Origin of the sequence: Gilliamella sp. B14384G12 (genome assembly GCF_016101825.1) — a bacterium.
GTDB classification, from domain to species: domain Bacteria; phylum Pseudomonadota; class Gammaproteobacteria; order Enterobacterales; family Orbaceae; genus Gilliamella; species Gilliamella apicola_N.
This window is the reverse complement of record NZ_JACFPU010000007.1, coordinates 1-115,343: the sequence shown is the minus strand read 5'-3', so window position 1 is coordinate 115,343 and position 115,343 is coordinate 1. Positions and strand designations below refer to the sequence as shown.

The following is a 115,343-nucleotide window of genomic DNA, read 5'->3' as shown; positions in this document are numbered from 1 at the left end:
TTTGTTGGATATTAACCTCAGTTTCTGTAACAACTGGCACACAGTAATCACATTCCATAGTCTTAATATCTTTAACAGAGGCAACCGTATCATCATGAAGATTATGATGGATTTCGATTAAACAGCTGGAACTACGCAACCGAACTTTTAGAGCTGGCATTGCGGCTAAATGTACTTGAGAAATGAAATCTCTAAAGTTATCTGGTGAACCAATATATTTAAAGCAAAGATATAATCCACCTTCACTGACAACTTCTTCAATATGTTCAAGATTATTATTATGATCTAATGCAATCGTATAAAGTAATTCTTGTTCATTGGTATTATCTTTGCTTTTTAATATGCGACTAAAAGCATAGATTTTATCAGGCAAATCTTCGTTTTTATTTGTACAACGGGATAAATAATTATGAAAAAACTGTGTTCTAAGTCTATTTTCTTCGTCTAATAATTGCCCTAAATTACAATTATTTTTGAAAGAAATTCCCCAAAAAGTCTGTTTCGGCATATCAACAAATTTGGGTTCAGGTAGTGAAAGCTGATTTTTATTAAGCTCAATTGCTGGTGTTAATCCTGCTGGATCCCAAAATTCACCTCTACGATAACTTGCTGGAGTTTCATTGAACTGTTTTTTAAAAGATCGGGTAAATGTTTGTTGCGAATCAAAACGATATTGCATAGCAATGTCTAAAATGGGTTTACTGGTCATACGCAAAGAGAGCGCTGCATAAGTTAAGCGACGATGACGAATATAAGTTCCAAGAACTTGACCCGTCACTTCTTTAAACATACGTTGTAGATGCCACTTTGAATAACCAGACTTTTGCGATACATTATCAATAGACAATGGCTGTTCTAAATTTTTCTCAATCCAAACGATAAGATCTGAAATAATACTAACTTGATTCATAAAACCCCATCATAAAGTGAACAGACACATAACCCTTGATTATGACTTAATCCCAGCAATAAGCAAGTTCTAAATAAAAATTATTTTCCATGCATTTTAACAAAATGAATGTGTACCTGCTTGATGTTCAGTAATATCTTTCACTCCTGCAAGCTCAGGAAATTCGACCATTAATTGCTTTTCGATACCTTCTTTTAAAGTATAATCAACCATTGAACAACCATTACATCCGCCGCCAAATTGTAAGATGACATAGTTATCGTCGGTCAACTCAACTAAATTTACGCGCCCACCATGACTTGCTAACTGAGGGTTAATCTGCGCTTGAATCACATAGTTGACTCGCTCAATTAACGGAGCATCATCAGCAACTTTTTTCATTTTAGAGTTTGGTGCTTTTAATGTTAACTGTGCACCAAATTCATCTGTCACATAATCAATTACGGTTTCTTCCAAAAATGGGGCACTAAATTCATCGATATACACTGAAAAATCCGCATACTTTTCTTCTATATCATTATCTTCAACTGTATCGGCAGGACAATACGAAACTCCGCATTCTGCACTAGGCGTACCCGGATCCATAACAAATACTCTAATTTGTGTGCCTTCTGGTTGATTAGCAAGCAATTTTTTAAAGTGCTGTTGAGCTGATTCAGAAATAGTAATAATAGACATAACTCCTCACTTTAACACCATTTATAATAGTTGACTAACTTTCTTGGTTATTATAAGGACTGTTTAGGATTTTACAATACCGTTCGACATAAACAAATTATCTGAACACGGGTTGCTCCGCATTGTTTTAATTGTTGACTAATAGCATTTATAGTATTACCAGTAGTAACAATATCATCAATAAGCATCACTGATTTATTAGCAACATTTTGGTTACAAACAAAAAGTGTCTCAACATTGCTCATTCTTTGTTTAAGTGATAATTTCTTTTGATCTGTTGCATTTTTCTTTCTTGATAACAGATGAGGATAAAAATCACAATTTAACCATTTAGCAATAGGCTTTGCCAACAATTCGGCTTGATTATAGCCTCGTGACCAATATCGAAGATGATGCAAAGGCACACATGTAACCAAATCTGGTTTAGCTAAACCTTCTGTTTCTCGTCGTTGATACCATGCTAAAAACATTAATCTCGCTAATGCTAGGTTTAATTCAACTTTTTTATAAAATTTTAATTGATGAATTAAGTTTTTCAATGGATGAATATATTCACTAACAGCAATAAGTTCGTCCCAATAAGGTTTATGTTCTCGGCATCGATAGCATACATTCGTTGATAATGAATGGGGTAGACAACATTGGCAACAAATTTTATTGAATTTAGGTAGATTTTTAACACATTGACTGCAAATACCATGATGAGATAAAAATAAAGGCATATTACATAAAATACAACGCATATAGTTTACTTTTTTGTAAAAAAGTTTCAGGTTAACATAACGTTTCAATATAAAAATGGCTTATTCATTTCGCTCAATATCAAAATTAATATGGATACGAATTAAAACGTTATACCAATATCACAATCAAATAAGTTTATTTATATAAATGTTTTATAAAACTTATAATTAACAAAAAATAAAATTGCGATCTATGACACATAATTTCATCGGATTTTACATAAAAATTATTTAAAATAATCAAATATTAGGTATAATCAACCAACTATATCGGATTAAGGAAATAATAAATGAAAAAAATCAAATTATTATTTATATCATTGCTATTAACTCTTTTTACTAGTGTTGCTTTCGCTGACACTAAAGTTTTATTACAAACAAGTCAGGGTGATATTGAAATTGAATTAGATAGCGAACATGCGCCAATAACCACTAAAAACTTTCTTGATTATGTTAACAGTGGATTTTATGAAAATTTAACGTTCCATCGCGTTATACCTGGTTTTATGATTCAAGGTGGTGGTGCCGATGATCAATTAAAATTTAAAGATGGTAATGCTCCGATAAAAAATGAAGCAAATAATGGTTTAAAAAACAATCGAGGCACAATAGCCATGGCAAGAACGAGCGATGTGGATAGTGCAACTAGCCAATTCTTTATCAACACTGTAAACAACGAATTTCTTAATTACCAATCACCTGAAAATTACGGTTATGCCGTTTTTGGTAAAGTGATTAAAGGAATGGATATTGTTGATAAGATTGTAAATGTAGCAACTCACCGTGTAGGACCTCATCAAAATGTACCTGTTGAGCCGGTTTATATTAAAAAGGCAACTGTTATTGAAGAAAAATAATAAATTATTTAAAATGAGATGAAAACCTAAAAAAAACCATCTTAATCATTTAAGATGGTTTTCCTCAAAAATTTAATTATTTTTTAATTTATCACAAGCTTTGTCAAAACCCCGCTCACAGGACTGTTTAAAATACCTATTAGCTAATAATTTGTTTTGCTCAACCCCATCACCTTTATCATACATAATTCCTAACTTGTATTGTACTGATGATACATCTAGTACGGCTGCTTTAGTAAACCAAAATGCTGCTTTTTGTTTATTTTGTTCAACTCCATCACCTTCATCATACATAAGAGCTAAATTATATTGTGCGTTGAAGTTATTTTGTTCTGCAGCTTTTTCATACCAAAATACCGCTTTTTGTTTATCTTGTTCTATTCCATCACCTTTATCATACATAAGTCCTAACTTGTATTGTGCATTTGGTACATCTTGTTCGGCTGCTTTAGTATACCAAAATGCTGCTTTTTGTTTATTTTGTTCAACGCCATCACCTTCATCATACATAAGAGCTAAATTAAATTGTGAGTTGAAGTCATTTTGTTCTGCAGCTTTTTCATACCAAAATATCGCTTTTTGTTTATCTTGTTCTATTCTATCACCTTGATTATACATAACTCCTAACGCGTATTGTGCATCTATATAACCTTGTTCAGCTGATTTTATATACAAAGTTAAAGCTTTTTGTATATTTTGTTCAACGCCATGACCATATTCATACATAATAGCTAAATTATGTTGCGATGGGGGGTCATTTTGTTCTACAGCTTTCTCATACCAAAATAACGCTTTTTGGTAATCTTGTAATTCACTATCACTTTTATGATACAATTCGCCTAGAGCATATTGTGCATCTACATAACCTTGTTCGGCTGATTTTGTAAACCAATAAATAGCCTTTTGATATAGTGCCTCATCTTGCTCAACTCCTGTTGTAGCCTGAAAATATAAGTGACCTAAAAGATACTGCGCTTCTGAACTACCTTTTTCTGCTTCTTGTGTACATTCAATAAGTGCCTTTTCATAATTTTTATTTTCAAATTCTGTTGTACAATCCCCCGCATAAGCAGCAAAAGAAAATAAGATAGGCATAACTAATAGTAATTTTTTTATTTTCATGATATTCCTTATATATTTATATAATTCTTTAAAATTTTATTCAATTAATCATAAAGTTATTAAAAATCATTTTAATACATTTAACAAATTAGCAAGCGTTCTTATCCCAATGCCTGTTGCTCCAGTTGCCCATAAAGTGGTTGCGCTTTTGCGGAATGTAGCTGAACAGTCAATGTGTAGCCAATTTTGTTTATAATTTTTTATAAAATGGGACAGAAATGCGGCGGCAGTGCTTGCACCCGCGGTATTCGGTAATCCAGAATTTGCCATATCAGCAAACGAGGATGGAAATTGAGAACGGTGAAAATCAGCTAATGGTAATCGCCAAAATGCCTCATGTTCAGCTTGGCTACTTGCTAATAACTGATTAGCAAATTTGTCATCAAATGAGAGTAATGATTGATAATCGTTACCTACAGCAATTTTTGCGGCACCAGTAAGCGTTGCGCAATCAATGATATAATGAGGATTATCATTATCTGCACTAATTAATCCATCAGCTAAAACCAAGCGACCCTCGGCGTCGGTATTATCAACTTCAACTGTTTTACCATTACGATAACGAATAATATCACCTAGTTTGAATGCATTACCACTTACCAAATTATCAGCACAGCATAAATAAAGTTTGATGCGATGATTGACTCCGCGAGCAATAGCAAGAGCCAAAGCACCAGTCACCAATGCCGCGCCTCCCATATCCGATCGCATTGATTCCATAAAACTACTTGGTTTTAAACTATAACCTCCAGAATCGAAAGTAATCCCTTTCCCGACTAGGCAAGCAATAATTGGTGTTTTTGGATTTTTAGTCGGATTATAATCAAGCTCGAGTAAGGCTGCTGGTCTGTCAGAACCTTTACCAACTGTGTAGATGCCCATATAATCTTGTTCTTTAAGTGCTTCTCCTGAAATAATGTTATAGGAAATATCAGAGGAATAATTGCTAATTAATTTTGCACTTTGTGTTGCTAATTCTAAAGGACTTAATGTTTCTGCTTGTTGATTAACAATATCTCGACACCAATCAATGATGGCTAAGCGATTTTTTAGTTCTTGCTTATCTTTCTTATTTAATTTTGCCCAACTGACTTTATTATTGTTTTTAGCATTACGATAACCAATCCAAAAATGCCAACATGACTCTAAATCCCAATTGTCACCACTAAGTTTAACTGATTTAATACCTTGATTATCTAATTTTCGTGCAGCTCGCTGAATGGCACCATGTCGATGCTCGGGTTGATAATGAATGGTAACAGCATCTTCTGAAAAACTGAGTAATGCATCTTTACCCCACTTTGATGGAGCAGGTTTTTCCGAAAGTAATATAGATAAAGTCGACATAATAAATTCCTCAAACAATAATAATGCAAAAACGATGAATCAATTCTAATCAGAAACATGTTAATATAGCAAGCAAAGTTAAGCATAAATAAGGACCTATAATGACATCAGTTGTACAAATCAAAAATGGAATCAATTTTCGTGACTTAGGTGGCATTAAAACCAGTGATGGTCGTCAAATCCGCTCAGGAATGTTGTATCGTTCAGGTGAATTTTCACGCCTTAATGATAGTGAAAAAAACTTTTTATCTGATGAGCTTAATTTGCATTATGTATTAGATTATCGAGATCAACATGAAATTGATCGTAATCCCGATAATCTTTGGAATAACAGTCAATATATTAATGTGCCTGCAACCCCATTAAGTGATGAAATTACAGCAAGCCTAACCAGTGATGATATTTTCATTATGAAAAAATACTCACCTTTTGATTTTATGGTTAAACTTTATCAATTATTACCATTTAATAATGTAGCATATAAAAAGCTAATATCGCTGCTACTCAATGCCAACGGTAAACCGTTAGTGCAACACTGTGCAGTAGGTAAAGATAGAACAGGTGTAGGTGTTGCCTTAACCCTATTTGCATTGGGTGTGAGTGAAGAAGTGGTTATGCAAGATTATTTACTCACGGAACGCTATTTAAATGATTATCGTGAAGCCATACTTAGTCAAAATAAAAATAAATTATCACCAGAAGAATTTGAAAAACAAAAAACTATTTTCGCAGCTAAAGAAGAGTTTTTAAGTGCGGCTATTGATGAAATCAAAAAACGATATGACACAATCGACAATTGGTTAATTAAAGAATATCAATTAGATGATAAAAACAGGAAAATTCTTCAAGATATTTACCTAATTTAAATAAAATAAGGGGGTTTACTATCCCCTTATTAACAATCATTTTACCTTTATTATAAGTAAGTTGGGATTACTTATTACAAGTATAGAATAAACTCATTTCATTAATCCTATTACAGGATCAATATCGAACAGCGTATTTATTTACTAAGATTGTAAGATAAATTCGGTGATAGGTTTATTATGATTAACAGCAAGATGAACTGATGCAACTTGCTGATATTGATAATAAAAATGTTGACCAAATGGTGCGCTGATCAACTGCTTTTCAATATCTACTTTTACTGATTTTATTTGCCAGACGCCTTTAGCATATAATTTAAGTGCTGATTCTTTTAAAGTCCAAAGCTGCCAAAAGGCCGTTAAGGTATCCGCTTGTTGCATCATCCACTGATACTCAGCATCTGCAAAAAAGCTTTTGGCTACATCTAAGTAATTTTTACGTGGGCGAGCGACTTCTATATCAACTCCAACTCTACCATCTAACGATATTGCAACCGCTACCCAATCTTGACTATGACTGATATTAAAATCAGGAAGATTGCGATCTAAAAAACAAGGTCGATTATTATCACCTATGACCATAGTTGGCAAAATAGCAATTTGACAATACTGATTAAGCAAGCTAGCTAAGATTGAACGACAGACTAAAAACTGTTTTTTACGTCTGCCATTGAATAATTCAGCATCGTGAATGATCTGTTTTGATAATAGTGAATAGTTGACTTCCACCGTGTCTAAATGGGCAAGTTGGACAATTAACATTTTATATAAGCCATTTTAAACAAAAATTATTTTTTACTATTTTAACAGCATGCTATGCTAACTGTTATCGAAATTTATTAGATCACTAAGGATGCATCATGTCATTACAAACAGAATTAGTTCATGCCGGTCGAAAAAAACGTTATACCCAAGGAGCAGTCAACTCAGTTATTCAGCGAGCATCATCTCTGGTCTTTGACTCATTAGAAGCCAAAAAAGAGGCAATGGAAAATCGAGCTAAAGGAGCGCTATTTTATGGTCGTCGTGGCACACTAACTCATTTTGCCCTGCAAGATGCGATGGCCGAAATTGAAGGAGGTGCAGGCTGTTACCTTTATCCATGTGGTGCGGCAGCCATTGCTAATACCATCTTGGCTTTTGTAAAAAAAGGCGATCATATCCTTGTATCAGAAGCCAGTTACGAACCAACACAAGAATTTTGTGAACATATATTAAAAGATTTTGGGGTCGAAACAGATTATTTTTCACCTTTGATTGGACGGTATATTACCAATCATATTCAACCAAATACGAAAGTCGTGTTTCTTGAATCACCAAGTTCCATTACTATGGAAGTACACGATGTGCCAGCTATAGTTAAAGCGATTCGCAGTGTTAATCCAGAAATTGTTATTATGATGGATAATACATGGGGAGCAGGTGTTTTATTTAAAGCTTTAGAGCATGATGTTGATATTTCTATTCAATCTGGTACAAAATATTTAATTGGGCATTCCGATGCAATGCTAGGCACAGCCGTTGCCAATCAACGTTGTTGGGATACCTTACGTGAACGTTCTTATTTAATGGGACAAATGTGTGATGCAGATACAGCCTATATGGCAGCTCGTGGATTACGAACTCTAGCGGTTAGACTCAAGCAACATCACGAAAGCAGTTTAAAAGTGGCAAACTGGTTAGCCAATCATCCTAAAGTTGCAACCGTTAATCACCCTGCATTAGCAAGTTGTAAAGGGCATGAGTTTTTTAAACGCGATTTTAGCGGTGCTAGTGGCTTATTTTCATTTGTACTTAAAGATCATTTAAGTGATATTCAATTATCTGATTTTTTAGATAATATGACTCACTTTTCAATGGCTTATTCATGGGGTGGATTTGAATCATTAATTTTAGCCAATCAACCTGAAGATCTAGTCAAAATACGACCAGTATCCGGTGTTGATTTCACAGGTACACTAATCCGGTTACATATTGGTCTTGAAGATCCTGATGATTTAATTGCCGATCTTGCTGCTGGCTTAGATAGAATCAAATTACATAAAAACAAAGTTAATGCGTTACAAAGTTTAGTGTAAATGGATAGCGGATGAACCATCAAAACAAAGCTAAGACTAAAAGTATTATAGAACAAACCATTTTACAACACCTAAACGGTCGGCAATCGCTACTCGTTGCTTTTAGTGGTGGCGTTGATTCGACCGTATTAATGCATGCATTAGTCACCCTAAAGCAACAATTGCAAAATTTACAACTTAGAGCCATTTATATTCATCATGGTTTAAGCGAAAACGCTGATAGTTGGGCTGAACATTGCCAGCAACAATGTCATTCTTGGCAAGTTCCTTTGATTATTGAAAAAGTCAAACTTGATAGATCGGCGGGCAATATTGAGGAACAAGCTAGAGAAGCTCGATACCAAGCTATCTATCGACATTTAAAAAATAATGAGTTTTTATGTACAGCCCAGCACCTTGACGATCAATGTGAAACGTTCTTTTTAGCGTTAAAGCGTGGAAGTGGTCCAGCGGGCTTATCCGCTATGCCACTTGAAAATGGTCGGCATCTTAGACCATTACTAACGATATCTCGTCAAGAGATTGAACAGTACGCCAATCAGCACCAATTAAGTTGGATAGAAGATGAAAGTAATCAAGATGACCATTACGATCGCAACTTTTTACGTTTAAATGTTCTACCAACACTTAACCAACGTTGGCCTCATTTTTCACAAATGGTTGCTCGCAGTGCCGAATTATGTCAACAGCAAGAAATACTACTTAACGAGCTACTGTTAGCTGATTTTAAACTCATTACAACACCTGAAGGGCAGTTATGTTTAACACCGTTATATAACTATTCGGACTACAAACGTAATGCTATATTGCGCATGTGGTTTCGATCTAAACAGATTAATATGCCAAGCCAAAAACAGTTATCACTAATTTGGCAAACAGTGGCTTTAGCAAAAGAAGACGCTAATCCACAATTTATTTTGCATAATTGGCAAATTCGCCGATATCAAAACCGGCTCTATTTGTTGCCTTTATATCAAGATATCGAACAGCAAATCTTGCCTTGGGATCTAAGTACATCGCTAACCTTGCCGGATAATTTAGGCGTATTACAGCCCAATTATCAAACCGATTTAACTTGCCGTTTACCGCAAAAAGAGGAAACTGTTTCAGTTCGTTTTCATGCACAAGGTCAATTTCAAATTGTTCAGCGCAAAGGATCTCGATCGATAAAAAAATTGTGGCAAGAGCATCATATTCCACCTTGGATGCGTACCCGTATTCCTTTAATTTATTATAATGAACAATTAATTACTGCCGTTGGGGTATTTGTGACCGAACAAGGTAAGGGTTCACAAGTTGGGTTTAATCTGAGTAATACTCTATAATTTAAAAAATAAGGAGACAATACATCTCCTTAATTTAAATTATAAAATATCAAATTATTTTGACTCAGAACGAGCTTTCCATCGTTTTAACAATAAAGCATTAGTCACCACACTTACACTGCTAAGTGCCATAGCAGCGCCGGCTATCATTGGATTTAAGAAACCTAAGGCAGCCAGTGGAATGCCAATTAAGTTATAGAAAAATGCCCAAAATAAATTCTGTTTAATTTTATTATAGGTTCTTCGAGAGATATCAATAGCATCAGCAATTAAAAACAGATTGCCACGCATTAAAGTAATACTAGCCGCATGCATTGCCACATCGGTTCCCGTACCCATTGCAATACCAATATCAGCCGCAGCTAAAGCTGGCGCATCATTAATACCGTCACCCACCATCGCAACCTTATGATTGCTATCACTATTGTTAGTGTTTTGACTTTCTTTTTGTAATTGATAAATATAATTCGCTTTATCTTGCGGTAAAACCTCAGCAATAACCTTATCTAAATTTAATTGTTGTCCTACATAATTAGCAGCTTGTTGATTATCTCCGGTTAACATTACCGTTTTAACATTTAGCTGATGCAGTGCTGTAATCGCAGTTTTTGCTTCTTCTTTTATGACATCTGAAAAGCCAAATAGAGCTAATATCACAACGTTTGCTTCTAACTGTTGTTTTGCTAAAAATGAAATCGTATAACCTTTATTAGTTAGCTCATTGATTTTATCGTCCATATCCACAAAATGGGCGTTTAATGATTTCATCCAACGCAAACTACCTAAATAATATTCAGTGTTATCAATCGTTGCCATGACACCCGAACCTGTTACAGAAGTAATATTTTGAGCATAACTATGCTGTTTTGCTTTGTTTAGAATTGCTTTTGCTAGTGGGTGCTCACTACCTGCTTGTAACGATGCGGCAATCGCTAATATTTGCTCAGGGGTTTGTGTCCCTATCACATCCATTTCAACCAATTCAGGTTTACCAATGGTTAAAGTTCCTGTTTTATCGAACGCTACGGTATTAACGTTGTGTAATGTTTCAAGGGCTTCGGCATCTTTAATCAAAATACCATGACGAGCCGCAACGCCAGTACCCACCATAATTGCCGTTGGTGTTGCTAGTCCTAAAGCACATGGGCAAGCAATCACTAACACCGCGACAGCATGAAGTAAAGCTTGTTGCCAATCCTGAGAAATCACGCCCCATGCAAGTAATGTAATAAGCGCAATCAATAAAATCACAGGTACAAAAATCGCGCTAATTCGATCTACAATTCGCTGAATGGGTGCTTTTTTAGCTTGAGCAGACTCTACCATGTTAATAATCTTTGATAAGGTAGAATCAGCTTGAATTGCCGTTGTTTTTACCATTAACAATCCTTCACCATTGATAGTACCACCTGTGACAATATCATTGACTGCTTTGTTGACTGGAAAACTTTCACCAGTTAACATCGACTCATCACTACTTGATGCACCTTCAATCACGATACCGTCAACAGGAATACGTTCACCAGGCTTCACTATCACTACATCACCAACAACAACTTGGTTAATGGGCAAACTTATCTCTTGATCGCCCCGCCTAACTAAAGCAACATCAGGTCGTAAGGCAGACAGGGCTTCGATAGCTTGGGTTGTTTGATGTTTCGCTCTTGACTCTAACCATTTACCAATCAAGATTAAGGTAATAATAACAACTGATGACTCAAAATAAAGGTGATCATTATTACCGATCATCCACTGATACAGTGATAAGCCATAAGCAGCACTAGTACCAATAGCGACCAGTAAATCCATATTACCGGACAACGCTTTAGCGGCATTGAAACCGCTGCGATAAAATTTAGCACCTAACCCAAATTGCACAATCGACGCAATTATTAATTGTAACCAAGCGGGCATCATCAAATGTATCCCGAAGGGTTCAAGTAACATAGGCAGAACAAAAGGTATCGCTAATAAAACAGAGATAATAATCGGCCAAAGCGATGCTTGTTTCTCAGCATCCTTAATATGAGTTTGTTGATCGTTAATTTTAACTGCATGATAACCTGCTTTGTCTACTACCGACATTAATGTTTCTAATTTAACATTGGCATTAGCGTTAACGGTTGCTTTTTCTGTAGCAAGATTAACACTGACGTCAATCACACCATCAATCTTCTTTAGTGCTTTCTCAACTCGACTAACGCATGATGCGCAGCTCATATCCTCAACAAAAAAATTGTATTCAACTGTTTTCATTTGATGCATCCCTTAACTGCCGATGTTATTTGGATTTAGTATTGGCTGAATATTAAGAAACTATTTTCCTACAAAGTATACTGTTGTTTTAACAAATAGAGACAGGTTACTTTTTGTCTTTATTAAAAAGGCTTGTTATATTAATTGATATCAAATAGCTTATAGGCATTTACAAAAAACTCTTTTTATACCTCATTAATAATAACCATAACTTCAAAGGTTATGCTTCTGTAAGAATAGCAACACAAACGCGACTACTAACCTATTTAATGACTATTCTAATGTTTATCATTCTTTTAGCAAGAATGCACTTTTTTGATATATACTTCCCAAAAAGGTACTATTGAGACATTAAAATGAAGAATAAATCAGATTCTAATGAAGATTATAAACCTACTATCCGCTGCCCTGTTGAGACAACAATAAATATCATTGGAGGAAAATATAAATCTTTAATTTTATGGAAATTGATGACAACAAAAACACTGAGATATTCTCAATTACGTAAAGAGATTCCAAGTGCCACACCTAAAATGCTCACCCAGCAACTACGCGAACTTGAAACAAGTGGCTTAATTCATCGCAGAGTATTTCCAGTTGTCCCACCAAAAGTCGAGTACTCATTAACCGATTTTGGTAAAAGTATTAAACCCGTATTAAAAGCAATGTATAAATGGGGTAACCACTGCTTGGATAGCCAAGGATTAGAGGTTAATTGTTCAATGGTTGAGCTAACAGATTAATTATGAAAATTTAACTCAATAAGTTAGATACATACTCAAAAACTATATGAAAAATAACAGGGTGTGAGTAACCCTGCTATTTTAATCTAAAAATTAGTTACGTAATTTTTCTGGCCAATCGTTTTGAGTTGAAACTAATAGATCTTTAACAATTCTAGGATTTCCAGCTACCACATTACCAGAAACCATATAATTATTATTACCAGCAAAATCGGTCATCACACCGCCAGCTTCACGCAAAATCAATTCACCACCAGCGATATCCCATGGTTTTAAACCAATCTCAAAAAAGCCATCTAATCGACCAGCTGCAACATAAGCCAAATCTAAAGCTGCCGAGCCGCTACGACGAAAATCGCCACATCGAGTAAATAACTTTTGTAAAACCGCAAAATAGCTATCACTATGTTGTTTAGCCTTGAATGGAAATGCCGTAGCGAGTACGCTACCATCTAAATCTTTAGCGTTACTAACACGAATACGATAACCATTAAGCTGAGCACCTTTACCACGCGCAGCAGTAAATAATTCATTACTCATTGGATTATAAACCACAGCAACTTCAGTTTTGCCCTTAACACGAGCAGCAATAGAAACAGCAAAATGCGGAATATTTTTAATAAAATTGGTCGTACCATCAATTGGATCGATTATCCATTGTGTTTCAGCATCATTACCTTTAGCCAAACCACTTTCTTCGGCAATAATTGTATGATCAGGATACGCTTTTTTGATTGTCTCAATAATCAAAGCTTCAGCAGCGCGATCAGCATTAGTAGCAAAATCGTTGGCGCCTTTAGTGTCAATTTCGATTGAACTAGGGTTTTCATAAGCCTTTATGGCCACATTACCTGCTTTACGAGCAGCGCGAATAGCAATATTAAGCATCGGATGCATAAATTTCTTCCAATTGATGATGTTAAAGAACGGATAGTTTTAGTAAAACTTACACAGTTATACTAAAATTTACGGCATAGTATAAAGGTTTTACCACTTCATTGCCAGACTATGTTAGGATTAATGGCTAAAATAGCCATATTCTCGTAACGCTAGCCTTATTGCTTACCTTATTACTAAATTTATTCCATCTATATGTTGCATCTAAGTGAAAATTTTATTGGTAACGGTTCAGTTAATTACTGATCAATTAGGGTAAAAAAATGACTAAATCAATCTATCGTAACTTTTTTCATCGCATGATTGGCTTTCCATTCGCAATAAATTAAGAATTATTGCATAATACCTAGCGTATAAAATAGCGAACTTAAGTTAGGAATAATTATGGAACTTCTTTGTCCAGCCGGATCTTTACCATCACTTAAAGTAGCCATCGATAATGGCGCTGATGCTGTTTATATTGGTTTGAAAGATGATACTAATGCCCGTCATTTTGCTGGTTTGAATTTTAACGAGAAGCGCTTAATTGAAGCATCTGACTATGTGCATAAACGCGGTAAAAAACTACATATAGCAATTAATACTTTTGCGCATCCTGAAAACTTCCAGCGTTGGCAATATGCAGTTGATACAGCCGCCAATATTGGTGCTGATGCACTTATTATTGCGGACTTAGCAATGCTAGATTATGCTGCTGAAAAATATCCAAACCTGGAGCGTCATGTCTCAGTGCAAGCATCATCAACCAATGAAGAATCAATTAAGTTCTACTATAACAATTTTCATGTACATCGTATCGTGTTACCACGTGTACTCTCTATGCATCAAGTAAAGCAACTTTCGCAAGTTTCACCAGTTCCACTTGAAGTATTTGCTTTTGGTAGTTTATGTATTATGGCGGAAGGACGTTGTTATTTATCTTCCTATCTTACCGGCGAATCTCCTAATACCGTTGGTGCTTGTTCACCAGCAAAATTTGTTCGCTGGGAAGAAACTGAAAAAGGTCTTGAGTCTCGCTTAAATAACGTGTTAATTGATTGCCATAAAAAAGGTGAAAATGCTGGTTATCCAACCTTGTGTAAAGGTCGTTATTATGTAGGCGATGAGCTTTATCACCCTATTGAAGAACCAACCAGTTTAAACACAATTGAACTACTGCCTGAACTGTTTGCAGCCAATATTGCATCAGTCAAAATTGAAGGCCGTCAGCGTAGCCCTGCCTATGTTGAACAAGTAACTAAAGTATGGCGTCAAGCAATCGATCGCTATAAAGCAAATCCACAATCATTCCAGGCGGAAAAAAGCTGGATGGATACGCTGGGTTCTGTTTCAGAAGGAACACAAACCACGTTAGGTGCTTACCACCGCAAATGGCAATAACATAATACTAAGTCTACTGTTATATTAATTATCAAGAAATATTGATTATAAAAGATATCACATCTTGATTTTGTATGTACTGTACAACTTAGGTTATGCCATTTTTATTAAATGAAATCAAATTTAAGATAAATAAATTATAGTGAGCAAAACTATGAAATATTCATTAGGACCAGTGCTTTATTATTGGCCTAAAACTGAAACCGAAGCCTTTTATCACGCAGCAAAAGAGAGTGAAGCTGACATTATTTATATGGGTGAAACGGTTTGTACCAAACGCCGAGAAATGAAAGTTCCCAATTGGCTAGAATTAGCTAAGGAAATCGCTAAATCTGGCAAACAAGTGGTGCTTTCAACATTGGCTTTGCTTGAAGCTCCGTCAGAATTAAACGATTTACGACAACTAGTCAATAATGGTGACTTTTTGGTGGAAGCCAATGATTTAGCGGCCATCAATATTGCTCAAGAAAATAAATTACCATTCGTTGCTGGCCCGGCTATTAACTGCTATAACGCCTTGACTTTAAAATTATTACAAAAGCAAGGTATGGTACGTTGGTGTATGCCGGTTGAACTTTCACGTGATTGGCTAAATAATGTTCTTAAACAATTTGAGAGTTTAAATATTGAAAAAAACTTTGAAGTGGAAGTCTTTAGTTATGGTTATTTACCTTTAGCTTATTCCGCACGTTGTTTTACCGCTCGTTCAGAAGATAGACCAAAAGATAAATGTGAAACTTGTTGCATCAAATATCCTGTTGGCCGTGAAGTATTTTCTCAAGAACAGCAAAAAGTTTTTGTACTAAACGGTATCCAAACACAAAGCGGCTATTGTTATAATTTAGGTAATAATTTAAAAGAGATGAAAGGATTAGTTGATATTGTACGAATATCGCCGTTAGGACTCGAAACACTCGATATTGTAAAACAATTTAAAGCCAATGAAGATGGCTCTAATCCACTGCATATTGAACATAAACGCGACTGTAATGGTTACTGGAATGGTATTGCTGGACTCGAACTTAGCCAATAAAGATTTTACACCAAAGCAGTTTAGGGCTGATTTTCCAGCACTAAACAGTAATAGTGTATATCTTGATTCCGCGGCAACTGCTCTTAAACCTCAGGTAATGGTGGATGCCACAGTGGCTTATTATGCACACAACACTGCGACCGCCAAACGCAGTTTGCACCATGGTGCGTTGCAAGTAACAGTGGCTATCGATAAAGCACGACAACATGTTGCTAATTTGCTTCATGCAAGCAATGACACTGAAATTATCTGGACTCGTGGTGCTACCGAATCAATTAATTTAATTGCCCAAAGTTATGCTCGCTGTGTATTACAACCTAATGATGAGATTATTGTCAGCGAATTAGAGCATCACAGTAATTTAATACCTTGGTTAATTGTGGCTAAACAAACTGGGGCAAAAGTCATTAAATGGTCTGCCAATATAGATGAGTTATCATCGCTAATATCATCAAGAACTAAAATCGTAGCAATAACCCATATGTCAAATGTCACTGGATTTTGCCCAAATTTAGCTACAATTAGCCACATAGTTCATCAATATAATGCTATTTTAGTAGTAGATGGTGCCCAAGGAATTGTCCATCATGATATTGATGTAACAACGCTTGATATCGACTTTTATGCTTTTTCAGCTCATAAATTGTATGGCCCTACGGGACTGGGTGTTTTATATGGTAAACAAACATTACTTGAGCAAATGTCAGTTTGGCATGGCGGTGGAAAAATGCTAAAAAGCACCTCATTTGATGATTTTATTCAAGAAGATACACCTTATAAATTTGAAGCAGGCACACCCAATATAGCTGGCATTGTTGGCTTTAATGCAACACTTGATTGGTTAAACAATTGGGATCTTAAGAAAGCAGAAAATTACACTGAACAATTGGCCCATTATACTAAATCACAGCTAAGCAAACTGGCTAATCTACAATTCTACAGTGTTGAAAACAGCCCAATCATCACATTTAATATTAATCATATTCATCATAATGATGTAGCGATTTTACTTAGCGAGCAAAATATTGCGATTCGTACTGGCGAGCTGTGTGCTCAACCTTTAATGAATAAATTGGGTTGTCATGGGGTTATTCGTCTATCATTAATGCCATATAATAATGAGCAAGATGTAAATGCTTTTATTTTGGCATTACAAAATGCAATTGAAATTTTAGCCTAATTTTATACTGAAACGTATAGTTAACCTGAAACTTTTTTACAAATAGTTAATTATTTATAGGTCAATATTATGCTATCACAGCAAGACTTAACCAAATTATTTTTACAGCAACATAATTGGCAAGATCGCTATCGACAGTTAATTGTATTAGCAAAACAATTGCCACCAATGCCTGAAGATTTAAAAACGGATGAAAACCAAGTCAATGGTTGTGAAAATCGCGTTTGGCTAACTTATCAAAAGCAAAATGATAATACCTTTATATTTCAAGGTGACAGTGAAGGACGCATCGTTAAAGGCTTACTGGCAATTTTAATTATTATTGCTAACCACAAAACAGCAAAAGAAATTGCCGCTATCGATTTTCAATCTTTATTAAACCAGTTAAAAATTACGGATGAGCTAAGTCAATCGCGTTTACAAGGCTTGACTAAACTAATTGAGCGTATTGAATCCGTTGTATAAAAAAAGAGGGGGTTATCTTCCCCCTATTTTACTAAGATTGTTGCTAACTGATAACGTTGTTGATTAATTTTCAATATAGGTAAAAAGTGTGATCACTTTTTTAACGCCATCGACTTTACTAGCAAGCTGTGCAGCAGCTTTACCATCTTCTGGTGTCACAATACCAATCAAAAATACTTCCCTATTTTCAGTTACGACTTTAATGTTGCGTGCTTTGGTTTTCGCATTCAATATTAGCTGAGATTTAACTTTCGTTGTGATCCATGTATCATTGGTGATTGTGCCTGCACTAACGGGTTGACCAACTCGAATTTGATTGTAGACTTTTTTTACACCTTCAACTTCATAAGCTAGGCTTTCGGCCTTTTCAATTTGCTCACGACTGGCTTGCCCCGTTAAGATAATATCACCGCTATACGTACTGGAAACGATACGTGCTCCAATAAATTGAGGACCATTATTTTTAATTTTCATCCCCATACGTGAATTTAAGGTAGTATCGTCAACTTGTGTGCCCGCAGTACGAGGGTCGGTAGCAACTTTTGCAGTAGCTGTAGCACCTGCGCCAATTACTGCGGCGGTAATACAGCCTTGTAACATTAATGCGCCTGTTATTAACATAGCTATTAAGGCAGCTCTCTTCATTATTACTCCTTACAATTTATAACATTGTAATCAAATACTAAAAATCGCTGTTATTATGCCTTTTTGATAATGATTTGCAAAACAATTTTGTGTTTTACACTATGATAAAAACCAATAACAATAATCGAACATAAATTATTTAAAAATTGTGTTATTTTATCACTAATAACGGTTACTTTTTTTGATACAATCTAATGTCATCAATATGGTGGAATATATGGAATTATCGGAATTAAAATATGAATCAAGATAGTATTGATTGGCTATATGGATTGTCCGCGCCAATGGTTGCTTTAAACAAAGATAATGGTGCAAGTTATACTTCAGCATACTTTATTCCCGAACGGGATTTTGTAGATTTGAACGAAAGTTGGGGGATTAATTCTCGCGAAACTCTACTTAATTGTGTCTTTGATATGGTTGATGATGGACATGCAACATTATTATCTCGCTATTATTCAAGATACTGTCGATCTTCCGAAGCTGATTGGCGTAATTACTGCCAAGATCAAAACGATTATCAAAAAGTCCTAATGAAATTTGTTGAACAAACTTTTTGTGTATGCGGTATTGGTGGCATTCGTAGTTGGGATTATGCACGGATGGGATATATACTACGAAATGGCACAACCAACAAATTTATTACCGAAGAGGAAGCACTATGGATTTTTACAAGAATTGCTTCACGTTCTCAATATTTTTATAAATCTTGGCATAACTACTTTGCTGCTTGGTCAGTTGGATTTCAATTTTGGGAATCAATTAACAATAAGGAAGATCTTGAAGCTTTACGTTGTGAATTAACTAGGGCATCGCAAACGCGCACCATGAAAATATTAATTAATGACGAAGATTCACCTTGTAATCGCCTACCTTGGTACATTGATATTGAAGAACTCGAAAAACCTGAATCATTAAGGGAGTATGATTGGTCATGAGTACAAATTTTTGGGAATTATTAGGCATTGAACAAACTACAGATACCGCGCTTATTCGCCAAGCATATCGTGAAAAACTACCCTCATATCATCCAGAAACGGATCCTGATGGGTTTAAAGCATTGCGCGAAGCTTACGAATCAGCAATAAGTTATGCAAAGTCGCCTGAAACAGCTGTTGATACAACAACTCAACAATCGGAAAAAGAATCAGTATCACAACTAACAGAAGAACAAATTCAAGCAAATGAAATTTACAACGCTTACCAAGCTCTATTAGAAGATCCCCAACGCTGTTATAAAGTAGATGAATGGCAGAAATTTATTGGTTCATTTTATGATTACCCAATGTCGGTTATTGATTCAGTCAAGTGGCGATTACTAACTTTAAGCTATGAAACAACAAATATCTCAGAATCATGTGTCAAAATTCTAGCTGATAATTTACGTTGGCGTCAGCAATTAATGACACAGTTCACCGATGACTTTCAAATATATGATAGTTATTTAAATCACATCGATCATGGTGATTTATTTGATTACACGTGTTTGCCTACAACCAACAAAGCATTACAAAATGCTACCATTGATTATATTTATTCTATTAAATGGGTATATTGGGAACGTAGACCTGACGATGTTTATATATTCCTATCACAAGATACTGTCTTTTATCTTCCTGATGATAAAAAACTTATGCTTGAATTTGCTTTTTGGCATAGTGAAGCAAATATGAAAAATAAATTTATCTTGGATTATGCTTTAAAATGCATTGCTGAAAATGATCAAGATGAACAAACTATTATCGATTGGAAATATATTGCCGCCATTCAATATACCTTGCTTGAAGACAAACATAATGCATTACAATTTTGGTTAGATCTATATTATTCTGGGCATTATCAAGAAAAAGCAGAAAGTTGGATAGCAGGTTGGTGCGTCTATTTTGAAAAAGATTACTTCCCTTTATTAATTATGGCGTTAAATAACAGCCACTGTATTGACACCGATAAAACAGAAATTTATCTGCACACTATTCCGCAATTAACCACAACCACAACAGCACGATTAGCAGGAATAGATGATATCGAAAGCTATCCAAAAGAAATTGTTGATTTTGTCAATTGGGCTCTAAGCGTAAATTGGAGTTACCGACAAGTTCTATCGATATTATTACGCGATGACGGTTCACATCGATTATATCGATTATATCGGCATGCTGTGATGTTGCGCCATGGTAACGAAATTCTGTTACAAGAAATTTTAGATGAGCAAAGTAATGATCCATTTGAACAATTTATTTTGCATCATTTAAAACGCCAAGCACGACAACATCTTACATGGCTTAAACAACTCTCACCAATACAAGAGTTTAAAGCCTGGCTATTTGATGATGATAAAAATGCCCTGTTACCAAAAAAATTCGATCCAGATGAAGAGGGTGAGCTAGTTTTATATGGTCGTTTATGGTTAGATAGATTTCAAGAGCTCCCTGAGGTTGCTAAATTACATTTATATCATAGTTTTCATTATTCAAATATGGAAATGTTTGATTGGGCTATGTATTTACAATTCATGAAATATTACTTGTTACCCGAACCACCAAATGCATCAACAAAAATGAATAATAAAAATGCGTATTGGCAATGGTTTCATCATTGTTTATTAGTTTTAGCTACCGTTAACCAACCGATTAATGTCGCTATATATCTACAGCAAGAAAATAATAATTTTACTATTAAGGATGATGACAAACTTAAACCATTAATAGAAATATTTAAACATGGCAATTGGCAAAATGAAACTGAACTTTACAACCTAATTGATAATGACAGCAAGCTCATTAATTGTATTTTAAACAATTATCCAGATTCCATGGAATGGTTTATTGATGATCCTGACTACATTGATTTTAATAATTTCGAACAAAAAATAGAACAATTATGGACACCAAAATTAGCTAAAAAAAATCCAGTTTATGTGATATTGCTATACCTGATTGTATTAAACAAACCCGAACAAAAAGCCAAATTAGATCAAACGTTACAAAAACTGGTTGGTGATAATAAAGATCTGAAAAAAATAGCAAATAGTTTAAAAGATAATTGGAGTTTTCCTTTATCGGTTAACAAAAATAGATACCACTATACCAAACAAGTAGATAAAATCACCTCACTTGCTGAACGCTTATCTAATCAATACAGCGTATGCGATGATGATGAACTAAAAATGTTAGATGAATTTAAAAATGATAGCGATAACGATTTAGTATTACGACTCTGTGCAGCATTACTTTTGGCAAAAAATACTGAAAATCAAAAATGGCTTGAGTCACAATCTCTACCTCAAAATAAATGGTGGCAATTTTGGCGTTGGAATGGACGTACCAATATACAGGGCTTTATAGTACAGTTAATTTTATCAATTACGATGCTTATGTTTTTAGATAAAAATAATTTTGATAATATAACAAATTATGTCATTTTGACATTAGTAGCAATTAATACTCTTTTTGCTATCAAACGACGTATCAACGACACAGATAAAGGACAACCTTTATATTTTATTGCAACAATATTTTTGCTACCACTATTGTTATCACCATGTTGGCTTCCAGAATTAAAAAAAATCAATCGCTATGGACCACCAATAGAAAAAAAGACTAAGGAAAAGTAAACTACACAAAAATCCCCCTTTTGATTCGTATAAAAAGGGGGAAATGTGATCGAATAAAAATCTATAATGGTTAACGATTGAGTTCTTGTAGATTTGCTTCAATTTCACAGCGCATTTCATCAATTTCTTCTGAATTTTGCTGATCTAATACCTCAATAAAAGCTTCAATGTACGACCCAATTAATGCTCTTTCATCACCTAATGATTGTGCCCATGCTCGCTCTAATCTCGCTAATAAAGTCCGATTTGGCATCTCATCACGAGGATGAACTTTGAGTGATTTTAATCGTTCATGGCTCTCTTGTTTTTGTTTATCAGTTAAACCTATTGGACTATGATCAATGACTTTTCCATGTTTAATACCGGTTTCAAGAACAACTACATCAACTTCTAACAAACCATTCAAATCATAACTAAAACGAACATCAATACCTTGTGTTTTCTCCATCGGAGTTACAGGCACTTCAAACTGATCTATCAGCACATTATTTTCTACGCGTGGACTTTCGCCTTGATAAACCGAAATGCCAATAATCTTCTGTTGCGGATGCACCGTATAAAAAGTTTTTACTTTCGAGGTCGGGACAATGGTATTTCGCTCAATAATCGGTGCAAATAATCCACCAACATTACCTGAACTACTTTCAATACCTAACGTATAAGGACATACATCAGTTAAAATAACCTCTTCTATATCAGCATTACGTAACCGACAAGCAGCTTGAACAGCAGCGCCTTGTGCCACAATCGTGGTAGGATTAATATGACGATAAGGCAATTTGCCAAATAATTTCGTTACCAGCTCACGCACCACACCGAGTTGTGATGAGCCACCGACTAACACAATATGTTCAAGCTGGTTAGGCTTTAAGCGCGCATCATTTAAGGCTTGTTCAATAGGCGAACGTAAACGATTAAGAAGTGGTAACCATAGCGTTTTGGCTCGATTTTCATTTAAGGAAAACTCCCACTGCTTATCTTGCCAAAACCAAGTTAATTTGTGTAATTCATCACCGCTTAACTTACACTTTAATTGCTCCGCTAAATCTAATAAACGTGCATAGTCGTCAACGGGTATATCCTGTTGTTTAAGATTCCAATCACTTAAGCAGGCTTTAACCAGTTCATCGGTAAAATCTTCGCCACCTAAATAGTTATCTCCGGCAGATGCATGTACTTCAATAATTGGCAAAGCATATTCCAGTACAGTCACATCAAAGGTACCGCCACCTAAGTCAAAAACTAAAGTATTACCTGATTGCTCCTCATGTAATCCATATGCCATAGCGGCTGCAGTTGGTTCATTAATTAAACGTACAGCATTTAAACCAGCTAATTCCGCAGCAAAACGTGTCTGTTTGCGTTGTTCATCATTAAAATAAGCAGGAACAGAAATCACTACATCGTGTATTTCTTGTTTTAAAAACGCTTCGGCATCGGCCTTAAGAGATTTTAACACCATGGCAGAAAGTTCGGTTGGCGTAAATTTCTTGTCACCTAATTCAAATACTTTATTAGAGCCAAGAAAGCGTTTGAATGCAGCTGCACTTCGACTTGGATGCGTTGTTAAGCGAGACAATGCAGCACGCCCAACTAAAATAGAATCATCATCATCAACACTTACTACTGATGGAGTGACAACTTCGCCGATTGAGTTGGGGATAAGTATTGGCTTACCATCTTGCCAAACACAAATTAAACTATTAGTAGTACCTAAATCAATTCCTATGGGGTGATGCATAATTGGTTTGTTCTCTTCTTATTATTAAAGTTAATATCAACAATATTATATAGTTAATACTGCTCAAGGTACAATTTTATCAAACACTAAAATATTCAATTTACCTTAACTCATTATTTTATATATGTCTAAAAATTAGACCGCCAAAAATTATAATTACTATCTGTATCGATTATTCTCAATAAATAACCATTAAATCAATCGTCATTTAAAAATTGACACTAATAATTATCTTTATTTTGCATATCAATAATTTGACTAGTTAACTGACCATTAGCTAATCTGGTTGTGATAAGCTCACCTACGTTTACTTGTTCAACACGACGCACTACCGTATTTTGTTGATTGGTCGTTACAGAATATCCTCTTTCTAATGTCGCAAGTGGACTAACACTATTAAGTTGCGAGGTTTGTAAAACAAATTGATATCGTGACTGAGTTATTTTTTGTTGAATTAAATTAATAAGTTGCTGACGTTTCTGGCGAATCATCTGACTTAAGTAGGTAATATTATTTTGTGGAGATAGCCGTAACAGTTGTTTATCTAAAAAGTTATGGCGATTTGACTGTTTGAGTAAATATTGCTGCATATTTTCATATAAAGCATGCTGGTAAGATAGTAATCGATTTAATTTTTTTGCTAGTTTGGCTTGTGGATGTTGGGTTTGCAATTGGTGACGCCACTTATTGAGCATTTCACGACGTCGAGTCAAATAATAATCCATTGCCATAGATAAATGCTGTTCTTGAACTTGAATCCGTCTAATCTGATCTAAGCAATCGCGACTAACTAATTCCGCTGCCGCGGATGGAGTAGCTGCTCTGACATCAGCGACAAAATCGGCTATGGTAAAATCAATTTCATGCCCCACTGCACTGACAATTGGCAATTGGCTAGCAAAAATCGCTCTTGCGACTACTTCTTCATTAAATGACCATAAATCTTCGAGTGAACCACCTCCTCGACCAACAATTAACACATCACATTCTTGACGAGTATTAGCAATTTGAATCATTTTAGCGATCTGCGCAGCAGCTTCTGTGCCTTGTACTTGCGTTGGATAGATAATTAAATGCAAACTTGGATCACGACGTTTTAAGATCTGACAAATATCATGTAATGCCGCCCCAGTTGAAGAAGTAATAATGCCAACAGTACGAATATTTTCAGGCAATGATTGTTTATAAGTAGATTCAAATAACCCCTCTTCAAATAATTTTTGCTTTAATTGTTCAAACTTTTGTTGCAACAACCCTGCACCAGCAGGTTGGATTTTATCAATAACAAGTTGATATTCACCCCGTGCTTCATAAAGCGTAACCGTTGCTCTAACCAATACTTGCTGGCCATTTTGTGGTGTAAAACCAGCGCGAAAATTACTATTGCGAAACATGGCACAACGAACTTGAGCTGTATCATCTTTTAAGGTGAAATACCAATGCCCAGAAGCGGGGCGAGAAAAATTAGAAATTTCGCCCATCAGCCAAATTTGACCAATAGCATCAGCAAGAATATCTTTCACCATTTGGTTAAGATCTTTAACCGATAGAATCGAACTATTGTGCTGCATACTATTCCTCTATTATTATACTGTTACCTATTTAAGCTAAATCAAATTGAGCCCAAATTGGCGCATGATCAGACGGTTTTTCCATAGCGCGGATATCATAATCAATGCCAGTTTGTTGGCAATGCGCCATCAACTTTTCACTTGCTAAAATCAAATCAATTCTTAATCCAGTATGGGTATCAAAGCCTTTAGAACGATAATCAAACCAGGAATATTCCTGTTTTGTTGGATGCTCATTACGATAAGTATCAACAAACCCAAGTGACATTAAATTGTTCATCCACTCTCGCTCTTCAGGTAAAAATGAACATTTACCAGTACGCAACCAACGTTTACGGCTGTCGTCCGAAATGCCGATATCTAAATCGGTTGGACTAATATTCATATCGCCCATAATCAAACAAAGCTGATCACTTAATTGATGTTGCTTTAAATAATCAATCAAATCTTGATAAAATTTACGTTTTGCAGGGTATTTGATTTCATGATGCAAACTTTCACCCTGCGGAAAATAACCATTAATTATGGTTAACTCACCTTGGTTGGTTGGCAACTGAGCGATAATTAATCGGCATTGGGCATCATCGCTATCAGTTGGAAAACCACATTGTACTGAAAGTGGCTTTTGCTTAGTTAACAGAGCCACACCATAATGCCCTTTTTGCCCATGATAATTTAAGTAATAACCAAACTGCTCAAGCTCCTCGACTGGAAACTGATCATTATGAACTTTGGTTTCTTGCAGACCTATCACATCTGGTTGGTGCTTATCGATAATGGCGGCTAATTGATGGATTCGAGCCCGAAGACTATTAATATTAAAAGAAATAACTTTCATGATGAATTTATTGTATTGGAATTAAGGTTGCAATAGTCCCATCCTACCAAAAATACGTTATACTGTTAAGCTATTACAGAAACAGTTATCATTTGTGAGAAAAGGAATAACCGAATATGTCTACGGAATTACTTGCCTTGCGCGATAAAATTGATGAAGTCGATAAATCAATTTTATCTTTAATTAATAAACGATTAGCTTTAGTCGCCGAAGTTGGCGATGTTAAAAGCAAACACGGTATTCCTATTTACGATCCTAAACGTGAAGCAGAAATGTTAGCCCAAAGACGAAAAGAGGCTGAAAATATTGGTGTATCATCTGCTTTAATTGAAGATATATTACGCCGTTTAATGCGTGAATCATACATAAGTGAAAATGACAAAGGTTTTAAAAAGGTCTATACCGGTTCAGGTTCTATCGTTATCGTTGGAGGTAATGGACAAATGGGTAAATTGTTTGCTCGTCTGTTCACCCTATCTGGTTACCATGTTAAAACTTTAGGTTCTAAAACTATGCATCAAGCAGCCGAAATAGTTGCTGATGCAGCGGCCGTGATTGTGACAGTACCAATTAACAAAACTTGCGAAATCATCGATCAATTACCGCCATTGCCTAAGGATTGTATCTTAACCGATTTTACCTCAATAAAAGTCAAACCTCTTGAAGCTATGCTCAAAAAGCATCCTGGCCCTGTCGTTGGATTGCACCCAATGTTTGGTCCTGATGTACCAAATTTAGCAAAACAGATTATTGTCTATTGTGAAGGGCGTGAGCCAGATAAATATCAATGGTTAATTGAACAAATGCGCATTTGGGGAGCCAATTTATGTGCAATTGATGCCAAAGAGCATGATAAATGCATGTCATTTATTCAAGCTTTACGCCATTTTACCTCTTTTTCATATGGCGTAAATTTACAGCGAGAACAAGCCGATTTAGAACAACTGATTGCGTTATCCTCCCCTATTTATCGATTAGAATTAATGATGGTAGGTCGATTGTTTGCACAAGATCCGGTGCTTTATGCCGATATTATTATGGCATCTGATGATAACATTGAACTAATCAAACGTTATTATCAATGCTTCGGAGAAATGGTGAAATTAATTGAGCAACGCGACAAAGTAAAATTTATTGAGAATTTTAATAATGTCACCGAGTGGTTTGGTAATTATGCTCAGCGCTTTATTAAAGAAAGTCAGGTTTTACTAAAATTTGCTAATGATAATCGGGAATGATTTTATACTCAAACGTATAGTTAACCTCAAACTTTTTTACAAAAAAGCTTATAAACAATACGTCTAGTTAAAATAATTTTTAAATTACGATTTTATACTTAAGAAGTAGACCACAATAAAATTTAGTGTGAGGGAATAAAATGTCTAATCGGAAATATTTTGGCACTGATGGGATTCGAGGCAAAGTTGGAGAGTACCCTATCACACCAGATTTTGCGCTTAAGCTAGGGTGGGCAGCAGGTCGTATACTTGCTAAAGATGGGGTAAAAAAAGTATTAATTGGTAAAGATACCCGTATTTCTGGTTATATGCTTGAATCAGCACTTGAAGCCGGATTTGCTTCGGCGGGTGTTGCTACTGCATTTACTGGTCCCATGCCAACGCCAGCTATTGCGTATTTAACACGAACATTTAGAGCTGATGCCGGCGTTGTTATTTCAGCATCACATAATCCATTTTATGATAATGGTATTAAATTTTTTTCGACCGAAGGCAAGAAACTCGATGATGCAATCGAATTAGAAATTGAAGCTCAGCTTGAAAAAGAGATCGACTGCGTTGAATCCATACAACTCGGACGTGCAAGCCGAATTACCGATGCGGCAGGTCGTTACATTGAATTCTGTAAAAGCACCTTTGATCATGATTTGAGTTTAGCCAGTTTAAAAATAGTCGTCGATTGTGCTAACGGCGCCACTTATCACATCGCTCCTAAAGTTTTACGTGAACTTGGTGCAGATGTGATAAAGATAGGCTGTGACCCCGATGGCGTTAACATCAATGATAATTGTGGTGCAACAGATATTAGAGCATTGGCCAAATGCGTTATTGATGAAAAAGCCGATTTAGGATTTGCCTTAGATGGCGATGGTGATCGCATTATCATGGTTGATCATAAAGGGCGTAAAATTGATGGTGATTTAATTATTTATATTATTGCTCGTGAAGCATTAAGACAAGGTCAATTAAAAGGTGGCGTTGTTGGCACATTAATGAGTAATATGGGACTTGAAATCGCACTTAAAAATTTGGGTATTCAATTTGTACGCGCTAAAGTTGGTGATCGTTATGTACTTGAAAAAATGCTTGAAAAAAATTGGCGCTTAGGCGCTGAAAACTCTGGTCACGTTTTATTATTAGATAAAACCACCACTGGCGATGGTATTATTGCGGGTTTACAAGTATTAGCCGCAATGGTTCGCAATAACATGTCATTAGCTGATTTATGTAGTGGTATGACCATGATGCCACAAGTATTAATCAATGTTCGATTTGCTGAAAAACACGATCCATTAACAAACCCCGATGTCAAATTAGCCATTGAACAAGCCGAAAAACAACTTGGTATTCATGGACGTGTTTTGATTCGTAAATCAGGAACAGAACCACTTATTCGCGTCATGGTTGAAGGTATTGATGCTGCTGAAGTACAAAAACTGGCAGAACAAATCGCTGAAGCAGTTAAAGCATCAAATTAGCTTATTTTATCCCTATTAATTTGGCGATTAATAGGGGATTATTTCTACTAAAGTGACATTATAAAGTTGCTATTCTTTACACAAATTTAGTAAAAAGTGTCTAAATTCTTAATTTAGTTAATCAAAGGTTGACTTATTATAGGCAATTAGGTTTAAAATAGTAGCTTCGAATTATTACAGCGATTGCTTATATCTTTATTGAAAGGAATGTAAGCAGTATTTTTAAATTTTAGGAATAAGGTAAGAGGGTTTTATGTCAGTTTCCTCTCCAGCTTCACCACAAGCTTATATCAAGCATCATCTTGAGAACTTGCAAGTAGGTTCTGGTTTTTGGACCTTTAATCTGGACTCGTTGTTCTTTTCAATTGTACTTGGTGTTATCTTTTTATGGATATTTCATCGCGTAGCTAAAAAAGCTACCAGTGGTGTACCAAGTAAATTGCAATGTGCAGTAGAAATGCTCTTTGAATTTGTTAATAACACCGTTAAAGACATGTTCACTGGTCAAAATAAACTCATTGCGCCGTTAGCCTTAACTGTGTTTACTTGGGTATTTTTGATGAACTTAATGGATCTCATTCCAGTAGACTTTTTACCTTACGCTGCACAATATTTAGGTCTTTCGCATTTAAGAGTCGTCCCTTCTGCAGATGTCAGTATCACAATGTCAATGTCATTAGGCGTATTTATTCTTATCATAATTTATTCAATTAAATACAAAGGTATTTCTGGATTTATTAAAGAATATACACTTCATCCTTTTAATCATTGGGCATTTGCGCCAATCAATTTAATCCTTGAACTTGTTAGCTTATTAGCTAAACCAGTTTCTTTAGGACTTCGACTTTTCGGTAATATGTATGCTGGTGAACTTATCTTTATCTTAATTGCTGCACTATTACCTTGGTGGTCACAATGGATACTCTCATTACCTTGGGCCATATTCCATATTTTAATTATTACGTTACAAGCTTTTATTTTTATGGTGTTGACGATCGTCTATTTAGCAATGGCATCGGCAACGGAAGATCACTAATTTCAATATTTTTTTGATAATAAACTGGAGTATATAATGGATAGTATGTTATTTGTAGCCGCGGGCATAATGATGGGATTAGCTGCAATTGGTGGTGCAGTTGGTATTGGATTACTAGGTGGTAAATTCCTAGAAGGTGCCGCTCGTCAACCTGAATTAATGCCTATGTTACGTACCCAATTCTTTATCGTTATGGGCTTAGTTGATGCAATTCCAATGATCTGTGTGGGTATTGCACTTTATGTTATTTTTGCTGTTGCCGGTTAATAAACTTTTAAGAGGAATCGTCTCATGAATATGAACGCAACTCTCCTCGGCCAAGCAATTACATTTGTATTGTTTGTTTGGTTCTGCATGAAGTTTATTTGGCCACCTGTTATTAATGCGATTGAAAAACGCCAAAAAGAGATAGCAGACGGTCTTGCTTCAGCAGAAACAGCAAAAAAAGATTTGGAATTAGCCAAAGCAAATACATCTGACATAATGCAACAGGCTAAGGTAGAGGCTAATGCAATTATTGAGCAAGCAAACAAACGCAAAGCTATCATTCTTGAAGAAGCACAACAAGAAGCGATCCGCGAAAAAGAACGTATTGTTGCTCAAGGACTTGCCGAAGTAGAAGCTGAACGCAAACGCGCTAGAGAAGAGCTTAAACAACAAGTCGCTACACTCGCTATTGCCGGTGCAGAAAAAATTATTGAACGTTCTGTTAATGAAGCCGCAAATAGCGACATCATTGATAAACTCGTAGCTGAATTATAAGGAGAATAGAGCAATGGCTGACTTAATTACAATTGCTCGTCCTTATGCTAAAGCCGCTTTTGATTTTGCGGTAGAAAGAAACAGTATCGAATCATGGCATAAAATGTTGGTATTAACTTCTCAAGTAAGCAAAGATGCACAAGTAAGAAGTATCCTAACATCTGATATGAAAACTGATTCGGTGGCTAATTTACTCATCAACATCTGTAAAGATGTATTAGATGAGTTTAGCACTAATTTTATTAAAGTTATGGCTGAAAACAAACGATTATCACTTCTTCCTGAAGTTTTAACTTTGTTTGAACAATATTGTTTAGATAAAGATGCTCAAGCAGATGTTGATGTCATTTCGGCTAATGAGCTAACTAGCGAACAACTTAATAAAATTTCTATCGCTGTCGAAAAACGTTTATCACGAAAAGTAAAACTAAAATGTCATATAGATAAATCGCTCATTTCTGGTTTTATTATTCGTACGGGCGATATGGTTATTGATAGTAGTATCAGAGGGCGTTTAAATCGTTTAAATGACGCTCTACAGTCTTAAGGGGACTGATAATGCAGCTAAATTCAACTGAAATAAGTGAACTAATTAAAGAGCGGATAGCTCAGTTCAATATTGTGAGTGATGCTCACAATGAAGGAACAATCATCTCAGTAAGTGATGGTATTCTTCGAATTCACGGATTAACCGATGTAATGCAAGGCGAAATGATTGCATTACCTGGTAATCGATATGCAATGGCATTAAACCTAGAACGAGACTCAGTCGGTGCGGTGGTTATGGGACCATACGAAGACTTATCGGAAGGGATGAAAGTACAATGTACTGGCCGTATTTTACAGGTACCCGTTGGTGAAGGCTTATTAGGTCGTGTTATCAATACACTTGGTGAACCTATCGATGGCAAAGGCTCAATTCAACATAATGGATTTTCGCCGGTTGAAGTTGTCGCACCAGGTGTTATCGAGCGTCAATCAGTCGATCAAGCATTACAAACAGGTTATAAAGCCGTCGACTCAATGATTCCAATTGGTCGTGGTCAGCGTGAACTTATTATCGGTGACCGTCAAACAGGTAAAACAGCATTAGCAATCGATGCAATCATTAACCAACGTGATTCGGGTGTAAAATGTATCTATGTAGCAATTGGGCAAAAACAGTCAACTATTGCAAACGTAGTACGTAAACTTGAAGAACATGGTGCATTAAAAAATACTATCGTTGTTGTAGCTTCAGCATCTGAATCAGCTGCATTACAATATTTAGCACCTTATGCGGGTTGTGCCATGGGTGAATACTTCCGCGATCGTGGTCAAGATGCATTAATTGTTTATGATGATCTATCTAAACAAGCGGTTGCTTACCGTCAAATTTCGTTATTACTTCGTCGCCCACCTGGACGTGAAGCATATCCTGGTGATGTATTCTATCTTCATTCTCGTTTACTTGAACGTGCAGCTCGTGTTAACGAAGCTTATGTTGAAGAATTTACTAAAGGTGAAGTAAAAGGTAAAACAGGTTCATTAACAGCATTACCAATTATCGAAACACAAGCTGGTGACGTATCGGCATTCGTACCAACTAACGTAATTTCAATTACTGATGGTCAGATCTTCCTTGAAACAAGCCTATTTAACTCAGGTATTCGCCCTGCGGTTAACCCGGGTATTTCGGTTTCTCGTGTTGGTGGTGCTGCGCAAACCAAAATAATGAAAAAATTATCAGGTGGTATTCGTACGGCACTTGCACAATATCGTGAATTAGCTGCGTTCTCACAATTTGCTTCTGACTTAGATGAAGCAACAAGAAACCAATTAAGTCATGGTGAAAAAGTAACTGAATTATTGAAACAAAAGCAATACTCTCCTATGACTGTTGCTGAGCAATCAATTGTACTTTACGCTGCTGAACGTGGTTATCTTGAAGATGTAGAACTCGCTAAAGTATTACCATTTGAAACGGCACTCCTTGCTTATGCCCATAGTCAATATGCTGATTTTGTCAAACAAATCGACGAAACGGGTAATTACAATGATGAGATTGAAAGTAAGTTAAAAGAATTACTTGAAAGCTTTAAATCAACTCAAACTTGGTAAGGGTGAGGTAAAAAATGGCTAATGCAAAAGAGATTAGAACAAAAATTGCCAGTATCCAAAGTACGCAAAAGATCACTAAAGCGATGGAAATGGTTGCCAATTCTAAAATGCGTAAAACGCAAGATAGAATGGCAGCAAGTCGTCCATATGCTGAAATGATTCGTGAAGTAATTGGACATTTAGCGTTAGCTCAGATAGGCGCCAAGCATCCTTATTTAGAAGAAAGAGATGTAAAGCGAGTTGGCTATCTTATCATTTCAACCGATCGTGGTTTATGCGGTGGTTTAAATATCAATCTTTTCAAAACTGTCATTGCTGATATGTCAGCATGGCAGGAAAAAAATGTTGAAGCTGATGTTGCTTTAATTGGTTCTCGGGGTGTTTCATTTTTCTCATCAGTAAAAACAAACATCTTAACACAAGTCACGAATTTAGGTGATGAACCAACTTTATCCGATTTAATTGGACCGGTAAAAACAATGCTTGAGGCATATGACAAAGGTAATATTGATAAATTATATATTGTTACTAATAAATTTATTAATACTATGTCGCAAAAACCAACAATACAGCAATTATTACCATTACCACCATCAGAAGATAAAGCACTTAAAGCTTCATCGTGGGATTATATTTATGAGCCAGATGCTAAATCACTATTAGATGTGATTTTACGTCGTTATATTGAATCACAAGTCTATCAAGCTGTGGTTGACAATCTAGCGAGTGAACAAGCGGCAAGAATGGTGGCCATGAAAGCAGCAACAGATAACGGTGCAAACCTAATTAATGAATTACAAATTGTGTATAACAAAGCACGTCAAGGTGCTATCACAAATGAATTGATTGATATTGTATCCGGTGCAGCCGCTGTTTCAGGTTAGTGCTAAATATTGGCTTATAGTTAAGAAAAAGACGTAGAGGATTAAAAATGGCTACTGGAAAGATTGTCCAGATCATCGGTGCGGTGGTTGATGTCGAATTCCCAGAAGATGCAGTACCGAAGGTATATGATGCATTAGAAGTGGAAACTGGCACTGAAAAATTAGTTCTGGAAGTTCAACAACAATTAGGTGGTGGCGTTGTCTGTTGTATCGCAATGGGATCATCTGATGGTTTAAGACGTGGACTTAAAGTAGTAAACACAGGTCACGGTATTGAAGTACCCGTAGGTACTAAAACACTTGGTCGTATTATGAACGTACTAGGTGATCCTGTTGATAAAGCAGGTCCAATTGGTGAGGAAGAGCGTTGGGCAATTCACCGCGCAGCACCAACTTATGAAGAACTCGCTAACTCAACTGAGTTACTTGAAACAGGTATCAAAGTTATCGACTTAATTTGTCCATTTGCTAAAGGTGGTAAAGTTGGTCTATTCGGCGGTGCGGGTGTGGGTAAAACCGTTAATATGATGGAATTAATCCGTAATATCGCTATTGAACACTCTGGTTACTCAGTGTTTACTGGGGTGGGTGAACGTACCCGTGAAGGTAATGACTTCTATCATGAGATGAAAGAATCAAACGTACTTGATAAAGTATCGTTAGTATATGGTCAGATGAATGAGCCACCAGGAAACCGTCTACGCGTAGCGTTAACTGGTTTAACCATGGCTGAAAAATTCCGAGACGAAGGTAAAGACGTATTATTATTCATCGATAATATTTACCGTTATACCTTAGCAGGTACTGAAGTATCTGCATTATTAGGTCGTATGCCATCTGCGGTAGGTTACCAACCAACATTAGCAGAAGAGATGGGCTTATTACAAGAACGTATCACTTCAACTAAAACAGGTTCAATCACCTCAATTCAGGCGGTATATGTACCTGCCGATGACTTGACTGACCCATCGCCAGCAACCACCTTTGCTCACTTAGATGCAACAATCGTATTGAGTCGTCAAATCGCCTCATTAGGTATCTATCCTGCGGTGGATCCATTAGATTCAACCAGCCGTCAATTAGATCCACTTGTTGTTGGTCAAGAACACTATGATTGTGCTCGTGGCGTTCAGTCAATTTTACAACGCTATCAAGAATTAAAAGATATTATCGCAATTCTTGGTATGGATGAATTATCAGAAGATGATAAATTAACCGTTGCACGTGCACGTAAAATTCAACGATTCTTATCTCAACCATTCTTCGTTGCAGAAGTATTTACAGGATCTCCTGGTAAATATGTACCATTGAAAGATACCATCAGTGCTTTTAAAGGAATTATGAACGGTGACTATGACCACATTCCTGAACAAGCATTCTATATGGTTGGTTCAATCGACGAAGCAATTGAGAAAGCTAAATCTCTCTAAGAGATTCATTGAACGGAGATAGTATTATGGCACTAACTTCCTATCAATTAGAAGTTGTTAGTGCTGAATCTCACCTGTTTTCGGGTGATGTTCAGCGAATCAGAGTCACAGGTCAAGAAGGTGAACTTGGGATCTACCCAGGTCACACTCCTCTACTTACAATGATTAAACCGGGTATGGTAGGTATTGTAAAAGCGGATGGTGAAGAAGAGTTTATCTACCTTTCTGGTGGCGTCTTAGAAGTTCAACCCAATATCGTCACAATCTTAGCCGATACGGCAATTCGTGGTGAAGACTTAGACGAAGCCAGAGCACAAGAAGCAGTCAGACAAGCAAAAGAACATATTAATCACCCAAGTGATGACATGACATTTGCTCAAGCATCGGCTGAACTATCAAAAGCTTTGGCAAAAATTCGTGTTATTGAATTAACTCGTCGCATGGGTCAATAAAAAATACGTTAATTACTAGATAAACTCATAAAAGGTTACAACTTAATAAATTGTAACCTTTTTAATTTTTACTTAACTGCTTTTTTAACTACTTATTTAAAAAAAATTCTATCTAAAAATCACGATTTTTTATCTTAAAAATATTCCTTAACATTTTTTTAAAATCTATTTGGATTTTATAAAATTATTTAGCTGTAAAAATGCACAACCTAATCGTAGCTAGATTTATTTATAACAATCAGCGATAATCTGACTAATTTATATTAATATTAATGTAACTATGTTTACTATTTATCATTCAAATCAAGTCGATTTACTCAAGTCCCTAGTCAGTGAATTAATGCGTAGAGACCCCATAGAACAGGTTTTTACGCCCGATATGATAATTGTACAAAGCCAAGGTATGGCACAGTGGTTACAAATTGAATTGGCCAACGATCTTGGTATTCTTGCCAATGTCGATTTTCCTTTTCCCAGTCAATTTATTTGGCAAATATATCAAACCCTTTTACCGGATTCACCAACTGAAAATAACTATGACGTTGAATCAATGAGTTGGCGTTTATACTATTTATTGCCTAAGATCATTGAACGACCTGAATTTGAGACAATCAAACATTATCTAAATATTGATAAAGAAGAACGCAAAAACTATCAATTAGCAACGCGGATAGCACGATTATTTGACCAATATTTGGTATATCGTCCAGATTGGTTAGCAAAATGGGAAGCCAATCAAACCGTAAGTGAATTAAATCATCATCCTGATGAAATTTGGCAAGCAGAATTATGGCGGCAACTGATTTCAATCAGCCTACCCTATCACCGAGCCAATATTTATCAGCAAATATTAGATATTTTGTTAGATAAAGACTTTGATCGTTTACGGTTAAATTCTTTACCTAAACGAGTTTATATTTTTGGGATTACTTCTCTTCCACCTATTTATCTGTCATTACTCTCAGCACTTGGTCAACACATCGATGTGCATTTGATGTTTAACAATCCTTGTAAATGGTACTGGGGCGATATTGTTGAAAAACAACTATCCGATATTTTAAATACTCCCGATAAAATTCCTAATCCACTATTAACTTCGTGGGGAAAACTAGGCCGCGACAATTTATTTTTATTGCAAGAATTTAATAGTAAACAGGATATTGAGGCATTTGTTGATCAAGAACGGACATGTCTATTGCACGCAATTCAGCAAGACATTTTAGAGCTTTATCAAAATGATTTAAACGATAAACAAATTGATGATTCTGATAAATCTATCTCATTCCATGCTTGCCATAGTGAACAACGGGAAGTCGAAGTATTATACGATTATCTATTATCTGTTTTTGATGAAAACCCCGATCTTGAACTACGCGACTGTATTGTTATGGTTTCAGATATTGATCGCTATGTACCTTATATTCGTGCTGTCTTTGGCAATGCCAGTAATGAACGCTATTTACCTTTTACCATTTCTGATCAAAAAGCTCGAAATATTGATCCCATCGTACAAGGTTTTTTTGCTATTTTAAACTTCCCAAATAGTCGATTCACCGCAGAAGAGTTATTTAATTTACTGGAAATTCCAGCCGTAGCTGAAAAATTTTCCATAAATGAATCACAATTAATATTACTGCGAACTTGGATTATTGAGTCTGGTATCCGCTTTGGTCTTGAAAGTGCACACAGCTGGTTATTTGGCCTTGAACGGTTATTGCTGGGTTATACCATGAATAGTGAACAAGGTGGATGGTTACAAATTTTACCTTATGATGGTGCAACAGGATTAGATGCGGAACTTATTGGTCAATTAGCTGAGTTTATTAAAGTTGTCCGTAAATGGTTTACGATTTTAAATGAAGAAAAATCATTGTCTGATTGGCAAGGTTGTTGCCTTGAATTAATTAATGATTTTTTTATGCACAATCAGCAACGCGATGCTATTTTATTAATGATAGAAGATGAATGGCAACAATTAATTAATAGTGGTTTAACAGCTCAGTTTACCGACCTTATTTCAATCACTGTTTTACATGATGCAATGCAGGCACGTTTAGAACAAAATCATTTAGCACACCGTTTTTTAGTGGGTAAAATCAATTTTTGTACTATGATGCCTATGCGATCCATTCCATTTAAAGTAGTTTGTTTGCTAGGTATGAATGATGGTGACTACCCAAGAACGTCACTACCGCTGGATTTTGATTTAATCGCCAAATACCCAAGGCGAGGCGATCGTAGCCGTCGAACCGATGATCGCTATCTATTTTTAGAAGCTATTTTATCCACACAATATCAGCTATACATCAGTTATGTCGGGCGGGATATAAAAGATAATAGCGAACGTTACCCATCAGTACTGGTTGATGAACTTTGGGAATATATTGTTCAATATTATGGTAAATCAACCAAAAGTTTAGAAAAAAATCTCAATTTTTTAAGAGTGTTGCATACCAGAACGCCATTTAATCCTCTAAATTTTTTACAAGAGCCGAAAAGTTATGCTGATGAGTGGTTACCGGCTGCATTGAAAAAAGGGGAAAGCCAAACATTTATTAGTCAAATACCCGCTATAAGTGTTGATTATATTAATCTTGATGAATTAAAACGATTCTTTCAGCACTCTATCCGGTTATTTTTACAAAAACGATTTAATTTTTATGTCAGTTACCTTGATGATACTTTACCTGATGCCGAAAACTTTAATCTTGATAGCTTAAAACGTTATCAACTTAATGTGCAAATTTTAAATCATTTAATTACTCAAACCGCCCAAGATTCAGAGGCTCTGTATCAACAATTAAGATTAACGGGTGAATTACCTGATGGCGCTTTTGGTGAGATCATTTATGATGAACAAACTGAAGCAATGCAATCTTTAGCAGATAAAATCCGTCAAGAACGGTTAGAGATGACCAGCGAGGAAGTCAATTTAACAATTGATGTAAATAAGCAATATTACCCACTTCAGGGGTGGTTAACACATGTACAGGCCGATGGTATTTTAACTTGGCGACCCTCAAAGCTCTCAATTCGTGATGGTATCTCATTATGGATAGATCATTTGGTTTATTGTATTTTATACCCTGAGAATGTTGATAACCAAAGCCGCATTTACGGTCGTGATGAGCAAGAATGGCGATTTTCGCATTTAGAAGCCAACGAGGCATTAACTTACTTAACCTCATTAGTTGAAGGATTTTTGCAAGGTATCAATCAACCTTTATTAATGCCAATCCAAAGTGCATGGAGTTGGTTAACTTCGGCTTATAATAAAAAAACTGGTGAAATTGTTGCTAGTGATAGAGCTAAAAGTCAGCTTATAAATACTTGGCAAGGTGGCGCATTTCAATCACCCGAGTGCGACAGTTACTATGAACGTTTGTATCCTGAATTAACCGATGAACTGATAGAACAGATCATCCATTTTGCTAAACAATTTTTACTACCAATTTTATTACATCAAGTAACAGTAGAATAGGAGGCATTATGTTTATAGATACGCATTGCCATTTCAATTTCCCTGCTTTTGTTACAGATTTAGACAACTCAATAAGTCGTATCCAACAAGCTAACATTGCCAGTTTAATTATACCTGCTGTATCAGCAGATCATTTCAGTCAAATTCTGAAACTAACTGAACAGTATGATGAACTTTATGCTGCGCTGGGCTTACACCCTATCTATCAACATTCCCATGCTGATCTTGAAAAATTATCGGATATCGTTAGTACTTCTCCTAACAAATTAGTTGCCATTGGCGAAATCGGCTTAGACCGATATGACATTTCTGTTGATTGGCAACAGCAACTTATTTTTTTTCGAGCTCAACTGGCTTTAGCTAAACGTTATGAATTACCTGTTTTAATTCATTCTCGCAAAACTCATGATGTTATCTATCATGAATTACATCAAGCTAATTTACCTTGTCGTGGGGTGATCCATGGTTTTTCTGGTAGCTATCAACAAGCAATGCAATTTATTAAATTAGGCTATTATATTGGTGTAGGTGGCGTAATAAGTTACGCTAGAGCAAATAAAACTCGCCATACCATTGCAAAGTTACCTCTCGAAAGCCTAGTATTAGAAACCGATGCCCCCGATATGCCTTTAAGTGGTCGACAAGGGCAAATAAATCGACCAGAAAACATTGTCGATATTTTTAATATTCTTTGTCAATTACGTACTGAAAATTCTAAACAAATCGCTAGAACGATCCTAACAAATACCTTGACGCTATTTAATAGAATTAATAAAATGAAAATCCAAAACCAAATACACTATTGACCATTTAATTATTAATAGTTTAATAAGCCACAAGGTGGTGCTTTATGTCTCAACGTCATAGTCAGCTTTTTGTGCAATCCATCATTTCACTTACTCGATTATTTCCGTTATGGGCAATTCTTTGTGCAATAATCGCCTATTTTTCACCAAATACATTCGTTCCAGTACAACCACATACATCACACTTATTGATGTTTGTAATGTTTACTATGGGGGTAACGTTAAGTATTAATGACTTTAAAAGAGTTGTGACTAAGCCTAAAGCAGTTATAATTTGTACCTTACTGCATTACATTGTTATGCCACTTACCGCTTTAATCTTATCTAAGTTATTTACTATGCGACCAGAGTTATTAGTAGGGATGGTTCTAGTTGGTAGCGTAGCGAGTGGAACTGCCTCCAACGTGATGATTTATCTAGCTAAAGGTGATGTAGCACTGTCAGTGACCATTTCGTCGGTTTCAACCCTTGTTGGTGTAGTGGTTACCCCGATTCTTACGCTTTTACTCGTTGGTACAACTGTTGAAGTTCCTGTTTGGAATATGTTAGTGCATATTATCCAAATTGTTCTAATTCCTATTATTCTAGGCTTGATTGTCCACCACTTCTTACATTCGATTGTAAAAAAATGCGAACGATTTTTACCATTGATGTCAATGATCTGTATTTTATTAATTATATGTATTGTTGTCGCTGGTAGTCATGATCTAATTGGCCAAGTTGGTATAACAGTTATTTTTGCTGTGATTATTCATAATGGCATTGGTTTACTAGGTGGTTATTGGGGAGGAAAATTATTTGGCTTCGATGAATCAACTTGTCGAACTATGTCATTAGAGGTAGGCATGCAAAACTCCGCATTAGCCGCTACTCTAGGCACTACTTATTTTTCAGCCCTATCAGCACTACCTGCTGCCGTATTTTCTGTTTGGCACAATATTTCAGGTTCGATTTTGGCTGGTTATTGGCAAGGGAAACCCGTTAAAAATAAGAAAAAATCTAACAATTAATCGTGAATATTGTAAAATAGAATTCATTCTCTCTCTTACTCATTAATCATGTGTAGGAGAGTATGACCTTAGGATTTACTATGATCCTTCTCTCCCCAGCATATTAATCAATTTTAGGCTGAAAAAATGAATAGCGAATTACAGTTACCGCCCTTTGTTTATCGAATATTACCTTGGATTGCCGCATTTGCATTTTTTATGCAATCACTTGATACCTCAATTTTAAATACTGCTCTGCCAACGATGGCTAAAGACCTTAATGAATCACCATTGAACATGCAATCAGCAGTAATATGTTATGCGCTAACATTGGCATTATTTATTCCTGTAAGTGGTTTTTTATCGGATAAATTCGGCACACGAAATATTTTTGTGATGGCCGTATCACTTTTTACCTTAGGATCATTGCTTTGTGCTTTATCCAATTCATTAGTTTTTTTAGATATATCAAGGGTGATTCAAGGTATTGGTGGATCAATGATGGTACCTGTTTCACGCTTGGTTTTGATTAAAGCATTCAAACGTAATGAGTTCCTAGCAGCGTTAAACACAGCAACAATTCCGGGGTTAATCGGCCCAGTACTAGGACCAGTTTTAGGTGGCTACCTTGTTGATATGGTAAGTTGGCACTGGATCTTTTTTATTAATTTACCAATTGGTATTATTGGGGTAATGATTAGCTTAAGATATATGCCGAACATAAAAGGCGAACATATGCCTTTTGATTCATTTGGATTTATATTTATCGTTATTACTTTTATTAGTGCAACCCTTAGTGTTGAATGTTTAAATCAAGGTCAACAATATTATTTACCTCTGGCTCTCGCTGTCATTAGCCTTGCTTTTTTATTTATTTATCGCAGCTATGCGAAAAAGAAACAAGCCCCCTTATTTCCACTCTCTTTATTTGATATAAGAACATTTAAAATAGGAATTATTGGTAATTTAGTTTGTCGATTAGGTATTTCTGGTGTGCCCTTTCTTATTCCTTTATTTCTACAAGTTGGATTCGGTTATTCGGCAATTTTCGCTGGAATGATGCTAATGCCAATGGCAATTGCATCAATTTGTACAAGGTTCTTTATTACTCGGATTCTTGGTCGTTTAGGCTATCGTTTCGTGCTAATAGCAAATACCATTTTGGCAGGAATTTTAATCCTTTTAATGTCGTTATTAAACTTAACTACCCCACTTTTGATATTAGGGATTTTGCTATTTTGTATTGGTGGCGTCAATTCAATGCAATTTACTTCAATGAACAGTATAACGTTAGCAAATTTACAAGGAGAAAGCACAAGTAGTGGCAATAGTTTAATGGCCGTCAATCAACAGTTGGCGATCAGTTTTGGTACTGGTTTTGGTGCTTTATTGGTAAGATTATTTGGTTACACAACAACGACTATTCACGCTTTTCAACTAACCTTTGTTATACTGGGTATTGTAACCATGCTATCAAGCATGATTTTTGCTCAATTGAAAAAACAAGATGGTGAGAATTTAACGGCTCGGCATTAAGCGACAAGGAGATAACAATTATGTTTCAATATCAAATCATTCCAGTAACGGATTTTCAAGAAAACTGCAGTATTATTTGGTGTGATGAAACAAATGAGGCTGCCTTTATTGATCCCGGTGGAGAGCCAGAATTACTCAAAAAAGCAGTTGAAAAACTGGGGGTTAATATTAAAAAAATTTTATTAACACATGGACATTTAGATCATGTTGGTGTAGCTGCTGAATTAGCTAAACACTATGATGTCAAAATCATTGGTCCTAGCCAAGAAGATGAGTTCTTATTTACTGCCTTACCACAACAATCGATGCAATTTGGTTTTCCTTATACCGAAAGTTTTTTACCTGATCGTTGGTTAAAAGAGAACGATAAAATTCAGATTGGCAATATCTCGCTTGATGTCCTATTTTGCCCTGGTCACACTCCTGGACATATTGTATTTATCAATGTAAAAGATAAAATTGCTTTTGTTGGGGATGTACTTTTCAAAAACAGTATTGGACGAACAGACTTTCCTCGTGGGAATCATGCCGATCTCATCTCATCAATTACCCATAAACTATTTCCTCTTGGCGATGACTTTATATTTGTTCCTGGTCATGGTCCAATGTCAAGTTTTGGAAATGAACGAATGACCAATCCTTTCTTAGTTTAATTAAAATGTTGAAAACAATAATGTAAACTCTTTTATTTCAAAATAGTTTACATTATAAATTTTTGTATTATTATGGCACTACTGTTTATTTTTTAATGGTAGAAAATAATGAAACAACAATTAACAACATATTACCCTACATTCATTAACACGCTGTTCAATTTATCATCTTGGCAACGCAAATTATGTACAACCACCAGTGCAGCACTATTGCTAGGCCTTGCGGCGAATATCAGCATTCCCACATACCCAGTACCTTTTAGCTTACAATCTTTAGGTGTTTTACTGATTGGTGCTTGTCTAGGTCGTAAACTAGGTGCATTAGCGATTCTTCAATATCTGTTTTTAGGTGCGCTCGGTTTACCAATGTTTGCTAATGGTAGTGGTGGATTTATGGCGCTAGTATCACCTTCTGCTGGTTACCTATATGGGTATGCATTCAGTGCTTATATCGCCGGATTTGCTGCCGAAAAAGGTTATGATCGTCGTTTTCTTTTAGGATTAATCGCCTTTGCTTGCGCTCATCAATTAATCTTTGTATTTGGTGTAACTTATTTAATGGGTTATTTTCATATTTCACTTACCGAAGCATTACAAGTGGGTTATTTACCTTTCGTTGGTGTTGATGCGCTCAAGTTTATCATTGCGACTTGTGTTATGTTTTCATTATGGCGTTATCACGCGAAAAAACATCAATAAAAATGCAAGTTGGCGATATCATTTTTCAATCTCAGAATGAGGAAAGCGAATTTAGTAAGGCAATTACTCATTCTGGTTCTTTGCCTAGTTCAAACGATATAATTAATCAAATAAGCCATGTCGGCTTATATATCGGCAATGATCTGGTTATTGAGGCGACCCAAAAGCATGGAGTAATCAAGCAACCACTTAAATCTTTTTTAGGCTCCGCCCAATATAATGTGGTTGCAACGATTAGCGATAACGTTGTTATTAAAAATGCATTAATTCGTGTTCAAGACTGTTTAGGATTGCCCTATAACCACAGTTTTCGTTCAGATGCTAAAGGGTTTTACTGTAGTCAACTTATTACTTATGCTTTTAAGTATGAATCAGGTAAAAACTATTTTAAACTCTATCCTATGAATTTTAAGAATTTAACCACTGGCCAGATTCTCCCCTATTGGATCAATTATTATCGAGAATTAAAACAACCGATCCCTCAAGGAGAGCTCGGCTCACATCCACAACAGTTATTAAGACAAAAAGAACTATTTAAGACAATCCTGACACTCAAATAATATTAAATAACAATAATAAGTTAAAAATTGAACAAAAAAGAAATTTCAGATAATTAACTATTGACATAACGCCATTAAATCTATAATATGCGCGCTACATTTCGGTTCCTCCATAGTTCAGTCGGTAGAACGGCGGACTGTTAATCCGTATGTCACAGGTTCAAGTCCTGTTGGAGGAGCCAACTTCTCACATCATTTTATCTACCATAAAAATGCCAAATTTCAATTATCACTTACTATTATTCTAACTTTTCATTATTAATAAATTTCTTAAAAATCATAAATAAATAAAAATTACTTACTCCATACCATAATTAAATTTATTCAATATGTTAAAAAATAAAATTATCAATCACGCTTTTTTGTTATCTTAAATGAATACAGTGATTGGGAAAGAACGTGTCTTTCAACCTTCTTGAACAAAAATGCTCGTTAGCTTATAAAAATAACTTCTAAGTTGACGTTAAAAAATAGATGGATCTCGATAATTTATGTTTTTATCAGTTTTGTGCTCAATATGGCAATCTTTTTATTTAATCTAATCCAAATACTTTTATTCAGATCACAGAGCAAATCTTAGATATAACCATTACATTTTACGAAGGAAAGCGCAATAGTTATCATTGGCATACAGTAAACGATCATCGGCTCCTGAAATATTTTTTGAACCTTTATCTAAATCCCCTATCCAGCCTAATATTTGTGGGCGATATTGTGATGGCATTATTATTCCTAATTATTCCTTTTTCTTTTTCTTTATTTTTATTTCTTGAGTAATCTAGTTATTGCACATGATATTTTTGCTTAATCTCAGTAAGGTGTTCGGGCGACAGGGCGTTAAACGCTTCAACCATCCATTCTGGCCAGCCTTGATCTTGGATGATATCCTTTTTAAAAAGTGTTTCTTGCTCCCATGTATATTTTCCGTCATTTAAACTGATTAGATCGTTAAAGCACATAAAATTATTGACCCATCCCCAGACTTGATAACTACCAATACCATAACGCAGTGGATCTAATAGCACATGGTCAATAGTTTTATGTGTGCCCGGCTCACACACCATTAAAATAGTGGTATTGAGTGAATAGGTGGAAAAGTTATGCACCACAATCCCATGTAAATCGGCCCAATCATACTCTTTTATTCGTTTTTTATTAGGCTGTAAAAAATGAATGGGATTTTTAAACGAAGTAAAATTAAAGAAATAACTTTCATTAATATACACTTTATTAGTTTTACGATTAAAGATTATTGGACATCCTCGACGTGTAAAAAGATTTTGATATAGTTCAGGAATCATTAGATATAAAACTAAAATAAAACAAAATAAAAATGTTAATAATAAAAAGTAAACTGTTTTACTATTACAACTTGAAAGCGCATAACTTAACGAGGGTATTAAAAAAATACTTGCAATTGTACAAATAAAACTTATACAAAAATAAAAAACCTGATCAGAAGATGTTTTGCGAAGAAAAGCACAATAATTATCGTTAGCATACAGTAAACGATCATCGGCACCTGAAATATTTTTTGACCCTTTATCTAAATCCCCTATCCAACCTAATATTTGTGGACGATATTGTGATGGCATTGTTGCTCCTAATTATTCCTTTTGCTTTGTTTTTATTTCTTCAGCAATCTAGTTATTGTACATGATATTTTTGCTTAATCTCAGTAAGGTGTTCGGGCGACAGGGCGTTAAACGCTTCCACCATCCATTCCGGCCAACCTTGATCTTGGATGATATCCTTTTTAAAAGGTGTTTCTTGCTCCCATGTATATTTTCCGTCATTTAAACTGATTAGATCGTTAAAGCACATAAAATTATTGACCCATCCCCAGACCTGATAACTACCAATACCATAACGCAGTGGATCTAATAGCACATGGTCAATAGTTTTATGCGTGCCCGGCTCACACACCATTAAAATAGTAGTATTGAGTGAATAGGTGGAAAAGTTATGCACCACAACCCCATGTAAATCGGTCCAATCATACTCTTTTATTCGTTTTTTATTAGGCTGTAAAAAATGAATCGGATTTTTAAACGAAGTAAAATTAAAGAAATAACTTTCATTAATATACACTTTATTGGTTTTACGATTAAAGATTATTGGACTACCTTTTCGTGTAAAAAGATTTTGGTAAATTTCAGGAATAGATAAATATAATCCAACAAAAGAAGCAATTAACATAACAATAAAAGTGATAAATATTAAAGTGTTTTCATCAGAATCTAAATCTAAATCTAAAATTATAGTTATAGATAAATAAATTAAAGGTATTGAAAGAATAAAAGCAATAGTAAAAATACATAAATAAAATACCTGATCAGATGATGTTTTACGAAGAAAAGCGCAATAGTTATCGTTAGCATACAGTAAACGATCATCGGCTCCTGAAATATTTTTTGAGCCTTTATCTAAATCCCCTATCCAACCTAATAATTGTGGGCGATATTGTGATGGCATTGTTATTCCTAATTTTTCCTTTTGCTTTGTTTTTATTTCTTGAGCAATCTAGTTATTGCACATGATATTTTTGCTTAATCTCAGTAAGGTGTTCGGGCGACAGGGCGTTAAACGCTTCAACCATCCATTCTGGCCAGCCTTGATCTTGGATGATATCCTTTTTAAAAAGTGTTTCTTGCTCCCATGTATATTTTCCGTCGTTTAAACTAATTAGATCGTTAAAGCACATAAAATTATTGACCCATCCCCACACCTGATAACTACCAATACCATTACGCAGTGGATCTAATAGCACATGGTCAATAGTTTTATGCGTACCCGGCTCACACACCATTAAAATAGTAGTATTGAGTGAATAGGTGGAAAAGTTATGCACCACAACCCCATGTAAATCGGTCCAATCATACTCTTTTATTCGTTTTTTATTAGGCTTTAAAAAATGAATCGGATTTTTAAACGAAGTAAAATTAAAGAAATAACTTTCATTAATATACACTTTATTGGTTTTACGATTAAAGATTATTGGGCATCCTCGACGTGTAAAAAGATTTTGATAAATTTCGGGTATGGATATATATATAGCAAGAAAGCAAGCAATTTGTGCGATAATAATAATAAGTGACATTAAACTTTCATTTTTATATAGTAAATCAGATAGTAATGAAAAAATTAAATAAATTGTCGGTATTAATCCAATAAAAACTATAGTAAAAATGCATAAATAAAATACCTGATCAGAAGATGTTTTGCGAAGGAAAGCGCAATAGTTATCGTTAGCATACAGTAAACGATCATCGGCACCTGAAATATTTTTTGAGCCTTTATCTAAATCCCCTATCCAGCCTAATATTTGTGGACGATATTGTGATGGCATTGTTGCTCCTTTTCGTTAATTAATTTTGTTAGACTTTTTGGTAATAATTAATGGGACTGCTTCACGGTTATTATATTCAATGATTATATGGTATTTTTTAATACTATTAGCACCAATTGTGCCTGCAATCCATTTGTTAATAATTAACCCATCACTGTCAATACTATCACCCTGTTTAACCATAACATTTTTAATATCACTAAATTTTGGTTTGCTTTCGATCACTTTTGTTCCATTCTCTAGAGTTTGCGTTAATTGAAATTCAGCTGGCTCATCGATATAACGCTCCCCAGTTGAGGAAGGAAACTTGCTTATCAATGACGGCAGTTCATATTTATTGAAAAACATTTTTTTATCGGTGCAAATATATTTGTCGGTTTCAGAACCATTTTTAATCTCTAAAACTTCAATACCGCTGGTTGTTACGCGGTATTTTAAATCGATATATTTATCGGTTATCACACTGGATTGGTTATCAAGATGTTCCCAGTTATAAAGATATAAACGAATGGAAGCCGTTAGCACTTCGTTAGAATTAGCTTTAGCAAAATCGGGAATATCCACATAAAAATAGATATGTTGCTGCAACATATTGGCAGAATCACCAATTGACACAACAGGGGCACCATTATAAAGTGGTTTCTTACGAATAAAGGTTTGAATGCCATAGATCATAACAGTATAGTCATTGAGTGCTAAACCAAAACCACTGTGTGAATAGCGATCTTCTTCATGATAAGCGTCATAGTCTAAATATTTTAGCTCTGCTTGTTTGCCAAAATAGCAACGATTTAGCCAATGCTGAATAGGCGTGTATTTATCATATTTTTTACTAAACATAATAGCAACAGCACCTGCAATCATAAAAATAGCACCAACAATAATGGTTAATAATGTCCCTGCTAATGCTATGATACAACCAAACACAGTAAGAACCACCCCAACAACCCTTGATTTAATATATTGTTTATCCTCCATATCCACCATATCAAACGAACTTTTTAACTCACCAATGGCTTCAAGAACGGTGATTACTGCTGTTACTCTGGAAACTGTTTTATTAATTAGAGTATTTAATTTTAATTGACTACGAATGGCTTGCTTATTGGTATTAATAGCATTTTCTAATTGCTTATTGAGTTTAATATTTTGATATTGACTGGTTAAATCAATACTCATTAAAGCTAGTGATACCACATCTTTTATTAGTTGTACTTTTACTTTTTGTTCGCCACTGCCCTCTTTAGCAACTCCCCACTCTTTGAGAGTGTCTTTTATATTCATCAAAGTGACAACACATGATATTGCATCCACTGCCAGATTAATGGCAAATGTTATTTTTCCAATTTTGATTTCGCTATTAACGCCTTCTAACTCAATTTTATTAATGACAGTTTCTAAATCAATTTTATTTTTGTTTGAAAGATCTCCTATCTTTTCTATTTTTTGGTTGATTTTTGTGGTTTTATTGCTAGTATTTTTGCTACTACCTTGATTTATTTTTTCATTGATTGACGTTTTATTTTTGGTTGCATTCTCAAGCTGTGCTTGAAGATTTTTTTGTTTATAAATTAGCTTAAAATAGTCTTTATACGCACTTTCAATAAATTTTTTTAATTCGTATGGTTTTAATATCCCATTGGTTTTCTTAATAAACTCGACAAATAAACTTCTTGTTACTTTGTCTGGAAAACAGAGCGTAAATTTGGCTTTTCTGGTTTTAGTTGTACCTGTTTTGGTTACCTTTTCATCAATGTCAAAATTTTGCAAAAATTCCTGTTCGTGTGGATGATAAAGACCTCGATTAAAAAAACCTCGCTGCATTTGAGTAATTAAATTTTGGATTTTAGCGATATTCTCAGGTTTTATCTGTATATTAATTTCAACGGGCATCGCCCCGATTCTGGCTAGTTGATCAAAAGCGTTAAGTCGCATCCACTGTGATTTTATAGGTATATGTAATTGGTCTTTAATTAGTACAGCCTGCTTTTTAAGAGCGGTATGATTTAATAAATCATTTCTATTAGCGCTCTGGCCTAAGTTTGACACATTTGATTGAGCCATTTCTGACATTTGTTGATTAACCTTTTCAAGCTCTTTATTTAATGTTTGAATTTCAGCATTGTACTTTCTTTTTGCCTTTATCAATTCTTGAATTTCAGTTTGATTATGGACTGGAATACTCTTTTTTTTGCTTTCCAGTTGTTCTATTTTTTGCTGATTGATTTTAATTTCAGCTTCTAACTGTGCTTTATTCTGTTCTAATATATATTGTTTTCTTTTTAGTGCTTCTTTGTTTACTTCTTCAATTACTTTATTTACAACAGGTGTAAAATTCAATACATTTGATATTATATCGTTAGGTTTGAGCAGTCGATTATCCGTCAGTTCAACATACACTTCTTCATCACGATCAATACCTTTAGGATTATTATAGTCAATAATGTAATAGATACTTTCTGGATTGCTAAGCAGCTCATCCCACAAGGCGCTATCATTGGCAAATTTTATTTCTGAATGGGTTGAATCTAATAGTATTTGCGTAACTTCTGTTACATGCGCCATCAAGGCTGTTTCAACCGAAAAATCAAATTCACGTTGCCAAAAATGGACTAGGTTAAAACTGCTTGGTTTTGCTTCACCATAGTCCGATATAAACTCTTGCTTACCAAACAACCAGCGGACATAAGTATAATAATCTTGTGACCATTCTCGACAATAATTAACGACTTCGTTATAAGCTGACTCTAATTCGCTAGTAAAATTCTGAATTGTATCTTGATTAACACAATCATCAAAATCGTCTAATGCTTGCTTTTTGTCTGACGATAGTCTGCCTATTCTAGCTCGCATTCCTTCTGATACGGAAATACCGTTATAGACATGATGATCATTACCAGAATTTACAAATTTTTCAATCTCTTCCTCTGCTTTAGCAATTTCACGATCATAAGACGTTACAATTGACTGACGGTACTGAGTCATCAATTCAAATATCATCCGTTTTTTTAACATTCCAGCTTCATAATATTTAAAGCGTTGTTGCAAATATGGATTGATTGTTTTGAGCATATTTTTGGCGCGTTGTTCATAAATTTTGGTTTCTTTATCGATGTCATCCAAATTATCAATACTTTCTTCAGCAAGTTTTAATTCGTCATCGGTCAGCGGTTTTTCATTGAATATATGCAAATGCAAAAGCCGCTGAGAGTTTAGCTCTTCAGCAATACCAAAGGTATCTTCCACAACGACACCACATGAGGAATCTGATAATTGATTGACATGGTAGGCAAATAAACGTTTTTGATTATAAAGACTGACAAATGGATGTGCCGATTTGAAGTTTGTCAAAGGGTCTTTTTTTATTCTAAATTCAAGTACGTTACTGACACTTTCGGTATCATCCGCTTTACCAAAAATATCCGCAAAAGGTACTGCTCGATTGTTAGTTGCTTGATCGGGATCATCTTTCAATTTGGTTATATCAATATGGGTAAAACGAGACAGTGCCAGTTTGTCTTGTTCTTTAATATATTGATTAATTGTTTCGCTAGACCAAGGTTGTGATACATACGCTACCCATGCATTGGTATAGACTCGATCATCTAAATTAATAAATGAAGCTGGAATGGAGTGACAGGCATTGTAACACGCTTTTGATAATGGTCTTGGTTCTGTACCACTTAAACTATAAGCATCTTTTAAACGTAATGCACCATCAATACACTCATAAGCTTCAAGCATTCGTGTATTAATATCATCCCCTTTTTGTTGCATCACATAAACATAACCATTGCGCAGGGTACGCAAAATATAGCCATAATCTTTTAACTGTTCGTCAGGCATGCGATTTTTAAAGTTTATTTTTTGTGCATAATTAGCTAACGATTGATAATCAAGATCACTTTTTGCGCCTTCAAATGGAGCTAATTTAATTACCGCCTGACGCAGTAAAAACACCGGAATCCCTTTCCGCTCACATACAGGACATTTACCAGCCGCTTGTTTTTTATTTTGATTGGCGGTATTTATTTCTTTTTGCATGTTGGCTATTCCTTATTATTTTATTATTTTATTGTTTTATTTATCTAATTTACTTAATGTTTGTACTTTCAATAATAATATTGGCATTATTAACTTGTGTTGATAGTGTTCCAGGTGTTTTTTTAGCAAGCTCAGTTAGCATTAAAACTTTTGGATTTTGGGTAAAGGCTTGATGGTACCTTAAGCCACAAATTCCCCAAAATAAGATATCACCAGCATCAACTAAACCTAATTGCTTGGCTTGCTCAACCAATTGTGTCGCCTCAGTGATAACATCTTTTGATAATGGTAAAGATTGTTGCTCTTCAAATTGTAATCGGTTATTTGCCCAAGCATTAACCAAAGTACGGATTATTCGAATATTTTTAATAGGCAGATTGTCATCAACATCCCAACTCGTTTCTGGTATAGTTTCTTTATTAGCAGTAAATTGAATAAATTTACCATTATGAATTGAAGGATAATAATAGTTGTAAATTTGAGAAAATTGCGCTTTTAACCACGCTTTACTTTGATTTGAACCCACTTCATCTAAAAATTGCATTCGAAAAGGCTCAAAAAATGGGTAATACGATCCTTTTAAAGTTCGACCAATTGAATTACCGATATTGATTAATTGTTTTGCCAACGCTGACGGTTTTTGGTCACTAACCAGATAAGCACAGATATAACGTTGTGACCAAAAACGCTCTAATGTGGCTTGTCGGCTAATGTCATCAATAATGACATCATCGGTCAATATACTTGGCTCTGCCAATTGAATCAATGTCGGGCAAACACTCGGATCGTAATCTAGATCAGTACGTAATACTGTTGTTAGTTTTTTCTCACCAAAAGCTTTATTTTCGCCAAATTGTTGAGTTAGTTTTTCAAGTGATAACGGATTTGCCCAATGAAGTACAACCCTATTATCAATTAAAAGATAACGATATCGTCTAAAATTATCGTACCGATTTAGTTCATTGAACATTTTTAACCTTTTTTCGTACAGCGTTTATCATTAATTTCACTCATTTTTAGTAAAATAGTTCTTTTTGGTTAACACTCGTTTTTCATCGTATTACATTTTAAGTAGACATTATCGATGATTCTCAACTCAATGACGTTTTCGTTGATTTTAATAAATCAATCATTTATATCTAACCTTGGGTTGACCGATAATTTTTTGTAGCTGAAAGTGGAAATAATTGAATAATCGCAAGATTGATTTAATTGTTCGTCTATTGCAACTAGAAAAATAGAAATTAATCTATTGGTTATAATATCAATTTCAAGCGAATCACGGTTTTTTAAAACCGTTTTAGAAAGTGCGTTAACACTGGCTGATGTTGTTTTTAAAAAAGATGTTTCCATTACTTCCTTACATATCCTAACAAGCTAAATTTTATTTATTATTTTTTAAAATGAAATATTTCCAATATTAACTTTAATATAAGTACATTTTGTATAAAGGATATAATTTATTTGTATGATTTTCAATCTGTTATTATATTTTTTTTAACTTAATTATGTGTGTTTTTTTATCAAGTTATAGTTAAATAACCATTATTAGCATGATTAAAATTACTCTGTTAGCAAGCTAAATAATGGATACAAAATGTCAATTAACTGTAACACTTATTCATTTAATTTTAATGCTAAAAATTAGCATTTATTTAAAATAATGTGATTAAAGATGACGATAATGGTATTAATTGAATTTATCATTGCAAATGATAATTATTGAAATACAAATATTTTGTTTTTACAACTGTTATTGCTTAATATATTGTTGAGTATTTTTGAGATAATTAATACTGAGTTTATTGTCAATTAATATAATAATTTTAATACATTAGGAATTAGGAACCGATGCATATACATTTTATAGTCCACGAAGAATTTGAAGCACCAGGTGCTTATGAGCAATGGGCGAAAATACATCAACATACTATTAGTTATTCGCGGGTTTATCTTGGTGAAGCACTACCTGATAATATCAATCACATTGACTTTTTAATTATCATGGGTGGGCCGCAATCACCAGCAACGACGAAGCAAGAATGTGCACATTTTGATTCATTAGCTGAACAAGCAGTCATTTTGTCAGCCATTGAAGCAGGGAAAGTCGTTATCGGTGTTTGCTTAGGTTCACAATTGATTGGTGAGGCATTAGGTGCGACTCATGAACACAGCCCAGAAAAAGAAATTGGCAAATTCCCAATTACATTAACCGAAGTTGGAAAACATCACTCTTTATTTACGCATTTTGGTGATGAATTAGCGGTAGGTCATTGGCACAATGATATGCCGGGATTAACAAAAGATGCACAAATACTTGCGTATAGTGAAGGCTGTCCGCGGCAAATTATTGCTTATGGTAAATTGGTTTATGGTTTTCAGTGTCATTTAGAATTAACACATAAAGTCATTGAAAAACTCATTTCTCATTCGTTAAACGATCTGAATCAAGCTGCAAATTATCGTTTTGTTGATACGCCCGATATGTTACGAAAACATGATTATAGCCAAATGAATTTAAAGCTTTTTGTTTTTCTTGATAAGTTAAGCATTAATTATTTATCACTTATAAAAAAATAATCAATTCAGTGGTTAGGATGGAGTTGTATGCAAAACACTGTTGTAGAAAAACCTAAAAAACGCAGTCAGTTAAGATTAAGATTAGGTAAAGAGTATTTTATTGTTAAGCGTAAATTAGATTGGTGGCGCAACCGTCGCGCCTATTGCGTAATAGATAAGAATAATAATACTTGCTGCTATTCTCATAAAAAACATCAATCTGTATTGTTAAGACAACTAAAAGATGTTGATATGTATTTGCAATATAACAAAATCACTAATCTTCGCTTAGCGATTGAACAGATTAACGGTTCGATAATTAAGCCCAATCAACGATTTTCAATTTGGCAAAAAGTGGGGCGGCCGTCTAAAGAACGTGGCTTTTTAGAAGGTCTCTCACTACATAATGGTCAAATTGGTAAAGATATTGGTGGTGGTTTATGTCAACTTGGCAATTTAATTTACTGGATTGCACTACACTCTGATTTAACAATTATTGAACGGTGGCGACATAGTTTTGATGTTTTTCCTGATGTTAATCGCACTATTCCATTTGCTTGTGGTGCAACATTATCTTATAACTATATAGATTTACAATTGCTCAATAAAACAAATACAACATACCGACTTAACCTTTGGTTAGATGATGAATACTTACATGGTGAACTGCTAGCCAATACACCACTATCTTATCACTATGAAATATTCGAAACTGATCACGTCATTGAGCAACAATGGTGGGGTGGATACACGAGGCACAATAAGATATGGCAACGTAAAACGCATTTGCTTGATAATCAGATAGAGGAAAACCTTATTAGTGAAAATCATGCAATTATGATGTATACACCTTATTTAACTCAGCAAAACTAAACGTAAAAATCGTACAGCAATTACATTAATTAGATAGTCATCAACTATCTAAATAATAGTTTGTGGACACTAGTAATAGCTCGTATACTTTTAACATAAAAAGTAAAAAACCAATAAATGAAAGGAGCAATTTCATGGCTTATACATTACCCCCTCTACCTTATGCTTATGATGCTTTAGAGCCTTATATTGATACTGAAACCATGCATCTTCATCATGATAAACATCATCAAACTTATGTAAATAACGCTAACGCATTATTAGAATCATTACCTGCTGAAGTTAAAGACTTTTGTCCTGAAACATTACTAAAAAACCTAGATAAAGTCCCATCAGACAAAGTTACTGGCATCAAAAACAATGTTGGAGGTCATGTTAATCACACTCTTTTCTGGGAATTGTTAAAAATTGGAACTGAACTTAAAGGTGAGTTGAAAGCTGCCATAGAAAAAGATTTTGGTTCAATTGATGCATTTAAAGAGAAATTTTCTGCTGCTGCTGCAACCCGCTTTGGTTCAGGTTGGGCATGGTTAGTACTTAAAAATGGTAAGCTTGAAGTTGTTTCCACCGCTAACCAAGATTCTCCAATTATGGGTGAAAAATTTGCTGGTGTATCTGGCACACCAATTTTGGCTCTTGACGTTTGGGAACATGCTTACTATTTGAAATATCAAAACCGTCGTGCTGACTACATTGGGGCATTTTGGAATGTCATTAATTGGGATAAAGTCGCCGAGTTATACGCAGAAGCTAAAAAATAATTTAAATAACTTTATCCAAACTATCTGATAATGACGCCTTGTGCGTCATTATCGTTTTAGAGTAATTATTCTTTACCATTGTGGCTATATTACGTTTAAATTATTTTGTAAAATTTGAACCATTTTTTTATCAATGTTCACCTCTTTTTGATAATGTTACTTTATCCCTCACTTTATTGGATAAAATTATTGAATCACAATGCACCAAGCCTAAATTGGTAATTGCTAAATTATACTTAAATCCGCTACAATGAATGCTTATTTAAAAATCATAAACTGAGCATCCAATTTAAAACATGTTTGAAATTAATCCGGTTAAATCAAAGATCGCAGAACTTACCGAACGCACTGCTGTGATTCGGGGGTATCTTTGACTATGATCTAAAAAAAGAACGACTAGAAGAAGTCAACGCCGAATTAGAGCAATCTGAAGTCTGGGCTGATCCTGAAAAAGCACAAGCTTTAGGTAAAGAACGAGTAGCACTTGAAGATATCATCAATACCATTAATTCATTAGAGCAAGGACTTGACGATGTCGAAGGTTTACTTGAGCTTGCTATTGAAGCCGAAGATCAAGATACCTTTAATGAAACCAATCTAGAACTTGAACAATTAGAAAAAAAATTAGCAGGCCTTGAGTTCCGCCGTATGTTTTCTGGCGATTACGATAGTGCTGACTGTTATTTAGATATTCAATCAGGTTCAGGCGGTACTGAAGCGCAAGATTGGGCAGAAATGCTACTCAGAATGTATTTGCGTTGGGCCGAATCAAAAGGTTTTACCACCGAAGTTATGGAAGTATCAGATGGTGATGTTGCTGGTATAAAATCAGCAACAATTAAAGTATCTGGCGACTATGCTTATGGTTGGTTGCGCACCGAAACAGGAGTTCATAGGTTAGTACGTAAAAGTCCATTTGATTCAGGTAACCGTCGTCATACATCATTTGCATCTGTCTTTGTCTACCCTGAAATTGATGATAATATTGATATCGATATTAACCCTGCCGATCTTCGTATTGATGTTTATCGTGCATCCGGTGCGGGTGGTCAGCATGTTAATAGAACTGAATCAGCGGTACGTATTACCCATATTCCAACAGGCATTGTAACGCAATGTCAAAATAACCGTTCTCAGCACAGTAATAAAGATCAAGCCATGAAGCAGTTGAAAGCTAAATTGTATGAGCTTGAAATGCAGAAAAAGAATGCCGAAAAACAGCAGATGGAAGACAATAAATCCGATATTGGTTGGGGCAGTCAAATTCGTTCTTATGTCCTTGATGACTCAAGGATTAAAGATTTACGTACTGGTGTAGAAACACGCAATACTCAAGCCGTTTTAGACGGTGATTTAGATCAATTTATTGAAGAAAGCTTAAAAGCAGGTTTATAACCCTGCTTGGTGATAAATAAAAGGTAAAATTATGTCAACACAGCAAGAGCAACAAAATCATATTGAAGAGTTAAATAACGAGCTTGCAATACGTCGTGAAAAGCTTGCACATATTCGCGAGCAAGGTATTGCGTTCCCTAATGACTTTCGCCGTGACGCAATTTCAAGCGATCTTCATCAATTATATGACGATAAAACTAACGAAGAGTTAATTGAAAATAAAATTACCGTTACTGTTGCTGGTCGAATGATGATGCGCCGTATTATGGGGAAAGCATCGTTTGTTTCATTACAAGATGTTGCTGGGCAAATCCAACTTTATGTTACTCGTGATGATCTACCTGAAAACTTTTATAATGAACAATTTAAAAAGTGGGATCTTGGGGATATCATTGGAGCTAAGGGGTATTTGTTTAAAACAAAAACTGGCGAACTGTCAATTCACTGTGAAGAAATTCGTCTGTTAACTAAAGCGCTACGCCCATTACCTGACAAATTCCATGGTCTTGCTGATCAAGAAATGCGTTATCGTCAACGTTACCTAGATCTTATCACTAACCAAGAGTCGCGTAATACCTTTATTGCTCGTTCAAAAGTGGTAACAGAAATTCGTAACTTTATGCTTGAGCATCACTTTATGGAGGTTGAAACGCCAATGATGCAAGTGATCCCTGGTGGCGCTTCGGCTAAACCATTTATCACGCACCATAATGCGCTCGATCTTGATATGTATTTGCGTATTGCCCCTGAACTTTATTTAAAACGTTTGGTAGTGGGTGGTTTTGAACGTGTGTTTGAGATTAACCGAAACTTTCGTAATGAAGGAGTATCGCCAAGACATAATCCAGAATTCACCATGATGGAAATGTATATGGCTTATGCGGATTATAAAGATCTGATTGTTTTAACTGAATCGTTATTCCGTCGTTTAGCCATTGCGGTAACAGGTAATCCTGTTGTGCAATATGGCGATCATACTTTTGATTTTGGAAAACCTTTCATCAAAATGACCATGCGCGAAGCTATTTGTCATTATCGACCAGAAACCAATAATGCCGATTTAGATGATTTTGATAAAGCGTGTGCTATTGCAAAAGCTGTTGGTATCAAAGTTGAAAAAGGTTGGGGTCTTGGTCGTGTTGTTACAGAAATCTTCGAAGAAGTTGCAGAAGCTAACTTAATTCAACCAACATTTATCACTGAATACCCAGCGGAAGTATCACCACTTGCTCGTCGTAACGATGAAAATCCATTTGTTACCGACCGTTTTGAGTTCTTTATTGGTGGACGAGAAATTGGTAACGGATTCTCAGAACTTAATGATGCTGAAGATCAAGCACAACGTTTTGCTGATCAAGTATCACAAAAAGATGCTGGAGATGATGAAGCGATGTTCTATGATGATGATTATATCACTGCACTTGAACATGGCTTACCGCCAACAGCAGGACTTGGTATTGGTATCGATCGCACGGTAATGTTATTTACTAACAGCCATACCATTCGTGACGTAATTTTATTCCCGACCATGCGTCCAATAAAATAAAATTTCTTACCATAATAAACCTCACTTATTATTAGATAGGTGAGGTTTTATACTCAAACGTATAGTTAACCTCAAACTTTTTTACAAGATTATTTTTTATTATAATAAAAAAATTTGATATTAACTTTATTTAGGTATTTCTATCTCATTAAAACATTTAAAATAATTGAGTAAAAATCTTTTATTCATTGCAATTAAATTAAAATATTATTATTTATACCAACTCTAAACTTCACAAAGAACACTTATAGGCTTTCTAAATATTACCCTGAAATCTGATTAGTTAATGGTTAGAGATATAATAATTAGATCGTTATTAATCGGTCTATTGAGACAACAATAGTTAACATCCCTAATCAATATTGATTAAGTTTTTTTAATGATAATAAAAGAAAAAATTAAGCTAACACCTTTAGTAAAAACTCAAACTATTGCAAAGAACGTCATCACTCACATCAAGTCACGATGGAATTAACAACATTTATAAAATAGTCAGTTATGAGAATAAGAAACCGTTAATGATATTCATCATTAACGGCTTATTAATTTAGATTAACTAATATTGGTCGGTTTAGTGTGATGAGGTAATATTAAATTTAATACAATAGCTAAAATGCCACACAAGCTAATTCCTTGTAGTGCATAAGAGCCAAAATCAAAAATCATTCCACCAATACCAAACACTAACACCAATGAAACAATACACATATTACGAGAATCGGATAGATCCACTTTATGTTTGACTAAAATATTGATGCCAACCGATGCAATTGACCCAAACAGTAGTACCATAATGCCGCCCATAACTACCGTTGGAATGGAGCTTAAAAAAGCGCCAATCTTTCCGACAAAAGACATTAAAATCGCCCAAATTGCAGCCCACGTCATCACTCTTGTTTTAAAATTACGCGTTAACGTTACTGCACCAATTACTTCAGCGTAAGTAATACAAGGCGGTCCCCCCAAAAGTCCAGCAGTTGAGGTTGCGAGTCCATCACCGAACAAAGTACGTTGTAAACCAGGTTCACGGGTATAATCTTTACCTGTAACAGAACTAATTGCCATAATATCACCTACATGTTCAATGGTTGGTGCGATAACAATTGGAATCATATATAAAATAGCTTGCCATTGAAATGTTGGAAACGTGAAATCAGGAACTTTAAACCATGGAGCATCAATAACAGATTGAAAATTGACAATACCAAATAAACACGAAAGCGTATATCCTACGATGATTCCAGCAATGATGGGCACTAATTTAAAAAAACCTTTTGCCCAAATCGCCATAGCTAAAGTAGTAATGAGTGATGCCATTGAAATAATAATTAATTGATAGTTTTCAGCGGGTAAACCACTATCTTTACCCATTGCCATGCCGACTGCGACCGGCGCTAGGGATAAACCAATAACCATAATAATGGGCCCCGTCACTACGGGTGGTAAAATTCGGTTAATTACATTATTTCCATTAATTTTTACTAAAAAAGCAAAAAACATAAACACAAAACCTGCAGCAACTAAACCGCCTAACGTTGCAGGTATTCCCCACTGCGCTACGCCAAATGAAATTGGTGCAATAAAGGCAAAGGAAGAAGCTAAAAATACTGGCACTTTTCCTTTAGTGGTAAGTTGAAACAATAGCGTACCAACACCAGCGGTAAACAGTGCGACATTTGGGTTTAATCCAGTTAATAGAGGAACTAAAACTAATGCACCAAATGCGACAAATAACATTTGAGCTCCGGTAAAAATGTCCTGCCATGAGTGTTTAGACTGGGGGGCTTGATGCTTTACTTCATCTGTTGTGATTTTTGCCACGTTGACAATCTCCTTTTCAACTTAATATGTAGCTCATAAATAATTTAATAATTAATTAACAGGCATAAAAAAACCGGATAAACCGGTCTAAAATTTGAGATTTTATTTGGTGCCAAATATTTTATCGCCAGCATCACCAAGCCCTGGTAAGATGTAGCCTTTATCATTCAGCCTTTCATCAATTGAAGCGGTATAAAGTTCGACATCAGGATGTGCCTGCTCAAGTGTTTTAATGCCTTCGGGAGCAGCAACTAAAACCAATACTTTGATATTTTTACAGCCCGCTTTCTTAAGCAGATCAATAGTTGCAACCATTGAACCACCTGTTGCAAGCATTGGATCAACAACCAAAGCCATTCGTTCTTCAATATCAGAAGTTAATTTTTGGAAATAAGGAACTGGTTCTAATGTTTCTTCATTACGATAAAAACCAACGACGCTAATTCTTGCACTCGGTACATGTTCCAATACTCCATCCATCATACCTAAGCCTGCTCGCAAAATTGGCACTACAGTAATTTTTTTACCTTTAATACGTTCTACTTGAACAGGACCACACCAACCTTCAATGGTTACAGTTTCGGTTGGAAGATTCGCCGTTGCTTCATAAGTTAATAAGCTGCCTACTTCGCTGGCAAGGTCACGGAAATCTTTTGTGCTAATATCATGTTCACGCATTAAACCAATTTTGTGACGTACAAGAGGGTGTTTTACTTCAACAATTTTCATGGGGGGCCTCAGTGTTATTCTTTCAAGACATAATTAGTAGGTATAAATAACCACTGAGCGGTAATTCTAACATAAATCTCATTTTATGAAAACCTGAAATCAATACGAGAACTGTTAGCATAACTATTGAAAATAAAATAAATAAAACAGATTTTAATTCAAAAAATCAGTTTTATTTTGATTTTTTTTTATTAAAATACCTACCACAAAAGGGTATTTTTCTAATTAAATTAAAAAGGAATATTTAAGGATGGATTGGTTTATTGATTGTATTACAAAAAATTATGTAAACTTCAGCGGAAGAGCACGTCGTAAAGAGTATTGGATGTTTAATTTATTTAATATTATTGCTTGCGTTGTTGTAATGCTGCTTGATTCTTTTATGGAACTTAACAATGTATTGATTTTAATATATGTGCTGGCAATATTGATTCCTTCTTACGCTGTTACTGTACGACGCCTACATGATACCGGCAAATCAGGCTGGTGGTTATTGCTGATGTTTGTTCCATTTGGCAATATTATATTACTTATCTTTTGTTTAATAGATTCGACACCAGGACCTAATCAATACGGGGAAAATCCTAAAAGGTTTTAATGTGTCAATGACCTCATTACCAGATGTAATGAGGTTAACTAATTTTCAGTATTATCTAATATGTTATTAAATACTTTCGTCGCCTAAATAATCAACTAGAAAATCAATTTGTTGAAATACATCATTTATCATAATTAATCTTTCACGCAAAATTGGAAATATAGAAATTTTTCTTTCAATTCCGACTATTTACAGAATTACATCAACTTTTAATGATTACAATCTTAAACGAGAAATTTGCACTTGCTTCAGTAGGTAAATGGGTAATCAGCTTAATTAACAAATATCGAAATTTTTTTTGATAATATCATGTTTGCTCATTAAGCTATCTCTATGGTATTTAAAAGGATATTTTACTTAAATAGTTTTCATGGAAACCCTGTGCTATTTTTGAAGATATAATTAGTAGGTATAAATAGCCATTGATCGATAATACGAATATAAATATCGCGATAGAAAAACTCGAAATCAATAAGAGATCTGATAATATAGCCATTGAAAATAAAATAAAAAAATTAATTTTAATGATAAAAATCAGTTTTATTTTAATTTTTTTTTTATTAAAATACCTAGCCCCAAGAGGGTATTTTTCTAATTAAATTAAAAAGGAATATTTAAGGATGAATTGGTTTATTGATTGTATTACAAAAAATTATGTAAATTTCAACGGAAGAGCGCGTCGAAAAGAGTATTGGATGTATATTTTATTTAATGTTATTGCTTGCTTTGTTGTAATGCTGCTTGATTCTTTGTTGGGACTTGAATATGTATTGACTTTAATATATACGTTGGCAATATTACTCCCTTCTTTAGCTGTTACTGTACGACGCTTACATGATACAGGCAAATCAGGCTGGTGGATATTGCTACAATTTGTTCCTTTTGGCAGTATTATATTATTTGTCTTTTGTTTAATAGATTCGACACCTGGACCTAATCAATACGGTGAAAATCCTAAAGGGCTTTAATGTGTCAATGACCTCATTACTAGATGTAATGAGGTTAACTAAATTTCAATGTTATCTATTACTTTATTAAATACTTTCACCATCTAAATACTTAACAGGCAGATCAATTACATTTTGGTCTATTTGTTCTCCATTAATACGTTTTAGTAACATTTCTGCTGATTTCTGACCGATTTCAATTCTCGGTGTCAAAATAGAAGCTAATTTCGGCGTGACGACTTGCCCAACATCATGTCCATGAAAACCAGCAATAGCTAGTTGTTCAGGTACTTTAATACCTAACCGTTGACATTCAAACAATACCCCAAGCGCTAAGTCATCGTTAGTACTAAAAACACCATCAATTTGTGGATACTCTTTCAATGCTTGATGAAGTAAGTACTTACCTAATGAATAAGATGAAGATTCTATTGTCGCAAAAGTTTTGGTAGACAGTCCTGCGTCTCGCATGGCTTGTTCATAACCTTGCTGGCGAATAATGCTTCTATCATCCTGACGCGCACTAAAATAAGCGATATGTTTATGACCTTTCTTAATCATGCGATTAACCATATTTTTAGTTACTTCATAATTATCAAAACCAACAGCCATATCAATACAAGGTGAAACACTATCCATAATTTCAACTACAGGTACACCTGATATTTCAATCATCTTTCGTGTTGCAGCGGTATGAGTTCGTTCAGTTAGTATCAATCCATCAATATTATAAGCAAGTAACGATCGCAATCGCATTTCTTCTTTTTCAGGATTATATCCTGTGTGTGCAATCATGGTTTGATAACCATGTTTATCTGTTATAAGTTCGATGCCTTTCAATACATCAGCAAATACTTGATTGGTCAATGATGGTAATAAGACACCAATCGCATTACTTTTTGCATTAGACAGCATATCTGGTGCTTTATTAGGGATATAGCCAAGTTCATCTATTGCTGCTGATATTTGTAACTGAAGTGGTTTTGATACAAGATTAGGATCACGTAAAAAACGGCTTACTGTCATTTTACTAATACCAATAAAATCAGCTATTTCCTGCAAACCTGTGCGACGTTTTTTTATACTAACCATGTTTTTTATACTACTTATTATTAATATTTTCCAAAAGCACAGGTTGCCAATTTATTGGTATTTTTCCTTGTTGCCGAATAAGATCGTTCGCTTTTGAAAAATGCTTACAACCGAAAAAACCACGATGTGCAGACAATGGTGATGGATGAACGGAAGTTAATACATGATGTTTTTGACGATCAATGAACTGACCTTTTTTCTGCGCAGGTGATCCCCATAACAAAAAAACCACCCCTTCAAGGTATTTATCGATTGCAGCGATTACGTGATCGGTAAATGTTTCCCAACCTATTTTCGCATGTGAATGAGCCTGCCCTGCCTCAACAGTTAATACATTGTTCAACAATAATACGCCTTGCGTTGCCCAAGAGGCAAGGTAACCATGAGAAGGAATTTTAAATCCTTCAATATCAGTTGAGAGTTCTTTATAAATATTTAATAAAGAAGGAGGTGGTTTTATACCTGGTAATACTGAAAATGAAAGACCATGCGCTTGATTAGGGCCATGATAAGGATCTTGCCCTAAAATCACCACTTTAATTTCATTAAATGGAGTAAAACGAAAAGCATTAAAAACATCGTGCTGAGGAGGATAAATAATCTTCCCTTCAGCACGTTGTGATGCGACAAATTGCATTATCTGTTGAAAATAAGGTTTTTCTTTCTCAGATCCAATGACATCATGCCATGTTAATTGATTAGTCATACAATACCTATATTATTTTATGGCTCAACAACATTATTTACTGGTTGCAATAATTATACCTAAAAATAATAATAAGCCTATTGCTAATCAATTTTATGCAATTTAAATAAAGACTCTTAAATATTCTGTTAAACATAAAATCGCCATAGATTGTCCGTATGGCATCGATGTTAGTGGAATATTTTTATAATACTCCAGATCGTTACCCATTGCTGTTCCAAATGAAACATTTAAGAGTGTACCTTCATCATTAATGTTTGCCATTACACCTTTAATTGCTTTTTCAGCAATAACTTTGTAATCATCAGATATATAACGTTTTCTTATTGATTTTAATATCCCATAGGCAAAACCTGCAGTTGCTGATGTTTCCAAATACGAGGTAGCATCATCAATAATGGTATGCCATAAACCACTTTCATCTTGATATTTGGCTAATGCTTCAACTTGAGCATTTAAAACTTCAATCAACATTTTACCAATAGGATCATGTTCCTGAAGATCAAGTAATTCAATAAATTCAGGAATCACTATGGTTAACCAGCTGTTTCCTCTGGCCCATCTTGCTTTAGCAAAATTATGATTACCTTCAAAAGTCCAACCATGGAACCAAAGACCTGTTTGACGATCCATTAAATATTGAATGTGAATTAATATTTGATAAATTGCTTCTTGAATGTATTGAGGTTTATTGAGTAATTTACCAATTTTGGCAATAGGTAATACGCTCATCATCAATGTATCATCCCAGAGTTGTTGATGATTTTCATTGTTATAAACGATATGTTGTAAACCATTAAATTTAGTTCGAGGCATCTCATACATTACCCAATCTGCCCAGCGTTCTAAATATGGTACAAAAACTGGATTTTTAGTTTCTTCATAACGGTAAGCTAATGTTAGAAATGGGCATACAGTATTTACATTTTTAGTTGGTGTTCCCTCAGATAAACGTTGCTTAAACCAATTATCAATAATGTCTAACGTAGTCTTATCACCAGTCTGTTGATAAAATTGGTACATGCCATAAAGACCAATGCCATGAGTCCATTCCCATCCATCCCAACCTTTAGTATCAATAACTCGTCCATCGTCCAAGCGCAATAAAAATTCACCTGTTTCATCCTTTATATTAATTAAATTATTTATAATGTTGTGAATTAATTCTTGCAACTCAGATCTAGAAATTAAGTAATCAGGTTTACAGAGCAATTTACTATGTTTTACAGGAAATATTTGCATCTCTTCTCATCCTTTGATTAAATTTATATAAAAACAACTAACACTCATTTATTTAGCTTTATAACCAATATTATTATTGCCCCAAAGTTTGGCAACTGGCATTCCCGTCAACATTTCAACAATAGGTTTACCTTTATCACTAATTCTTTTTTCTGAATTTGTTCCAATTCCTTTTATATTATTAATTTCATCAATTAATATTTTGTGAGTTTTCAAATTAAGTTTAAATTTTAATGAAATCAAAAAACCCAAAGTTAAAACAAAGATAGTTCCAACGACTAATAAGATTAAAATAGTTTGTGATACCGATGGTGGTTGCTCATTTTGCCCTTTAACAAACCCTGAGTATTGTAAACAAATACCAATTAACATTACCGCCCCTGCTTGAGAAGCTTTCCGTGTAAAAGTCATTACACCGGCAAAAATTCCTTCGCGACGTTTACCAGTAATAATTTCATCCACATCAGATATATAAGTATAGATATTCCAAGGGACATAGTTGATACCTCCGCGCCCCAATCCAGCTATCGCTGATACAGTAACTAATAGTGTATGAATATTACTTAAGTTGTAATACCAAATCACACCATAAGCTAAGCAACTAATACCAAAAATGGTGATAACACCGCGATATGCAGGTGCTGGTCCATATTTAATACATAACGGCATCATACCTAATACTGCAACAAACTGTGTTATGGACATAGTACCAACTAGCATAGATGCAACGGTTGGTTCTTGTAATAACACAAAAATCACATAGTAAGTAAATACTGCATTAAAAACATCTTGTGCAATATACCCCCCTAAATACATACCTAAATGCTGTCTAAAAATTTTGATTTTAAATGTAGATAGGAGTTCAATAATTAAATGACGAATACTTTCTTTGAATGATAATGAAGCGGCTTCTTGTTCAGCTTGTAAAGCTTCTTTAGATTTAAGCTCTTTTGGTCTTTCCCAAGTAAATAAGTACACCATACAAAGAGCAAAAGAGCACAAAACGGAAAATACTAAACTGGCGTAAAAAAACGATATAGCATTATCTTTCCCAAAATAAGTAAGTAATACTCCCGGTAAAAAGCCCGCCAAAATTGCAGACAATTGCGCCATAGATATACGCGCACCAGAAAATTTTGTCTTTTGCTTAAAATCATCGGTCATTTCTGGAACAAGCGTTTCGTAAGGAACAAGTACCATAGTGTAAACCATATCAAAAAAGAGATAAGTTAATAAGTAATAGATATAGCTCATACCTGGAGCCCACATTACGCTATAACTAAAAATGAGAGGGATACCGAGTAGTATAAAAAATTTACGGCGACCAAAACGCTGACCTAAGCGAGTTCGACCAAAATTATCCGTTAAATATCCCATTAACGGACTAATTACGGCATCAAGTACTCTAGCTGCAGCAAAAATAAATGTTGCTTCAATAGGGGTTAAATCACAGAAATTTGTATAAAAATATAATAACCATACCGCAGTTAATGCAGTAGTTCCTGCACCTAAAAAATCACCGCCACCATAAGCTAAGTAATTTTTTAATCCTATTACTCTATTTTTCATATTTACCCCACACATTTTTCCAACTTATCCCAAAAAAAAGTATCACTTCTAGATTGATCCTAGTTGTAGTCTATGGTGAGAGAATTTCTTAAACTTTAACGTGAATGCCAACTTTTTATAAAAGTGGCAAAAATTTAAAAGTCGGCGTGATTTTTATCACAAATATCTTATTTTCTTCAAAATCTTTTTATTTTTAAAAAAAATTTATGAAACAATAATTTAAATTTTATTTTAATTAAGTTGTGGGTATTTATATGACTGTTCCAAAAGTTGCTATTCTATTAGCAGAGGGTTTTGAGGAAGCTGAAGCAATCATTATTTATAACGCGCTTTGTCGTCTCAAAATTGAAGTTCATTTATTAGCATGCCAAAATCAGATTATAGTCACTAGTTATCATAATATTGAGATGAAAGCACATGCGTTACTTATGGAAAAACAGTCAACGCTGTATGATGCTATCATTTTGCCTGGTGGACCTGACGGAACGATCAATTTAGGTAAGAATCCCGATGTAATTCAATTTATTCAATCACACGATGCTGCTGGTAAATGGATCTGTCCAATCTGCTCTGCTGCCGTAAAAGTATTAAATAAAAACAATTTACTCAAAGGCAGAAAGTACGTATGCTCCGGTGATTTGTATAAAAATGCTCATGACGGTGTTTTTGTTGATCAAGATGTCGTTTTAGATAAAAATCTTTTTAGTGGTAAAGGTCTCGGTATGGCATTTAAATTTGCTTTTACACTTGGAGAATTGCTTAATATAGATAAAAAAGAGGTTAAATTTCAAGCTGAACATATTTATATCTCTTATTGATCATATTAATTTTTGGAGTTTTAATTGTTGCTGTATCTTTTAAATTTCCTCAAAAAAGCTCCATCTAAATTACACAATAAATTTTAAAAAATTTAAACAGTTGCTTGTAAGCATTGCAATTACAGCGAAAAAGCTAAACAAAGGTATTACTTATTGAATTGATAGTTCTTTTTGACTTTAATCAAATTTTGAAAGTGCTATATTAACCTATAATTAATAAGGGCAATAAGGCCCGTTAGGAGGATTTAAAAATGATTACAGGTATCCAAATTACTAAAGCTGACAATGCTGCACTACTTAACTCTTTTTGGTTATTAGATGATTCAACAAAAGAAGCTCGTTGTGTAGCTGCTAAATCTGTTTATAAAGAAGATCAAATTATTCCAACTGCTGAATTAGGTCAATTTGAATATCGCGAAGTACCTTTAGATGTAGCACCAACAATCAAAGTTGAAGGTGGTCAACATTTAAATGTGAACGTTCTCCGTCGTGAAACCTTGGAAGATGCAGTAAAACATCCAGAAAAATATCCACAATTAACTATTCGTGTTTCTGGTTATGCTGTACGTTTTAATTCTTTAACAGCAGAACAACAACGTGATGTTATTGCACGTACTTTTACTACAAAAATGTAATTAGTATTAATATTATTTGTGCCTAATAATAATTAACATAAAAAGGATAATGAAAATTATCCTTTTTTTTATTGAAATGATCATTTACTTATACAATTATTAAATAACTTAATAATCCCAGTTTTAAGTCAAAAATAAAAAATCCCCACTATCTGATCAAAGCAAATTGATAAGGTTAAACGCCAAAAATCAAAATTGTTAAAAAATCATTGTAATAAATTATATTTTAATCTAATGAATTAATTAATGCTGATATGTCAGCTCGCTCCATATAATTAACATTTACATAAGCAAAATGAATTTTTTTATCCTGACCAATTAAGTAAGTTGCAGGTATAGGTAATTTATAACTATCATCACCATTAAAATCAGGTAAATAAGCCCCCAAACACTTGTATAGTTCTCTAACATTTTCTGGTAATGTAAAAACTAAACCAAATTTATTAGCGACCTGATTTTCAACATCAGATAATATATTAATTGATAACGATTTTTCTTTTTTTAATTGTGCACTAATTTCAGATTTTTGTGGTGAAATGGCAATAAAATGCATATTTTTTTCTTGTTGGATCAATTTTAAATTATTTTCGAAATGTTCTAATTCTTTGACACAAAATGGGCACCAACTACCGCGAAAAAAACTAATTACGACTGGTTTATTTTCAAGTAATTTATATAAATTAACCTGCCGATTCTCGGTTGATATTAATGAAAAATTCGGTGCAATATCTCCATGTTGCAAAGCATGATTATCTAATTTTTTGCTTAACATATCTGATAATGAACTCTCCATGATATTTAACATATCTTGAGGTAATTGTTTAATCAAATCTTGTTTTAATAATTCTAACTCTTCAATTGTTTTCATTAAGTAATATCCTTTGTTAATACATTTTCATAAATTTGACTCAATACTTTTTTAAATATAGCAACATCATTATCAGATAAATTGTTCGTTATTTTTTCAATCCATAAACTGTGCTGTTTTAATGTTTCCGTTAATAAGTCCGTACCTGCAGAAGTTAAAGATACCAAAGTAATTCTTTTATCTTTTTGATCGTTTCTTTTTGATATTAACTGTTTATTAAATAATGAACTAATGAGTGTGGTTGTAGAAGCTTTAGTTATTCCTAGGTATTTTGCAATTTCTTGTAAAGATAATTCTTGATATTCTTGTAATAAAACTAAAATAATTAACCGACTCTCTGAAAGATGAAATTGTTGCAGACGCTTAGAACATTCCATATCAATCAAACTAGATACTGATAACAAAGTAAAGCATGTCCGAATTTTTTCTAAATTAATAGTATTTTCTTTTTTCAAAATATTACAAAAAGATAAATATCGATTTTCTAGTTGCATATATAAATTTCACAAATTAGTTAGCGCCCTTACTATTTTTGTATGCTAAATAAAGTATGGTTTAATGTCAAACATTTGTTTTAAATATTGGATATGCAGGAAAGGAAAGAAGATAAAAATTACAATATGACTAAGACAATAACAAAATCGAGCCTTAATGGCTCGATTGCATTATTATTAATTAATATTAACCAAAAAACTTTTTCACTTTATCAAAAAAGCTTTTTTCTTTCGGGCTATGTTTAGAGCTTTTGTCCGCTTTAAAACTTTCACCTAACTCTTTCAGTAGCTCTTTTTGTTTACTGGTTAAATTAACTGGTGTTTCAACTACGACATGACAGTAAAGATCACCAACCGAACTACCACGCAATGATTTAATACCTTTACCACGTAATCGGAACATTCTGCCTGTTTGCGTTTCGGCTGGAATGGTTAAACTTACTTTTCCGTTAAGGGTTGGAACCTCAACTTCACCACCCAGTGATGCTAAAACAATGTTAATCGGTATTTCGCAATGTAAATTAGTGCCATCACGTTCAAAAATCGCATGCTGTTTGATCTGTACTTGAACATATAAATCACCTGCTGGAGCACCATTTAAACCGGCTTCACCTTCACCAGCAAGTCGAATTCGGTTTCCAGTATCAACACCCGCTGGAATAGTTACTGATAGTGTTTTATTTTTTTGTACACGACCTTCACCATGACATTTCTTACATGGATTTTTAACAACTTTACCACGACCATGACAGGTTGGACATTCTTGTTGTACAGCAAAAAATCCTTGGCGCATTTGTACAACGCCAGCACCATGACAAGTATCACAAGTAACAACATCCGATGATTTTTCAGTACCTTGTCCATGACAAGTATCACATGTGACCCAAGTTGGTACTTTAATTTCTTTGCTGACACCGTTAGCTGCTTCTTCTAGTGTTAGTTGAATATTATATTGCAGATCAGCGCCTCGTGATGCCGTTTGACCACGTCCACGCCCCCCACCGAAGAAGTCACTGAATAGATCATCAAATGCACCCCCACCAAAACCACCGAAACCGCCAAAACCACCTGCTCCAGCGCCGCCACCTTGTTCAAATGCTGCATGGCCATATTGATCATAAGCAGCTTTCTTTTGGGCATCGGTCAAAATCTCATATGCTTCTTTGACTTCTTTAAATTTTGCTTCAGCTTCGGCTTTATTATCCTGATTTTTATCAGGATGATATTTCATGGCAAGGCGTTTATAGGCTTTTTTTATTTCACTTTCTGTGGCTGTTTTGCTTACGCCTAATATTTCATAATAGTCTTTCTTCGCCATAATTAACCTTTATTTTTATCATAACATAAACAACTAAACGGGCTTGAGTTACCTCGCGCCCGTTTAATGTGTTACATGTTTAAAACTCGTTGAAATAACTCATTAAAAAACATCTTTATCAATGCTTATTATTTTTTCTCGTCATCAACTTCTTTAAAATCAGCATCAACAACATCATCATCTTGCGCCGCAGAACCGCTGTTAGCTTGGTTTGCAGATTGACCAGCTTGAGCTTGTTGTTGTTCTAATTCAAGCAATTTTTTAGATGCTTCCATCAACGCATTGATTTTTGCTTCAATTTCAGCTTTATCTTCACCGCGAGCAGCAACTTCTAAAGCGCTTACGGCATCTTCAATCGCTTTTTTATCATCTGCTGATAGTTGATCACCAGCTTCTGTCACTTTTTTACGAGTTGAGTGAACAAGATGATCCGCTTGGTTACGCACTTGAGCTAACTCTTCAAACTTACGGTCAGCATCGGCATTTGCTTCTGCATCATTTACCATTTTTTGGATCTCTTCTTCACTTAAACCAGAAGAAGCCTTAATAGTAATGTTTTGTTCACGACCTGTATTTTTGTCTTTCGCTGATACATGTAAGATACCGTCAGCGTCGATATCAAAAGTAACTTCAATTTGTGGCATACCACGAGGTGCAGCTTGAATACCATCAAGGTTAAATTGACCTAATGATTTATTATCACTAGCACGTTTACGTTCACCTTGTAACACATGGATAGTTACTGCTGATTGGTTATCTTCAGCTGTTGAGAACACTTGACTATGTTTAGTTGGGATAGTTGTGTTTTTCTCAATTAAGGTAGTCATTACACCACCCATAGTTTCAATACCAAGTGATAATGGTGTTACGTCAAGCAATAATACATCTTTAACATCACCACCAAGCACACCACCTTGTACTGCAGCACCAACTGCTACTGCTTCATCAGGGTTTACATCTTTACGTGGCTCTTTACCAAAGAAGTCAGCAACCGCTTTTTGCACCATTGGCATACGAGTTTGACCACCGACTAAAATTACATCTTTAATATCAGAAACAGAAAGACCAGCATCTTGTAAAGCAGTTTTAACTGGTTCCATTGAACGTTTAACTAAATCTTCTACTAAAGATTCAAGTTTTGCACGTGTTACTTTGATATTTAAATGTTTTGGTCCAGTTGCATCAGCAGTGATATATGGTAAGTTGATATCAGTTTGTTGTGCTGATGATAATTCAATTTTCGCTTTTTCAGCAGCTTCTTTTAAACGTTGCATTGCAAGTGGATCGTTTTTAAGATCGAAACCTTGTTCACGTTTAAATTCATCAACTAAGTAGTTAATTAAACGAGAGTCAAAGTCTTCACCACCTAAGTGAGTATCACCATTTGTAGCTAATACTTCAAATGTTTTTTCACCATCAACATCATCAATTTCGATAATTGAAATATCGAATGTACCACCACCAAGGTCATATACTGCGATAGTGCGGTTACCCACATCTTTATCTAAACCATAAGCAAGCGCTGCTGCTGTTGGTTCGTTGATGATACGTTTAACATCTAAACCAGCAATACGACCAGCATCTTTTGTTGCTTGACGTTGAGCATCATTAAAATAAGCTGGAACAGTGATAACGGCTTCAGTAACTGGTTCACCAAGATAATCTTCTGCTGTTTTTTTCATTTTCTTTAATACTTCGGCAGAGATTTGTGGTGGAGCAATTTTTTGTCCTTTAACATCAACCCACGCATCGCCATTATCAGCTTTTACAATTTTGTATGGCATAATACCCACATCACGTTGTACTTCAGCATCTTCAAAACGACGGCCAATTAAACGTTTAATAGCAAATAATGTATTTTGTGGATTTGTTACTGCTTGGCGTTTTGCTGGTTGACCAACTAAAATTTCACCATCTTGTGTATAAGCAATAATGGAAGGAGTTGTGCGATCACCTTCTGCATTTTCTAATACTTTTGCTTGCCCATTGTCCATCACTGCAACACATGAATTTGTTGTACCTAAATCGATACCAATAATTTTACCCATAATCTTTGTCTCCTCAAAACCTGTATTTTATTTCTTGTATATAAGTCTTAAATTTTAATTTTCAAGCTTTAAATTTATACAAAGTAATATTTTTTGTTTCCACATAGATGGGAACAATATTGTTAATATCAAGGGGCAATATAAAAATTTTTTAATATATCTTGATTGCTGGGTTCTCTGCACTTATCATTGCCGCTCTTTTTTTATTGTAGAACTTAATTTATAGGATCTTTATGGAACAAACAAAACTTGCAAATCCCGGCCCTTTAGGTTTAATGGGATTTGGTATGACAACAATTTTATTAAATATTCATAATGCAGGATTCTTTCCTGTTATGACTGTAATTGTCTCAATGGGTATTTTTTATGGTGGTCTTGCACAAGTTATTGCTGGTATTTTAGAATTCCGCAAAGGCAATACGTTTGGAACAACAGCATTTACCTCTTATGGTTTCTTTTGGATCGCATTAGTTGGTATTTGGTATTTACCAACTTCACCAGCAACTGCACCATCTGATGCAACCTTTGTGGGTATCTTCCTTGCTTTATGGGGAGTTTTTACTGGTTTTATGTTTATTGGTACCTTGAAAGGCAATCGAGTATTACAATTTGTTTTTGCTAGCCTAACACTGTTATTTGCTCTATTGGCAATTGGTAATATTTCAGGTGATCATGGCATTATTCATATTGCTGGATTTGAAGGCATTATTTGTGGTGCAAGTGCAATTTATTTGGCAATGGCAGAAGTGATTAACGAACAATTTGGTCGTACTATTTTGCCTATTGGTGCACCTAAAGGCGCAGCGCATTAAGAAAATTAAGCAGTCATATAATTGACTTTTTTAAGTGAGCAATGAAAACGGGGAAATATCCCCGTTTTTTTATGTCCAATAAGAGCGATTAAAGTCGATTATTTTTTATAAGCATCATTATGCACACCAACTGCCGCTCGGCCAGATGGATCGTTTAAGTTTTTAAATGATTCATCCCATTCAATTGCTTTAGCCGTTGAACACGCAACCGTTGGACCGCCTGGTACACAATGGGCAGCACTTTCAACTGGGAATAATTCATCAAAAATTTCACGATACATGTATGCTTCTTTCGATGCAGGCGTATTGTAAGGGAAGCGGAATTTTGCATTTTCTAACTGCTGATCAGTAATCTTGCTTTCAGCAATCTCTTTTAATGTATCAATCCAGCTATAACCAACACCGTCAGAGAATTGTTCTTTTTGACGCCAAACTACCGATGCAGGTAAATAAGATTCAAATGCTTCACGAACAATGTGTTTTTCCATTTTACCGTTGCTGCCACACATTTTATCTTTTGGATTAATGCGCATCGCCACATCTAAGAATTTTTTATCTAAGAATGGTACTCGAGCCTCAACACCCCAAGCAGCCATAGCTTTATTTGCTCGCGCACAGTCGTACATATGTAATGCAGCTAATTTACGTACGGTTTCTTCATGGAACTCTTTTGCATTTGGCGCTTTATGGAAATACAAATAACCACCAAATACTTCATCCGCACCTTCACCAGATAGAACCATTTTTATACCCATTGCTTTGATCTTACGCGCCATTAAATACATTGGCGTTGAAGCACGAATGGTGGTTACATCATAAGTTTCGATGTAATAAATGACATCACGAATCGCATCAATACCTTCTTGAATAGTAAAGTTAATTTCGTGATGAACTGTACCTAAATGGTCAGCAACAGCCTGCGCAGCTTTCAAATCTGGCGCACCTTTTAAACCTACTGCAAATGAGTGTAACTGCGGCCACCAAGCTTCTGATTTTTCATGATCTTCAACACGGCGAGCTGAGAATTTTTTGGTGATTGCAGAGATAACTGAAGAGTCAAGACCGCCAGATAATAACACACCGTAAGGCACATCAGACATAAGATGGCTTTTAACAGACTCTTCTAAAGCAATACGTAACGCATTAATATCGGTCTTGTTATCTTTTACATTCTCGTAGTCCATCCAGTCACGTTGGTAATAGGTTTTAATTTCACCTTCAGTACTAGATAAATAACTTCCAGGAGGGAAAGCTTCAATGGTTTTACAAACGGGTACTAATGCTTTCATTTCTGAAGCAACATAAAACGTACCATTTTCATCATATCCCATATACATAGGGATAATACCTATGTGATCACGACCAATGAAATAAGTACCTTTATTGATGTCATAAAGGATAAAAGCAAACATACCTTGTAATTCATCAAGACAATGGATACCTTTTTCTTGATAAAGGGCTAAAATTACTTCACAGTCAGAGCCTGTTTGAAATTCATAACGATCTTTGTACTGATTTCGGAGTTCTTGATGATTATAAATTTCGCCATTGACTGCTAAAACTAAAGTTTTATCTTTATTATAAAGTGGCTGAGATCCTGTATTAACATCTACAATTGATAAACGTTCATGAGCTAAAATAGCTTTATCAGAAGCAAAAATACCAGACCAATCAGGACCACGGTGACGTTGTAGACTTGATAGCTCTAATGCTTTTGTTCGTAGTTGTTCTGGATCTGATTTAATATCAAGAATACCTAAAATCGAACACATTGATTTTCTCCATTTAAAATCGCCTAGGCGATACAATTTACAAGTAAAAACTAACTATCTGTATGAAAATATTCATATCATTTTGTTGTTATTGGTAATTATGCTCTTTTCAAAATAATGAATGTGAGCAAAATTCTATATAAACAGCATACACATTATTGATACACAATTAAAGTACAATATCGTTATACTTTTCCTATCATTGCAAAAAGATCACAATTATTTTTTTTGCCATTGACCTTGTTGCTTTATATATTGACCTGCTGGCGTTTTGTCTTGTGCTTTACTACCAGCTCGATTTTCCACTTCATTTAATGGAACTTTACTTTCAGCAGAAACTTTTTGGTACTGTGCTTTGCGAGCTTGATTAATTAAATTTGCAATCTCATTGGCATTGCCTTCATTTTTTACTACACCTAAGTAGCCATCTGCTTGTTCTCCTACTAATCCTTGCGCTTTAGCTTGGCTTAGTGAATCGATGGCTTGTTCTAAAGTCAGTGCTGATACAGAAAAAGATAAAACAGCAGTAAATAAAGCTATTGTCACTTTTTTATAGATACTCATAGCACACTCCTTAATCATACTTTTTATCATTAAATTTAAAAGTAGCAAAAGATTTTTTATGCATAATAATTAGTATTATCAACCATCTTTGCCATCTTCCTACCATAAATCACTCATTAATAAAATTTTACTTTTTAATATAATCCAGATTTATTGATAATATTGTCTAATGCCTTATCCACTTTAATATTAATCTCATGATCGATTTTTACATTTAAATTAATATTAATAGGTTCGCTTGGCGTTTGTACTTTAACCGTTGGCGAACATCCCATTAACGCACTACCTAATATCATTATTGCAATAACTCGTCGTATCATAAAATGACCTCTTATTTTGCAGATTCCTTTTTTAAATGTGCTTCAATACGTTTACGAATTGGTTCACTAATTTGATCTGATAATTGTAAACTCATGAGCAGCTTGGCGATATTTTCTTCTAATGTTACATTTAAATTGACGGCTTTGCCATCTTCAACATCCAAATTATGTCCTTGGATATGAAGCCCTAATTTAGCAACATCATCAGCATAATCAACCGTTCCATCTAGTTTAGTATAATGAAAATTTTTAATAATATCTGTGAGTATTTTCATATTAGGGTTACTTTTAGCATAATTTTTTAGAGCTGAGTTTTCAAACTGTAAATAGCCTTGATTGGTTGTGGTTAGCTGTCCTTTTTTAATTATGGGCTTAAAAGTCACACCTTCTTTTTTATTCACAGATAATAATGTAATAGGTAATAATCCATCAATAGCACCCTCACCAGCCAGCCCTTCAGCAGGATATGCGGCGAAAATATCTTTTAATTGTATCTGCTTTAACCTTAAATTAAATTGTTGGGGTAATTTAGCTAAATTCAATTTACCGGCTTCAAGAAAGATAGAGCCTGAAAAAATAGCCGCTTGTGCCTTTTTCCAAATAATCGTACCTTTGCTTGGTCTATTAAACGATGCGGTATAACTACCAGACAATTTTACCTGTTGCAAAGCGATCCCCATATTTATCTCTTGTATATTGAGTGTTGGCAATGAAACAGTAAATTGCTTATTTTTGATATCAACATTGATATTACCCGTAGCAGATTTTATTTCACTATTTTTGTAAATACCGTTGAATTTATTAAGAGTTAATTTAGCTGTAGCTAATATTTGTTTAGGTTCAACCGGAATGGGAGATTGTACTTTAAAGGTTAACGCTCCATTTAATTGGCTAAATATAGAATCGTCAGATAAATTCGCTTTCTCTATAGTTACTGAAGCATTGCCAGAATTAGTTAATTCAAATCGATTATTGGTGATCCAACCCGTGAATGGCAATAATATTTTCCCGTTTTCTATACCAAACTGATTTAAAGTAGTGGTTAAAACACCATTTTGGATATCAATACGCAAATCATTTTGATTAAATAATAATGTGGCCGAAAGATTGGCAACATATTGGTTATTTGCCGATACATCCAAATGAATAGCTTGTTGCTGTTTCGTTGCTTTAACTTTCACATCAAACAGTTCACGATTTTGTTCATAAAATCGCAATGAGTCAATATCGATCGTCGATGGTAGCCAGTAAACAATGGTTGGTATGGTTGAATAATCAAACCCCGATTGATTTTGCTTTTCAGATGCCGTTTCAATGATATTTTTGGTATTATCAGTGACGTTCTTATGGTCACTTGATTGCCAATTAATATTAAGATTTTGCGCTGATAGTTTTGACCAGGAAATCAATACATCTTTAGCCGTAACCGTAAATTGCGCCTCTTTATTAACCGTTAATTGATCAAATGAAAGACCGGATAGGTTAATATGGGCACCCTGCCAGTTTATTGAGAATCCATACTCTTGTTTAAATTCTTGCCAATAACGCCAACCAAATAGACCAAGTACCATGATAAATACTAAAATACTGAGTGAAATCCAATAGCGTTTTTTTAAACGAGCCATATTCGTTCTCGACTTAGCTAAAATTATTGCCGGAATCATCCGGCAATAATAGGATGATTATGCGGGTGTTTGCTCTCGCTGTTTAATATACGCTAGTGCTTTATCGATTCTTGCTAGCGTGCGTTTTTTACCAACAGCAAATACCGTTGCATCAACAGATGGGGATTGACCAATACCTGTTACTGCAACACGAAGAGGCATACCTATTTTACCCATGCCTATTTCAAGCTCAGCAGCCGTTGCTTCAATAACCTCATGGATTTTATGAATTTCCCAATCAAAATCAGCAATAGCTTCAATTTTTGCTCGGATGTTTTCTAGTGGCTCTTTGGCAACTGGGCGTAGATGTTTTTTTGCAGCATCAGCATCAAAATCAGAAAAATCTTGATAACAATAAGCACATGATTGAGCCATCTCTTTTAGTGTTTTGCAACGTTCACCAAATAACTTAATAATTGTAATCAGATCTGGCCCTTGTGATAAATCATAGCCATGTTGATTCATATGCCAAACTAAATGCTGAGCAACATAATCAGCATCTAAATGATTAATATAATGGTGATTTAACCAAAGTAATTTTTCAGTATTAAATGCACTTGCAGACTTACTCACTGCATCTAGTGAGAAGAAATCAATCATTTCTGGCACTGAAAATATCTCTTGATCACCATGAGACCAACCAAGACGAACTAAATAGTTCAGTAATGCCTCTGGCAAATAACCATCATCACGGTATTGCATCACGCTTACTGCACCATGACGTTTAGACAATTTTTGTCCATCATCACCTAAAATCATTGATACGTGCCCATATTCAGGCAGTGGCGCCCCCAATGCTTTTAAAATATTAATTTGGCGAGGCGTATTATTGATATGATCTTCACCACGAATAACATGGGTGATTTCCATATCCCAGTCATCAACAACAACACAAAAGTTATAAGTTGGAGAACCATCAGTACGACGAATAATTAGATCATCAAGCTCTTTATTAGCAATTTCAATTGGACCACGGATCAAATCATTAAAAACAACTACGCCATCTACTGGATTAGCAAAACGGACAACATGCGGTTCAGTATGTGAGTGCTGTTTTTGTACTTCATCACAACGACAATGACCGTCATAGCGAGCTTTTTCACCTTTCGCCATTTGATCTTCACGTAATTTTTCAAGACGTTCTTTCGAACAGTAACAACGATAAGCGGTACCTTTAGCTAACATTTCATCAATAACTTGATTGTAGCGATCAAAACGTTTAGTTTGATAGTAAGGGCCTTCATCCCATGACAATTTTAACCAATTCATACCTTCCATAATCGCTTCAATCGCTTCTGGTGTTGAACGCTCAAGATCAGTATCTTCAATACGCAATACAAACGCACCTTTTGCATGACGAGTATAGAGCCAAGAGTAAAGCGCTGTACGTGCACCACCTACATGTAAATAGCCTGTTGGGCTAGGTGCAAAACGGGTTTTAATTTTCATGAAATAATCCTAATAATAACAGAAATGAGCGCCGATACTATAAGGTTATCATTTGCGCTCTTTTTATTTTGACAATATCAATTAATAGAATAACTTTTTGATATACATTCATTTTAGTTGCTTATTCTAACATGCTAAAAGGTTTCGGCAATAGTCATGTTAATGTTAGAAAATTAATAATTAACTTGTAAAAAAGTTTGAGGTTAAGCATACGTTTGAGTATAAAACATTGATACTTAACCTTTGTATTTTGAATAATTAATGCGCTTCATCCCAGTTATTGCCGATACCGACATCGACTTTTAAAGGTACAGATAACTGATAACAATTTTCCATAATCTTTTTAATTTCTGTACAATATTGCTCAACAAACGCATCTTTTACTTCAAATACTAATTCATCGTGTACTTGCATCACCATTTTAATATTATCTTCGGATTGATTTTTTATCCACTCACTCATTTTTATCATGGCGGTTTTGATAATATCGGCCGCGGTACCTTGCATTGGTGCATTAATTGCTGCTCGTTCTGCCCCACGCTTTTCAATACCGTTAGTTGATCTAATTTTAGGTAGATACAAACGACGACCAGACAAGGTTTCAACATAACCTTGCTCAGCAGCAAGTTGGCGAGTTTGTTCCATATATTGTTGAACACCAGGATAGCGTTCAAAATAACGATCGATGTAAAACTGCGCTTCTTTACGAGGGATATTAATCTGTTTAGATAACCCAAAAGCACTCATACCATAAATTAAACCAAAATTAACCGCTTTAGCGCGTCTTCGCTCTTCATTGGTAACTTCCGATTCAGCTTTACCTAATATTTCACCAGCGGTTACTCGGTGAATATCTTTATCATGAGCAAAAGCATTAAGTAAACTTTCATCTTGCGACAAATGCGCCATAATACGTAACTCAATTTGTGAATAGTCAGCAGAAATGATTTTACAACCTTTCGGCGCAATAAATGCTTGGCGAATACGGCGTCCTTCTTCATTACGTACCGGAATATTTTGTAAGTTAGGATCGTTAGATGATAATCGTCCCGTAATAGTACCGATTTGATTATAGTTAGTATGAATACGCTGATCGATTGGACTAATCATCAATGGCAATTTATCGGTGTAAGTATTTTTCAATTTAGCTAATCCACGATAGAACAAAATCATTCTCGGTAATTCGTATTCGTTAGCCAGTTCACTTAATACTTCTTCACTGGTTGATGGATCACCTTTTGGTGTCTTTTTTAAAACAGGTAAATTATGCTTATCAAATAAAATCGCTTGAATCTGTTTTGGTGAGGCTGGATTAAATTTTTCGCCAGCGAGTGATTGCAGTTGCGCTTCAATTTCAATTAACTGTTTAGCTAACTCATTAGAATAGTCATTTAATTGTTTAGCATCAACTAATACACCGGTTCTTTCCATTTCAGCTAATACAATAGCCAGTGGCATCTCAATATCAGTAAATAGCTTTGTTAATTTTTGGTCTTTTTCAAGTTCTGGCCACAATTTTTCATGCAGTTGCAATGTAATATCGGCATCTTCAGCCGCATATTGAGTGGTTTTTTCTACTTCAATAGCATCAATGGTAACTTTCTTTTTATCTACTTTAGTGAGCTCATCATAAGTGATGGTTTTATGATTGAGATAACGATTTGCCATACTATCCATATCATGACGTTCAGTACTATTTAATACATAAGATTCAAGCATGGTATCAAAGGCAATACCACTCACCTTAATGCCATAATTAGCTAATATGCTGTAATCAAATTTAGCATTTTGCGCAATTTTTTTAATCTCTGGGTTTTCAAGTACAGGTTTTAATTTGGCTAATACCTCGGTTAAAGGTAATTGCTCTGGTACCCCTAAATACTGATGAGCCAGTGGAATGTAGGCGGCTTGATAAGGTTCAACACTCAGCGATATACCCACTAATTTAGCATGTACATGATCAACATTATCGGTTTCAGTATCAAAAGCAAATTGCTTGCTATTGGTTAACTTGATAACCCAGTCATCAAGCTGTTCATGCGTTAATATACACTGATAATCGGTCTCTTTCTTTTGTGCAGTAACTGAATGTTGTTGATCTGCCAATAACGATAAACTTTCACCTACGATGCCATTTTTTTGCTGTTTTAGGAACGTACCTGCAATTAACTCTTTTTGCCAACGATGAAAACCATAATAAGCAAACAATTCAACCAATTTATTGACGTCAATATCAGTAATGAGCAGTTGCTCATTAGTAAAATCTAATTTTACATCGGTTTTGATGGTAGCAAGCAAATAGGAAAGTTCAGCTTGATTTTGATTATCTATTAATTTTTGTTTTAAGGATTTTGCACCACGGATCGATAATTTTTCAATATCATCTAAGCGTGCATAAATATCTTTAACACTGGTAAATTCAGTCAATAGGCTTTGTGCCGTTTTTTCACCCACACCCGGCACACCCGGTATATTATCGGAGGAATCACCTCTTAACGCTAAATAATCAATAATTTTTTCGGGCGGAACACCAAATTTATCCATCACACCTTTTGGATCAAGCACAGCATTATTCATTGTATTAATTAGAGTGATTTTATCACTCACCAACTGCGCCATATCTTTATCGCCAGTACTAATTAGCACGTCCAGATTTTCACGTTCAGCTTGTCTGGCTAAGGTACCAATAACGTCATCAGCCTCAACACCTTCAATACATAGTAATGGTAACCCCATCGCTTTCAAAATAGTATGAATCGGTTCAATTTGGGGACGAAGATTTTCAGGCATCGCTTCACGCGTCGCTTTATATTCGCTATAGATCTCATTACGAAATGAGCCCCCTTTTGCATCAAAGACCACCGCAATATGGGTAGGGTTATATTGATTAATCAAACTGCGAATCATATTAATCACACCAAAAATAGCACCAGTTGGCTCACCTTTGGCATTAGTTAATGGAGGGCATGCAAAAAAAGCACGGTAAAGATATGAAGATCCATCAATTAAAATAATTGGTGTGTTATTTGGCATTTCTATTACCCAAATGTTATTCAAGTCAATGGCTGATAGTATAACCTAATTAACCTTAATATTCTTATTCATAACCATAATATAATGTAAAAAAGTTTCAGGTTAACTATACGTTTCAGTATAAAAAACCAGTAAACAACTGTATATTGTTTAATAAGTGTTATATAATGCTGCTTTTGTTTTCGCCTGAGTATGTAATAGATGACAGAATTAAGTCTTGCTGCGCAAAAAGTCAAAGAAGCTCTCGCCGCTAAAAATCTTGAAACCCCATCAAGTCGTTTAGATATGGATAATAGTGAACGGAAAGCTAAAATTGAAGCACACTTTCGAGAAATTATGAAGCTTATGGAACTTGATTTGAGTGATGATAGCCTCGCTGAAACTCCGCACCGCGTTGCAAAGATGTATGTTGACGAAATCTTTTCTGGACTTAACTATCATAACTTTCCCAAAATCACCCTAATTGAAAATAAAATGCAGGTTGATGAAATGATAACCGTTCGGGATATTACTTTAACGAGTGTGTGTGAACACCATTTTGTCACTATCGATGGCAAAGCTACGGTTTCTTATATCCCAAAAGATAAAGTGATCGGCCTATCGAAAATTAATCGGATTGTTGAGTTTTTTTCACAACGCCCACAAGTACAAGAAAGATTAACCCAACAAATTTTGGTTGCACTGCAAACTCTTTTAGGAACGGTTAATGTTGCCGTTTCAATTGATGCCACACACTATTGCGTAAAAGCTCGCGGAATTAAAGATTCGAACAGTCTAACGACAACAACTGCCTTAGGTGGAGGATTTAAAACCAATCCAAGCACTCGGCAAGAATTTTTAAGGGCATTAAAACACTATTAATAAAAATTATAGATATATACCAATACGATGTGTTATTTATCAGTAAAGTAATAAAAGTATAAATAACAAGCTAATGAACTATTTTGTTGTGAAATTTTATCTAATAATCAATATTAATTTACGCAAACCCAAAATATGCGTTAAGACTTGATATCACAATCAAGTCTTATTTATTCAATAAGCATAATATTCCATATATAACCATAAAAAGCACAGTTGTTATTGCGTGCATCTTCAAGAAAGATTGGTATAATTGGCAACTATTTTAGTTAAAACATAACAATTAATTAACACGCTTTAATGAAGATAATCCGCGGTATTGGCAATTTAAACAATGAATTTACTCAATGTGTACTAACATTGGGTAATTTTGATGGTGTGCATTTAGGACACCAACAATTAATTAACCATTTAATAGAACAAGGTAAAAAATTAAATTTACCCACAGTGGTTATGTTATTTGAACCTCAACCATTAGAGTTTTTTTGCAAGCAACAAGCCCCAGCAAGATTAACTTCATTTAAAGAAAAAGTGATGTTAATTGAAAAGCTCGGTATCGACTATATTATTGCGGTTCCATTCACCCAAACCTTTGCCAATATGTCAGCCAATACTTTTATTCAAGATTGGTTAATTAACAAATTAAAAGCTAAATATATTGCTATTGGTGATGACTTTCGATTTGGTCATGAGCGCAAAGGCGATATTCATCTTTTACAAAATTATGCTCACAACCATCACTTTGTCGTTCAAAGTATGCCAACATTGGTTTGGAATAACTTAAGAATCAGTAGCACTGCGGTGCGAGAAGCGTTATTAAATAGCGACTTTAAATTAGCACATTGCCTTTTAGGACGTGATTATACTATTGAAGGGCGTGTAATACATGGCAATGCTTTAGCTAGACAATTAGGGTTTCCCACAGCCAATATTCATCTACATCGCAAAAAACCAGCGCTACAAGGTGTTTATCTGGTTAAAGTCAAAAACTGCTGTAGTAATCAAGATTATCAGGGTATTGCCAACATAGGGATAAGACCCACAATTCAAGGCAAAAAAGCAATATTAGAGGTGAATCTGTTTGACTTTTCAGGTGATATTTATGGACAATATTTAGACGTTACCTTTGTTTATAAATTACGTGATGAGAAAAAATTTGATTCATTGTCAGACTTAAAAGAACAAATAACACAAGATATTTGCACTGCGAAAGAGATCAGTGCAAAATTAACCAATTAAAAAGTAGTATCAACAAAATTAACTGGAATAAATCAGCATGACAGATTATAAAAATACATTGAATTTACCGGAAACTGGGTTTCCAATGCGAGGCGATCTTGCTAAACGTGAACCTGCGATGTTGCAAAATTGGTATGATAAAGAGCTTTATCGTAAAATCCGCCAAGTAAAAAAAGGTAAAAAAGCCTTTATTTTGCATGATGGCCCTCCTTATGCAAACGGTAAACTTCATATTGGTCATGCTGTCAATAAAATTATTAAAGACATTATCATAAAATCAAAAGGGTTAAGTGGTTATGACTCCCCGTATATTCCAGGATGGGATTGTCATGGTTTACCCATTGAGCAAAAGGTTGAAGAACAAGTCGGGAAACCAGGCGTAAAAGTAACGCCTGCTGAATTTCGTCAAATTTGTCGTGATTATGCCGCTTCGCAAGTTGAACTACAAAAAGCCGACTTTATCCGAATGGGCGTATTAGGTGACTGGCAAAACCCTTATCGCACAATGAATTACGATACTGAAGCAAATATTATTCGTGCATTAGGTAAAGTAATAAAAAATGGGCATTTAGTAAAGGGTGCTAAACCTGTCTATTGGTGTACTGACTGTATGTCTGCATTAGCGGAAGCGGAAGTAGAATATTACGATAAATCATCACCTGCAATTGATGTAAAATTTAAAGCAACCGATAATCAAGCGGTAGCGAATAAATTCGGTATTAATACTGATTTAACGATTAATGCCATTATCTGGACAACAACACCTTGGACTCTTCCTGCTAGCCGAGGAATCGCACTTAATGAAACGGTAGAATATCAACTAGTACAGATCAACGATAAAGAATGCTTAATTTTGGCAGCAGAATTAGTTGAATCAGTAATGAAACGTGCCGATATCACTGATTGGACAATTTTAGGTTCTTGCCATGGTAAGGATCTTGAATTACTACGTTTCAAACACCCTTTCCTTGATTTTGATGAACCAATTGTTCTTGGTGAACATGTTACGGTTGATGCAGGTACAGGTGCTGTACATACCGCACCTGGACACGGTGCTGAAGACTTTATTGTCGGTCAAAAATATGGTCTTGAAGTCGCTAATCCTGTTGGAGGAAATGGTTGTTACTTACCGGGAACTGGCGCTGGTTTAGATGGTTTATTTGTTTTTAAAGCCAATAAAGTAGTAGTTGAACTATTAAAAGAACGCAATGCGTTACTACATTTTGAAAATATTGAACATAGCTACCCATGCTGTTGGCGACATAAAACCCCTGTTATCTACCGTGCAACACCACAATGGTTTATCAGCATGGATAAACAAGGTTTACGTGCTCAATCATTAAAAGAGATTAAACAAGTCCGTTGGATCCCAGATTGGGGACAAGCACGTATTGAAACCATGGTAGCAAATCGCCCTGACTGGTGTATTTCTCGCCAACGTACATGGGGCGTACCAATGACGCTATTTGTACATAAAGAAACGGAAGAGCTACATCCAGATACTTTAGAACTTGTTGAAAAAGTAGCTAAATTAGTTGAACAAAATGGGATTCAAGCTTGGTGGGATGCCGATATTAAAGATCTACTTGGCCCTGATGCCGATGATTACCGTAAAGTACCCGACACATTAGATGTATGGTTTGATTCAGGATCAACTTTCTATTCAGTGGTTGGTGTTCGTCCTGAATTTGCAGGACACGAAGCCGATATGTATTTAGAGGGATCCGATCAGCATCGCGGTTGGTTTATGTCATCATTAATGTTATCAACAGCTATTGATAACAAAGCACCTTACAAACAAGTTTTAACTCACGGTTTTGTGGTTGATGGACAAGGTCGTAAGATGTCTAAATCACTCGGTAACATTGTGACTCCACAAGAAGTTATGAATAAATTAGGGGCCGATATTTTACGTTTATGGATTGCCTCTACCGACTATTCAGGCGAAATGAGCTATTCAGATGAAATCATTAAACGCGCTGCGGATAGCTATCGTCGTATCCGTAATACTGCACGTTTTTTACTGGCAAACTTAAATGGTTTCGATCCAGCCAAAGATATGATAAAACCAGAAGATATGGTTGTACTTGATCGTTGGGCAGTGAGTATGGCTAAAGAAGCCCAAGAACAAATCATTCAGGCTTATGAAAACTATGATTTCCACAAAGTTGTACAACGTATTATGCAATTTTGCTCAATCGAAATGGGCTCTTTCTATTTAGATATCATCAAAGATCGTCAATATACGGCTAAAAGTGATAGTGTTGCTCGTCATAGTTGTCAAACTGCGCTATATCATATTGCACAAGCGATGGTACGTTGGATTGCCCCAATTTTATCTTTCACTGCAGATGAAATTTGGCAATATATACCAGCAGCAGAAAAACAAGAATTTGTTTTTGAAGATGAATGGTATACAAAACTATTTACATTATCAGAAAGTGAAACATTAAATAGTGAATATTGGGCACAAATTTTAGCGATTCGTAGTGAAGTAAATAAAGTGCTTGAGCAAGGTCGTAATGATAAAGTGATAGGTGGGGCTCTTGAAGCTGCGGTAACCCTTTATGCTAATGAAGATATCATGGCAACTTTAGCTAAACTAGAAAACGAATTACGCTTTGTATTACTCACCTCACAAGCGAGTGTTAAGCCATTACAAGCGGCACCAGCAGATGCAGTACAAAGTGATATTGATGGATTAAAAATTGAACTAGCTAAAGCACAAGGCGATAAATGTCCTCGTTGCTGGCACTATACTATCGATAACGATCCAACCACGCATTTATGTAAACGCTGTGAAGAAAATATTAATGGTAAGGGTGAAGTTAGACATTTCGCCTAGTCATTCATAATTTGACATTTAAAAACCGCTATAGAGGAAAATCTATAGCAATTCAATATTTTTACCGCCGACACCTGTCGGCGGAAATATAATAATGAGCATACTATATGAAAAAAGATAATGGACTTTACTGGTTACTCGTTACAATTGTGATTTTTGTAATTGATATCGCAAGTAAGTTTTTTATTATTGATAAATTTTCTCTGTTTGAATCAGTAAATCTTTTACCGTTCTTCTCTATTACTTATGTACGTAATATCGGCGCAGCGTTTAGTTTTTTCGAGGGACAACGTGAAATGCTAGTTGCTATTGCCTTGATTATCAGCGTTGTCATTATGTATATGCTCTATCGTAATTCACGCCAAAAAAAATTAGAAAATTTCTCATTATCACTAATTTTAGGTGGAGCATTAGGTAATTTATTCGATCGCCTTTACCATGGTTTTGTGGTTGATTTTTTAGATGTTAATTTTGGTAGTTGGCACTATCCAACTTTTAATATTGCAGATTGCGCTATCTGTATAGGCATTGGATTATTTATTTTTTGTAACTATAAAAAACCTAAACAGACTGCTGAGTAATATGCAAATAATTTTAGCTAATCCTCGTGGATTTTGTGCTGGTGTTGATCGCGCAATTACCATCGTTGAGCGAGCCATTGAACTTTTTGGTGCTCCTGTTTATGTCCGCCATGAAGTGGTGCATAATCGTTATGTAGTTAATCGTCTTAAGCAGTTAGGTGCAATATTCATTGAAGATATTAATGAAGTACCTGATAATACCATTCTTATTTTCTCAGCGCATGGCGTATCTAAAGCGGTTCGAGAAGAAGCCAAACAACGTAAATTGCGCATCTTTGATGCAACTTGTCCATTAGTAACCAAAGTGCATATGGAAGTAGCTCGATCAAGTTATCGAGGTGAAGAGGTCATTTTAATCGGTCATGCTGGTCATATTGAGGTCGATGGTACTATGGGCCAATATAATAATCCCCAAGGTGGTATCTATTTAATCGAATCGATTGAAGATGTAAATAAGTTAAAAATTAAAGATGAAAATCATCTCTGTTTTACCACTCAGACAACCTTATCTGTTGATGATACAGCCGAAATTATTGCCGCGTTAAAACAACGCTTTCCAAATATTCGTAGCCCTCGTAAAAATGATATTTGCTACGCCACAACCAATCGCCAACAAGCGGTTAAACAATTGTCATCTCGTGCAGATATTGTTTTAGTTGTTGGATCTAAAAACTCATCGAATTCAAATCGTTTAGCAGAGCTCGCACGACGAAGCAGCAAAAATGCTTATTTAATCGATTATGCGTCGGATATTCAACAAGAGTGGTTAGTCAACGCACGGACAATTGGAGTAACCGCGGGTGCATCAGCACCAGATATTTTAGTGCAGCAAGTTATCGAGCATTTAAAAGGTTTAGGTTGCACATCACTTATTGAAACCGATGGTATTTTAGAAAATATTACTTTTGAAATTCCTAAAGAACTACGAATAGAAGTTAAAGCTTTTTGATTTAAGATGAGTGCTTAAGTCGTTCAAATTTGGCTAATAGTTCTTCTTGTGTTTCAACATGCTCGGGATCTGCAATAATAGCATTTTGAATTGGGCAAACACGCTGGCATGTGGAGTGATCATAATAGCCAACACATTCTGTACATTTATTGGGATCAATTTCATAGGTATCAAAGCCCATTGAGATTGCCTCATTAGGGCATTCAGGCTCGCACATATCACAATTAATACATTTGTTGGTTATTTTTAACGCCATGCTCTTTACTATCTTTATTAACTGAAAAAAATTGGCGTCATTATAGCGCAATCACCAATAATTCCGAATAAAGATCACATTATCACTGATTAACAAGGTCAATTTTTGTCAAAAAGTTTCAGGTTAACTATATGTTTGAGTATATGTTTGAGTATAAAAACTTAACCAAATTAGTGAGAATAATGTTATAAATGGAATATAACTATTTTTTTAATTAAATAATTGATAATTTTAAGCGCTATTGACCCCCTAAATACTGATCAACAACGCTTCTATTATTTCTTATCGAAATCAAAACATTTTAATATTTTGAATAATTATTGCGGAAGTTGATAGGATTGACGGGCTAATAATTTCCAATCCTCGCCAATTTTTTTAAACACTAGCATCACACCAAGTTTAACTTTAATTTTTTTGCCGCTATTATTCATATCAGAAGAAAATACATGACGAACAATTGCTGTATCACCTTCGGTAATAATGGATTGATCTTGAAATTCAAGTGTAATAAATCCCCAACGACCACTGACAATAGCATCCACAAACTCAGCCTTATCTTCAATAACCGCGTTTGAATGACCATAAGTTAATGAAGGTAAAGCCACATTTTCTAATTGAGTTTTATCGGCATTAAGCATCGCTAAACGCATGGTTTCTACCGCTTGTTCTACAGTAGATTGATTATTTGATGTTGCTGCATAACAGCTGCCAATAGATAGCACCATTAGTAATACTAGACTTAATAGTTTATTCATTTTATTTCTCCTTTGTTAATAAATTAATTCAATTGTTTTATTCGAATTTTTGTTTTAAAAATCAACTTAGATTGTATCATTTTTAACAAAGTTAGGGCTGAATTTTTTTGCCCAGATTGATGTAATAATTGGCACAATAATTGATGTGACAATCACACTGGTTGCAACCATTGCTGTAGCTGCTGAGGCAACAGGCGCGAATTCGGGTACCATTTCAGCGATTAATAAAGGCGTTGCAACTGCTGCGCCTGCCGAGCTTGATGCTGCAACACCTGCCGTACCGTTACCTTTACCTAAGAATTTGTCAGCCAAAATAAGTGGAATACCAGTAATTACGATCACCAGTAAACCCAGTAAAATACCCGCTAATCCTGTTTCAAAAATGACTTGTAGTTTTATGCTGTTACCAAGTGCAAACGCAAAGAATGGAATTAATGTTTGTACGGCACTACCGAATAGTTTACGCAGATCAGAATCTAAGTTTCCTAACATAAAACCAATTAAAAATGGTAATACTGCGCCGATAAATAGTCTTGGTTCAAACGAAGCTACACCAGAAGTACCAAGAATAACCATTGTCATAAGTGGTCCAGATTCTAAAGACATTAAAACAAACGCACCGGCCTCTTCTTTTGAGCCATATTGGTTCATTAAGGCGGCATATAATCCTCCATTAGTCATATCCATTGAAGCAACGAGTGCAATAATAGAAAATCCAGCAAATATGCCTCCTTCGACCATGTAACCTTTACTCCAAAAAGTGCCAGCAATTAGCGCAACAACCCAAGCTGTAGCAATTTTAGTTACAACTAATACACCTGATTTTCTTAACATCATGCCTGTTGCTTTTAATTCTATAGATGCACCTATACAAAAAAACCAAACAGCCAAAATAGGTATCGTGCCAGAAATCAAACCATTTGAAAAAGAGCCTAAATATTTACCTCCTCCTGAAAAAAATGTATTACATAATGCCCCCAAGAAAAGAGGGATTAACATTAGTCCTCCAGGTATTTGATCAATAAATTTTTTTATTTTCATTATCTATCCCTTAAAAATAACAACATGATTTAAATTAATTAATTTAGATTATCCAATTAACACCAAGCATAATTAAAATATTCGGAATAACATTCCTTTTTTGAATATATAAAATAATAAAATAAAATCAAATTTGCTTAATAGTTTTGTGATAGACATCACCAAATAAAAAATAATTAATTGAAAATTAATATTATTTTAATTTCTTTTTTTAATAAAAATAAATAAACAAAAAGCAACTAAATAATTTTTATATAGCAAAGAGGATAAAAAAACTTACAGTAAAGAACGACAGAAATAACATATAACTAATTAAAATAATTTAATTTATATTTATATTGATATTTTTTAATATTAAAGTTTTATGTGATTACGATCACAATAACAATAAAATGGAATACTATTCTTTTAAATTCTTAATTAATATTATTTAGGAATGTTATTCCGATTTAATTAAGGAGAATAGATGAAGATTTATATTACAGATTGTGACCATGAATCCATGGAAATAGAAAAACAAACTTTTACAAAAAATGGTGTCGATTTTGCCATACTAAACATTACGCAACCAGCTGATATTATTAAATATTGTCATGATGCTGATGCTTTAGTTTTACAATATGCAACCATATCGGATGATGTTTTAAGTAATCTAAAAAATTTAAAGGGTGTTGTACGCTACGGCGTTGGTGTCAATACTATTGATATTGAATCTGCAACAAAAAATAATGTCGCAGTTTGCAATGTGCCTGATTATGGTACCAATGAAGTGGCAGATCATGCCTTATCACTCATCATGGCGCTAACAAGAAAATTGCCATTATTTGTTAATGATACAAAAAAGGGGATTTGGGCTTATGAGAAAGCAATTCCAATCTATCGTTTACAAGAACAAACAGCGGGTATTATCGGATTAGGTAGAATTGGCCTTTCATTAGCTAAAAAACTACATGGCATTGGACTTAAAGTCATTGGTTTTGATCCCCTAGCGAAGCAAGAAGATCTTCCCGATTTTATCGAGTGCGTTAACTTTGAAAAATTATTAACTGAGTCAGACATTATTTCACTTAATCTGCCGCTAATTAAACAAACACAAAATTTAATTAGTTATGAGCAATTTTCAGTAATGAAAAAAAATTGCTATTTAGTTAATACCGCAAGAGGAGGCATTGTAAATGAAGAGGCGCTTTATCATGCCTTATTAAATAAGACAATTGCAGGTGCAGCGCTTGATGTATTTATGCATGAACCCCCTACAGATAGAAAGTTATTCGAGTTGGATAATTTTATTGCAACCCCGCATGCAGCTTGGTATTCCGAACAGTCCCAAAAAGATTTAAAACGTAAAGCTGCACAAGAAGCTATCCGATTAGCTAAAGGTGAAAAACCTTTATATTGCCTAAACAATTAAAAGTAAATCAAGGAAATAAATAATGAAAGCAATAATTTATAAAGGACCGAATAATGTAGTTTGTGAACAAACATCCAAGCCATCAGTTAATGAAAACGAAGTACTAATTAAAGTAAGTCATGCTGGAATTTGTGGTTCTGATCTCAATATTTATCTTGGTGTACATCCAAGAGCAAAAGCGCCTTTAGTATTAGGTCATGAATTTTCAGGGTATGTCGTCAATGGTGATGAACAATTACCAACAGGAACGAAAGTATGTGTTCGTCCGCTTATTTCCTGCGGTCAATGTTCAGCGTGTCAATCTGGTAATAGCCATGTTTGTAAAACGCTTAAACTGTATGGTATTGATACTGCAGGTGGTATGGCTGAATATGTAAAAGTAGATAAAAGCAAAATACATATACTACCTGATGATTTTCCAATGAATTTAGGTGCCTTTGTTGAACCATTAGCGGTAGGTATTCATGCTGTATCAAGAACGCCATTTAAGGTTGGTGATTCAGTGGTCGTTTTTGGTGCCGGTACCATTGGATTATGTGTTGCCAGTGTACTAAAGCTTGCTGGCGCAAAACAAGTTATTGTTATCGAAACCAATGATTTCCGTATTAATTTAGCCAAAGAACTTGGTTTTATCGTCATTAATCCTAAACAGGAAGATGTTTTAACTGCTGTTTTAAAATTAACCAATCATATAGGCGCTGATATTGTTTATGATTGTGCCGCACATCCATCCGTTGCTTTGCAATTAACTGATTTAGTTAAAGTTCAAGGAACAATCGAAATTGTAGGCTCATATAAAAAACCAACAGAATTTAAATTACTCGACATTGAATTTAAAGAACTCACGATTATTGGTACTCGAGTATATGAAGCCAGAGATTTTGAAACTGCAATCAAATTTATACAACAAGATTTTCCATATAAAAAATTACTCACCATATTAACTCCAGAAGAGGCAACACAAGGGTTTGCTAATGCATTAACGGGTGAGAATGTGATTAAAACATTGTTTAAATTTGCAGATTAATAAAAATATAAAAAATTAAGGTATATCATTATGAAAAATAAAAATCCATTTGATTTAACAGGTAAAAATGCAATTGTTACAGGTGCATCACGGGGAATCGGTAAGTCTTTAGCAATGAGTTTAGCCAATGCCGGAGCTAACATCATCATTATTGATGTCACACGAGATGAGCAAACCGAACAAGAGATACAAAAATATAATGTAACTTGTGAAACCATTACTTTTGATTTATCTCATTTTGAGCAGTATGCCGACCTCATTTCCAGTATTATTCAAAAATACCAGCACATTGATATCTTAATCAATAATGCTGGTATACAACGGCGCTATCCCTCTGTGGATTTTCCTAAGCATGATTGGGATCTGGTTATTAATATTAATATGAATGCTGTATTTTTTATGTGCCAACAAGTAGGTAAACATATGCTTGAAAGAGGATACGGGAAAATTGTTAATATTGCTTCATTACTTGCTTTTCAAGGTGGATATACCATTCCCGCTTATACAGCAGCAAAATCAGCGGTGGCAGGGTTTTCAAAATCTTTATCCAATGAATGGGCATCAAAAGGTATCACAATCAACTGTATCGCCCCTGGTTATATCGCAACAGAAATGAATACTGCTTTAATGAATGATGAAATTCGTAATCGCCAGATCCTAGAACGGATCCCTGCCGGGCGTTGGGGTAACCCTGAAGACTTAGGGGGTGCAGCTGTATTTTTATCTTCCTCAGCATCCGATTATATTAATGGATTTACCATTGCGGTAGATGGCGGCTGGTTAGGCAGATAATTCAATATAAATTTACATGTATTTTGGCTTAATTATTGGCTAGCTGTTACAGCCAATAATTAACTTTTCAAGGAGATCACAATGATTATTGGCAATATTGAACATTTGGATTTAACCCCTTATTTACCTCAAAAATTAAAACATGCAATAGAATTAGTAAAACAACAGATAAATGACAATACCGAAAATGGTCGGTACTCAATTGATGGTGATAAAGTTTTTTATATGGTTTCAGAAACGTTATCCCGAACGCAAGAAGAAGGTAAATATGAATATCATGCTAAATACATTGATATTCAAATTGTATTATCTGGTCAAGAAGGCATGGCTGTATCAACTTTACCCCCTCATAGCGAAATAATTGAAGATAAGCTTATCAATGGGGATATTGCCTTTGTGAAAGCGCCAATAGAAGAAACCATGTTTGTATTACAACCAAAAGATTTTGTAATTTTTTACCCATACGAAGTACATAAACCTCTTTGTATTGTCGGTGGAAAAACTGAAAAAATTCGTAAAGTGGTCGTTAAAGTCAGCCTAGATTAGTTGACCACTTATGGTGGAAATAATGCCACATGAGATCTAATTACGTAATTTCAATTACCAATAATATCTGATAAGGACAAGTAATGACCATAAATATAGCAGTAATTGGCGAGTGCATGATTGAACTCTCAATTAAAGATAAGATAACGACAAGAGGCTTTGGTGGAGATACGTTAAATACTTCAGTTTATTTGTCTCGGTTATTTACTGACAATCAAGCAGCAATTTACTATGTAACGGGTCTTGGCGTTGATCCATTTAGCCAAGAAATGTTGAATCAATGGCAAAAGGAAAACATTAAAACCAATCTTATTCAACAAATGGATAATAAAATGCCTGGATTATATGCCATTGTTACCGATAGCCATGGTGAACGATCTTTCTATTATTGGCGAAACGATGCTGCAGCAAAATTTTGGTTACAGACTGAACAAACACAACAAATATGTAAAACAATAACTAAATTTGATTACATTCATTTAAGCGGTATTAGTGTTGCTATTTTAGATGAATACAGTATAGATAAGCTCATTGAATTGTTAGAAACGTTCAAAGCTAACGGTGGTAAAGTGATTTTTGATAATAATTATCGCCCACGATTATGGCGTAGTCAGGAGTACGCTCAAAACGTCTATTCTAAAATTCTATCCTATACCGATATCGCATTTTTAACCCAAGAAGATGAATATCTGCTATGGGGAAATGATAATTATGAAGATAGTATTGTTCGTAGTCGTAAATTGGGCGTAAAAGAGATCATTATTAAAAGAGGAAGTGAAAGTTGTATTGTAGCGACGGCAAATGATCGTGTAGAAGTTCCAGCAAATATTATTGCTAAGCAAAAAATTGTTGATACAACGGCTGCCGGAGACTCATTTAGTGCAGGGTATTTATCAATTAGGTTACTCGGTGGTTCAATTAAGGCAGCAATTAAGCAAGGACATGATTTAGCAGCAACAGTTATTCAATATCGTGGTGCAATCATACCTTATGAAGCAATGAATAATCTAATATCTGTTTAACCAGAAGTTAAAAATTATTTTAATCCAAATGTTATGTCGAAATGTACCCTAATCGTTTAGAAATCAACTTTGTCGTCTCTTTTAATAAAGAGGCGCATTTTTCAATTTGATTATGCATTCGATGGCTAGGACCAGCAATACTTAAAGCTGCTACAACCTCGTTACTATAATTAAATATGCCGGAAGCAACACAAACAAGACCTTCTTCAACTTCTTCCCAATCATAAGCGATATTTTCACGACGAACTTTAGCTAATAGTTCATTGAGTTGCTGTGAATCGGTTATGGTTTTTTGTGTATATTGTGGCAATGATGATTGTAAAATGCGTTCAATCTCGTCTTGTGATTGATGAGCAAGTAATATTCTACCTAATCCTGTACAATAGGCCGGTCGCATATGACCTAAATTGGAACTAGTATGAATAGCATTGTTACCTTCACTCTTATATAGATAGACTACATTGCCACTATTATAAACCCCTAAAAAACAGGTTTCATTGATTGTATTTGAAAGCGATTTAACATGTGGAATCGCTATATCGACAATATTAACATTGACAAGACTGGATATTCCAAGCTCTAACGATTTAAAACCTAGAGTATATTTACCTGATTTTTCATCTAAAAAAACATATTCACGATCAAGCAATGTGTTTAGAATCTTCTTTATTATAATTTTATTAAGTTTAGTGGCTTCAATTATTTCAGTAATTGTTACACCTGCTGCACAATTACTAATTACATCTAAAACAGCAATGGCTTTATCTATTGCTGAAGTTGTCTCTTTTTGGATCATGGTTTTAAACCTTTAAAAAATAGATAAAATGAATTCAACATTTAGATAAAGTTAATTCTTCTTTTTTAGTTCAACCGATATAGATGATGAGATACTTTTTAATTCACTAATGATAAGTTCTTTTTTCTGAATAATTCTAAAAGAAGATCCAGCAACACTTATTGCCCCTACTACTTTATTTTGCTTAATAAAGATTGGTACAGCAATACACGTTAAGCCTTCTTCAACTTCTTCATCATCCATAGAATAACCATCAATACACACCTTTGCTAAGCTATTATGGATGGCTTCTCGGTCAACAATGGTTTTACTGGTGAATTGAACTAGTGGACGACTTAAAACTTTATTAATTTCAACTAACGGTTGATAAGCTAATAATGATTTACCCAGTCCAGTACAATATACTGGCATTCGGCTACCAATATGTGAGTTGGTTTTAACAGCAAGTTCACCTTCGGCTTTATACAAATAGATAACACTGCCATCATGATAGACCGCTAAAAAGCAGGTTTCATTAAGCTTTGCAGCAAGTTTTTTTAAAAAAGGAATTGATATACCCACTAAAGATATATTCATCAATCCTTTGACGCCTAACTCAAAAGCTTTTACATCTAAAAAATATTTTTCAGTGGAGGCGTCATAGCAGAGATATTGTCTTTTTTTTAATATGTCTAAAATTCTAAATACTGTTGTTTTTGCCATCCGACTTAGTTTAACGATTTCGGCCAAAGATATTCCAGAAGAATAATGGCTAATTATTTCAAGCAAAGTTAAGGCATTATCTAACGTGGATTGTTGTTTTTGAAAAGACATTTATTGAGCTCCACACAAGGATACTTTTTAAATAGATTTCTATTAATTTATTAATAAAAAACAGTGCAATAGAAAATAAAATACGCATTTTCAAAAAGACTTCTGTATACTGTTTTTATCTAATTACATGTATAAATTAGGGTTAGTGGCTACATATTACTAGAATAATCTTTTTTTTTCTATAAATTCAATAACATCTTTCTATTATTAATTTTTTAAGAAAAAGATAAACTAGATTACTTTTTATTTCATATCGTTTTATTTATTTTCATATTCATTACAGTTTATTAGGAATAATTATTAATATCGTTTAAATTATTGCGATAAAATATGTAATACTACAATAATAACAAATTCAAAGGATGAAAAGATTGTTAAAGTTCATTAAAATTAAATATATAGTAATAGCAATCATTATTTTCGTAATTTTCTTTATTGCGAAATTAATTATATTTCCAACAGAAACAACTGTTAATTATATTACTTCCCCCGTTACCAAAGGTAACATTGAAAAATCAGTTCTAGCAGACGGTACAATTAGTGCTTTTAAACAAGTAAGCGTTGGGGCTCAAGTTTCAGGACAAATCAAAAAGCTTTATGTTGAGTTAGGCGACGAAGTTAAACAAGGTGATATGATTGCCGAGATTGACGATCTAAAACAAAATAATGATCTAAAGCAATCCGAAGCATCCCTTAATAGTTTAGAAGCGCAACGCAAATCTAAAAAAGCAAAATTGGTAAACTACCAGTTAACTTATGAGCGCCAATTAAAATTGGTTAATAAAGGCGTTGGTATTCAATCAGATTTAGATGCAGCAAAAGCTGATCTTGATGCAATTAAAGCCGATATTGCAGCCCTTGATGCAGATATTGTAAATGCTCAAGTTGCTGTAGATACCGCCAAAGTTAATTTAGGTTATACCAAAATTCGTTCGCCGATTGATGGTGTGATTGTGGCAATTCCCGTTGATCAAGGTCAAACCGTTAACTCAGTACAAAGTGCACCGACCATCGTAAAAGTTGCTCAACTTGATAAAATGACGATTGAAGCTCAAATTTCGGAAGCCGATGTCATTAATGTTAAAAAAGGTATGCCAGTCTATTTTACAATTTTAGGCCTACCCAATAAGCGTTTTGATGGTTTAACATTACGCGCAATTGAACCAGCTCCAGATTCAATTAATACCGAAACGACAACAAGTTCAAGTTCATCAACAACGAAAAGTGCTATCTACTATAATGGGTTATTTGATGTTGATAATCCAGATCGTATTTTACGTATATCCATGACAGCACAAGTCTACATTGTATTATCTTCAGCAAAAGATGTATTGACTATTCCATCTCAAGCTCTCCAAAAAAATCTAGCAGACAATAAAGCCATTGTTTATCTATTAAATAAAAGTAACGAAATTGAAGAACGAGAAGTTACAGTAGGCATTAATAATAATATAAATGTCGAAATAAAATCAGGTATTAAAGAAGGGGATACCGTTATAGTTAGTAGCACTAATGGTGCATCACTAAGTAGTAATGCAAAAGGGCCAAGGATGCGATTCTAATTATGGCAAACAAAAACACACCTCTAATTAAGCTTGAAAATATTGTTCGTGAATTCCCTGCAGGGGATTCAACCATACAAGTTCTTAAAAGTATAAATTTAACAATTAACGCTGGGGAAATGGTGGCAATTATTGGTGCATCGGGTTCCGGTAAATCTACCTTAATGAATATTTTAGGATGCTTAGACAAACCGACTACCGGTACTTATACTATAAGTGGTCGAATTACCAGTAAATTGTCGCCTGATGAATTGGCTGAACTACGTCGTGAACATTTTGGTTTTATCTTTCAACGCTATCATCTGTTAAATGCATTAACTGCTCAAGGGAATGTTGAAATTCCAGCAATCTATGCTGGTGTCAATGATGAAGAGAGACAAGAACGTGCTACCGAAATTTTAACTCGTTTAGGGCTAGCGGATAAAATTCACAATAAACCTAATCAGTTATCGGGTGGACAACAGCAACGTGTTAGTATCGGTCGTGCTCTAATAAATGGTGGGCAAATCATCTTAGCCGATGAGCCAACAGGTGCACTTGATCGTAAAAGTGGCCTAGAAGTTATGACGATACTACGCGAACTGCACAGTCAAGGTCATACAGTTATTATTGTCACTCATGATGCAAATATTGCCCAAAGCGCACAGCGAATCATTGAAATTAGTGATGGCAATATTATTTCAGATTCAATCAATCCTAATTATCAATCAGAAATTAACGACAATCGCCAAGTTAAACAAATTGAACAAGCTAAAACTCAAGATAATTTTCGAGCAAAATATTATCGTTTTCGTGATGCTTTCAAAATGGCAATTTTATCAATGTGTTCACAACGATTACGTACCTTTTTAACGATGTTAGGTATTATTATCGGTATCGCTTCTGTAGTTTCAATGGTGGCATTAGGACAAGGAACAAAACAAAAAATCTTATCAAATATTAATTCTATGGGGACAAGTACATTAGAAATTTATGCTGGTAATGGTTTTGGTGATCGTAATGCAGATAAAATTACAACTTTACGCTCATCGGATGCTGATTTTTTAGCTCAGCAAAGTTTTGTCCATAGTACTACTCCTAACCTATCAACCAGTGTTTATTTCAGAATTAATAATCTAGCAGTAACAGGGACTGTTAACGGTGTCGGTGAGCAATTTTTTGCTGTTCGTGGTTATGATATTACACAAGGTGTCTCTTTTAATCAAACTAGCATTGATAATTCGGCACAAGATGCCGTAATCGATGAAAACACAGTAAAGCGATTATTTGCAAATGAAGATCCAATCGGAAAAATTTTAATGGTCGGTCAGCTACCAGTTAAAATTATTGGAGTTGCTACAAGGCAACAGCAAGGATTTGGTAGTAATGAGAGTCTAAATGTTTGGTTACCTTATACGACTGTTATCAATCGTATGGTTGGGCAAACTCCATTAAGAAGCATTACTGTGCGCATTAATGATAATATTGATTTGTCGATTGCAGAGCAAGCCGTTAATCGAATTATGTTACAAAGGCATGGCACTAAAGATTTTTTCATTTTTAATTCAGACAATGTGCGTGAAACAATAAATTCTTCAGCTTGGGTCTTGACGCTATTAGTGTCAACCATTGCATTAATTTCACTTATTGTTGGCGGTATTGGTGTAATGAATATCATGCTCGTTTCAGTCACCGAAAGAACACGAGAGATCGGTGTTCGTATGGCAGTTGGAGCACGCTCAAGTGACATTTTGCAACAGTTCTTAATTGAAGCAGTATTAGTATGTTTAACCGGTGGAATAATAGGCATTTTACTGTCATTTGTTGTTGGATTTATTTTTAATGTGTTAGTTACATCTTTTGCTATGAGTTTTTCATCCATAGCTATTGTTGCGGCATTTAGTTGCTCAAGTATCATTGGTATTATTTTTGGTTATTTTCCTGCCAAACGTGCTGCAAAGCTCGATCCAATTTATGCTTTAGAACGAGAGTAACTTTAATAGTTACAAAAAAGCCTTTACTGAATTTCTTCACGTAAAGGCTTTAAATACTTACTAAAACTTGAGTCTTTTAATAATCTTTTATTCTATATCGACTATTAACACTCATATCCTTTAATTATTTTTTCTTTTTTGCGTCAACTTTAACATTAGGATCTAAACTAGCTAAAAAATTTGCAACTCTAACATAATCAGCTATATAAGCATCATCGTTTGATGTATCTAAACCAGAAGAATTAATATAAAATTTACGATTAACAATAATAGAAGGAATAGATGACGGTTGCATTTCTTTAATAGCGTCAGCTTGTTGAGCCATAAATGCTTTTACTAAGAAACTATTTTTAGTTTTTTCATAAGTTTCCTCATCAACGCCTAATTTTGCAAATACTATCTTAATATCATCAGCCGTTTTTATTGTTCTATCTTTTTGTACTGCATTATAAAGTGCTTCCGATGCTTTATCTTCTATGCCAAGAACGTTAGCTATCGCCCATGCTTCAGATAATTCCATAGCCAGCGATCCAAAGTCCAATAAGTGATAACGTTTAACTTTCATCTCTTCTGGTAAAGCTTTAGCTATAAGGTTCGTACCATGATATTTTGTTTCGAATCGAAAACAACTAGGACAATTAAACGAGAAGAATTCAATGACTTCTTTTTCAGGTGATGGATAAGTTGGTAATACAATATATTGTTTACCCTCTTCAATTGGTGCTTGTGTTGTTGCAGTGATTTGGGATGTATTTGATATTGCATTTGTCGAAGAATCATCCGCAAAACAATTTACCGAAAATAACAATACACCCATAGCAATAAGCGTTTTTTTCATCTAATTCATTCTCCTTATTCTTTAATAATTCCGCGGGCTTTTAACAATGCGGTTTTAAAATCATCTTCATAATCTTTTTTTAACCCAGGTATTGCTTCATTTTTATCTGAGTTACGCATTTTTAAATGATAAATTAGCACTTCATCACTCAAATCTTTTAGGTCACCGTCAAAACCAGCTTCTTTACCCAATTTATCTAAAAGTTGCAATAAATTCAGATCTGAATCTGCTTCCCATGCTGGTTGTAATAACTCTATTAACTCATCTATACGATGACATTTCATAATAACTACCTTATTAAATATTCAACTAAGTTGAAAGTGATAATATAAACCTTTATGTTAATCTTTACTTTACTATCTATATATTAAAAGGTCTCTATTATATACTCGACTTTAAATTTAAATAGTGCATTTAGAAAGATATCATAAACTGCTGATATAGGTTATTTGCGACTAAAAAATAACTTTGCTATATAGTAATGCTATTTTGTTTTTTGGCAATGTAAAAGAGAAATAATTTATGCGAAAACTGTCAATTACTGCAATTATTTTAGCCGGTGGGCAAAGTAACCGTATGAATGGTAAGGATAAAGGTTTAATGTTGTTAGCAGGAAAACCGCTTTATCAACATGTCATTGATCGTATTAAACCTCAAGTCAATTTGGTTATGATTAATTGTAATCGACATGCAGATCTATATAGTTCATTAGGCTATTTTGTTTTTTGTGATGATTTAAAAGGATTTTTAGGACCTTTATCAGGGATTTATAGTGGCTTATTAAGAAGTACAACAGATTGGAATTTATTTGTGAGCTGTGATACGCCTTTTTTACCTGAAGATCTTATCGATCGTTTAGCAAAATTTACAGCAACCCATCAAGCGATTTACCCTTTCGATGGAGAAAATGATCACCCTACTATTTTATTGATCCATAAAAATATCATCCCCCAACTAAAAAAATATTTAGACAACGGAGATCGTAAGCTTATGCTGTTTCTTAAGCAAATTAATGCTATCGCTGTTGATTTTAGTGAAAATCCTTTAGGCTTTACTAATATTAATACTCTAGAAATGCTGGAAAGAGCTAACATTTCATTCAAGTAATTATTATTAAACCATATTTAGTTGGTTTATATAGTGCAAAATTAAACATAATCTTTTATAACTCAAACATAAATTAAAAATCTTAAAAGCTAGAGGTAATTTTCAAACATTAACCTTTTTTTCAGATCGGTTGGCGATATTTTCAATTTATATTATATAGCCGTGCAAATATATTTATAAAAATATATTATTATTTTCTAAGTAGCGCCTTTAACTGTTTAGCAAAATTCTCTATTTCTACTTCTTGTGTTGCCCATGAAGTACAAAAACGTAAGCCAATATGACTTGGATCAGTTTGGCCTAAATTATCTAGGGCATACAGTGAAATAATTTTTTTGGCAAGTTGATTAGGAAAATTAACAAACAGTTGATTGGATTGTGGTTTAGCTGCAAATGTTAATCCTTCATTCTCAAACAAATTTTTGAGTTTTTCAGCCATATCATTGCTATGCTTACCAAGCGAAATATAAAGATTATTTTCCATTAACGCTTTAAACTGTACAGCTATAATCCAACTCTTTGCTAGTATTGCTCCTTTTTGTTTCATATTGAAACGGAAATCATGATTAATTGAAAGATTATTAAATATCAATGCCTCACCCGCAAAGGCGCCAACTTTAGTACCGCCAATATAAAATGCGTCAGTGTATTTAGCCAAATCAGGAAAAGTAATATCGTTATCTTTTGCCGCCAAGGCCATTGCTAGACGAGCACCATCTAAATAAAGATAAAGATGATGTTTTTGACAAAATTGATACAGTTTTTTTAACTCTTGCTTCGTATATAGAGTACCTAATTCGGTAGTGTTTGAAATGTAGACAAGTTTAGGTTGCACCATATGTTCATCACAATGATAATCTAAAACAGGTTTAATTAATTCTGGTGTTAATTTTCCATCTTCAGTTTTGACTGTAACAACTTTGTGCCCTGTCGCTTCAATCGCACCTGTTTCATGAACATTGATATGACCAGTTTCAGCAGCAATAACTGCCTGATAAGGTTTTAAAATATGTGAAATCATGGTCAAATTGGTAATGGTTCCGCCTGCCATAAAATGCACATCGGCATTCGGTGATTTTAATATTTTCTTAATGCTATTTATTGCATCATTACAACATTCATCTAATCCATAACCACTCAACTTTTTATTATTAATATCAACAAATTCTTTTAATAAATTAGGGTGCACTGTTTGATTATAATCATTTAAAAAATCGTACATATCATTACCTTTAATCTTGTATAAAATGATGTAATATTTATCTTTAATATAACATGTTAGAGTTCATAGTCTATGAATGATAAAAAAATAATTGGAATCACAGGGTATAGCGGCAGTGGTAAAACAACACTGTTAACAAAAGTTATTGCACTGCTTGTTGAGCAAGGATTTAAAGTCGCCACGTTAAAACATGCCCATCACGATATTGAATTTGATATACCAGGGAAAGATAGTTATAAATTGCATAAAGCTGGATCATTACAAACTATCGTGGCATGTAATAATCGTTATGCGTTAATTCATGAAACACCTGATAAACCTGTTGATATACAGACATTAATTAATCACTTTTCAGATGTCGATATTATATTAGTTGAGGGATTTAAAGATGAAACTATTCCTAAAATTATGTGCCACCGAAGCGCAAATCAAAAACCTCTTTTTATAGATAATTTTACTGTCGCTATTGCCTGTGATAAACCAATAGAGACTAATTTACCAAAACTTAATATCAATGAACCGAGCCAGATAGCCGAATTTATAAAAAGTTATTTTGAATTAAAATCAAATTAAACAGCCAAGACATAAAGGTATCACCAATTTTGTGCATAATTTACGCAGACTAATGGCTTATACTCATATAAACAATAAACCCAAATGTACTATTTATTATCTATAACATTTGGGCTTTTACAAAACTCTGATTATTTATTTAGTTTTAAAAAATCTAAAAAAGTACATTTCGATTATCAGGCAATAAAATACGATCATTATTTTTTTCTTTATCAAGAATAGCTGGATTTATTTGATAATCTAATAGGTTAGATAACATATATTATTAATTAAGCTACTTAAATAACCATTTGATTCACGAAACAATTCTATAAATTGGCAATCAAATTGTTTATTAGCGGATAACTTGATCAATCCCATTTGCTTAACCGTGGCTAAAGTTAACAATTTCTATATTAAAAATTTTAATTAAAATAATTTTAAATTTCTGAAATTGTTACCCTCTAGAGCGATGCTATCAGTTAGAAAGTTAATCGAAAGTTCATACTATTGTATGAACAAAATTATGATTCTAATTTATAATTTGGGTACATCCTGTTCGAGGAAGTATATCAAGCATTTCATCAATAAAGAGGAAACTTACAACGATATAAAGAAAAATAACAATGCCTGGAACTTTTTTAGGACGTTTATCTCCAAATCCGCCTCTACGGAATGAAGACAAATAAACCAAGCATATACTGAGAAAAATTACATATAAATAATCCAAAATAGCCCCCCTCCTTTAGTTGTTATTTATACTATTTTAGTAGATTTTTTTAACAGTGCAATAATTTATAAGTTTTAATGAATTTTTTAGATGATTCAAACACATTTTAACAATTTTAAAAAATTAACTATCTTTTTTAGGATCCAAACCCAAGGAAATTAAATCCGAAAAATTTTAATATTCCACACCATAAAATGCTATACCGTAATTATCTCAGCACTATCTTTTTATTTATTCTGCTATTTTCATTAAATAGTTGCGTTTAGAAAAATTTATTTATTTAAATAATAATATATCGTATCTTATTTCACTAATTTTTTATTTTATCTGAATAAGCATGAAATCTTTATTAAAAAGAGTTTTTAACATTACAAAAAAAATGATAATTGGATTTATACTGTTATCTTTTTTAATTGTTCTTTTATTAAGATGGGTTGCTCCTTTTGGTTCTATGTTAATGGTAGAGAGAAAACTCACTCATTGGAATATTACTCAACAACGGACATGGAAAGATTGGAATCAAATATCAGATCATATAAAAATAGCGGTTATCGCTGCTGAAGATCAAAAGTTTGCTAATCATTGGGGATTTGATTTTAAAGCAATTGATCTTGCTCTACAGCATAATCGAAATAATAAAAAAATTCGTGGTGCCAGTACTATTAGTCAACAAGTAGCAAAAAATATTTTTTTATGGCCTTCGCGTAGTTGGATTCGTAAAGGTTTTGAATCCTTGTTTACTCTTGAAATTGAGTTACTCTGGTCTAAACGACGAACGCTTGAAATTTATCTAAACAGTGTTGAGTGGGGAGAGGGAATCTTTGGTATAGAAGCAGCTTCGCAATACTATTTTCAAGTAAGTGCTAACAAGTTAACGCCTTATCAAGCAAGTCTACTCGCTGCTACATTACCTAACCCTAGAAAATGGAATCCAGCTAACCCTAATAATCATATACAAAAAAAAGCGCAATGGATTCGTAATCAAATGAATAACCTTGGCGGTAAAAATTATTTAAAACAGCTAAACTAATTTAATAGTTTATATAAATTTTTTAACAAACTCTGGTACAATTTTACTCGCTGGACCATAAATTTTTGTTTCAAATAAATTTTCCCCTAAACTTGGTTCTAAGTTAAGTTCAACAGTTTTGGCTCCCGCTTGATTAGCTATTTGAACAAATCCTGCAGCTGGATAAACATTACCTGATGTACCAATCGAAATAAAATAGTCTGTTTGTGAAAGTGCGTTATAAATTTCTTCCATTTGTAGTGGAATCTCACCAAACCAAACAATATGTGGGCGAATTAATTTATTTTCATGATAATTCACATCGTAATAGCAATCGATTATCTGTCCTGTTTTTTCATTGCGCACTTTTAATAATTCACCATGCATATGGATAATATTTTTAGAACCAGCTTGTTCATGCAAGTTATCCACATTTTGGGTAACAATTAATACATTATCCGAACCTAACTTTTGTTCTAATTGCGCTAAAGCAAAATGAGCCGTATTAGGTTTTACTTCAGGATTTTGTAGTTTTCTACGCAACATATTATAAAAATAATGAACAGCGACCGGATTACGCATATATCCTTCATAAGTCGCGACATCATTAACATCATAACCTTCCCATAAACCATTTTGGGCACGAAATGTCGATAACCCTGATTCAGCAGAAATACCTGCACCGGTTAAGATGACAATTTTTGGTGTTTTCAACATATCTATTCGCCTTTTTTATTAATAAATTAAATAAATTACTGAAAAAATATTATTGGCTATATTCTGTGGTAAATATGTGTAAGGCTGGTTTGCTTAACTTTTGATATTGGCTGTAAGCACTTGCTACTTTAAACCTTATTTCATCTTTCGATTCACCATTTAACCAGCTGTTAATCATTGCATGCACACTATAAGCTTCTGGCGCCATTCGATGCAAGGTTAAAATTAATGGTGTAATACCTAAACGAGATAATGGTGGAGTAAAATATTTCTGGCTTTTACAAGCAAATACCGCAGCGTAACGTAATTTTTGTTTTTCTTTCTCTGTTTTTGACAATGTATTCCAACGCCAACTATCAGGTAAATAATCACGCCATGATGATTCCATTAAATAATCATGACCAATATATATAACTAGGTCGGCATTTCCTCCTGCCATTACTGTTTTATCATTAAGTCTAATTTGCTGTGCTTTTTTACCCGCCGAATAATCTAAAAAATCATTAACAGTATTATCAATATATTTCCCATTATATGCTTGAGCAATGAGATACACATCCTTATTTCGATGTTTATAAATTATCTCTTCTAATATTTTTCCAGATGTGGGCTTATTAATGTTGATTACTTGCCACTCTTTTTGTTTAGCGAAATAGGTTTTAAAACCATAAGCAGCCCCCCAATAAAGATTATTTTTGGGATCTTGACCATTACCAATTGCCTGTGGAACGGGTACTATTTTTTGATATTTGTTATCACATAAGGCGACTAATACATGAATAGTTTTTGTTTCTGCAAAAGCCTGAAAAGAAAAGATTGAAAAAACTATTGGCATAATATAGAGATAATTAATGATTTTCTTCATTAGCTTTATATTCCTAATCTATATAATAATTCACGAAAAATAATTTTAATAATAAACTATAAAATATATTAAATAATTTAAATTCAATAAAATCATTATAATGTACGATAATGATTTTAGTGGCAAGTAATCATAAAAAATAAGGTATGAGTAATATGAAAACAATTGGATTAATTGGTGGGATGAGTTGGGAAAGCACAATAACTTATTATCAAGTCATCAATCAATTTATTAGCAAATCACTTGGTGGTTTACATTCAGCAAAAACACTTTTATACAGTGTTGATTTTCAAGAAATAGAAAGTTGCCAAGCAAATAATGAGTGGGATAAAAGCGCGATTATTTTAACTGATGCGGCTAAAAGATTAGAACTAGCTGGCGCTAATTTTATTATTATCTGTACTAATACGATGCATAAGGTTGCTGATCAAATTCAAAAAACTATTACTATTCCGATCATTCATATCGCCGATGTGACCGCCAAATATTTAATCAAAGATAAAATAAAGTCTGTTGCGTTACTTGGTACCAAGTACACCATGGAGCAAAACTTTTATAAATCAAAATTAATCGAAAAAGGTTTAAATGTTTTAATTCCTGATGAACAAGATAGAATAATCATCAATAATATTATTTATGATGAACTTTGCCTTGGGAAAATTAAACCTGAATCTAAGCAAGCTTACCTCAATATTATTGATAAACTCGTTAAGCAAGGTGCTGAAGGGGTGATTTTAGGCTGTACTGAGATCGGTTTATTAATAAATCAACAAAATCACGCCATCCCTTTCTTTGATACAGCCCTATTACATGCTCAAGAAGCAGCATGGTTAGCGATTAATTCGTAACGTCTTCTTTTATATATTCCAATATATCACCAGGTTGGCAATCTAAATAGTTACAGATTGCCTCTAGTGTTGCTAGCCTAAATCCTTTTACTTTACCTTGTTTAAGTAAAGATAAATTTTGTTCAGTAATACCAATGGCAGCCGCTAAATCTTTAGATTTAACTTTACGTTTAGCCAGCATTACATCTAAATTTATTATAATTGGCACTTTTGGCTCCTTGCTAAATAAACTGCTTATTTTCTTCGGCTATTTGACATGCTTTTTTCAATATTTGACCAACTATCATAATACTTATTGACGGAAATAATAACATTAAATCTTCACTGGTGAATGATAGAGAAATGTAACGTTCCGAAAGATCATTATTAAAAGATATGATTAATGATGATAATGGCTCAGTGATTAATTGTATCACTTCCCAAATAACTAATGTTGTACCAAACTTATAACAATAATTAGCCGAACTTACTGAAAAATAGTCCGATTTACTATAACTTAAAAAAAGTAATCTAAGCTGAAAGAAAGCATAAACTAAAATTGCAATAATAATGGTATCAATTAAGGTAACTAAAACGGCTTGCCATGTAGAAAGTTTAGTTGGGTCAATATCAGAGCTATCTGCACTATGGGCAATAAAAAAGGAATATCCACCCGATTCTAAACCAATATTGTGTATATCAAAAAAATAAAATAATAAAGGAGATACCATTCCAATTAATATCGTTATTATAGGAACAAAAGTTAACAATGCCATTAATTTACAGTATTTATTTAGACGTGACTGAGATTGAAAGATATTTGTATTCATTTTTATTTCCTTATGTATAAAAATTAAATACAGCTTATCACTCCCAAAAATACAAAACAACAATAAATTAAAATAAAACGATAATTTTTTATTATTATAAAATAATAAAACTATTATTATCCTTTTTATTAAACAGATAAATTAAATTTAGATTACAAAAAAGCCCCACTTTTAACCAAAGTAGGGCTTATTTATTATTAATAAAAATCAATTATGCTTCTATAGCAATTCTTAGTTTTTTCATCGCATTTTTTTCAAGTTGGCGAATACGTTCGGCAGAAACGCTGTATTTGTCGGCCAATACTTGCAGTGTTGATTTGCTATCATCAGCATCTAACCAACGCGCTTTAATAATATCTTGGCTACGTTCATCTAATTGAGATAAGGCATCATGTAGCTTATCGGTTGCATCATTCTCCCAATTGTCATTTTCAATTGATTTTGAAAAATCAGAATTACTATCTTCTAAATACAGTGCTGGTGCAACAATTGAATTGTCGTCATCATCATTATCAATATCAAATGACATATCTTGTGCTGACATGCGCGATTCCATCTCTAGAACATCTTTACGACTTACACCAAGTTCATCAGCAACCATATCCACTTCAGCACTATTAAACCAACCTAAACGTTGTTTATTTTTTCTTAGATTGAAGAATAACTTTCTTTGTGCTTTTGTAGTTGCAACTTTCACAATACGCCAATTTTTTAAGACATATTCATGTATTTCAGCTTTTATCCAATGCACAGCAAATGAAACTAGGCGAACCCCCATTTCAGGATTAAAGCGACGTACCGCTTTCATTAAACCAATATTACCTTCTTGAATTAAATCTGCTTGAGGTAAACCATAACCAGCATAACCACGAGCAATGTGCGCAACAAAACGTAAATGTGACAAAATTAATTGTTTTGCAGCATCAACATCATCATGATAATAAAGTTTTTCGCCTAATGATTTTTCTTCCTCTGCAGTTAACATTGGATAAGTATTAATCATACGAAGATATGATTCAATATTTCCTTGTGGGATTAAAGCACCTACTTGCATTTTTAAATCAGTACTCATTTAACTCCCTCCTTAATTTAAACTAGTTTTGTCGCTTATTCATAATGGCAACAATATAACTGTAATATTAGACCACTAAAATGTGATTTAGTTCACATTTATTATTAATTTAATAATAAGAACTATACTTAAATAATTAAGCAATGTGCATCGTTTTTAAATATTTCTTAGTCGATACCAGTGCAGAAAACCAACCAAGAATCATAGAGAACAATACAATTAGTATACTTTCGTCCCATGAAAGTCCTTTAAGTATAAATTGTGTACCAAAAATAGCAGAAACACGTAATATAATTGAATCTATTTGAAAAATAAATACTTCTGATAAAATCAACGAAAAAATTGCACTAATAAATCCAATCAATATACCATTATACAAAAATGGACGTAATATAAAACCTTCAGTTGCTCCAATCAATTGCATCACTACAATAACTTGTCTACGAGCAAAAATGTTTAATCGAATACTATTTCCTATGACAAGCGAAACAGCACCAATCATAAATATCGAAATTATCCACACGATGGATTTTACCATATCGGTCAATGCAGTTAATCGAGTAAACCAACTATCGTCAAGTTGAACATCATCAACCCCTTTAATCTCTAGTAATTTGGATTGAAAAGCATGCAATGTAGCTGTTTGTTTCGCTTCTTCTTTTGGAATAATAATAGCTACTGCTGGTAACGGATTTTCATCCAGAAGATCAAGCGCGTTGCCAAATCCAGACCACGTTTTAAATTCTTCTTTTGTTTGATCTCGAGAAAGATATTCAATTTTTTCAACCTCAGGATAAGATTTAAGCTTAGAAATCAATTCTGTGGTTTGTGTTGAAGTTAATTCCTTATTTATGTAAACAGTTAAATTTGGCGTTGGATACCACTGATTCGAAGCGTGATTAGCATTTTTCCAAAGTAGATAGCTAATCGTTGGTAATGTTATTGAAATCGCAATAACAAAAACTGTCAGTAATGAAGCAAAAATATGTTGAGTGAAATTATTAAAGGTATTACGCCAAGCATAACCAATTTGCCTTCTCCAATGACAAAAAAAAATATTGCTATCTTTTCCATTGGATTTATTCGGTTTAATATTAGCGCTCATTATTAATTTTTAACCTCTAAATGCCCTTGATTTAAATGCAATATACGATGTTGTTTATGGCGAATAAGCGTCATATTGTGAGTCGCCATCAAGACAGTTACTCCTGTTTGATTAAACTCCTCAAATAGTTTTAAAATGTCTTTCGAAAGTTTATCATCCAAATTTCCTGTGGGTTCATCAGCAAGTAGGACATTAGGATGATTTACAATTGCTCGAGCAATCCCGACACGTTGCTGCTCACCACCAGATAATTGTATTGGATAAAATTTCATTTTATTTAACAATCCAACTTTATCCAATGAGGCAGAAACTCGTCGACGAATTTCTTCAGGTGATTTTCCTAAAATAATTAATGGGATAGCAACGTTATCATAAACAGTATGATCCATTAGTAGTTGATGATCTTGAAAAATCATACCAATGGTACGACGTAAAAATGGCATTTCTTGTCGTTTTAAACTTGAAACATCAATACCATTTAATAAAACTTTGCCATCATTCGCTTTTTCGAATCCACAAATTAGTCGCATTAAGGTGCTTTTACCTGCACCAGAATGACCAGTTAAAAATGCCATTTCTCCGGGTAATAAAGTAAAGGTTATATTTTGTAATGCTGGTTTCCCGCCAGAATAAACTTTACTTACACGTTGAAATTGGATCATTATTTTTTACTCTTCTGTTTGATCAAACAGAGCATTAATAAAATCATCGGCAACAAAAGGTCTTAAATCTTCAATTTTTTCACCGACCCCAATATAACGAATAGGTATATTAAACTGATCGGCAATACTAAAAATAATACCACCTTTTGCTGTTCCATCTAATTTAGTTAATGCCATTCCTGTAACACCAACCGCCTCATTAAATAATTTTGTTTGACTGATAGCATTTTGTCCTGTACCTGCATCAATCGTTAACATAATTTCATGTGGAGCCGTTTCATCTTGCTTTTTAATTACACGCACTATTTTTTTTAATTCATCCATTAAATGAGATTTATTTTGTAAACGACCTGCTGTATCCGCAATTAATACATCTATTTTTTTGGCTTTTGCTGCTTGTATAGCATCAAAAATGACTGATGCTGAATCGGCATTAGTATGTTGAGCAATAACAGGAATATTATTACGTTCACCCCATACTTGTAATTGTTCTACAGCTGCAGCACGAAAAGTATCGCCAGCAGCCAACATAACTGATTTGCCTTGTTGTTGAAACTGACGAGCTAATTTACCAATAGTTGTTGTTTTACCAACCCCATTAACACCAACCATTAAAATAACAAATGGTTTATGACTATCTATATTAAGTGGCTTATCGACTCCGTCTAAAATAGATTTCATTTCTTGTTTTAAAAGCTCGTGTAATGCATCTGCATCTTTTAGCTCTTTTCTTGAAGCATGTTGAGTTAATGTACTAATAATCTTTTGTGTTGTATCAAAACCTACATCAGCGATAAGCAATTGTTCTTCTAATTCTTCAAATAGTGCATCATCGATCTTTTTTCCTCTAAATAAATTAAGGAATCCAGATCCTATATTCTGTTTTGTTTTAAAAAGTCCTTTTTTCAAACGAGAAAAAAATCCTTCTTTTTTTTGTTCAACCATAAATTGTTTATCCCATGACAATCATAAGTGATCATTTTATATTATTTTAAAATAAAGCCCAATGTATTCAAATAAAAGGAATAACATTATTAATTTATTTTGCTCATTTTATTAAATTATAAAATGAATGATACGTTATCTATAAAGAATAATTAAAAATAATTATCAATAAAGATCCGAAGTTTTAATATGACACCATTCACCTAATGGTAATTGGTGAGTAAATAAATTATATTTGCCAATTTGAACTCTAATTAGTCGTAAACAAGGAAAACCCACTGCTGCACACATTCGCCTAACTTGGCGATTCTTTCCTTCAGTGATAGTAATACTTATCCATGATGTGGGTATTGTTTTACGTTCGCGAATAGGAGGAACTCTTTTCCATAGGAGCAATGGCTCGTCTAGAAAATCTACTATAGCTGGCGCTGTATAAAATTCCTTTAACTGAATACCTTTTCTCAGTTCATCTATCGCTTGTTGGTTAATTGAACCTTCAACTTGTACCCAGTAGGTTTTTGGCAATTTAAATTTTGGTGAGCTGATTTTAGCTTGTAATTTACCATCATTTGTTAATAATAACAATCCTTCGCTATCGGTATCTAAACGTCCAGCCGGATAAAATTTTGGTAATTTTATAAAATCTTTTAATGTCTGATACTTTTCATGAGGTGAAAACTGAGTTGTGACATTAAAGGGTTTATTAAAGGCTATTAATGAGTGCATCTCATCCTGCTTTAACTTTAGTTTCAATATCATGCTAAACTTATTATACACTAAATGAATTATTATTTAGCCATATACTAAACATAGCATCTTATATAAATTTCAGTCAGTTTTATTATCTCTATATGCAAAAAAGCCCAGCATTCCTGCTGGGCTCTCTCTATATTTAAAAGTCTGGCGGCTCCCTACTCTCACATGGGTAATACCCACACTACCATCGGCACTTCGGCGTTTCACTTCTGAGTTCGG

105 protein-coding genes, 1 tRNA gene and 1 pseudogene (1 of these 107 running past the window's edge) are annotated in these 115,343 nt (G+C 34.3%); 55 read left to right on the top strand and 52 right to left on the bottom strand.

The features are described from left to right. The 3 genes from robA to H3S73_RS08790 all read right to left on the bottom strand — a co-directional run. Positions 1-910, bottom strand: partial view of an MDR efflux pump AcrAB transcriptional activator RobA gene (gene robA / locus H3S73_RS08800; protein WP_039127734.1) — the 5' portion only. The gene continues 8 nt to the left of window position 1, outside the view; the window shows 910 of its 918 coding nt (coding positions 1-910); its start codon is at positions 908-910; the stop codon falls past the left edge of the window. A gap of 96 nt (positions 911-1,006) precedes the next feature. Then, positions 1,007-1,588, bottom strand: coding sequence for a Fe-S biogenesis protein NfuA (gene nfuA, locus H3S73_RS08795; RefSeq protein WP_172398455.1), 582 nt, complete (start codon positions 1,586-1,588; stop codon positions 1,007-1,009). Positions 1,589-1,659: 71 nt separating this feature from the next. Then, on the bottom strand, positions 1,660-2,331 hold the full coding sequence (locus tag H3S73_RS08790; protein WP_039127738.1) for a phosphoribosyltransferase family protein: 672 nt from the start codon (positions 2,329-2,331) through the stop codon (positions 1,660-1,662). A gap of 290 nt (positions 2,332-2,621) precedes the next feature. On the opposite strand from H3S73_RS08790, the gene H3S73_RS08785 reads away from it, so the two are divergent. Next, positions 2,622-3,188 (top strand): peptidylprolyl isomerase, encoded by a 567-nt coding sequence (locus H3S73_RS08785; RefSeq protein ID WP_144092131.1) that lies wholly within the window; start codon positions 2,622-2,624, stop codon positions 3,186-3,188. Between the two features lie 72 nt (positions 3,189-3,260). Here H3S73_RS08785 and H3S73_RS08780 read toward each other — a convergent pair whose 3' ends face one another. Together H3S73_RS08780 and pepB are read right to left on the bottom strand one after the other, a co-directional pair. Then, the gene (locus H3S73_RS08780) at positions 3,261-4,310 is read right to left on the bottom strand and encodes an SEL1-like repeat protein (RefSeq protein ID WP_198227616.1); all 1,050 of its coding nucleotides are present in this window, start codon (positions 4,308-4,310) and stop codon (positions 3,261-3,263) included. 66 nt (positions 4,311-4,376) lie between these two features. Next, positions 4,377-5,657 (bottom strand): aminopeptidase PepB, encoded by a 1,281-nt coding sequence (gene pepB, locus H3S73_RS08775; RefSeq protein WP_232352962.1) that lies wholly within the window; start codon positions 5,655-5,657, stop codon positions 4,377-4,379. A gap of 101 nt (positions 5,658-5,758) precedes the next feature. Between pepB and H3S73_RS08770 the strand changes: the two genes are divergently transcribed. After that, a complete protein-coding gene (locus tag H3S73_RS08770) occupies positions 5,759-6,523 on the top strand; it encodes a tyrosine-protein phosphatase (RefSeq protein WP_198236405.1) in 765 nt (254 codons plus the stop codon). A gap of 144 nt (positions 6,524-6,667) precedes the next feature. Here H3S73_RS08770 and H3S73_RS08765 read toward each other — a convergent pair whose 3' ends face one another. Further along, the gene (locus H3S73_RS08765; RefSeq protein ID WP_198236404.1) at positions 6,668-7,285 is read right to left on the bottom strand and encodes a 4'-phosphopantetheinyl transferase superfamily protein; all 618 of its coding nucleotides are present in this window, start codon (positions 7,283-7,285) and stop codon (positions 6,668-6,670) included. 98 nt (positions 7,286-7,383) lie between these two features. On the opposite strand from H3S73_RS08765, the gene metC reads away from it, so the two are divergent. Together metC and tilS are read left to right on the top strand one after the other, a co-directional pair. Beyond that, a complete protein-coding gene (metC, locus tag H3S73_RS08760; RefSeq protein ID WP_198236403.1) occupies positions 7,384-8,601 on the top strand; it encodes a cystathionine beta-lyase in 1,218 nt (405 codons plus the stop codon). An 11-nt stretch (positions 8,602-8,612) separates the two neighbouring features. Beyond that, positions 8,613-9,926, top strand: a complete 1,314-nt coding sequence (tilS, locus tag H3S73_RS08755) for a tRNA lysidine(34) synthetase TilS (RefSeq protein WP_198236402.1) — start codon at positions 8,613-8,615, stop codon at positions 9,924-9,926. 54 nt (positions 9,927-9,980) lie between these two features. On the opposite strand, the gene H3S73_RS08750 is transcribed toward tilS, so the two are convergent. Continuing rightward, on the bottom strand, positions 9,981-12,182 hold the full coding sequence (locus H3S73_RS08750) for a cation-translocating P-type ATPase (protein ID WP_198236401.1): 2,202 nt from the start codon (positions 12,180-12,182) through the stop codon (positions 9,981-9,983). Between the two features lie 356 nt (positions 12,183-12,538). Between H3S73_RS08750 and H3S73_RS08745 the strand changes: the two genes are divergently transcribed. Beyond that, on the top strand, positions 12,539-12,925 hold the full coding sequence (locus tag H3S73_RS08745; protein WP_065738234.1) for a helix-turn-helix domain-containing protein: 387 nt from the start codon (positions 12,539-12,541) through the stop codon (positions 12,923-12,925). A 93-nt stretch (positions 12,926-13,018) separates the two neighbouring features. Here H3S73_RS08745 and suhB read toward each other — a convergent pair whose 3' ends face one another. Then, positions 13,019-13,822, bottom strand: coding sequence for an inositol-1-monophosphatase (suhB, locus tag H3S73_RS08740; protein ID WP_086325961.1), 804 nt, complete (start codon positions 13,820-13,822; stop codon positions 13,019-13,021). Positions 13,823-14,206: 384 nt separating this feature from the next. Here suhB and H3S73_RS08735 point away from each other — a divergent pair, with 384 nt between their 5' ends. The 4 genes from H3S73_RS08735 (at position 14,207) to csdE (ending at position 17,880) form a co-directional block, all read left to right on the top strand. Then, the gene (locus H3S73_RS08735; RefSeq protein WP_065603214.1) at positions 14,207-15,202 is read left to right on the top strand and encodes a peptidase U32 family protein; all 996 of its coding nucleotides are present in this window, start codon (positions 14,207-14,209) and stop codon (positions 15,200-15,202) included. Positions 15,203-15,356: 154 nt separating this feature from the next. Further along, entirely contained in the window at positions 15,357-16,235 is an 879-nt protein-coding gene (locus H3S73_RS08730; protein WP_086325962.1) for a U32 family peptidase, read from the top strand. Continuing rightward, positions 16,192-17,415 (top strand): cysteine desulfurase CsdA, encoded by a 1,224-nt coding sequence (gene csdA, locus H3S73_RS08725; protein WP_232352961.1) that lies wholly within the window; start codon positions 16,192-16,194, stop codon positions 17,413-17,415. The genes H3S73_RS08730 and csdA overlap by 44 nt, the downstream gene beginning before the upstream one ends. Before the next feature lie 69 nt (positions 17,416-17,484). Further along, positions 17,485-17,880: a cysteine desulfurase sulfur acceptor subunit CsdE gene (gene csdE / locus H3S73_RS08720; RefSeq protein WP_086325964.1), complete on the top strand. Its 396-nt coding sequence runs from the start codon at positions 17,485-17,487 to the stop codon at positions 17,878-17,880. Positions 17,881-17,943: 63 nt separating this feature from the next. On the opposite strand, the gene dolP is transcribed toward csdE, so the two are convergent. Beyond that, positions 17,944-18,525, bottom strand: coding sequence for a division/outer membrane stress-associated lipid-binding lipoprotein (gene dolP, locus H3S73_RS08715; protein WP_065738229.1), 582 nt, complete (start codon positions 18,523-18,525; stop codon positions 17,944-17,946). A 239-nt stretch (positions 18,526-18,764) separates the two neighbouring features. On the opposite strand from dolP, the gene H3S73_RS08710 reads away from it, so the two are divergent. Both H3S73_RS08710 and H3S73_RS08705 read left to right on the top strand, forming a co-directional pair. Then, positions 18,765-19,463, top strand: a complete 699-nt coding sequence (locus tag H3S73_RS08710) for a DUF1266 domain-containing protein (RefSeq protein WP_086325965.1) — start codon at positions 18,765-18,767, stop codon at positions 19,461-19,463. Then, the gene (locus H3S73_RS08705) at positions 19,460-22,138 is read left to right on the top strand and encodes a hypothetical protein (RefSeq protein WP_198236400.1); all 2,679 of its coding nucleotides are present in this window, start codon (positions 19,460-19,462) and stop codon (positions 22,136-22,138) included. The genes H3S73_RS08710 and H3S73_RS08705 overlap by 4 nt, the downstream gene beginning before the upstream one ends. Positions 22,139-22,208: 70 nt before the next feature. Here the strand turns inward: H3S73_RS08705 and H3S73_RS08700 are convergent, their stop codons facing one another. The 3 genes from H3S73_RS08700 to xthA form a co-directional block, all read right to left on the bottom strand. Continuing rightward, on the bottom strand, positions 22,209-23,879 hold the full coding sequence (locus H3S73_RS08700) for a molecular chaperone HscC (RefSeq protein WP_086325967.1): 1,671 nt from the start codon (positions 23,877-23,879) through the stop codon (positions 22,209-22,211). Between the two features lie 221 nt (positions 23,880-24,100). Then, a complete protein-coding gene (gene xseA, locus H3S73_RS08695) occupies positions 24,101-25,450 on the bottom strand; it encodes an exodeoxyribonuclease VII large subunit (protein WP_198236399.1) in 1,350 nt (449 codons plus the stop codon). 31 nt (positions 25,451-25,481) lie between these two features. Continuing rightward, the gene (gene xthA / locus H3S73_RS08690) at positions 25,482-26,288 is read right to left on the bottom strand and encodes an exodeoxyribonuclease III (RefSeq protein WP_144092100.1); all 807 of its coding nucleotides are present in this window, start codon (positions 26,286-26,288) and stop codon (positions 25,482-25,484) included. Between the two features lie 116 nt (positions 26,289-26,404). Here xthA and tyrA point away from each other — a divergent pair, with 116 nt between their 5' ends. The 18 genes from tyrA to H3S73_RS08600 all read left to right on the top strand — a co-directional run bounded on the left by tyrA (position 26,405) and on the right by H3S73_RS08600 (position 44,574). Continuing rightward, a complete protein-coding gene (gene tyrA / locus H3S73_RS08685; RefSeq protein WP_086325970.1) occupies positions 26,405-27,526 on the top strand; it encodes a bifunctional chorismate mutase/prephenate dehydrogenase in 1,122 nt (373 codons plus the stop codon). A gap of 140 nt (positions 27,527-27,666) precedes the next feature. Next, entirely contained in the window at positions 27,667-29,004 is a 1,338-nt protein-coding gene (glmM, locus tag H3S73_RS08680) for a phosphoglucosamine mutase (protein ID WP_086325971.1), read from the top strand. 253 nt (positions 29,005-29,257) lie between these two features. After that, positions 29,258-30,040, top strand: coding sequence for a F0F1 ATP synthase subunit A (gene atpB, locus H3S73_RS08675; protein WP_065603191.1), 783 nt, complete (start codon positions 29,258-29,260; stop codon positions 30,038-30,040). A 36-nt stretch (positions 30,041-30,076) separates the two neighbouring features. Then, positions 30,077-30,307, top strand: a complete 231-nt coding sequence (gene atpE, locus H3S73_RS08670; RefSeq protein ID WP_034901511.1) for a F0F1 ATP synthase subunit C — start codon at positions 30,077-30,079, stop codon at positions 30,305-30,307. 24 nt (positions 30,308-30,331) lie between these two features. Next, positions 30,332-30,802 (top strand): F0F1 ATP synthase subunit B, encoded by a 471-nt coding sequence (gene atpF / locus H3S73_RS08665; protein ID WP_065603189.1) that lies wholly within the window; start codon positions 30,332-30,334, stop codon positions 30,800-30,802. 13 nt (positions 30,803-30,815) lie between these two features. Beyond that, the gene (gene atpH, locus H3S73_RS08660) at positions 30,816-31,349 is read left to right on the top strand and encodes a F0F1 ATP synthase subunit delta (RefSeq protein ID WP_025314344.1); all 534 of its coding nucleotides are present in this window, start codon (positions 30,816-30,818) and stop codon (positions 31,347-31,349) included. 11 nt (positions 31,350-31,360) lie between these two features. After that, on the top strand, positions 31,361-32,902 hold the full coding sequence (atpA, locus tag H3S73_RS08655) for a F0F1 ATP synthase subunit alpha (protein ID WP_198236398.1): 1,542 nt from the start codon (positions 31,361-31,363) through the stop codon (positions 32,900-32,902). A 14-nt stretch (positions 32,903-32,916) separates the two neighbouring features. Beyond that, complete coding sequence (atpG, locus tag H3S73_RS08650; protein WP_025314342.1) at positions 32,917-33,786, top strand: F0F1 ATP synthase subunit gamma; 870 nt, start codon at positions 32,917-32,919, stop codon at positions 33,784-33,786. 47 nt (positions 33,787-33,833) lie between these two features. Continuing rightward, on the top strand, positions 33,834-35,216 hold the full coding sequence (gene atpD / locus H3S73_RS08645) for a F0F1 ATP synthase subunit beta (protein ID WP_025314341.1): 1,383 nt from the start codon (positions 33,834-33,836) through the stop codon (positions 35,214-35,216). A gap of 26 nt (positions 35,217-35,242) precedes the next feature. Next, positions 35,243-35,668 carry a F0F1 ATP synthase subunit epsilon gene (locus H3S73_RS08640; RefSeq protein ID WP_039128292.1) on the top strand — a complete coding sequence of 142 codons (426 nt, stop codon included), beginning with the start codon at positions 35,243-35,245 and terminating at the stop codon, positions 35,666-35,668. Between the two features lie 280 nt (positions 35,669-35,948). Continuing rightward, on the top strand, positions 35,949-39,149 hold the full coding sequence (gene recC / locus H3S73_RS08635) for an exodeoxyribonuclease V subunit gamma (protein ID WP_198236397.1): 3,201 nt from the start codon (positions 35,949-35,951) through the stop codon (positions 39,147-39,149). 8 nt (positions 39,150-39,157) lie between these two features. Next, on the top strand, positions 39,158-39,955 hold the full coding sequence (locus H3S73_RS08630; RefSeq protein ID WP_198236396.1) for a TatD family hydrolase: 798 nt from the start codon (positions 39,158-39,160) through the stop codon (positions 39,953-39,955). A gap of 44 nt (positions 39,956-39,999) precedes the next feature. Next, positions 40,000-40,965 carry a bile acid:sodium symporter family protein gene (locus tag H3S73_RS08625; protein WP_086326245.1) on the top strand — a complete coding sequence of 322 codons (966 nt, stop codon included), beginning with the start codon at positions 40,000-40,002 and terminating at the stop codon, positions 40,963-40,965. A 126-nt stretch (positions 40,966-41,091) separates the two neighbouring features. Beyond that, a complete protein-coding gene (locus H3S73_RS08620; RefSeq protein WP_198236395.1) occupies positions 41,092-42,480 on the top strand; it encodes an MFS transporter in 1,389 nt (462 codons plus the stop codon). 20 nt (positions 42,481-42,500) lie between these two features. After that, complete coding sequence (locus H3S73_RS08615; RefSeq protein ID WP_086326247.1) at positions 42,501-43,133, top strand: MBL fold metallo-hydrolase; 633 nt, start codon at positions 42,501-42,503, stop codon at positions 43,131-43,133. A 108-nt stretch (positions 43,134-43,241) separates the two neighbouring features. Further along, on the top strand, positions 43,242-43,832 hold the full coding sequence (locus H3S73_RS08610) for a biotin transporter BioY (protein WP_086326248.1): 591 nt from the start codon (positions 43,242-43,244) through the stop codon (positions 43,830-43,832). Next, positions 43,802-44,392 (top strand): YiiX/YebB-like N1pC/P60 family cysteine hydrolase, encoded by a 591-nt coding sequence (locus H3S73_RS08605; RefSeq protein WP_144092090.1) that lies wholly within the window; start codon positions 43,802-43,804, stop codon positions 44,390-44,392. Before H3S73_RS08610 ends, H3S73_RS08605 begins: the two co-directional genes overlap by 31 nt. A 106-nt stretch (positions 44,393-44,498) precedes the next feature. Continuing rightward, positions 44,499-44,574: transfer RNA gene (locus H3S73_RS08600), tRNA-Asn, on the top strand. 407 nt (positions 44,575-44,981) lie between these two features. On the opposite strand, the gene H3S73_RS13855 is transcribed toward H3S73_RS08600, so the two are convergent. From H3S73_RS13855 to H3S73_RS08570, 7 genes are all read right to left on the bottom strand, one after another. Further along, positions 44,982-45,116 (bottom strand): hypothetical protein, encoded by a 135-nt coding sequence (locus H3S73_RS13855; protein WP_255519009.1) that lies wholly within the window; start codon positions 45,114-45,116, stop codon positions 44,982-44,984. A 58-nt stretch (positions 45,117-45,174) separates the two neighbouring features. Then, entirely contained in the window at positions 45,175-45,987 is an 813-nt protein-coding gene (locus H3S73_RS08595) for a DUF6708 domain-containing protein (RefSeq protein ID WP_198236394.1), read from the bottom strand. 52 nt (positions 45,988-46,039) lie between these two features. Next, a complete protein-coding gene (locus H3S73_RS08590; protein ID WP_198236393.1) occupies positions 46,040-46,867 on the bottom strand; it encodes a DUF6708 domain-containing protein in 828 nt (275 codons plus the stop codon). A 52-nt stretch (positions 46,868-46,919) separates the two neighbouring features. Beyond that, positions 46,920-47,741 carry a DUF6708 domain-containing protein gene (locus H3S73_RS08585; RefSeq protein ID WP_198236392.1) on the bottom strand — a complete coding sequence of 274 codons (822 nt, stop codon included), beginning with the start codon at positions 47,739-47,741 and terminating at the stop codon, positions 46,920-46,922. Between the two features lie 15 nt (positions 47,742-47,756). After that, a complete protein-coding gene (locus tag H3S73_RS08580; RefSeq protein WP_198236391.1) occupies positions 47,757-51,785 on the bottom strand; it encodes a toxin VasX in 4,029 nt (1,342 codons plus the stop codon). A 49-nt stretch (positions 51,786-51,834) separates the two neighbouring features. Further along, on the bottom strand, positions 51,835-52,755 hold the full coding sequence (locus tag H3S73_RS08575; RefSeq protein WP_198236390.1) for a hypothetical protein: 921 nt from the start codon (positions 52,753-52,755) through the stop codon (positions 51,835-51,837). A gap of 155 nt (positions 52,756-52,910) precedes the next feature. Then, positions 52,911-53,138: a hypothetical protein gene (locus H3S73_RS08570; RefSeq protein ID WP_198236389.1), complete on the bottom strand. Its 228-nt coding sequence runs from the start codon at positions 53,136-53,138 to the stop codon at positions 52,911-52,913. Between the two features lie 498 nt (positions 53,139-53,636). On the opposite strand from H3S73_RS08570, the gene H3S73_RS08565 reads away from it, so the two are divergent. From H3S73_RS08565 to lysS, 5 genes are all read left to right on the top strand, one after another. Beyond that, the gene (locus H3S73_RS08565) at positions 53,637-54,365 is read left to right on the top strand and encodes a type 1 glutamine amidotransferase (protein ID WP_198236388.1); all 729 of its coding nucleotides are present in this window, start codon (positions 53,637-53,639) and stop codon (positions 54,363-54,365) included. Positions 54,366-54,392: 27 nt separating this feature from the next. Then, entirely contained in the window at positions 54,393-55,217 is an 825-nt protein-coding gene (locus H3S73_RS08560) for a VanW family protein (protein ID WP_198236387.1), read from the top strand. Between the two features lie 134 nt (positions 55,218-55,351). Further along, positions 55,352-55,978, top strand: a complete 627-nt coding sequence (locus H3S73_RS08555) for a Fe-Mn family superoxide dismutase (RefSeq protein WP_065738203.1) — start codon at positions 55,352-55,354, stop codon at positions 55,976-55,978. A 296-nt stretch (positions 55,979-56,274) separates the two neighbouring features. Continuing rightward, positions 56,275-57,373 (top strand): peptide chain release factor 2 gene (gene prfB, locus H3S73_RS08550; RefSeq protein WP_143422390.1). Its coding sequence is split into 2 segments (ribosomal slippage): positions 56,275-56,349 and positions 56,351-57,373, totalling 1,098 coding nucleotides; the frame shifts between segments, so codons are not numbered across the junction. A gap of 31 nt (positions 57,374-57,404) precedes the next feature. Continuing rightward, positions 57,405-58,919 carry a lysine--tRNA ligase gene (lysS, locus tag H3S73_RS08545; RefSeq protein ID WP_144092069.1) on the top strand — a complete coding sequence of 505 codons (1,515 nt, stop codon included), beginning with the start codon at positions 57,405-57,407 and terminating at the stop codon, positions 58,917-58,919. A 552-nt stretch (positions 58,920-59,471) separates the two neighbouring features. Here lysS and H3S73_RS08540 read toward each other — a convergent pair. Next, on the bottom strand, positions 59,472-60,731 hold the full coding sequence (locus tag H3S73_RS08540; protein WP_370528797.1) for a uracil-xanthine permease family protein: 1,260 nt from the start codon (positions 60,729-60,731) through the stop codon (positions 59,472-59,474). Between the two features lie 111 nt (positions 60,732-60,842). Beyond that, the gene (gene upp, locus H3S73_RS08535; protein WP_025314320.1) at positions 60,843-61,469 is read right to left on the bottom strand and encodes a uracil phosphoribosyltransferase; all 627 of its coding nucleotides are present in this window, start codon (positions 61,467-61,469) and stop codon (positions 60,843-60,845) included. Between the two features lie 250 nt (positions 61,470-61,719). On the opposite strand from upp, the gene H3S73_RS08530 reads away from it, so the two are divergent. Beyond that, a complete protein-coding gene (locus H3S73_RS08530) occupies positions 61,720-62,067 on the top strand; it encodes a DUF805 domain-containing protein (protein ID WP_198236385.1) in 348 nt (115 codons plus the stop codon). 620 nt (positions 62,068-62,687) lie between these two features. Next, the gene (locus tag H3S73_RS08525; RefSeq protein ID WP_198236384.1) at positions 62,688-63,035 is read left to right on the top strand and encodes a DUF805 domain-containing protein; all 348 of its coding nucleotides are present in this window, start codon (positions 62,688-62,690) and stop codon (positions 63,033-63,035) included. 66 nt (positions 63,036-63,101) lie between these two features. Here the strand turns inward: H3S73_RS08525 and gntR are convergent, their stop codons facing one another. The 4 genes from gntR to H3S73_RS08505 form a co-directional block, all read right to left on the bottom strand. Continuing rightward, positions 63,102-64,097 carry a gluconate operon transcriptional repressor GntR gene (gene gntR, locus H3S73_RS08520; RefSeq protein ID WP_198236409.1) on the bottom strand — a complete coding sequence of 332 codons (996 nt, stop codon included), beginning with the start codon at positions 64,095-64,097 and terminating at the stop codon, positions 63,102-63,104. A 19-nt stretch (positions 64,098-64,116) separates the two neighbouring features. Further along, positions 64,117-64,812, bottom strand: a complete 696-nt coding sequence (ung, locus tag H3S73_RS08515) for a uracil-DNA glycosylase (protein WP_198236383.1) — start codon at positions 64,810-64,812, stop codon at positions 64,117-64,119. 102 nt (positions 64,813-64,914) lie between these two features. Beyond that, the gene (locus H3S73_RS08510) at positions 64,915-66,054 is read right to left on the bottom strand and encodes a glycoside hydrolase family 105 protein (RefSeq protein WP_198236382.1); all 1,140 of its coding nucleotides are present in this window, start codon (positions 66,052-66,054) and stop codon (positions 64,915-64,917) included. 48 nt (positions 66,055-66,102) lie between these two features. Next, positions 66,103-67,623, bottom strand: coding sequence for an MFS transporter (locus H3S73_RS08505; RefSeq protein WP_198236381.1), 1,521 nt, complete (start codon positions 67,621-67,623; stop codon positions 66,103-66,105). Between the two features lie 254 nt (positions 67,624-67,877). Between H3S73_RS08505 and H3S73_RS08500 the strand changes: the two genes are divergently transcribed. Both H3S73_RS08500 and grcA read left to right on the top strand, forming a co-directional pair. Beyond that, the gene (locus H3S73_RS08500) at positions 67,878-68,441 is read left to right on the top strand and encodes a DJ-1/PfpI family protein (protein WP_198236380.1); all 564 of its coding nucleotides are present in this window, start codon (positions 67,878-67,880) and stop codon (positions 68,439-68,441) included. A gap of 251 nt (positions 68,442-68,692) precedes the next feature. After that, complete coding sequence (gene grcA / locus H3S73_RS08495; RefSeq protein ID WP_025314317.1) at positions 68,693-69,076, top strand: autonomous glycyl radical cofactor GrcA; 384 nt, start codon at positions 68,693-68,695, stop codon at positions 69,074-69,076. 226 nt (positions 69,077-69,302) lie between these two features. Here grcA and H3S73_RS08490 read toward each other — a convergent pair whose 3' ends face one another. The 4 genes from H3S73_RS08490 to dnaK form a co-directional block, all read right to left on the bottom strand. Beyond that, positions 69,303-69,944 (bottom strand): peroxiredoxin-like family protein, encoded by a 642-nt coding sequence (locus H3S73_RS08490; protein ID WP_198236379.1) that lies wholly within the window; start codon positions 69,942-69,944, stop codon positions 69,303-69,305. Continuing rightward, on the bottom strand, positions 69,944-70,438 hold the full coding sequence (locus tag H3S73_RS08485; protein WP_198236378.1) for a MarR family winged helix-turn-helix transcriptional regulator: 495 nt from the start codon (positions 70,436-70,438) through the stop codon (positions 69,944-69,946). Before H3S73_RS08485 ends, H3S73_RS08490 begins: the two co-directional genes overlap by 1 nt. Positions 70,439-70,625: 187 nt before the next feature. Then, the gene (dnaJ, locus tag H3S73_RS08480) at positions 70,626-71,756 is read right to left on the bottom strand and encodes a molecular chaperone DnaJ (protein ID WP_198236377.1); all 1,131 of its coding nucleotides are present in this window, start codon (positions 71,754-71,756) and stop codon (positions 70,626-70,628) included. Between the two features lie 128 nt (positions 71,757-71,884). After that, positions 71,885-73,804: a molecular chaperone DnaK gene (gene dnaK, locus H3S73_RS08475; RefSeq protein WP_065738193.1), complete on the bottom strand. Its 1,920-nt coding sequence runs from the start codon at positions 73,802-73,804 to the stop codon at positions 71,885-71,887. Between the two features lie 233 nt (positions 73,805-74,037). On the opposite strand from dnaK, the gene satP reads away from it, so the two are divergent. Beyond that, the gene (satP, locus tag H3S73_RS08470; RefSeq protein WP_198236376.1) at positions 74,038-74,616 is read left to right on the top strand and encodes an acetate uptake transporter; all 579 of its coding nucleotides are present in this window, start codon (positions 74,038-74,040) and stop codon (positions 74,614-74,616) included. 98 nt (positions 74,617-74,714) lie between these two features. Here satP and asnB read toward each other — a convergent pair whose 3' ends face one another. The 6 genes from asnB to polA all read right to left on the bottom strand — a co-directional run bounded on the left by asnB (position 74,715) and on the right by polA (position 83,418). Beyond that, positions 74,715-76,388 carry an asparagine synthase B gene (gene asnB, locus H3S73_RS08465; protein ID WP_025314311.1) on the bottom strand — a complete coding sequence of 558 codons (1,674 nt, stop codon included), beginning with the start codon at positions 76,386-76,388 and terminating at the stop codon, positions 74,715-74,717. A gap of 219 nt (positions 76,389-76,607) precedes the next feature. Continuing rightward, positions 76,608-76,952: a YdbL family protein gene (locus H3S73_RS08460; RefSeq protein ID WP_198236375.1), complete on the bottom strand. Its 345-nt coding sequence runs from the start codon at positions 76,950-76,952 to the stop codon at positions 76,608-76,610. 134 nt (positions 76,953-77,086) lie between these two features. Beyond that, positions 77,087-77,272: a YnbE family lipoprotein gene (locus H3S73_RS08455; RefSeq protein ID WP_065738189.1), complete on the bottom strand. Its 186-nt coding sequence runs from the start codon at positions 77,270-77,272 to the stop codon at positions 77,087-77,089. 11 nt (positions 77,273-77,283) lie between these two features. Next, positions 77,284-78,897, bottom strand: a complete 1,614-nt coding sequence (locus H3S73_RS08450) for a YdbH domain-containing protein (protein WP_198236374.1) — start codon at positions 78,895-78,897, stop codon at positions 77,284-77,286. Between the two features lie 57 nt (positions 78,898-78,954). Continuing rightward, positions 78,955-80,385, bottom strand: a complete 1,431-nt coding sequence (gene gltX, locus H3S73_RS08445) for a glutamate--tRNA ligase (protein WP_198227684.1) — start codon at positions 80,383-80,385, stop codon at positions 78,955-78,957. A 258-nt stretch (positions 80,386-80,643) separates the two neighbouring features. Then, the gene (polA, locus tag H3S73_RS08440) at positions 80,644-83,418 is read right to left on the bottom strand and encodes a DNA polymerase I (protein ID WP_198227686.1); all 2,775 of its coding nucleotides are present in this window, start codon (positions 83,416-83,418) and stop codon (positions 80,644-80,646) included. Between the two features lie 201 nt (positions 83,419-83,619). Here polA and folE point away from each other — a divergent pair, with 201 nt between their 5' ends. The 5 genes from folE (at position 83,620) to ispH (ending at position 89,893) form a co-directional block, all read left to right on the top strand. Continuing rightward, a complete protein-coding gene (gene folE, locus H3S73_RS08435; protein ID WP_086326009.1) occupies positions 83,620-84,279 on the top strand; it encodes a GTP cyclohydrolase I FolE in 660 nt (219 codons plus the stop codon). Positions 84,280-84,579: 300 nt separating this feature from the next. Beyond that, positions 84,580-85,518, top strand: a complete 939-nt coding sequence (gene ribF, locus H3S73_RS08430) for a bifunctional riboflavin kinase/FAD synthetase (protein ID WP_086326008.1) — start codon at positions 84,580-84,582, stop codon at positions 85,516-85,518. A gap of 37 nt (positions 85,519-85,555) precedes the next feature. After that, positions 85,556-88,363 (top strand): isoleucine--tRNA ligase, encoded by a 2,808-nt coding sequence (gene ileS, locus H3S73_RS08425; protein ID WP_144092054.1) that lies wholly within the window; start codon positions 85,556-85,558, stop codon positions 88,361-88,363. Between the two features lie 107 nt (positions 88,364-88,470). After that, complete coding sequence (lspA, locus tag H3S73_RS08420) at positions 88,471-88,944, top strand: signal peptidase II (RefSeq protein ID WP_198236373.1); 474 nt, start codon at positions 88,471-88,473, stop codon at positions 88,942-88,944. 1 nt (position 88,945) lies between these two features. After that, entirely contained in the window at positions 88,946-89,893 is a 948-nt protein-coding gene (gene ispH, locus H3S73_RS08415; protein WP_198227694.1) for a 4-hydroxy-3-methylbut-2-enyl diphosphate reductase, read from the top strand. A gap of 1 nt (position 89,894) precedes the next feature. Here ispH and H3S73_RS08410 read toward each other — a convergent pair whose 3' ends face one another. The 3 genes from H3S73_RS08410 to kdgT form a co-directional block, all read right to left on the bottom strand. Continuing rightward, on the bottom strand, positions 89,895-90,149 hold the full coding sequence (locus H3S73_RS08410; protein ID WP_065603157.1) for a YfhL family 4Fe-4S dicluster ferredoxin: 255 nt from the start codon (positions 90,147-90,149) through the stop codon (positions 89,895-89,897). A 317-nt stretch (positions 90,150-90,466) separates the two neighbouring features. Then, a complete protein-coding gene (locus H3S73_RS08405) occupies positions 90,467-90,904 on the bottom strand; it encodes a nuclear transport factor 2 family protein (RefSeq protein ID WP_198227698.1) in 438 nt (145 codons plus the stop codon). 66 nt (positions 90,905-90,970) lie between these two features. After that, entirely contained in the window at positions 90,971-91,945 is a 975-nt protein-coding gene (gene kdgT, locus H3S73_RS08400; protein ID WP_198236372.1) for a 2-keto-3-deoxygluconate transporter, read from the bottom strand. A gap of 466 nt (positions 91,946-92,411) precedes the next feature. Here kdgT and H3S73_RS08395 point away from each other — a divergent pair, with 466 nt between their 5' ends. The 5 genes from H3S73_RS08395 to H3S73_RS08375 all read left to right on the top strand — a co-directional run bounded on the left by H3S73_RS08395 (position 92,412) and on the right by H3S73_RS08375 (position 96,743). Beyond that, positions 92,412-93,356, top strand: coding sequence for a C-terminal binding protein (locus H3S73_RS08395; protein WP_198227702.1), 945 nt, complete (start codon positions 92,412-92,414; stop codon positions 93,354-93,356). 22 nt (positions 93,357-93,378) lie between these two features. Beyond that, positions 93,379-94,383 carry a zinc-binding dehydrogenase gene (locus H3S73_RS08390; protein WP_198236371.1) on the top strand — a complete coding sequence of 335 codons (1,005 nt, stop codon included), beginning with the start codon at positions 93,379-93,381 and terminating at the stop codon, positions 94,381-94,383. 30 nt (positions 94,384-94,413) lie between these two features. Then, positions 94,414-95,175, top strand: a complete 762-nt coding sequence (gene kduD, locus H3S73_RS08385; RefSeq protein ID WP_198236370.1) for a 2-dehydro-3-deoxy-D-gluconate 5-dehydrogenase KduD — start codon at positions 94,414-94,416, stop codon at positions 95,173-95,175. 81 nt (positions 95,176-95,256) lie between these two features. Beyond that, a complete protein-coding gene (locus H3S73_RS08380; protein ID WP_065738175.1) occupies positions 95,257-95,721 on the top strand; it encodes a YhcH/YjgK/YiaL family protein in 465 nt (154 codons plus the stop codon). 83 nt (positions 95,722-95,804) lie between these two features. Further along, positions 95,805-96,743, top strand: a complete 939-nt coding sequence (locus tag H3S73_RS08375) for a sugar kinase (protein WP_198236369.1) — start codon at positions 95,805-95,807, stop codon at positions 96,741-96,743. Positions 96,744-96,774: 31 nt separating this feature from the next. Here H3S73_RS08375 and H3S73_RS08370 read toward each other — a convergent pair whose 3' ends face one another. Both H3S73_RS08370 and H3S73_RS08365 read right to left on the bottom strand, forming a co-directional pair. After that, positions 96,775-97,539, bottom strand: coding sequence for an IclR family transcriptional regulator (locus tag H3S73_RS08370; protein WP_198236368.1), 765 nt, complete (start codon positions 97,537-97,539; stop codon positions 96,775-96,777). A 51-nt stretch (positions 97,540-97,590) separates the two neighbouring features. Then, the gene (locus H3S73_RS08365) at positions 97,591-98,352 is read right to left on the bottom strand and encodes an IclR family transcriptional regulator (RefSeq protein WP_086327064.1); all 762 of its coding nucleotides are present in this window, start codon (positions 98,350-98,352) and stop codon (positions 97,591-97,593) included. Between the two features lie 362 nt (positions 98,353-98,714). Between H3S73_RS08365 and H3S73_RS08360 the strand changes: the two genes are divergently transcribed. Together H3S73_RS08360 and H3S73_RS08355 are read left to right on the top strand one after the other, a co-directional pair. Continuing rightward, the gene (locus H3S73_RS08360) at positions 98,715-99,914 is read left to right on the top strand and encodes an efflux RND transporter periplasmic adaptor subunit (protein WP_198236367.1); all 1,200 of its coding nucleotides are present in this window, start codon (positions 98,715-98,717) and stop codon (positions 99,912-99,914) included. 2 nt (positions 99,915-99,916) lie between these two features. Then, entirely contained in the window at positions 99,917-101,887 is a 1,971-nt protein-coding gene (locus H3S73_RS08355; RefSeq protein ID WP_198227714.1) for a MacB family efflux pump subunit, read from the top strand. Positions 101,888-102,011: 124 nt separating this feature from the next. Here the strand turns inward: H3S73_RS08355 and H3S73_RS08350 are convergent, their stop codons facing one another. Further along, positions 102,012-102,725, bottom strand: a complete 714-nt coding sequence (locus H3S73_RS08350; protein WP_198236366.1) for a DsbA family protein — start codon at positions 102,723-102,725, stop codon at positions 102,012-102,014. 14 nt (positions 102,726-102,739) lie between these two features. Beyond that, a complete protein-coding gene (locus H3S73_RS08345) occupies positions 102,740-103,009 on the bottom strand; it encodes a YihD family protein (protein WP_198227718.1) in 270 nt (89 codons plus the stop codon). A 238-nt stretch (positions 103,010-103,247) separates the two neighbouring features. On the opposite strand from H3S73_RS08345, the gene mobA reads away from it, so the two are divergent. After that, entirely contained in the window at positions 103,248-103,832 is a 585-nt protein-coding gene (gene mobA / locus H3S73_RS08340) for a molybdenum cofactor guanylyltransferase MobA (protein WP_198227720.1), read from the top strand. Between the two features lie 190 nt (positions 103,833-104,022). Here the strand turns inward: mobA and H3S73_RS08335 are convergent, their stop codons facing one another. Then, positions 104,023-105,054: a low specificity L-threonine aldolase gene (locus H3S73_RS08335; RefSeq protein WP_025314293.1), complete on the bottom strand. Its 1,032-nt coding sequence runs from the start codon at positions 105,052-105,054 to the stop codon at positions 104,023-104,025. Positions 105,055-105,126: 72 nt separating this feature from the next. Between H3S73_RS08335 and mobB the strand changes: the two genes are divergently transcribed. Next, positions 105,127-105,627: a molybdopterin-guanine dinucleotide biosynthesis protein B gene (mobB, locus tag H3S73_RS08330; RefSeq protein WP_198227724.1), complete on the top strand. Its 501-nt coding sequence runs from the start codon at positions 105,127-105,129 to the stop codon at positions 105,625-105,627. 1,046 nt (positions 105,628-106,673) lie between these two features. After that, positions 106,674-107,366, top strand: coding sequence for a monofunctional biosynthetic peptidoglycan transglycosylase (mtgA, locus tag H3S73_RS08325; protein WP_198236365.1), 693 nt, complete (start codon positions 106,674-106,676; stop codon positions 107,364-107,366). Positions 107,367-107,375: 9 nt separating this feature from the next. On the opposite strand, the gene cobB is transcribed toward mtgA, so the two are convergent. Further along, positions 107,376-108,062: a Sir2 family NAD+-dependent deacetylase gene (cobB, locus tag H3S73_RS08320; RefSeq protein ID WP_198236364.1), complete on the bottom strand. Its 687-nt coding sequence runs from the start codon at positions 108,060-108,062 to the stop codon at positions 107,376-107,378. A gap of 49 nt (positions 108,063-108,111) precedes the next feature. Continuing rightward, on the bottom strand, positions 108,112-108,927 hold the full coding sequence (locus H3S73_RS08315) for a hypothetical protein (protein ID WP_198227730.1): 816 nt from the start codon (positions 108,925-108,927) through the stop codon (positions 108,112-108,114). Between the two features lie 155 nt (positions 108,928-109,082). On the opposite strand from H3S73_RS08315, the gene H3S73_RS08310 reads away from it, so the two are divergent. Next, positions 109,083-109,775 (top strand): aspartate/glutamate racemase family protein, encoded by a 693-nt coding sequence (locus H3S73_RS08310; RefSeq protein WP_198227732.1) that lies wholly within the window; start codon positions 109,083-109,085, stop codon positions 109,773-109,775. On the opposite strand, the gene H3S73_RS08305 is transcribed toward H3S73_RS08310, so the two are convergent. The 7 genes and pseudogenes from H3S73_RS08305 to H3S73_RS08275 all read right to left on the bottom strand — a co-directional run bounded on the left by H3S73_RS08305 (position 109,765) and on the right by H3S73_RS08275 (position 115,094). Continuing rightward, the gene (locus tag H3S73_RS08305; RefSeq protein WP_065738161.1) at positions 109,765-109,983 is read right to left on the bottom strand and encodes a helix-turn-helix transcriptional regulator; all 219 of its coding nucleotides are present in this window, start codon (positions 109,981-109,983) and stop codon (positions 109,765-109,767) included. The genes H3S73_RS08310 and H3S73_RS08305 overlap by 11 nt on opposite strands. Before the next feature lie 13 nt (positions 109,984-109,996). Continuing rightward, entirely contained in the window at positions 109,997-110,584 is a 588-nt protein-coding gene (locus H3S73_RS08300; protein ID WP_198227734.1) for a DUF2975 domain-containing protein, read from the bottom strand. 211 nt (positions 110,585-110,795) lie between these two features. Further along, entirely contained in the window at positions 110,796-111,656 is an 861-nt protein-coding gene (gene rpoH / locus H3S73_RS08295) for an RNA polymerase sigma factor RpoH (RefSeq protein ID WP_065738159.1), read from the bottom strand. A 136-nt stretch (positions 111,657-111,792) separates the two neighbouring features. Then, on the bottom strand, positions 111,793-112,761 hold the full coding sequence (gene ftsX / locus H3S73_RS08290) for a permease-like cell division protein FtsX (protein WP_198227736.1): 969 nt from the start codon (positions 112,759-112,761) through the stop codon (positions 111,793-111,795). Between the two features lie 2 nt (positions 112,762-112,763). After that, a complete protein-coding gene (gene ftsE / locus H3S73_RS08285; RefSeq protein ID WP_198227738.1) occupies positions 112,764-113,423 on the bottom strand; it encodes a cell division ATP-binding protein FtsE in 660 nt (219 codons plus the stop codon). Between the two features lie 6 nt (positions 113,424-113,429). Further along, positions 113,430-114,353, bottom strand: a pseudogene (gene ftsY, locus H3S73_RS08280) (signal recognition particle-docking protein FtsY); the annotation flags it as partial. A 180-nt stretch (positions 114,354-114,533) separates the two neighbouring features. Then, positions 114,534-115,094: a pseudouridine synthase gene (locus H3S73_RS08275; protein ID WP_198227742.1), complete on the bottom strand. Its 561-nt coding sequence runs from the start codon at positions 115,092-115,094 to the stop codon at positions 114,534-114,536. Positions 115,095-115,343: the final 249 nt, after the last annotated feature.

Bases quoted from the DNA above. Each gene is read 5' to 3' on its own strand.
- nfuA (WP_172398455.1), bottom strand. From the start codon at position 1,588: ATGTCTATTATTACTATTTCTGAATCAGCTCAACAGCACTTTAAAAAA.
- H3S73_RS08790 (WP_039127738.1), bottom strand. From the start codon at position 2,331: ATGCGTTGTATTTTATGTAATATGCCTTTATTTTTATCTCATCATGGT.
- H3S73_RS08785 (WP_144092131.1), top strand. From the start codon at position 2,622: ATGAAAAAAATCAAATTATTATTTATATCATTGCTATTAACTCTTTTT.
- H3S73_RS08780 (WP_198227616.1), bottom strand. From the start codon at position 4,310: ATGAAAATAAAAAAATTACTATTAGTTATGCCTATCTTATTTTCTTTT.
- pepB (WP_232352962.1), bottom strand. From the start codon at position 5,657: ATGTCGACTTTATCTATATTACTTTCGGAAAAACCTGCTCCATCAAAG.
- H3S73_RS08770 (WP_198236405.1), top strand. From the start codon at position 5,759: ATGACATCAGTTGTACAAATCAAAAATGGAATCAATTTTCGTGACTTA.
- H3S73_RS08765 (WP_198236404.1), bottom strand. From the start codon at position 7,285: ATGTTAATTGTCCAACTTGCCCATTTAGACACGGTGGAAGTCAACTAT.
- metC (WP_198236403.1), top strand. From the start codon at position 7,384: ATGTCATTACAAACAGAATTAGTTCATGCCGGTCGAAAAAAACGTTAT.
- tilS (WP_198236402.1), top strand. From the start codon at position 8,613: ATGAACCATCAAAACAAAGCTAAGACTAAAAGTATTATAGAACAAACC.
- H3S73_RS08750 (WP_198236401.1), bottom strand. From the start codon at position 12,182: ATGAAAACAGTTGAATACAATTTTTTTGTTGAGGATATGAGCTGCGCA.
- H3S73_RS08745 (WP_065738234.1), top strand. From the start codon at position 12,539: ATGAAGAATAAATCAGATTCTAATGAAGATTATAAACCTACTATCCGC.
- suhB (WP_086325961.1), bottom strand. From the start codon at position 13,822: ATGCATCCGATGCTTAATATTGCTATTCGCGCTGCTCGTAAAGCAGGT.
- H3S73_RS08735 (WP_065603214.1), top strand. From the start codon at position 14,207: ATGGAACTTCTTTGTCCAGCCGGATCTTTACCATCACTTAAAGTAGCC.
- H3S73_RS08730 (WP_086325962.1), top strand. From the start codon at position 15,357: ATGAAATATTCATTAGGACCAGTGCTTTATTATTGGCCTAAAACTGAA.
- csdA (WP_232352961.1), top strand. From the start codon at position 16,192: ATGGTTACTGGAATGGTATTGCTGGACTCGAACTTAGCCAATAAAGAT.
- csdE (WP_086325964.1), top strand. From the start codon at position 17,485: ATGCTATCACAGCAAGACTTAACCAAATTATTTTTACAGCAACATAAT.
- dolP (WP_065738229.1), bottom strand. From the start codon at position 18,525: ATGAAGAGAGCTGCCTTAATAGCTATGTTAATAACAGGCGCATTAATG.
- H3S73_RS08710 (WP_086325965.1), top strand. From the start codon at position 18,765: ATGAATCAAGATAGTATTGATTGGCTATATGGATTGTCCGCGCCAATG.
- H3S73_RS08705 (WP_198236400.1), top strand. From the start codon at position 19,460: ATGAGTACAAATTTTTGGGAATTATTAGGCATTGAACAAACTACAGAT.
- H3S73_RS08700 (WP_086325967.1), bottom strand. From the start codon at position 23,879: ATGCATCACCCCATAGGAATTGATTTAGGTACTACTAATAGTTTAATT.
- xseA (WP_198236399.1), bottom strand. From the start codon at position 25,450: ATGCAGCACAATAGTTCGATTCTATCGGTTAAAGATCTTAACCAAATG.
- xthA (WP_144092100.1), bottom strand. From the start codon at position 26,288: ATGAAAGTTATTTCTTTTAATATTAATAGTCTTCGGGCTCGAATCCAT.
- tyrA (WP_086325970.1), top strand. From the start codon at position 26,405: ATGTCTACGGAATTACTTGCCTTGCGCGATAAAATTGATGAAGTCGAT.
- glmM (WP_086325971.1), top strand. From the start codon at position 27,667: ATGTCTAATCGGAAATATTTTGGCACTGATGGGATTCGAGGCAAAGTT.
- atpB (WP_065603191.1), top strand. From the start codon at position 29,258: ATGTCAGTTTCCTCTCCAGCTTCACCACAAGCTTATATCAAGCATCAT.
- atpE (WP_034901511.1), top strand. From the start codon at position 30,077: ATGGATAGTATGTTATTTGTAGCCGCGGGCATAATGATGGGATTAGCT.
- atpF (WP_065603189.1), top strand. From the start codon at position 30,332: ATGAATATGAACGCAACTCTCCTCGGCCAAGCAATTACATTTGTATTG.
- atpH (WP_025314344.1), top strand. From the start codon at position 30,816: ATGGCTGACTTAATTACAATTGCTCGTCCTTATGCTAAAGCCGCTTTT.
- atpA (WP_198236398.1), top strand. From the start codon at position 31,361: ATGCAGCTAAATTCAACTGAAATAAGTGAACTAATTAAAGAGCGGATA.
- atpG (WP_025314342.1), top strand. From the start codon at position 32,917: ATGGCTAATGCAAAAGAGATTAGAACAAAAATTGCCAGTATCCAAAGT.
- atpD (WP_025314341.1), top strand. From the start codon at position 33,834: ATGGCTACTGGAAAGATTGTCCAGATCATCGGTGCGGTGGTTGATGTC.
- H3S73_RS08640 (WP_039128292.1), top strand. From the start codon at position 35,243: ATGGCACTAACTTCCTATCAATTAGAAGTTGTTAGTGCTGAATCTCAC.
- recC (WP_198236397.1), top strand. From the start codon at position 35,949: ATGTTTACTATTTATCATTCAAATCAAGTCGATTTACTCAAGTCCCTA.
- H3S73_RS08630 (WP_198236396.1), top strand. From the start codon at position 39,158: ATGTTTATAGATACGCATTGCCATTTCAATTTCCCTGCTTTTGTTACA.
- H3S73_RS08625 (WP_086326245.1), top strand. From the start codon at position 40,000: ATGTCTCAACGTCATAGTCAGCTTTTTGTGCAATCCATCATTTCACTT.
- H3S73_RS08620 (WP_198236395.1), top strand. From the start codon at position 41,092: ATGAATAGCGAATTACAGTTACCGCCCTTTGTTTATCGAATATTACCT.
- H3S73_RS08615 (WP_086326247.1), top strand. From the start codon at position 42,501: ATGTTTCAATATCAAATCATTCCAGTAACGGATTTTCAAGAAAACTGC.
- H3S73_RS08610 (WP_086326248.1), top strand. From the start codon at position 43,242: ATGAAACAACAATTAACAACATATTACCCTACATTCATTAACACGCTG.
- H3S73_RS08605 (WP_144092090.1), top strand. From the start codon at position 43,802: ATGGCGTTATCACGCGAAAAAACATCAATAAAAATGCAAGTTGGCGAT.
- H3S73_RS13855 (WP_255519009.1), bottom strand. From the start codon at position 45,116: ATGCCATCACAATATCGCCCACAAATATTAGGCTGGATAGGGGATTTA.
- H3S73_RS08595 (WP_198236394.1), bottom strand. From the start codon at position 45,987: ATGCCATCACAATATCGTCCACAAATATTAGGTTGGATAGGGGATTTA.
- H3S73_RS08590 (WP_198236393.1), bottom strand. From the start codon at position 46,867: ATGCCATCACAATATCGCCCACAATTATTAGGTTGGATAGGGGATTTA.
- H3S73_RS08585 (WP_198236392.1), bottom strand. From the start codon at position 47,741: ATGCCATCACAATATCGTCCACAAATATTAGGCTGGATAGGGGATTTA.
- H3S73_RS08580 (WP_198236391.1), bottom strand. From the start codon at position 51,785: ATGCAAAAAGAAATAAATACCGCCAATCAAAATAAAAAACAAGCGGCT.
- H3S73_RS08575 (WP_198236390.1), bottom strand. From the start codon at position 52,755: ATGTTCAATGAACTAAATCGGTACGATAATTTTAGACGATATCGTTAT.
- H3S73_RS08570 (WP_198236389.1), bottom strand. From the start codon at position 53,138: ATGGAAACATCTTTTTTAAAAACAACATCAGCCAGTGTTAACGCACTT.
- H3S73_RS08565 (WP_198236388.1), top strand. From the start codon at position 53,637: ATGCATATACATTTTATAGTCCACGAAGAATTTGAAGCACCAGGTGCT.
- H3S73_RS08560 (WP_198236387.1), top strand. From the start codon at position 54,393: ATGCAAAACACTGTTGTAGAAAAACCTAAAAAACGCAGTCAGTTAAGA.
- H3S73_RS08555 (WP_065738203.1), top strand. From the start codon at position 55,352: ATGGCTTATACATTACCCCCTCTACCTTATGCTTATGATGCTTTAGAG.
- lysS (WP_144092069.1), top strand. From the start codon at position 57,405: ATGTCAACACAGCAAGAGCAACAAAATCATATTGAAGAGTTAAATAAC.
- upp (WP_025314320.1), bottom strand. From the start codon at position 61,469: ATGAAAATTGTTGAAGTAAAACACCCTCTTGTACGTCACAAAATTGGT.
- H3S73_RS08530 (WP_198236385.1), top strand. From the start codon at position 61,720: ATGGATTGGTTTATTGATTGTATTACAAAAAATTATGTAAACTTCAGC.
- H3S73_RS08525 (WP_198236384.1), top strand. From the start codon at position 62,688: ATGAATTGGTTTATTGATTGTATTACAAAAAATTATGTAAATTTCAAC.
- ung (WP_198236383.1), bottom strand. From the start codon at position 64,812: ATGACTAATCAATTAACATGGCATGATGTCATTGGATCTGAGAAAGAA.
- H3S73_RS08510 (WP_198236382.1), bottom strand. From the start codon at position 66,054: ATGCAAATATTTCCTGTAAAACATAGTAAATTGCTCTGTAAACCTGAT.
- H3S73_RS08505 (WP_198236381.1), bottom strand. From the start codon at position 67,623: ATGAAAAATAGAGTAATAGGATTAAAAAATTACTTAGCTTATGGTGGC.
- H3S73_RS08500 (WP_198236380.1), top strand. From the start codon at position 67,878: ATGACTGTTCCAAAAGTTGCTATTCTATTAGCAGAGGGTTTTGAGGAA.
- grcA (WP_025314317.1), top strand. From the start codon at position 68,693: ATGATTACAGGTATCCAAATTACTAAAGCTGACAATGCTGCACTACTT.
- H3S73_RS08490 (WP_198236379.1), bottom strand. From the start codon at position 69,944: ATGAAAACAATTGAAGAGTTAGAATTATTAAAACAAGATTTGATTAAA.
- H3S73_RS08485 (WP_198236378.1), bottom strand. From the start codon at position 70,438: ATGCAACTAGAAAATCGATATTTATCTTTTTGTAATATTTTGAAAAAA.
- dnaJ (WP_198236377.1), bottom strand. From the start codon at position 71,756: ATGGCGAAGAAAGACTATTATGAAATATTAGGCGTAAGCAAAACAGCC.
- dnaK (WP_065738193.1), bottom strand. From the start codon at position 73,804: ATGGGTAAAATTATTGGTATCGATTTAGGTACAACAAATTCATGTGTT.
- satP (WP_198236376.1), top strand. From the start codon at position 74,038: ATGGAACAAACAAAACTTGCAAATCCCGGCCCTTTAGGTTTAATGGGA.
- asnB (WP_025314311.1), bottom strand. From the start codon at position 76,388: ATGTGTTCGATTTTAGGTATTCTTGATATTAAATCAGATCCAGAACAA.
- H3S73_RS08460 (WP_198236375.1), bottom strand. From the start codon at position 76,952: ATGAGTATCTATAAAAAAGTGACAATAGCTTTATTTACTGCTGTTTTA.
- H3S73_RS08455 (WP_065738189.1), bottom strand. From the start codon at position 77,272: ATGATACGACGAGTTATTGCAATAATGATATTAGGTAGTGCGTTAATG.
- H3S73_RS08450 (WP_198236374.1), bottom strand. From the start codon at position 78,897: ATGGCTCGTTTAAAAAAACGCTATTGGATTTCACTCAGTATTTTAGTA.
- gltX (WP_198227684.1), bottom strand. From the start codon at position 80,385: ATGAAAATTAAAACCCGTTTTGCACCTAGCCCAACAGGCTATTTACAT.
- polA (WP_198227686.1), bottom strand. From the start codon at position 83,418: ATGCCAAATAACACACCAATTATTTTAATTGATGGATCTTCATATCTT.
- folE (WP_086326009.1), top strand. From the start codon at position 83,620: ATGACAGAATTAAGTCTTGCTGCGCAAAAAGTCAAAGAAGCTCTCGCC.
- ribF (WP_086326008.1), top strand. From the start codon at position 84,580: ATGAAGATAATCCGCGGTATTGGCAATTTAAACAATGAATTTACTCAA.
- ileS (WP_144092054.1), top strand. From the start codon at position 85,556: ATGACAGATTATAAAAATACATTGAATTTACCGGAAACTGGGTTTCCA.
- lspA (WP_198236373.1), top strand. From the start codon at position 88,471: ATGAAAAAAGATAATGGACTTTACTGGTTACTCGTTACAATTGTGATT.
- ispH (WP_198227694.1), top strand. From the start codon at position 88,946: ATGCAAATAATTTTAGCTAATCCTCGTGGATTTTGTGCTGGTGTTGAT.
- H3S73_RS08410 (WP_065603157.1), bottom strand. From the start codon at position 90,149: ATGGCGTTAAAAATAACCAACAAATGTATTAATTGTGATATGTGCGAG.
- H3S73_RS08405 (WP_198227698.1), bottom strand. From the start codon at position 90,904: ATGAATAAACTATTAAGTCTAGTATTACTAATGGTGCTATCTATTGGC.
- kdgT (WP_198236372.1), bottom strand. From the start codon at position 91,945: ATGAAAATAAAAAAATTTATTGATCAAATACCTGGAGGACTAATGTTA.
- H3S73_RS08395 (WP_198227702.1), top strand. From the start codon at position 92,412: ATGAAGATTTATATTACAGATTGTGACCATGAATCCATGGAAATAGAA.
- H3S73_RS08390 (WP_198236371.1), top strand. From the start codon at position 93,379: ATGAAAGCAATAATTTATAAAGGACCGAATAATGTAGTTTGTGAACAA.
- kduD (WP_198236370.1), top strand. From the start codon at position 94,414: ATGAAAAATAAAAATCCATTTGATTTAACAGGTAAAAATGCAATTGTT.
- H3S73_RS08380 (WP_065738175.1), top strand. From the start codon at position 95,257: ATGATTATTGGCAATATTGAACATTTGGATTTAACCCCTTATTTACCT.
- H3S73_RS08375 (WP_198236369.1), top strand. From the start codon at position 95,805: ATGACCATAAATATAGCAGTAATTGGCGAGTGCATGATTGAACTCTCA.
- H3S73_RS08370 (WP_198236368.1), bottom strand. From the start codon at position 97,539: ATGATCCAAAAAGAGACAACTTCAGCAATAGATAAAGCCATTGCTGTT.
- H3S73_RS08365 (WP_086327064.1), bottom strand. From the start codon at position 98,352: ATGTCTTTTCAAAAACAACAATCCACGTTAGATAATGCCTTAACTTTG.
- H3S73_RS08360 (WP_198236367.1), top strand. From the start codon at position 98,715: ATGAAAAGATTGTTAAAGTTCATTAAAATTAAATATATAGTAATAGCA.
- H3S73_RS08355 (WP_198227714.1), top strand. From the start codon at position 99,917: ATGGCAAACAAAAACACACCTCTAATTAAGCTTGAAAATATTGTTCGT.
- H3S73_RS08350 (WP_198236366.1), bottom strand. From the start codon at position 102,725: ATGAAAAAAACGCTTATTGCTATGGGTGTATTGTTATTTTCGGTAAAT.
- H3S73_RS08345 (WP_198227718.1), bottom strand. From the start codon at position 103,009: ATGAAATGTCATCGTATAGATGAGTTAATAGAGTTATTACAACCAGCA.
- mobA (WP_198227720.1), top strand. From the start codon at position 103,248: ATGCGAAAACTGTCAATTACTGCAATTATTTTAGCCGGTGGGCAAAGT.
- H3S73_RS08335 (WP_025314293.1), bottom strand. From the start codon at position 105,054: ATGTACGATTTTTTAAATGATTATAATCAAACAGTGCACCCTAATTTA.
- mobB (WP_198227724.1), top strand. From the start codon at position 105,127: ATGAATGATAAAAAAATAATTGGAATCACAGGGTATAGCGGCAGTGGT.
- mtgA (WP_198236365.1), top strand. From the start codon at position 106,674: ATGAAATCTTTATTAAAAAGAGTTTTTAACATTACAAAAAAAATGATA.
- cobB (WP_198236364.1), bottom strand. From the start codon at position 108,062: ATGTTGAAAACACCAAAAATTGTCATCTTAACCGGTGCAGGTATTTCT.
- H3S73_RS08315 (WP_198227730.1), bottom strand. From the start codon at position 108,927: ATGAAGAAAATCATTAATTATCTCTATATTATGCCAATAGTTTTTTCA.
- H3S73_RS08310 (WP_198227732.1), top strand. From the start codon at position 109,083: ATGAAAACAATTGGATTAATTGGTGGGATGAGTTGGGAAAGCACAATA.
- H3S73_RS08300 (WP_198227734.1), bottom strand. From the start codon at position 110,584: ATGAATACAAATATCTTTCAATCTCAGTCACGTCTAAATAAATACTGT.
- rpoH (WP_065738159.1), bottom strand. From the start codon at position 111,656: ATGAGTACTGATTTAAAAATGCAAGTAGGTGCTTTAATCCCACAAGGA.
- ftsX (WP_198227736.1), bottom strand. From the start codon at position 112,761: ATGAGCGCTAATATTAAACCGAATAAATCCAATGGAAAAGATAGCAAT.
- ftsE (WP_198227738.1), bottom strand. From the start codon at position 113,423: ATGATCCAATTTCAACGTGTAAGTAAAGTTTATTCTGGCGGGAAACCA.
- H3S73_RS08275 (WP_198227742.1), bottom strand. From the start codon at position 115,094: ATGCACTCATTAATAGCCTTTAATAAACCCTTTAATGTCACAACTCAG.